A 114,265-nucleotide genomic window follows, 5' to 3' on the forward strand; every position below is an offset into this window, starting at 1 on the left:
AGATACTTACGAGACTAATCCGTTTTATGATGATAAAAGTTAAAGGTTGAAGGTTATACGTTACAGGTTTAACGCAATCATCAACTTTCAACCAAACAAATTATGTCCGGAATCTACCTTCATATCCCTTTCTGTAAGCAGGCGTGCTCGTACTGCGATTTCTATTTCGTGACGAGAACATCGGAGCGAGAGCATTTTGTGCAGCGGTTGATTGAGGATATCGAAAGCTATCGGGATTCGAAGTTTACTGATGAAACGGTGGAGACGATCTATTTTGGGGGAGGGACGCCTTCATTGCTTGAACCTGCACAGTTAGAGCAAATTATGGAAGCGCTTTATGATATTTTTGATATTGACGCGCGTGAAATTACGCTGGAGATGAATCCCGATGACGTATCGGGCCAATTTCTGGCGGATTTGAAATCACTGGGTATCAGCCGGGCCAGCATGGGGGTGCAAAGTTTTGAGCCGGAGTTGTTGGAGTTTATGCATCGTGCTCATTCCAGCGAGGAGGCGTTGCAGTGTTTGGAACTGCTTAGTGCGTCCGATTTTGACTCATTTACTGTTGATCTTATATACGGGAATCCCGGTCAGTCTGTAGAGCAGCTCAAAAGCGATGTCAAAAAACTTCTTGCATTCGATCCCCCGCATATTTCGGCCTATTCCCTTACCATTGAACCGAAGACACGACTGGGTAAACAGGTTGAGCTGGGACGTATTGCTCCACCGGAAGATGACAAGGTTGCTAAACACTTTGATATTATTAACCAACTGTTTAGTAGTCACGGTATTGAGCGTTATGAGGTGAGTAATTACAGTATGCCGGGCAAAGAAGCTATCCACAATAGTAATTACTGGAAGCATGAAAACTACTTGGGATTGGGTCCGGGTGCGCATTCGTTTTGGTGGGATGATAGTGCTGAACGATGGGAAAATGAGGAGGATCTGAGAAAGTATTTGCGTGATGAAGATCAACCGGAAAGAGAAGTGCTTTCGCTAAAACAGTTGGCGGAGGAACGATTAATGATGGGACTACGCACAAGAAAGGGAGTGGGAATAGCAGAACTTTCTGAGCGATATGATTATGTACTGAGTAGTCGACAGCTGGATTATCTTGAAAACCGTGAGCAGGAGGACAAGCTAGAAGTTGACGAGAGAATTACCCTTACTGATGAAGGAATTAAAATTGCTGACGCGATAATTTTGGATTTAGTAACGTTGCATTAGATTGCTTATCTATAGCATGTGAATTAAATAATTACCAATCGAACAACAGGCTGATGAAAGTAAGTTTTAAAGCATTTATGCGGGAGATTATTGACTATGCAGGGCTGTTTCCGCCAGCTGATCTTTCTCTTGATACTTCCCTCCAAAAGTTTAGTAATTATCGGAAAAATGAGGACTCCTGGATGCTCTCGCGATATATTATTCCAGCCGGTCGACTTGCTGAGCTAAAGCCGTATGGCGAAACGCTTTTTGCAGAAGGTGAACCGTTCGCTTTTTCGATTTTGGGTAAAAGAACGGAAACGATATCTGATTACAAGGAGCATTTGCAAAATATTGTATCCTCACTGGAGCAGTTTCATGCTAACCATGGAGACAGAGTGACTACGGATGTAATGGAAATTAAACTTCCCCGAGAAGCTGTTTTTGCCAATGATGCTGATCTGCTTGTTGATCTTTATGAAGAGACAGCCCGTCGTTTTGGAGATGTTGCAGAATTTCCAGACGATATTTTCTTTGAAGGGATCTTTGATAAAAACTGGGAAAAGGAGATTGGGGTAGTTTTGGAATCCATGAATCATTATAACAATAACACCTCATCCGATAACGGAATTAAAGCCGGTTTTAAGTTGCGATGCGGTGGAGTAGAGGCTTCGATGGTTCCGTCGATTGAGCAGGTTGCTTTTACATTGAATAAGGTTCGCGAACAGAATTTGGCGTTAAAATGTACGGCAGGATTGCACCATCCTATTCGCCACTATGATCATTCAGTGAAAACGAAAATGCACGGCTTTTTTAATGTGTTTGGTGGAGCAATGCTCGGATATGCGCATGATTTTTCAACTGAGCAGATGATCGAAGTGCTAAAAGAAGAAGATACCGAACATTTTTCTTTTACTGATTCCGGTTTCCGATGGAAAGAGTATGAAGTATCAACAGAAGATATTGAAGAATTACGCGAAGTAGCACTAATTTCATTTGGCAGCTGCAGCTTCGACGAACCACGCGAAGACTTGCAGAAACTCGGGCTGTTGTAGTCAATATTACTGATTCACGAAGAAAATTTTTTAATACATTATTCTAAATTATTAATTCCTAATTCACACTATGCATCCAACAAACGATCCCAACTTAGAATCATTTATCGAGGTAGATTCCGATTCACATTTTCCTATCCAAAATTTGCCCTATGGAGTAGCCCGTTCAAAAGATGATGGTGAAGTATTTATTTGTACCGCCATCGGTGACTATGTAGTAAATCTGGCGGAGCTCGATGCCGCCGGTGTATTTGACGGACCGGAGCTGGATGGCAAGCCGGTGTTTCGTGAGCGGACGCTGAATAGTTTTATGGAGCTTGGTCGACCGGCATGGGCTGAGGCACGGTCGTATATCAGCACGTTACTGAGTGCCGATGAGCCGGCGCTGCGTGATAATAAACCGCTTCAGGAACGCGTACTTACTCCGATGGATGAGGTTGAGATGATGCTACCGGTAGATATTGGGGATTATACCGATTTTTACTCTTCCGAGCAGCACGCGACCAATGTGGGCAGTATGTTTCGTGATCCCGAAAATGCGCTGAAGCCCAACTGGAAACATCTGCCGGTTGGTTATCACGGACGTGCAAGTTCGGTAGTAATAAGCGGAACGGATCTGCACCGACCACAGGGACAGATTCTGCCACCCGACAGTGATGATACGCCCATTTTTAGTAAATGCAAGTTGTGTGATTTTGAGTTGGAGATGGGTTTTCTAACTGGACCTGGAAATGAGCTCGGGGATCCTATTTCAGTAACAGATGCCGAGGATCATATTTTTGGATTAATGCTGGTGAACGACTGGAGCGCGCGCGATATACAGAAATGGGAGTATCAGCCGCTGGGACCATTCTTGGCCAAAAACTGGGCGACTTCGGTTTCGCCGTGGATAGTTACGCTTGATGCGTTGGAGGCTTTTCGTACAGAGGGACCGGATCAAGATCCGGAGCCGTTGCCATATCTGCAATCCGAGGGAAAATGGACCTTTGATATTAACCTGGAGGTGTATCTGCAGGGCGAAAATATGGATGAGCCGCATAAGATATGTGCATCCAATGCCAAGAATCTGTATTGGAATGTGGCACAACAACTGGCCCATCAGACGATAACCGGATGTAATGTTCGTCCCGGTGATCTGTATGCCTCGGGTACTATCAGCGGAAAAGAGAAATCGTCGTATGGAAGTATGCTGGAGCTGAGCTGGAAGGGCACCGATCCCTTAGAATTTCCCAATGGTGAAACCCGCACTTTTCTTGAGGATGGCGATAAGGTGACGATGACCGGCTATGCCGAAACCGATGATTATAGAATCGGCTTTGGCGAAGTAACGGGAAAAATTTTGCCGGCCAAAGATCTAGATTAAGGATTGGTATCTATTTGGAGCCCACCTTCGAGGTGGACTCCAAATAGTTCTCATTTTACTAACGTCATTTTTTTTGTGGTAACTTTGCCATCCAATATAATTCGGTAAAAGTAGATCCCAGAAGCATAATTCCGGCTGTCAAAGGTTTCTTTGTAAATGCCTTCGGTTTGTGACTCATCAACGAGCGTGGCTACCTTGCGGCCAAGCACATCAAAAATTTCAAGTTGCACATCTTTCTGCTCAGTAATGCTATAGCGAATGGTGGTTTGCTCGTTAAATGGATTGGGATAATTCTGTTCTATTCGGGCCATTTGCGGATCAATGGATTGAATCTCCAAGGCATATTTTGTACGCTGTTGATACGATCCATTGGCTGTGATAATTCCGAGTTTTTTGATCTTATTCCATCGCCAGTCGGTTTCGGAATATACAGACTCTTGTTGTCCATTATATATGATGAGAGGCTCAACGCCTCCATCATTAAAAAAGGCCAGAACCCCCAATCCTGCGTTAGGGTCAAGTAGTTCTGATAAAGTAAATGCAATACTACCCGGGAATGGTGAGGGGGCGTTGTCAAAGTATTTTGATGAAAGTGCATTTAGGGTATCAGCGGGTTGTGATATATCTCCGGTAAAGCTCTTTGTGATGCTGGGCGTTGGATAAAAAGAGCGTTCCTCGAAGCCAAAGCTCGCGGTGGCATTGGTGCCGGAGGCATAGTGCCAAAGTTGTGATTCAATATAATTTCGATTGAAAGAATCGGGGCTGCCCAGCTGGGTTGTGATGGCATCGACCATAGAAATAAATGGATTATTCTTGATGGTTTCCCACACGTCGACCCAAAACTGGGAGCCGAATTTTTCTTCAAAGAAAAGGGCCCAGGTTATTTCGGCATATGAACCGGGATAAAATCCGCCTGAAGGATTATTAAAAATGGAGTTTTCGGAAGCAATATAGTTGTAGTAATCGTTGACGACATCGTAAACGACCTCTTCCATCAGGGTGGCATCCATCTCCAGCCAACGGCCTGTTTCGCCTTGCCATTCGTTGGCTTCATATTGGATGGCATGCTTAAACTCATGAGCAATCGTTACTTTAACAGCGCCAATTTGATCTCCGTCAGGATCATCATTGGGGGGAAATCCCTCGGCGAAATCATTTTCAATATCGATATAGGTAGAACCATCGCCCGGTGCTACCGTTCGACCATAAATATTTTCAAGATTTAGAATTTGTATATCGTAAGTTTGCCCTTGAGGAATGGGATCGGTGTAATCGAGTTGATTTACTTCGTGACGGTAGGATGAATCAGCTGCAGCAGCGACCTCTTCTACATAATCGGGAACGCCATCGCTGTCGGCATCTTCGAGAGGAACGGCATGCGAGCCAGATGTTTCGTAGTAGATGGTAAAATATCCATCCGGTGATTGATATGTTTCGGAAGCCTGTAATGCAGGATTATCCAGAAGTGTTTCTATTTGATTGACGGTGGATGAAGAAAGCTCTGATTTATGTCGATGGAGGTCAGAGGTAGCAGGGGTACCACATTTAAGCGGTTGGTCAATATCTTTGGCAGCATCATCAGACAGATTCCCCTTTGCCTTGGAAGGAAAAAACTTGTAAAGCACTTTTTGGTCCAGGGTTATATCACCCTGCTGAAAGGCATAATCAACCTTTTGGAAGAAATCGACCTTTTTGGGCGTGGGTCGCTCTTGTGATTTGGCAGTACTAATACCGAGAATTAATAAAAATAAGCTCAATAGAGAGAGCTGAAGTAAATACTTCATCAACGGAACAATATTTTAAGACAAATGAGGTTCATTTCTTGGAAAATTACCCTTATTTTTGGCATCTGCAAATATGGAAACCACTAAGACACTAAGTTCACATAGATAAGTTATATTTTTAGTGTTCTCAGTGGCTAAGTGGTAAAAATTTAAATATATCATGTACGAAGTAATACTCTATTACAAATTTACTCCTATTGAAGATCCCGAAACGTTTTGCGAGGAGCATAAACAATTTTGTAAGGATCTTGGAATTAAAGGGCGCATTTACATCAACGAAGAAGGCATCAACGGAACGGTGGGTGGCACGCCCGAACAGGTATCAAAATATAAAGAAGTGCTGACGAGCATTCCCGGTTTTGAGGACATCGATTTTAAGACTGATACCAGTGAGTATGTACCTTTTCCAAAGCTAAAATGTAAAACACGGGATGAGTTGGTGTCTATCCATAAAGAGGATGTTGATCCTGATGAGGGAGGGAAATACCTGGAGCCGCACGAGTGGAAAAAAGTACTCGAAAATGAAGACGAATACGTGCTTATTGACGTACGTAATGATTACGAATCAAAGATCGGTCATTTTGAAGGAGCGCTGACACCTCAGGTGGAAAACTTTTACGAGTTTCCAGAATGGCTTGAGCAGGTCGAAAAAGAGATCAGCAAGGATAAAAAAGTATTAATGTACTGCACCGGAGGCATCCGCTGCGAGAAGTTTTCGGTACTGATGAAAGAAAAGGGCTGGGATGATGTAAATCAGCTGAACGGCGGAATTTTACGATACGCCAAAGAAGAGGGCGGTGAACATTATAAAGGTAAATGCTTTGTGTTTGACGATCGCCTGGTGGTACCGGTAAATGAGGATAACCTGGAGCCAATAGCGCGCTGTGAGATCACCGGAAAGCCTGCCGATACCTACATTAACTGTGCGAATATGGAATGCAACAAGCTTTTTGTTTGCTCTGAAGAAGGCGCCCGAAAAATGGAGGGTTGCTGTAGCGAGGAGTGTCGCCAGAGCGAATACAAGCGACCTTTCGATCCCGAAAATGCCTTTCGCCCGTTTCGCAAGTGGTACAATTACTTTGACGAAGATTTTAAAGAGCGCCAGTTAGAAGAAGAGAAGTAGATAGTCTTTCTTTTAAAATTTCCAGCGCCAACGCCTGAAGATGAATCATCAGGCTATTTTACAAAACCATGAAGCTCACTGAAGTGAGCTTTTATAAAACCATCTTAGCCCACGGATTCATCCGTGGGTAAATATTTAAGACTTCATCCACAGAAAACTATTTCGTTGATGACCGTCGAAGGTACGCAAAAATGTCGTTTTTTCCTCATGGGAGGGATAAAGGTCGCTGACGCTTCATAGCACGGCCTTCGCAGCTAAGTGCTTCGGCGTAGTAGGCCTTTAGCGACGTAGCGGTGGGTTATTCCCATATAAAGCCATTTTTGCGTACCTTCGATTTCTGTTAAGATACTCCAATGTCTGTGCGTCGGGATTATTCATTCGGCTGGGCTTTTATTTGATGATTCCTCAAAAAATGCCTTGGCGACAGAGGCAAAATGGGAGGGGCGATCGAGGAAAGCATAATGTCCTGCATGATCCATAACGACCAGTGCCGCATGTTCTATTCCTTTTTCCATTCGTTTGGCCTGATAAAGCGGTGCGGCCTCATCATTTTCTCCCCATAATAATAGTACCTCATGCGGAATTTTGGGCAGACAGGATTCGAGGTATTCGGTAACTGTTTTAACAAAGGTTTCACGCATCACGCCGCTGAGCTTGCTGTAGTCACTGGAGCCCAGTGTTTTCCAGAGTGAGGTTTCTCTCAGCCAGCGAAGGGCTTTTTCACGTAGAGAAGAGGGTAATACCATAAAAGGAGCTTTAAGTAACTTGGCGGTATACTTTTTGAAATAATACTTCCAGCTCCGCTTCGGTTTCATGCCGGCCCCACCGGTGATAAGCACTTTGTCAATTTGTTGCTTGGCATTGGGACGTGCACAAAGCTTGAGGGCAATGCGTCCGCCAAATGAGTGGACAAGAAGATCAACAGAATCAAACTCTTGATCTGTAATGAATTTTTGGATCAAATCGGTGTAGTCATCTACCTCCCAGGGTTGATTTGGCACCGATGAATTACCGAAACCGGGCAGATCAAAAACATAGCAGTCGCGGATATCCGAAAGTTGCTTGGCCAGTGGCATCATTACCTGTTTGCTGCTGCCCCAGCCGTGTAAGATAATCAGCGGCTGTTTATTCTGAATACCTACCCGATTGTATGAAACAGATAGATTGTTATAGTGATATATCTTTGTTGATTCCATATATAGAAGCCAAACATCGAATTATTTTAGGCATCAAACAAGAACGATTTTGTAAGGATTGTTTAGCAAAAGGGTCATACTTATACGTGTACGCATAAATAATTGGGAGAGGGAAATCATGAAGAGACGAGTATTTTTTTGGTTGGAAAAATTGAAAATTGCGCCCGGCGAACGTAAGGCAATATCGGGATTGCTGGGTTTGCTTGTTGTGTTGGGAGGATTAAATTTGGCGCTGGCACCCTCGGTGCCATTTGAGGATGGAGACTATCTTGAACTTGAGCGACAATTTGCTGAACGCACAGCTATGCTCAAAGCCGAGGAAGAAAAGCTGATGGAACAGTATTATCCTGCTTCCGAAAAACAAATTGCCGGGGCCAGAATCGATACGGTATCGGATGATTCTACCTCAAGTGAAGGATCCGATGAGCCTGCGGCAAAAGTCGAGAAATCCGATCATAATGCAGATAAGGAGCGCATAAACGTTAATACAGCCAATATTGAAGCGTTGAAAGCGTTACCGGGTATTGGTTCAACGTATGCAAAACGGATTATTAAATACCGTAATGAAAATGGAGAATTTGAGTCATTTGAGGAACTCAAGAAAATTAAGGGAATAGCCCAAAAACGATTGGACAAATTGATGCCATTTATCAAACTTAAGGATTCAGAATAATGCAACCGAATCTTGATGGCAACACGTATTTTATGGGCGGATGATGAGATCGATCAGCTGAAGCCGCACATTATTTTTTTAGAGAATAAAGACTTTGAAGTTACCCCTGTAACCAACGGCGAAGATGCGATTACGCTGATCCGGGAACAACCTTTTGATATTGTTTTCCTGGATGAGCAGATGCCGGGCATGGATGGGCTGGCCACCTTAAATCGAATCAAAACCATTAAAGCGGGCTTGCCGGTGGTAATGATTACGAAGAGTGAGGAAGAGTCGATCATGGAGGATGCAATCGGCGGTAAAATTTCAGATTATCTGATTAAGCCGGTGAATCCCAACCAGATTGTGCTTACGGTCAAGCGTATTCTGGAGCGACGCCGTATTCGCAACGAAAAGTTTGCACAGTCGTATCTGCGTAATTTCAATGAAATATCCGGGCGAATTCATGAAGAGACCGGTTGGGAGGAATGGATTCAGATTTATAAGCAGCTTACACAATGGGATATCGATTTAGAGTCCGGCGATGAATCATTGCGTCAGGTGTTGGCTGACCAGTATCAGGAAGCCAACAAAATGTTTGGGCGATTTGTTGGACAGAATTATAAATCATGGCTCAGTCAATCCACGCCGCAGCGTCCGGCACTTTCTACGGATATTGTAGGAGAATATGTTTTGCCACATGTTAAAAATGGTCAGACTACGCTCTTTTTGGTGATCGATTGTATGCGCTATGATCAATGGCTGTTGTTCCAAAATTTGTTGAATGAAGATTATGCAATCGATACCGATTTCTATTATTCTATTCTTCCAACGGCAACCCCTTATTCGCGGAATGCAATTTTCTCGGGATTGTTTCCACTCGAAATTGAAGATGTATATCCCGATTTATGGAGTCAAGGTGAAGATGAGAGCTCTTTAAATAAGTTCGAGAAAGAATTGTTTATGAAGCAGCTAAGCCGAAAGGGGATTGATAAAAAAGTGAAGTATGAAAAGGTATTGCGAACGGATGAAGGGAGAGATGTTGCTGATAATATCCACAATTATTTACAGGTTCCGCTGAGTACATTTGTATATAATTTTGTAGATACACTGGTACATTCCCGGTCCGATTCGGATGTTTTGAAAGAAATAGCACCGGATGTACCTGCTTTCCGATCGTTGACTAAAACCTGGTTCCAGCATTCTACGCTGTATGAAATCTTTAAACTCTTGGCCGATGAAGAAGTTGTGATTGTGGTAACGAGCGATCACGGCGCGGTAAGGGCCCTTCGTGATACAAAGGTGTACGGTGATCGAGAAACATCTACGAGTCTGCGATACAAATACGGCCGAAATTTATCAGCTAATGATGATGCAGCCCTGTTTATTGAAGATCCTGCCGAATACAAATTGCCAACGCCGGGGCACGCCAATAACTATATTATTGCCAAAGAGGATTACTACTTTGTATATCCCACTAATTATCACCGTTATCAGAATCGCTATCGGGATTCCTTTTTGCACGGCGGAACGAGTATGGAAGAAATGATTTTGCCTATTTCCACGTTGCGCCCGAAGTCGAAGTTGTGATAGATTTCTCACCCAAGAGCTTGTATCTTCTTACTCTTTTTGGATTAATAGGTGTTTATGGAAAAGGAATTTACAACGTCATCTCCTGACGAAACTATTACCAGGGGAAAAGAATTTGTTGCTACTTTAGATATCGGTGATATTGTTTGCCTTCAGGGTGATCTTGGGGCTGGAAAAACGCACTTTGTAAAGGGAATGGCGGAAGGATTGGGGATTGACAGTAATGATGTTAGTTCACCTACTTTTACTCTCATTAATGAGTATCATGGTGATCAGTTGCTCTATCATTTTGATTGCTATCGGATGGAATCTCCTCGAGAGGCTCTTGAAATAGGAGCCGAAGAATATTTTTTCGGGGATGGAATTACCGTAATCGAATGGCCGGAGCGAATTGAATCACTCTTACCACCGGAGGCTATCTGGATTTCCATTGAAGCACCTGACAAGAATACCCGAAAATTTGTCATTAGAAAAAGGGAGTCGTAATCCCGTATATTGTGCGACCATGGCAACGAAAAAAAGACTTCCATATCGCTTAGATCGACTGCCGGTTATATATCCGTATAACCGACGAGCGGATAATAATATCCAGCTTGGAGATCTGGTTTACTATGGGCCGTGTCCCGAGTATTACGGGATTGGTGAAGTGGTTCGGTCGTTTGATAATTATTGTATTGTTGATTTTCGACGGACCGGCGAACTTAATATCGAGAAAGATGCTATGGCTATGAAATACTTGATTCCCATCCACAAATTAAATTTGGGGCATATCTTAAAAAGTACGTAATATATTCGAGAGGACTTTCAAAACCTTCCTGTCATCGCGAATGTAATGCGGCCTGCCTGCGCGGAGCCTTATATAAAATATGGACTATTATGTCATATTAGCTTCGGCATAGGCAGGCGATCCCCTTTTTACCAGTTTTGATCGAGAGATTGCTTCTAAGACTTGCAATGACAAGCTTGATTTTCTGAGTTTTGCAAAGGCCTCTACGAATCTGATACTATTACTCTGTTGCCGAATCGGGATTATTCAGCTTTATTTCAGCATCTCATCTTTTGCAAAATCGGTTTCTTCCAATAGATCTCCGTCTTTTTTCTTACCAAATATCCACAATATAATGCTCGCGGTCAGCCCCGGGTAAAATGGTTCGATTCCCAGATAAGTATAATTGTACATGCCTTCGCTGGTAATGGTGCCCAGAATAAGCCAGGATAATGATACGCCAATACTGCCAATCATAGTGGGGAGCACCCATTTTTTTCTGAGTGTGAAAAATCGAAGGTAGACGCCCATAATGGGGATCAGCAGGCCGGGAATCATTACTGAACCGATAACATACCACAAGTCAATAACACTGGGATAAATGATGATTAACAAGATCCCCAGCAAGGCAGCAGCAAGCGTGCTAATTCGAGTTAGCGTATTGTTTTGCGTATTTGGGAAAATCTTTACCAGCAGGTCGCGGCCAAGTGTTTGTCCGGATAAAAACAAATAACTGTCAAGTGTTGACATGATGGTAGCCAGCAGTGCTACAAAGAACAGGCCTTTCAATCCGATGGGTAAAATTTCGTTGGCCAGGTAGGGGTAAACCATGATGGGTTCAGCTAAGGAATCCCCCAAAATAGCAAAGCCGTACATTCCGCTAAAAACGGTCAGGAAGTCAAACACAGACCATAACAAGATGGAAATAAAAATTCCTTTTTTGGCGGTTTTGGGGGATTTTGCTGCCGCAGCGCGCTGATGAAAGCTGGGATCCACAAAAGTCCACAGGGCTATAAAAAACCAAACAAGAATATATTGGATGTCTTGGCCGCCGGTGATATCTCTGAAGTCGGGTGGTACAAAAGACCATAACGCTCCAAATCCTCCGAATTCCATTCCGGCAAAAATAATCAAAACCGTAAATCCACCGAACATCAGAGCAATTTGCAGCATATCGGTATGGACGACAGCATTAAATCCCCCAAAGATAACGTAAGCAACCGAAAATAGAGCTACGGCGCTGGCATACCACAGAAAGTGTCCGGCCCCTCCGGTAAGGTACTGAAAAATTAATCCGAGCATGAGAATGTAGGGAGCAGGACTTACGAGAATAAAAATAGGGATGGCAGAGAAGCGGCCGGCGGTATCTCCATAGAAATTACCAACGGCTTCGGGCAGTGAAAGGGCTTTATTCATGCGTATTTTTCCGGCAAGCAGCCAGGCAAAAAGAGCCGAAAAAACATAGAACGGAAATCCCAAAATAAGCCAGGTAGAGATCCCATTTTGATAGCTGTATTCGCCGATGCCAAGGATGCCTCCATACCACGTTGAGACCAGCGTGGCTACAAAAGCAGCCAGGCTCATTTTTCGGCCCGATAGTAAAAATGACTCCTCATCGGTTTCTTCCCAGTCGCGTTGCCAGGTCAGATAAACCAAGAGTGCAAAATAACTTAGAATCAGGCTCCAATCGAACAGCGTAAATTGTAGTTCAGTCAACGATCAATAATTTTTTTAAAAATGGGTGAAAGATATCTGAATAAGGGTAGGCGGTCAATTGTTATTATGTTTCACAAACATCAACAGGTCGCCCTTTTTATGAGTGATCTGCACGGGGTTTGCTACGACTTCATTGGAGGATCCGTCTCGCACCCCATTTTTAATAAATTCATTATCGAGCGGATATTTTAACCCTTGGGTGGTAATGCCGGTCACTTTTCCCGAAAGTGGAAATAGCGACAGCTGTGTTCCAATAGTAAAATTATCTGCAAAAGTTGGAGGTAGTAGTCTAGTCTCACCAAAATTATCAGCTATTCGAATTTGCTGGAATTGAGGAGAAAATTGTTTAAGAACGGATAAGTTTTTGAGTGTTTGATCAAGACGATGTCCGGTAGCACCTAAAATATAGATATGTGTCCCGTTCTCTTTCAGGGCATGCTGCAGGGCCTTTTCCAAATCGTTGTACTCCTGGTTTGGCCGAAAGATAACTTCGGATTTTTCCTTTTCTGATCCGTTATAGCTATCCAGATCTCCAATGATTACATCGGGTGTGGCACCCAGTTTCTGCGCTATATTGGCTCCCCCATCAGCGGCAATAAAGTAATCTGTTTTCGCTCGATATTTGTTAAATAATTGTTCTGATGGCGGACTGCCATTACAGAGAATTAAAATCGATTTCATGAAAAATGCCTTTAAATGATTTTAACGCTGATTTATACGTTATAATACAGTAAAAAGAAGTAAGATTTTACCGATAAAAAAATATTGCTTTCTTCAAAGCTATCTACCATTTTATTAAGCTTATTTTTCGCGCTATAAACAGCTATTATGTTTGAAGAACTCATCCAAAAACTGCAAGAATTCGACACCGTGGGTGTTTTTTCGCATATCCGTCCCGACGGTGACTGCATTGGTGCCCAAGTGGCGGCCTGCCTTTGGTTAGAAAAGAATGGAGTAAATGCTATTGGATTTAATGATGATGATGTTCCATTAAATTTGCAGTGGCTTGCCGATTTTTATCCCATCCAAAAGCCGAATGAAAAATTACTAAATAAATGTGATGCATTTTTAGTGTTGGACGGAAATTCTCCGAAGCGTTTTGGCAGTTATTCTGATTACATTCAGGACTATCCAAAGCCTTCGTTTATGGTCGATCATCATCCCGATCCCCATGATGGCTTTGACTTGAGTATCTCTGTTGAGGAGGCCTCATCAACATGTGAACTTATCTTTCACCTCTTTCTGCAAAATGATATCTCACAGGTAGATGAGAAGGTGGCGAAAGCACTTTATACCGGCATTTTGACGGATACCGGCTCGCTGCAATACGACAGCGTTACCCCCGAAACCATGAACATCGCTTCGGAATTATTACGGCTTGGTGAGTTTCGTCCCAATGAGGTGGCCGAAAGGGTGTTTTCCAACAAGAGTTTAAACCAGCTGCATTTGCTTAGCAAGGCGATGAGCACAATTGAGCTATTTGAGGACAATCAGATAGCCATTATGTACGTTACCAAAGAAATGCTGGAAGAAACCAATACTACCAACGACGATTGCGAAGGATTTGTAGCCTATCCGCTTAGCGTAACCGGTATAAAAGCCGCGATATTGTTTAAGGCATTGGGCGATGGCGTTAAAATGAGTCTTCGCTCAAAGAGCAATGATGTTGACGTTAATAAATGGGCACGCAAAGTAGGGGGCGGAGGTCATAAAAAGGCATCGGGTGCTTGGCATCCGGGACCGCTCGAAAAAGCGATCGAAGACTTGGTGGAGATTGGCGCAGAACAGCTTGTTAGCGTAGATAAGTCGTAACAAATTTGGTTCCATCTTAATGATTAAGCAATCCGTTTTAAGTATAGCGGTAATTCTGTCTGTTTTAGTGGCAGGATGTTTAGATAAACAACGTCATTCTCAGTCGAGCAGCAAATCTCAATCAACAGAAGCATTCGGAGCGAGCATTTCTGCCATTATCGGTGATTCTATGGCTACTGCTGAACCTGCCGTTCCTGTTCGTGATGAAAGCAGATATCAGCAGTCGATCGAAGATTCCCAAAATCCCAATGAGCAGATAAGTACCAGCCGCCAAACAGCTATCACCAGAGCAGTGAAGAAAGTAAGTCCGGCTGTAGTAAGTATTACTGTGACAGAAATGGTACAGGGCGGACGCCGATTAGAGTTTAGTGAATATTATAATCGATTTGTTCCGGTACCTATCGAGCGTGAGGTTAGTAGTATGGGGTCCGGATTTATTATTAGTTCGGATGGATTGGTGATTACCAATCAGCATGTGGCTAACCGGCAGGCCAAACGAGTGGTCGTTTCTCTGCCTGATGGTTCGCAATATGAGGCCAAAGTGCTTGGCGAAGATGAGCTTGCTGACTTGGCGTTACTAAAGATTCAATCCGAGAAATCCTTACCTACAATAGAATTTGGCAATTCTGACAGCGTGTTAGTTGGTGAATGGTCGCTGGCGGTAGGAAATCCGTTTGGGCTTTTTGAGTCGGCCAAACCATCGGTGACAGTAGGAGTGGTTAGTGCGGTAAATCGTGATTTTCGCCCCAATCCCAATGAACCGCGTGTATATATTGATATGATTCAAACCGATGCCGCTATTAACCGGGGCAATTCAGGGGGACCTTTGGTAGATAGTGAGGGGAAGGTAATTGGGGTAAATACCTTTATTTTTACGGGCGGTACCAGCGGTGGTAATGTGGGGCTCGGTTTCGCAATTCCCAGCAACCGGGTTCAAAAAATTATAAAGCAGCTTTCCACTGCCGGAGAGGTTACATTATCGTATGATCCCGGCTTTAGCACTGTTGAAATGACCCGTCAATTGGTGTTGAAATACAATTTGCCGGCAACACGCGGATTATTAGTAAATAGTGTAAATAAAGATGGTCCGGCGTTTGAGGCGGGAATTGTTCCGGGCGATATTATTTTGAAAATCGGGGATGAGCGAATACAAAGTAAAATGCATGCCCAAGCCCTTTTCAGGGAGTATCAAGAAGGGGATTCTATGCGGGTAGAATTATACCGCAAAGGAGATCGCTATGAAACGAAGATGTATCTGCGCAAAAAAGTGAAGGAATAAATGTTTTAATTATATTCAGCCCACCAATGAATTAGTGGGCTAAATATAATTTTGGGAAGCTCGCTTAAGCGAGCTTTTAACAATTAGAATCAGCCTGATGATTTATCTTCAGGCTAGTTGGCATAGCGATTTAAAACTCAACACTTGCTCTACCTGTGGCTGGTCTAAGAAAGGATATATCAATTCGATTTCAATAAGTTTATTATAGGTTAAGATGCGATTGACTCTTATTTTGATAAATTAATAGGCATTAAAAGTCAGTCTGCAGAACTCTGGTTGGGAGTTACCTGCGCATTCTAAAAATTGATTATTACTTCCTGTTCAAAAAATTTTCTACTCGCTCTTCGTGGAGATCGCTTTCCCAAAATTTTGCAAAGGAATCCAGTTCAGCTTCGATGGCTTTCCAACGCGCCTGGGTGATACGCATGGCGCCCTCTTTTAGATTTTTAATGAATGGGCGATCATTTTTCGTAAGATTTTGAGCTCGCTCCCAGATCTCATCTTGCCAGTCACTACTTTCTGTTATATGATCAATAAGATTGTGCCGGAGAGCAGTTTGGGACTCCACTACCTTTGCCTCGGCCAGCCAAAGCAGGGCGGTAGAACGGCCAATCTTTTCCACTAAACGAGTGAGCCCACCCCAGCCCGGCGGTAAATAGAATTTACCTTGTGTAAATCCAAAAGTGGCACCTGGGGCGGCCATTCGAAAGTCGAAAGCCAGCATCATTTCGCAGCCGCCTCCATAGGCTGCTCCGTTAATAGCGGCAATAGTCCAACAGGGCAGTTGTTCAATACGTTTTAAAATAGTAAGCATGCGCCGGGCCATTGGTTTTGCTTCCTCTGCTGTTTTGATGGTGTGGAACTCTTGCAGGTCGCCACCGGAGACAAAGGTTTTTTGGCCTGATCCCGATAAAATAAAACACCGAATGTTGGAATCCTGCTCGAGTTCGTCGAGCAGATTTTCAAGTTCATCCATGACTGCAAAGTTGATGGCATTGTGTGATTCGGGTCGATGGATAGTGGCTTGACAAATATGGTTTTTCTGTTCGACTTTTAGAACGCTCACTGTTAGTTTATGCTTTGTTTAAAATTAGGGACCAAACACGAATCTATATGTATCTTGTCAATAAAGAAAAGATAAATCGATCGCTTTCGGCAAAAATTGTTGATGCACGTGTAGCCCAGGTATTTAATACGTTTAAGGATGTGCTTGTAACGTCGTCATTTGGTACCACTTCGTCTGTACTGCTGCATTTGGTAAGCCGAATAAAGCCCGGTTGTCCTATCTACTTTATTGATACCGGGTACCATTTCGAGGAAACTATTGCTTACAAGGAGCGACTAATACGCCTGCTGGATTTAAATGTAATTGACCTTCGCCCCGACCCGGCCCAACATGCTCATACCTTTAAAGAGGAGCTTTGGGCAGATAATCCTGACAAGTGTTGCGATATTAACAAGGTTGAGCCACTGGATCGTGTTAAAGATAAATACAAGATTTGGATGTCCGGGCTCATCGGTTTTCAGAATCGTTACCGCAAGAGCTTGCCTATTATGGATGATGATAACGAGCTTATCAAGTTCTATCCGCTTATCGACTGGAATTCATCACTGGTGGAAGAATACATAGAAAGCCACGGCTTGCCAGAGCATCCCCTGAAAGAAAAGGGCTTTCATTCGGTTGGCTGTACCCACTGTACCTCTAAAGGCAAAGGTCGTAATGGCCGCTGGAATGATCTATCGAAAACCGAGTGTGGCTTGCATCGCTGATGGATTAGACATCCGGTTGCACATCTTCCACTTCGTAGTCAATTTCCTGTTTTTGGGAGTTTTTAAGTAGCCATTTCTGATATTCTTCGTTGCCTTCCTGCTCGGTTAGTTGCAGCGAAATAATGCAGGGACACTCGTAGCTGTGCAGATCTTTAACGCGTTTGGTAAGATCTCTCACGTTATGGTAAGGGGTTTTAGCGATCAGGATAGCTTCGGTATCTTCAACAATTTCTCCTTCCCAGCGGTAGATAGTTTCCATTCTGTCAATAATATTGACGCAAGCTGCCAGGTTTTCTTTTACAAGCTTTTTGCCAATGGATTTGGCTTCTTGTTTGTCTTTTGTAGTGATGTAAACCAGGCGAAGATTGTAAAACATGGGTATGGATCGTCAGGATTGGTGTTTAGGTGTACAATCGAAAAGTACAAAATTGAAGCTTTGAGTCATAGCTTCAACACTAAAAATTTGAGTATTATTAGTGTTGATATCAGAAGAAAAAAGCCATATTTTTCGAGACTCTCAAAATCTGGTAAATGTAAATATTTGCTGATTTATTGAGCACTTGCGAGAGTGGCGGAATTGGTAGACGCGCTAGATTTAGGATCTAGTGCCTTTAAGGCGTGGGGGTTCGAGTCCCCCCTCTCGTACTTACATTTTTTTCTCACTTTTTACCGTTCTAATAAAAATACTATTTGGAGTAGTCTTGTGGAAATAACAGTTAATGATATCACCGCTGTAGACAAAGAGCTAATTATTTCGGCTGATCGTGAAGATCTGGAGCCGAAGTTTAAAGAAGCATACAAAAAATATCGCGGACAGATTAACATGCCTGGCTTTCGTCCCGGTAAAGTACCTATCAAAATTGTTCGTAAGCGTTTTGGAGACGAAATTGAGCAAGAAGAGGTAAGTAAATATGTCCAGGAGGTTTTTGAAAATGAGGTAGTTCCTGAATATGAGCCGGTTGGCGAAAGCGAGATGCTGGAGCTAAACTGGGAAAATGATGAACTTGAGGCGAAATTTAAGATAGGAGCACGTCCGGAATTTGAGCTGACTGATCTCAGTGAAATTGAAGTGGATCGTCTTGTTCATGATGTTACAGATGAAGAAGTGGAAGAAGAGCTCGACCGACAGCTGAAGCAACAGGGTAACTGGGAAGAAGTTGAAGAAGAAATTACTGAAGATAATCGTGTTACCGTTGATGCTATCCCGTTGGAAGATGGAGAGCCCGATGAAGAGAATAAAACAGAAGAAACCATTGATCTGACGAAAGAAGAGTCAGAGCAGTTTCGCGATGATCTTCTAGGCCATGAAGTGGGCGATGAGGTTGATGTTGAAATTGGTCACGATGACCATACGCACAGCTTTAAGCTGATCGTTAAAAAGGTTGAAAAGCTTCATAAAGCTGATTTGACGGATGAGTTTGCCAAGCAGGCCTCAGATGGCGAAGCCAAGAATGTTGATGAATTTAAGAGCCTGATCAAAAGTAAGATTCAGAACTATTACGATCAGTCGGCGGATGACCTGTTTAAGAACGATATAATTGATTCGCTTGTTGATAAACATGACTTTGAGGTTCCTGAGGTGTTTAAGAAACAAGTGCAAAATCAATATGTTGAACGCGTTAAGCAGCAATCACAGGGACAGCTACCCCCTGATTTTGATGAGGAGGAGTATAAGGAAAATATGGAGGATCGCGCGATTCGCGATGCCAAGTGGTTTTTCCTTAATGAGGAGCTGCAAGAAAAATTTGACGATATCGAGATAAAACCCGAAGATATAGATCAGCACTTAGAGGCTGAAGCTTCGCGTTATGGTATTGAGGTTGATCAAATGCGAAATATGTTTGCACAGAATCCACAGCAGCTTGAAAGTTTGAGAAACAGTATACGCGAAGATAAAGTGTTTGATAGGTTGAAAGATGAGGTCAAAATCAAAGAGATTGATAAAGAAACCTATCAGGAAAAACACGACGAAGATATTGAGGCATAACGCCCATTACATTAGTTATTGAACAAAACTATTATTTCTGATCCACTTATGGAAAAGCAACCATTATACGAAATGCCAAACGATACAGGTAATACAGATCGAATCCAGAATAACAACCTGGTGCCGATGGTCGTCGAAAAGACGGAACGCGGTGAGCGTGCTTTTGATATCTATTCACGCCTGCTTAAAGATCGTATTATCTTTTTGGGTACACCTGTTAATGATGCGGTGGCAAGCTCTATTGTAGCACAGATGTTATTTCTTGAATCAGAAGATAACGAAAAGGATATCAACCTTTACATTAACAGCCCGGGAGGCGTTGTCTCTTCAGGTTTTGCTATCTATGATACAATGCAGTACGTTAAGTGTGATGTTTCTACTACCTGTGTAGGTATGGCGGCATCGATGGGAGCGCTACTGTTAGCGGGTGGAGCGGCAGGTAAACGGAATTTATTGCCTAACTCCCGTGTCATGATCCACCAGCCGTTGGGCGGTGTACGTGGACAGGCCAGTGATATTGAAATTGAAGCTCAAGAGATTTTGCGCATCAAAAAACTGATTAGCGAAGTTCTTGCTGAACACAGTGGTAAGGATGTTGATCAGGTTATGGAAGATACCGACCGTAATAAGTGGCTCGCGGCTGAAGAGGCCAAGGAATACGGGTTGGTTGATAATATTATGAAGCGTCATAAAGAAGAGTAATTTTTAAGACTTCAGTTAGAGGACAATGAGCGACCAAGAAAATAACAACGAAAAAACAATTCACTGTTCGTTTTGTGGACGATCAAGCCATGAAGTAAACAGCATGGTCGCCGGGCCTAACGACGTGTATATTTGCGATCGATGTGTGGCTGACGCTTCCGGAATTGTGAAAAGTGATCTGGCTTCCATGTCAGAAAAGCGGGAAAAGAACTATAAACCCATGTTGAAGCCTGCCGAGATAAAGTCCCGACTTGACGAGTATGTCATAGGTCAGGAAGGAGCTAAGAAAACCCTTTCGGTAGCGGTCTATAATCACTATAAGCGTATTAGTTCGGAATTAGAAGATGAGTTCGACGATACGGAAGTAGAAAAAAGTAATATTATTCTACTAGGTCCCACAGGTTGTGGGAAAACGCTCTTAGCCCGTACGATGGCTAATATTATTGATGTGCCTTTTACCATTGCGGATGCAACGGTATTAACTGAAGCTGGTTACGTGGGAGAGGATGTGGAAAGCATACTCTCAAGCTTATTGCAAGCATCAGATTATGATGTAGAGCAGGCCAAGCGCGGTATTGTCTATATTGATGAGGTTGACAAGGTAGCTCGCAAAAGTGACAATCCTTCTATCACGCGTGATGTTTCCGGTGAAGGAGTACAGCAGGCCTTGCTTAAGATTTTAGAGGGAACAGTTGCAAATATTCCGCCCAAGGGTGGACGTAAGCATCCCGAGCAGAGTTTTATTCAGGTTGATACCTCAAATATCCTGTTTATTTGCGGGGGCGCCTTTAGTGGATTGGAAGAGATTATCGCCAAGCGTCTGTCAGTAAGTTCCCTCGGATTCCATTCTGAAGAACAGGTAAGTTTCGACAAGGATGATCCCGATATTTTTACGCATGTTGAAGCACAAGATCTGCAGCGCTACGGTTTGATTCCAGAGTTGATCGGTCGTTTGCCTGTTATTTCAGGATTGCATCAGTTGGATGAGGATGCGATGATCAAAATTTTGGTCCAACCCAAAAATGCTCTTGTAAAACAGTATAAGAAACTTTTCCAGATGGAAGGAGTCGAGCTTGTGTTCGAAGAGGATGCGCTCGAGGTTATTGTTGAAAAAGCCATCAAACGAGGTACAGGTGCACGTGGACTGCGATCCATTATGGAGAAATCCATGCTGGATATTATGTATACTCTGCCATCTATGGATAATATTGAACGATGCGTAATTACTCGTGAGACGGTTCTGGATGAAGCGCCACCCGTTTACGAAAAGCGCAAAGCTTCTGCTTAGAAAATAGATCAGAATTATTTTGAAGGCATCATCGATTCGGTGATGCCTTTTTTATTTTGTAAAATATACCGGTATATCTTTTAGAGATTATATTTTATCCGCAATGGTATGAAAATTCAACTTACATCCAACAGAATAAATATTGTGTTAGTGGCATTTCTCATTCTGCTTGGGATTGGGTCGTTCGTTTATAATCAGTATTTGGTTAATAGAATTCTCACCCAGGAGCGGTCTGGGATAGAACTGTGGGCTAAAGCCATAGAATATGCCGGAAATCCCACCCAGGAAGAGATTAGCCAGAATTTGTTGGCTGCCTCCAATTACCTTAGAACCAATGCCAGTGCTGCAGTACCCGATAGTGTGATCAAAATGATTGAGGAGGCTGAAGCCGATCGTACCTCTCAAACTTTTGTTACTCAAGAGATTCTCCTTAATGAAGATCGTTTTCAAGTACCGCGTATTATTGTTAATGAGCACGGTGAAATCATGTTTGCCAATCATGTCGATGCACCGTTGAATCAGGAATTGATTGATCGATTTGCTGCGATTAATGACCCCATTAAAATTAAGTTGGGTAATGATCAGTATTCGCAAACACAGTATGTTTATTATGGTGAAAGTCCAACGGTACGTTATCTACGTTACTTTCCCTATATACAGTTGAGTTTATTGGCGGTATTGCTGGGTATTGGCTATGTCAGCTATCGGACGATTGCAAGGTCAGAGCAGTCTAATTTATGGGTGGGGATGACCAAAGAAGCTGCTCACCAATTGGGAACACCTTTATCCAGTTTGTATGGATGGGTTGAGCTGCTTCGAGAGGAGAAAGATGATGATTTTACGCGTCGTATCTGTAACGAGCTCGAAAATGATATCAGCCGGCTGCGGGGGGTGGCCAAGAGGTTTAATAAAATTGGCTCAGAGCCGGAGTTAAACGCTCAAAGATTGAAACCTATTTTGGAAGAGGTTATGGACTATATGGAACAGCGGTTGCCACAGCTGGGTAAAAATGTAGATGTATTGCGTCATATTGATTCCAATGTGCGTGCAAAGGTGAATCCGGATCTTTTCCAGTGGGCACTGGAAAACTTGATTAAAAATGCAATGGATGCAATTAAGTCGAACACTACAAAATCATACGTGTCAGTAAAGTTGGAACGAGTAGAGAATGAAGTAGTTATCGATATTACCGATTCGGGGGTAGGCATCGAAAAGAAATATCAAAGTGAGGTTTTTAAGCCGGGATACAGCACCAAGAAGCGTGGTTGGGGATTGGGACTAAGTCTGACAAAACGAATTATTGAGGAGTATCACAATGGGAAGCTGATTATCCATAAATCGGAGCTGGGTGAGGGAACAACCATGCGCATTGTACTCAAGGCTGTTGAAAAGCCGAAATCGGCAGAAGATATAACCAAAGCGGCAAAAGCGTAGCGAGCTACTACAAATACACTAATCCTCTTTGTAACCTCGCTTTTCGGCATATTCTTTGAGTTGGGCCTTTAATAGATTTCGCCCTCGATGTAGTCGTGACCGGATGGTGCCGATGGGTACATCCAGCATGTTGGCAATTTCTTCGTAGGTAAAGCCTTCTACATCACAAAGCAATACAACGGTGCGAAAATCTTCCGGGAGTTCCTCGAGAGCCTGAGAGATATCATCATCAACAAGCTCACGAAACATTTTGTCCTCAAGATCAGAAGTGTCCGTCCGATCGGCTCGAATGGTTTCGTAAAATTCCGAAACCTCATCATAATCAACCTGGTTGGGTTGTTTAGACTGTTTTCTGTAGTTATTGATATAAGAATTCTTGAGGATACGGAATAGCCATGCCTTGGCATTTGTGCCTTTCTCGTAGCTGCTGAAAAAGCGAAATGCCTTTACAATTGTGTCTTGCACAAGATCTTCGGCATCACTTGGGTCAGAAGTAAGGCGAAGGGCAAAGTTATACATAGCATCCAAATGAGGAACAATTTCTTCCTCGAAATCTTCCTGCTTTTGGATCTCCTCTTTTGTTAATTCAGCCATCCCGATAGCTTAACTGTTGGTTAAGTCAATAATGTTCAATTGATGTATAAAGTCAGTAATACCTAAGAGTAACACACTCAAATTAATAGCACTTTCCCTTAAATTGAAATATAACAAATCTAATGATATCAATTATGGGTTTAAAACGTAAATTGTTTTAACTGATATACCTCATAGTTAGTATAAATGTTCTGATGCATAATCATCCGTAACCCAATGATGTTTTTACTTTTTAATTTCTTACGTAATTAAGTCGTTAATAAACGATAATCATAACATCATAAATGGTGTGTGTCCACGCGGCCATGCCAAATCCACGCCATAGATAAATAGCGTTAAGTGCAAGACCAAACAAGAAACGAAATAAAAATGAACTAAATGTAAAGGGATCGCCAAAGGCGCCCACATAATGAACTAAACTAAAAATTACAGCGGCCAATAGTATAGCAGAGGCAAATGCTACCGATTGTTTGGCAAATACTTTTTTGAAAATAAAAAGCAGGGCCGATACTAAGATGACCCGAAAGAACAGTTCCTCATACAATCCTGCTCCCAGAGAAAGTGCCAGTTGCTGAAGGGTAGTTAAGCTTTCGATTGGTGATGTTTGAAGCATCTGCAACAATCCGCTGACCGTGGTATTAATTATAAGCGCCAGAAAAAAAGCATAGAACGAGGCTTCGATGAGCATAGTAAAAAAGTAGCTTAGCTTTAACGAAGATAACTTCTCTCGTTCACGGTAGAGAACAACGATGCCCAAAAGTGCCACTAAAATGAGAGTGATGGAGAGCACATCTCTTCCGATATATGAAAACAGCGTTTTAATCCATACATCAACAGAGATGCGGACTACCTGTTCTGAATCTGGCTGAGCCCAAAAAATGAGCACTTCATACAGCAATAACAGCGGAAGACTGATTAAGTAGCTGTACAGAAGGGTATGTGTAGACGAAAAATAATTTTTTATTGACTCTCGGATATTGCTCATTGATTTTGATAAATAGTCACAGTAGGTAGATTACTGCTAAAGTTTAGCGTTTGCCAAGCTGCGGATGAAAGCTTGAGGCCGTTGCCCGAATGCCGGTCATTGATGCGTACATATACACCCCTATTATTATCATTATTTTCAATATAGATAACGGATCCAAGCGAAATGTTAGAATGAGCTGCTGTCAAGTCATTTGGGTTATAGAGCTCGCCATTTGTAGTTGGATTTCCGCGCTCACTTTTACTGTATTGCGATACTGCGGTAGAACCCAAATCCTGTAGGCTGGAATTCGTTAAATAAGGATTTTTGTACGTTCTGGTAGGTGGAGCGAGGACGGTGATCTCACTTCCAACTTGGAAACGGTCTCTATCTATCGAGGGATTTAATGCACGAAATTCCTGCTCGTCCATGCGAAATTTGTTAAGCAGGTCTTGCAGCGATTTTGTTTCTTCTGCTATGGTATGAACCATAAACTTACCCTGAGGTGAAGATTTAATGTCCTCGTCCGCGACAGATGGCGGTGGGGCCGGTTTGCTGCGAACAGTAAGTTGTTGTCCTACTCTTATGGTATTGGAAGAGAGGTTATTAAGTGACTTTAGCTCTTCAACTGTCATATCATGTTCTTGTGCAATCTTATACAGCGAATCACCGCTTTTAACCGTATAATAGCTGTTGCGTTGCGTTTCTTTTTCTACCACCAGCGACTGCTGTTCCTGACTGTTAGTTTCGGAAGGATAGATGGTTAATTCTTGTCCCACCTGAAGATTATTAGAAGACAGGTTATTCCAGCTTTTAATTTCTGCAATGCTCACATTATACTGCTTGGAGATAGAAAAAAGGGTTTCTTGTCGCTGTACAGTATGCGTGATGGCAGAGTCTGATGAAGGGGGGCTAACGAGCAACGTTTGTCCGATCGAAAGCTCGTTGCCGCGCAAATTGTTCCATTCCCTGACTTGCTCCACTTCGATGTCATACTGCTGGGCAATGCTGAACAGCGTTTCGCCCTGCTTTACCGTGTGTGTTTTACTTTGGGCCAGGGTGAGCGTTGTAATCCCAAGTGACACAATGAAAAGAAGTACTAATATTTTATACGGTTTCATTATACTAATTAGCTCGAGCGTTCTTCCATTTCTGTTTCAAGTTGTTGCAGTGCTTCTTTTAATTCCTTTTCGGTACGTTGTTCATCCTGTTCATTAGCCACGGTTATCCCCTTTTGATATAAGGTTTGAGCGTCGTCCAGCCGATCTAGTGCCTCATATAATTTACCCAGATGATAATAAACCCCCACGTAGTCGGGATCACTCGACAAAATATCCTCAAACAAGATACGGGCGTTCTTAAACTCTCCTTCCTTACGGAATTCCAAGGCCAAGGCAAACTTCGAAAACGAGTCGCCGGGATTATGCTTAATCTGCCGAGCCAGCTGCTTGATTTTTGACTGTTGATCTGAACTCATAACGTATTACGGTAACGTTAAAGTTGTACGAGGTATTTTATGTTCCGGTAATAAGATACAGAAATTGATAAAGGTATGTGGTATTTACTTATTAGGTCAATTAATTTTGCTTCTGATACCTTTCTTCAATCTCCTCGATGGAATCGCCGCCAAATTTTTCTAAAAATGCGTTAGCGAGCACGGGTGCAATTACGCTTTCCATCACCACGATTGCTCGAGGAAGAGCACACACATCGGAACGCTCATAACGGGTGTCTTTCTTTTCTTTGGTTTTAATATCCACGGTATCAATAGGTGTAAGCATGGTGGGGATGGGTTTCATCACCCCGCGAATAATTAATGGCATGCCGGTGGTGACGCCACCTTCGAGACCGCCCATGCGGTTGCTTTTGCGTTTAAATGTGTCATCCTCATATTCAATTTCATCGTGCACTACTTGTCCATGCCGTCTCCCGGACTCAAATCCCTGCCCGATCTCTACGCCTTTCATAGCCTGAGTACCCATAATTGCCTGTGCAATCTGTCCTTCGAGCTTGCGATCCCAGTGTACAAAGCTACCCAATCCTTCCGGCAGGCCGGTAACAATTACTTCCCAGTGGCCGCCCAGCGAGCTCCCTTCTTTACGACGCTTTATGATTAGCTCTCTCATTTCTTGAGTAAGCTCTTCATCGAGGCAACGAACTGGGGATTCGTCAGATTTTTCAAAGATCGTTTCTGCACCTTTTTCGGCCAGCGGGTCAACAATTTCGCGTACGTCTTCCCAGGAATTTTCATAGCCTACGCTGCCGATGCGGGTAACATGTCCGCCGATCTCGATGCCAAAATGTTTGAGAAACTTTCGTGCTATGGTGCTGCAGGCCACGCGCATGGCGGTTTCACGGGCGCTGGAGCGTTCAATGGCGGGACGAATGTCATCATAGCGATATTTTTGCACGCCCGTTAAATCCGCATGGCCGGGACGAGGAACGGTAACTTTTTCGACATCTTCGCCGTCCCCTTCTTTGGCCAGTACTTTCGGCCAGTTGGAGTCGTCTTTTTCGTGAGCGCGGTTGGGCATCTGCATAGCAATGGGGGCACCGGTCGTTTTCCCAAATCGTACACCTGATGATATTTCAGCGTAGTCTTTTTCAAAAGCCATGCGTCCGCCGCGGCCATATCCTTTTTGGCGACGTACCAGGTGTTGGGCAATTTCATCTTCTGTGATAGGCAGTCCTGCTGGAACGCCTTCGACAATGCCAGTAAGTTGAGGTCCATGCGATTCGCCGGCCGTTAGATATCGTATCATTCTTGATTAAAACCTATAGGATTAGAATTTAGGTACTGAATAAAATCGTAGTTAGAAACTCGTTCATCAATACTTCGATGATCCTTACAAACTTCTTCTCGAAATGCTTCTATGTGATTAAAGTCACCAAGCAGAATAAGAGAATCCCCTTCACGGAGAGTATCATCTTTTCCGGGATTAAACTGTATTTCTTGTTCTTCTGATGGGTTTATAGCAATAATTATGACAGAATAGTTCTGTCTGATATTGGCTTCGGAAAGTGATTGATCTATAAGATCAGAGCCTTTTGATATTTTGACCTCATCGAAAATATAATCCTGCGCGGGTCCGCCGAGAATATTATCTAAAAATTGATCCACATTGGGCCGAAGAATAACATTAGCCATGCGGTCGGCTCCAATTTCGTAGGGCGAAACAACTTTGTTAGCCCCTGCACGAATAATTTTGCGGCGATTTTTATGTTCGTTGGTACGTGTCAGAATAAATAGATCAGGATTGAGATCGCGTGCAGTGAGGGTAACAAAAATATTATCCTGATCGCGTGTTAATGAACCAACAATTCCTTTAGCTTTTTTAATACCGGCTTTTTTCAGAATGTCTTCTTCTTGGGCATCACCCTCGATATATAAAAAATTACTTTCACGAAGTTCCTTAATAACTTCTTCATCGTTGTCGATGATTACTGTTGGCACACTAGCCTCATCTAAGACATGAGCAATACGTTGCCCAATACGACCGTAACCTGCAATAATGTAGTGATTTTCTAAGCTGTTTATTTGTTGTTGCATGGCTTTCGTTCTAAAAATTTCACTTTCAAATAAGAGTTTGGTGGTTTGGGTTGCGATGTAAGAAATAATACCGATCCCAAGAACAAAAATAGACATTGTGAAAATTCGTCCAACGGTTGAAAGCTCTGTCACTTCTGTAAATCCGATGGTGGTAATTGTAATAAAAGTCATATAAAGCCCATCAAACAATGAGATATCTTCAATAAAAAAATACCCGAGAGATCCAAGGCTAAACACAATCCCCAGCAAAGCTGTAGCTATGGCAATACGTTGGACAATAACATTGTAAGTGTGGTTGTTAAAAAGGTTAAGCATGAACCCTGATTTTGGCTAAATATGGATCCGTAATATATTTTAAAAATTAACGTCTATGAAATGACAACGACTAATAAATTTAATAGTTTCCATCGTTCTTTTAGCACAACTTGATTTATGGAAGCATTAGAAAAATTAGGAAAATACAGCCTGCTGTTATACAGGTCTCTGCGCTCATTATACGAGGTCGACACGTATAAGAAAAACCTTGTTAATGAGCTTTTAAAAATTGGTTACGAGTCGGTGCCAATCGTATTGTTGACGGGCGTTTTTACCGGCGCTGTAATGACGATCCAAACGGCTTATCAGCTTGAAATTGCGTTTGTTCCCATTTCGGTTATTGGTGCTATCACTTCTGAATCGCTGCTTATTGAGCTTGCAGCGGTGATAACGAGTTTGGTTTTGGCCGGTAAGGTGGGGGCTCGTATTGCTACTGAGTTGGGAACTATGCGTGTGAGCGAGCAGATTGACGCTCTGGAATCAATGGGATTTAACTCCGTTTCATTTTTGGTGTTGCCCCGTGTTCTTGCCGGACTCATTATGTTTCCTATGTTGTATATTTTTGCCAGTATCTCTGGAATAGTTGGCGGTATTGTGGCAGGAGCTATGTCTGGAGCTATTCCACCTGCCGAGTTTATACAGGGCGCACGAGAATTTTTCTATCCCTGGGATGTTACCTTCGGTATTCTTAAAGCCTTTGTGTTTGGATTTGTAATAACGTCCGTTTCGTGTTTCAAAGGATATTACGCATCCGGGGGTGCCGAAGGGGTGGGAAATAGTACTACAGAGGCTACAGTTTTAAGTTGTATTTATGTATTATTAGCCGACTTCGTACTGGCTGCAGTATTTTTATAAGTTTCGAAAAAGTAAGATGATAGAGATACGCAATCTTAAAAAAAGTTTTGGTGATCTTCTCGTTTGGGAAGATGTTTCGTTTGATATTGAGGATGGCGAAACAGTGGCCATTATCGGGCGCTCGGGTTGTGGAAAATCGGTGCTTGTCAAGCATTTAAATGCGTTGATGTATCCCGATTCAGGAGAGGTGATTATTGATGGAGATAATGTATTTGAGCTGGAGTATGTAGCTTTACGCAAAATGCGGCAGCGGTTTGGTGTTCTATTTCAGGGGTCGGCACTTTTTGACTCGCTCAATACCTTCGAAAATATTGCATTCCCGCTGCGTTACTTTACGAATATGTCCGAAGAGAGGATTACCAATAAAGTAGAAGAAGCACTTGACCTGGTAAATCTGGTAGGAACCGGAGAGAAATCACCTGCGGAATTGTCGGGAGGTATGCGTCGGCGTGTAGCTCTGGCCAGAGCAACTATTTTGGAGCCCGATTTTTTAATTTATGATGAGCCCACTTCGGGACTTGATCCCCATACCTCTTCAGAGATTAATAAGCTGATAATATCGATGGCTGAGAACTTAAATATTACCTCTATAGTTGTAACTCACGATATTCACAGTGTGCTGGAAATAGCTGAGAAGGTAGCGTTTCTCGAAAACCAAGGCCTTTGTTGGTATGGTACAGTTGAAGAAATGCGTAGAAGCGACAATGAGCAATTGATGGATTTTATTACTGCAAGCGAGTATCAAATAAGAAATTAACAGGAGTTATTTTGAAAATTAACAACGAATTAAAAGTAGCATTAACAATTTTAGCGGCCATTGTGCTGGGTTTTATCGGGTATCGTATGATGAGTGATCTGCCTGTATTTCGGCAGTCTCAGGTAATTCATTCCACTTTTGAGCGCACAGATGGGCTATCTCCCGGAAATTATATTTACGTCAACGGCGTAAAGGTAGGCTCGATTAAAAAGATGGAGCTGACCGAAGATGACAGTGTAACCGTGACGTTTAATATTGAACTGGGGATAGATATCCCCCGCAATTCGGTGGCCTTCCTGCAATCCTCAGGATTGTTGGATGAGAAAGCTATTATTATTGAGCGCGGTGACTCTTCCGAAATGCTTGAGTATGGAGATACGATAAGGGGAGAATACCGTGCCGGCATGATGGAGACTCTGAAAGATGAAGGACAGGAGCTCAGCGAAGATGTTTCCGAGTCTTTTGAAAAGTTAAATACCTTTCTTGCACAGCTTAATGAAGTGCTTGATGATGATGCCAAAGGGCAAATAGACAGCGTTTTCCAAAATCTTAACAATACCTCTGATGAAATCGCCACTATTTTTGATAACAAGCGCACTGAAATAGAGTCAAGTATCAGACATGCCGAACGCTTTTTGGCTAACGTGGATACAATAAGTACCGATAACAAGGCAAAAATTGATTCTGTCCTCACGGGCTTGGATAAATCTCTAAAAGAGCTTGAGACTCTCAGTAAAGATCTAAATAAAACGAACAGCGAGCTACAGGAAATTCTCACCAAAATTAATAATGGGGAAGGGAGTCTTGGCAAAATGGTTAATGACCCTGCGCTATATGATAATTTGGAAAGTATGACCCGGGAGATGGATTCTCTGATAAAAAATATCAATGAGAATCCACGCAAATACCTTAAGCATATGCGGCTTATCGAGGTATTTTAATATTTCCGGATTGTCGCTAAGCAATAATCTTTAACCAAACTATTTGTTAGTAATTTTCTGGGTTTGTCAGATTGCTCTTAGTACTGCCTTCTTGTATATTTGGAAGCTTGTAAACAGCAGAAAGAATGTCATTTTTGAACCAATTAAGACGTAGATAAGAGGATTTTATGGGTGTAATGGATAAAATGAGAAAGAGTACCGGAGTTATCCTCTGGATACTCATTTTCTCATTCGGAGTGTTATGGATGCTTGCTGATACGAACATGTTTGATGTTATTCAGCAAGGTCCGCGGACACTTGGATCGGTGAATGGTGAATCAATTTCGTTGGAAGAATACAATAACCGCCTGCAGTATTATACACAGCAGTACTCTCAGCAAACGGGTAATTCGATGACACCGGAAGTTCGTGCGCAATACGAACAACAGGCTTGGGACGATCTGGTGAATAGCAGGTTGCTGCAGGATAAAATGGATGATTTGGGCATCCATGTTACTGATCAGGAAGTAGTGAATATGATTACCGGTCCAAATCCCGATCCGCTTATTCGGCAGAACTTTTCCAATGAAGATGGTACTATTGATCGCGTAGCGCTGAAATCGTGGGTGGAAGCTCCGGAAAATAAGCAGCTGCTTATTTCTATCGAGCAGCAGATGCGTCAAAAACGACAGCAGCAAAAGATGAATAATTATCTGCAGTCGTCGATGGATGTGAGTGACTATGAGGTTGAACAGCAGTATATTCGTAATAATACGCGCGCAGATGTTTCTTTTGTGCGGTTCCCTTATGCTGATGTCAGTGATAGTGAGATTTCCGTATCAGAGGACGAATTGCGTGAGTACTACAATAATAATCAGGATGAATACAAGCGTAAGAAATCATACCGCATTTCGTATGTAAGTTTTGATAAAACGCCTACCAAGAAAGATACAGCTCGTACATTCGAGGAAATGAATCGCCTGAAGTCTGATTTTGCAACAGCGGAATCCGATTCACTCTTTTTTAATCGCTATCAGTCGTCTACGGCATATGAAGTTAAGGAAGTGGCAAAAGATGAAATTCGTGAACTCTTTCGCCCGGTATTAAATGTGGCAGAAGGAGAGGTTACAGATGTGATTCAGGATGGTGGTCGACTCTTCTTGCTTAAGAAGCTGGATGAAACTGCCAATGAGGTGACGTTTACGGTCTTTAGTCGTGATATTACTGCAGATCCCATTGCTACTATTGATGCCCGTGCCGAAACGGCCGATGACTTTAGCTTTTATGCCCAGGAAGATGGTTTTGAAGCAGAAGCGAAACGTCGTGATCTGGAGATCAAAGAAGGGTTTGCTACTAAAGGAAACAACTTTGTATCAGGTATTGGACAGAGTCAGCAGATCATGCGATTTTTGGATACGGCAAATGAAGGGCAAATATCTGATCCACTGGAGCTAAACGAGCAGTTTGTGGTTATTAAAGTAAATGAAATCACTGAAGCTGGAACGGAACCTTTCGAGGAAGTCAAAGACCAAATTGAAACGGTAGTAACTAATAATAAGCGAAAGCAACAGGTTCTTGCCAATGTTAAGGAGCTTATTGGTCAAAATAGCGATCTGGAAAGTATTGCAAAGGCAACTGGTAAAGAAGTAATGACTGTTGAATCTCTGACTAAAAGTGCTGCTACTATCGAAGGAGCAGGACGTGAACCCAAAGTAGTGGGAGCCATTTTTGGCTTGGATGAAGGTGAGCAATCTCCTCCCGTTGAAGGTACCTCAGCTGCCTTTGTTGTTCGCTTGGATAAATTGTATGAGGCAGATCTCGATAACCTCACAGCTGATGTGCGACAGCGTATTCGTCAACAATTGCGTCAGCAAAAAAGTCAAACATTTATGAATACCTGGATTGAGCAGCTTAGAGAAGAAGCGGATATTGAAGATAACCGAGCCCAATTACTACGCGGCTAAGTAGCAGAAAATTTAGTGAAACTTTCAGGGCAAGGAGAATTACTTCTTGCCCTTTTTTGTTTGATGATAGTTGACGTGGCGGCAATAGATTAGTGATATTATTATGAGCAAATCAGATCAAAAATGGATGCAATTAGCGCTCGAGATTGCTGAACGCGGTGCGGGTTATGTATCACCTAACCCTATGGTGGGATGCGTAATTGTATCGGCTGATGGCAAGAAAATTGGGCAGGGGTATCATGAGCACTATGGTCAGCCGCATGCCGAAAAAAATGCTGTGGATTCGGTTAATAATCCTGATTTGCTTAACGATGCTACGGTATATGTAACGCTGGAACCGTGTGCCCATCACGGGAATACGCCACCTTGCTGCGAACTGCTGGCTAACCTACCTATTAGCCGGGTAGTGGTAGCGATGGAGGATCCTACACCTAAAGTGGCCGGGAAAGGTATCCGGCATTTGCGCGACCATGACATTACGGTTGATGTGGGAGTTATGAAAGAGGAGGCCGAGCGACTGAATGAGTTTTTTCTGCATTATCAGACTCATAATCGTCCGTTTGTAACTCTCAAAATTGCACAAACGCTCGATGGATATATTGCTGCTCCCGACGGTGATTCGGAATGGATTAGCGGACCGGAATCCCGCGCTTTTGTTCACAAGTGGCGCAGCCAGTACGATGCGGTAATGGTGGGGCGTAATACGGCTTTACTTGATAATCCCCGGCTTACGGTGCGCCATGTTGAGGGGCGTCAACCCAAGCGCATTGTCATTGACGGTCCGTTGGAACTTCCGCGTGATTTGAATTTATTTACCGATCAGTATGAGGAAAAGACGATTGTGCTGACCCATAACAAAGAGAAATTTGAAAATGAAGCAGATCCAATGCTGAATATGTTGCAATCGGATTATTTTCGCGGACAAACCTTGCTGGTGGATAAAAAAGATGGTCATACTGATCTGGATAAAGCGATGCGTGAATTGGCACATCTGCCGGTGACCTCTATCTTGGTGGAAGCGGGACAGAACTTAGCTTCGGCTTTATTGCGTCAGCGACTAGTCGACAAAGTGGAGTGCTTCATTGCTCCCAAAATGTTGGGTGGTGGAACAAAATCTGTGATGGGAGTAGGCATTAATAGGATGTCGGAAATTATGGAATTCCGCGATGTTCAGTGGCGCCAGGTAGGTAAGGATCTGTTGTTTACCGGATATCTTTAAAAATGACTAGTAACTATTAAATCAAAGCAATAAACGTGTTTACAGGAATTATAAAATCTGTTGGTACCGTTACAAGTATTACATCCTTAGATGACGGTAAGGAAATTACTATCCGCAGTGATTTTGCTCATGAAGTGAGTATTGATCAGAGTATCAGTATTAATGGCGTTTGTCACACGGTTACGGGATGTGATGAGAATTCTTTTACCGTGCAAAGTGTAGCGGAGACGCTTCGCAAAACGAATATTGGTGGCTTGCAAAAAGATGATTCTGTGAACCTTGAGAGGTCGCTACGTCCCGATCAATTACTTGATGGACATATTGTTCAGGGACATGTAGATGCGACCGGCACCATCCAAAAGATAGAACAAGAGGGGACCGATTGGTTATTTACGATTGAATATCCCCCAAAATACAGCAATTTAATTGTTGGTCGCGGCAGCATTGCTATTGATGGCATTAGTCTTACGGTGGCGAATGAGCAGGATAATACCTTTACGGTGGCGATTATTCCCTATACCTATGAGCATACCAATCTGAGTGCAAAAGAGATGGGAAACACGGTAAACCTGGAGTTTGATGTGCTGGGCAAATACGTGGTGAAGTATCTCGAAGGTAGGGAAGGGTGAATAAAAAGGATTGCGAAACTTTTAAGTATCGTAACGTTTTCTTTTAAAATCCACGTGGACGGCGCCCACTGTTGCTGGAAGAACGCTCGAGGTTATTAAGACCGGGCAGTTTCTGGAAGATGCTCTGCAGTCGTCCTGCATTTACGCGCAGTGAAAAGAAGTAGTACTGGTTATCTCCAAACGGATTCATTGTAAATGACAGATCCCAGCAGTGTAGGTTACGATTTAGCGAAAACTGGGAAGGGGTGAGCTCTTTTGCAACTAGATCATAACCAATTTGGGTGCGGAAATCCCATTTTGGAGTAAGTTTTAAGTTGATGTTCCGGGCGTTTATAGTTGCTGATTTGTTGTTATCTGCATTGGGGGCCGGATTTAAATTCCAGCGATAACTAAAATCAATAGAAAAAGAGAGCGGTGAATTAAAGCCTCTTACCGGTCGACTGTTAAAATGGGGATCAACGGGATGGAAGATGCTCTGGTTCAGCGGATTGTACTGCTGCGGATAATGTGGTTTGTCATTTGCTTGAAAGCCCCCTTCGCCCCACTTAACCGAGTAACTGGTACTGGTGGAAAATGATGTGAGCTCAAAAGGCTTGTTCTCTGTTTGAATTAAAAAGTCATCGACACGAGCCCCCTGCTCATTTCGATCATAAAAATTGAAGTTGGCATTGGCACGAATATTTAATCCCGGTAAAATTTTTGCTCTTATGCTTGTATTCAAATTGCTAAGCTTAAGACTGTCTGCGGCAAAATTATAGCTCGAGCTTAGGCTTAACTGATCAATAAGATTAATGATGTCTTCTTTTTTTTCACCGGTGGAATCGCGCTCCACTTTTTTAGCTTCAAAGGTGTTATTTAAGCTAAAATTGATAGATCGCTGCTCTCTTCCTGAGGGGCCTCTAAAAACCTCATTTTCAAAAATAGAGTAGCGCTGTGTTGGAGGTTCTTGACCCGGCGTAGCAGCAGTGTCAGTCTGTACAGTGCGATAGTAGCCCCATGATTCACTTTGAAAATTAGGGCTGTAGCTTAAAGAAATTGAGGGGGTAAGGACGTGACGAACACTCTGGAAGTTGCCAATGTTCAGGTTCATTAATCCATAAAGCTTAGTACTAAAATTTAGGCTTGTACTAAATTCCCGGGCTGAGGTAAATCCGCGCACTTGTTCCTCTTCTACGCGAACAGAGTCTGGATTAAATGTCTTTCGGGTTGAAGTGGGATACCAGTATTCGGTATAGTCACCGCTGGCACTAACATTTAAATATTGGCTGGGAATAAGCTGATTCATTCGCAGATCAACTTGCTGGCGAAATCCATATTTATAATGATCATTATTATCGGTGGCTTTGCGGTATTTGGCGGGATCGAGTAGGGCTTCGAACCAATTGACATTCGCAGAGTCACCGGCCGTTGGTCGGAATTCGAAATCAGAGCTAAAATTATTCTGATAGTTTATCGAGAGGCTTTCATACCATTTTGATTCTTGTCCGGTAGTTTGTTGATCGCCCGCAAATGGCGTAAATCGTTTGGGATTGAACGTTATTTCAGGTCCAGAAAGCCTGGTTACATTGGTGGCAAAATTTTGGTTATGCCGAATGGATGCATTGAAATTATAGTCGCCTTCAGGATGTCGATATCGGTAATTAAGATTTGAGCGGGTACTGGTTTCTGCTCGCTCATCCGGATCGTAAGAGTTACGCTGGAAGTAATCCTGTGTACGAAGATTGATATTTGCATCAATATTGGCATATGGAGAAAAATCCTGACTGTGGCTGATGCTCAGTGATTTTTGGACATTGGTGGTGAAATCGGGGTCAGTAGGTTCGAGTCCGCTATTTTCTCTCGAATATCCAATTTCGATGTTGCCGTTTAATTTATCCCGAATGCGGTAATTTGATCGAGCATTAAAGTAATATGAGCCGGATGTAAAAATATCGACGGAAGCCTGTCCTGTAAGATAATCGTTAAAGTATTGAAACCATCCGAAATTTTGCAGGCCTATACCGCGACTTTGTCGCTGTTGATAAGCATAGGTAGGTTCAAGCAGTCCCGATTGTTTTTTATCGAACTTACCGGGCAGATAACCAAACGGGAAAATGAGCGGATAGGGGATATCGAGAATATACAGCCGTGCTCGTTCAAAGAAAATTTCCTCTTCGTCCACTACTTTCATCTTAGCAGCTTTTATGTAATAGTGCGGGTGATCGAGCTGACAGGTAGAATAGATGGCATCTTCGAGATAAACAACATGGGGACTTTCATTTTTCACCTTTGTACCAATCAGGTTGCCATCCTGAACTCCAACTCGAGCTACCTCAAAACGTCCTTTTTCGGTTTTGTAATTAAAGTCTATCCTGTTGCTGCGAACGCGGTCGCCGTCGCGGATCAGGACGGGTTGTGAGAGCGTATCTTGTGGTGTTTGAGTGTTGGCACTTACCAAGCTGCTGTCGAGGTTCATAGCAACCTTGCCGGCTTTTAGTTCTCCAGAGCTGTGGACAACATTTGCTGAACCATACAGGGTGGCAATGCGCTGTTTTTCAAAGTCGAACGTCAGCGAATCGCTGGCTTGAAAATTAACCTGCCCTTCCTGTTCGGGTTGGCTTGCTGATTGCTGGCCTTGTTGTGCACCCGGCCGGCCTTCAGGAACCGTTTGTTCTTGCAGGGTATCCCGAACTGCTGTAGTGTCTTGTCCCAAAAGGGGTTGGGTGATTACCAAGAATAGAAACAGCATCAATCCAAAATAGCCGCAAAAATATTTAAACGATGTATTCATGCGATTGATGCCGGTAGTGCGTTAAACAGTGTTTGGATGTTAAGAAAAATGTAAGCTTATATAGTATAAGGCAGAAGTGAAAAGAAACGAAGTTTTACGAAAAGTACAGCTAATCAACTTCTTTAATCTTATAAACCGTTTCTCCTTCCTTCTTCATGCCATACTCTTCGCGGGCAATACGTTCCAGGAGAAAAGGATCGGTTTCAAGATTTTCGATTTTTTGCTTAAGAACCTCGGTTTCGCTTTTTAGCTGTTCCTTTTTTTCCTTAAGCTCGGCTTTCCGCTGGTTGAGTTCAATACGTGTCCAGATGCTATAGGTGTCGATAAAGGTAAACCATACCACAATAATACCAGCCAGAATAAGGGCAAGAAAAGATTTGCGCCACCGCAAGGGATTTAATAATTGGTAATTCATCAGCGAAGTTGCTTTAAGCAATAGTAATGGCGAACATTAGGGTCGAAAATACTACAAATTATAGATCAAACACAACCAAATGAAGGGCAGGCTTTTTCTATTGTATGGATTCTTATTTTTGTTGCCCTTCTATCTGCAGGCAAAAGTGGCCGTACAGGATACCAGCTCGACTGAGTGGATCAAAGCATACGTTAATCAACCTGCAGACTATTCCGTTGCATTGCCCGGGAACGAAATGGTCCGTTTACGAATATCGAGCAGCTCAAAAATATAAGGGGCATTGGTCCCAGGACTATGGATAAGCTGCGTCCCAATGTGGTTGTGGAGTAGAAATAACTGAGAAATGTGCTAAAATTTGTTTTATTAAAACGCAGTTTTGGATGAGTATTTACCTGCTGTAATGAGGTAGATCGTGATTTTAAGTTAATGAACTATGAATGAATCTATTGATGCCTTACGCTTGAATCTGGGTGAGGGCGGGCTGCTGGTGATGAATATATCGCTGGCTGTAATTATGTTTGGCGTGGCGCTGGAGTTGTCGATTACCGATTTCAAACGCGTTATTAAAGATCCCAAGTCTACCTTAGTAGGTATTTTGTCGCAGTTTTTATTGCTTCCGGCGATAACATTTTTGCTGGTGCTCTTTTTTGAGCCGCATCCGAGCATGGCACTGGGGATGTTTATGGTTGCAGCTTGTCCGGGTGGAAATGTATCCAACTTTTTTTCGTTACTGGCCAAAGGCAATGCAGCATTGTCGGTAAGCATGACGGCTATTGTAACCACTTCGGCCATTATTATGACTCCCTTTAATTTTACGCTCTGGGCCAGTTTATATGAACCCACGAGTATAATATTGAGAGACATCCATATAAATTTGTGGGAAGTTTTTAAGATAATCGGTTTAATATTGGGTATCCCGCTTATTTTGGGGATGAGTGTTCGCCATTACAGAGAAGAATTGGCCAAACGAATTTCAGGCTGGATTAAGGGTTTTGGAATCGTCTTTTTTGCAGGCTTTGTGCTTGTAGCCTTTGGTATGAATTTTGAAAATTTTCTGAGCTATGTGCATTTGGTTATTGGGCTCGTATTTTTTCACAATGCTTTTGCCCTTTCAGGTGGATATGCGCTGGCTTCTATATTTAATCTGCCCTATAAAGATCGAAAATCAATTGCTATTGAAACCGGTATCCAAAATTCCGGCCTGGGGCTACTGCTCATTTTCAACTTTTTTGAAGGATTGGGAGGTATGGCCCTTGTTGCCGCGTGGTGGGGTATTTGGCATATTATTACCGGTCTGGGCATCGGTTGGTACTGGTCTATAGGAAAATCAGCTTTACAACAAGTATTTAGCAATGCGTAAGAATTATCTCTGGTATCAATTTTTCAGGTATGGCATTATTCGTCCGGCGTTAAACCTTTTTTATTCCGATATAACGGTCATCGGAAGAGAGCATGTGCCGGAAAATAAACCGGTAATGTTTATAGCCAATCATCAGAATTCTTTTCTGGATGCGTTGCATATTGTTAACAATACGAGGCATTTTGTTCACTTTTTAACTCGCGCCGAGGCTTATGGCAATCCGATATTAGATCGTTTTTTCTATTCGCTGAACATGCTCCCGGTCTATCGTGCCCGAGATGGTTTCGGAACCATCAAACGTAATGAACAAATTTTTGAAGAGTGTTATGAGCGCCTTGCTCGGAATGATGCCCTGCTGGTGTTCGCTGAGGCAAGCCATGTTATGGAGCGGCGCATACGTCCGCTTAGTAAAGGATTTACCCGCATCGTTTTTGGTGTGGAGGAGAAATATAATTGGGATTTGGACCTGCAGATCGTACCTGTTGGCATCAGCTATGGAAAACACCGAAAGTCTCGGTCCCCTGTGCGCATAGAATTTGGAGAAGTGGTTCCGGCTTTGCAATACAAGAAGGAATATCGGGTGGATGAACGCGAGGCCGCCCACGCGTTAAAGATGGAGATTGCGGATCGTTTGAAAAATCTGACGCTGCATATCCCCAATAAGAAGCACTACGCTTTATATCAGCTAATGCTCGATGAGCTGGAGCCCAATCGTAAAGAGCTGCTGGAACCTGAGCTGGTTAATCGTCGCGCCACAGTCATTGCTGAGCATCTAAATGGTGAGCTGGTAGAGGAATCAGAGTTTTTGCTGGAAAAAGCCGATCAATATGATATTACTCTTCAGGAAGTAGCGAACCCTGTTTCGATTGGAATGAAGGATATTATATTGATTCCTCTTTATGCTTTTTCAATGCTTAACAATGCATTGCCTTATCAGCTTGTCAGGTGGTTGGTAAATAGCTATCTGGAGGACGAAGCCTTTGAGGCTTCCGTGAAATTTATAGTGGGATTATTATTGCCGTTCTATTACTTGGCTATTGCTCTCATCTTGTATTTAGTGGGATTGGACACGCCCTGGATAGTGGCATATGTTTTAGGAAGTCTCGTTACGGCTTCCTTATTTGTGCGGGGGAAAGATCTGCTGGTATCCAAATTGATTGATAAGAAAAAGCGGTCAACATTACTGGATAATGAAAAATTTGCCGAAAAGTTGAAAAAGTTTAAAAACCTGAGATCCGAATTGTTCGATCAACGGGAAGACTAAGTTTGTAGATTATCGTCCCTGTGTAAAAGCATTTTCAAAGTGTTTGATATCCGGAGCCTCATTATTTTTTTGGAGGATAGAAACGATATCAAAACGTACAGGCGCCCCATCCATCTTCCGCTCATAAATCCATGCCTCGGCCGCTTTATAGACATTCTGAATCTTTTCCTCATCCACAAACTCTTCCGGTTCGCCGAAGGTATTTGAGGAGCGCGTTTTAACTTCTGCGAAAACAATGCAGGTCTCATTATCATAAGCTACGATATCAACCTCGGCGCGCTCAAAATGGTAATTCCGTTCCAGAATAGTGTAACCTTTTGATTCAAGGTAGGCAGCAGCCAGTTCTTCGCCCTCATCGCCAATTTCTCTTGTCGTCTTTTTACTCATGATGTTGGGGTGGAGATGAAGAATCCGATTTTGATCCTGTTATGGTGTGTTTCATTTCAGCCAGTTTAACCAGATGCTTCAGGAACTTTAGGTTCTTCTTGTTGATGTATGGTAACAGTGCCTCCGTAAACCGTTCAAACATTTCCAGAAACTCGGTAAACTTTTCGATTCGTTTCTGAAAATCCTGTTCCTCCTCAGAGAGAGATTCTTTTTCTTCGAAAAGGTCGAGTGTTTTGTTCAGATTCTGTCGGATAGGCGCCACCTCGCGCTGTTGCCGCTCCCTGATAATAGTAGAAACAATATTCCAGACGTCTTTCTCGGCGGTGTAAAAATCCCTGCGACTTCCCTTGAAATGTTCCTTGTGAATTAGCTGCCACTGCAACAGGTTGCGCAGGTTCATGTTGGCATTGCCGCGTGAAATATCAAGCTGATCCATGATGGCATCCGTATCCAGCGGGTCAGACTCGGCATACAACAGGGCATGAATTTGAGCCATCGTTTTGTTGATACCCCAGGCCGATGCCATCTCCCCCCAAAGCAAAATAAATTGCTCTAATGCTTCTTCATGGGTTTGGGAGCGAGATTCATTCACACGCTTGGAATCTAAAGTTAATTAATTGGTATTAGTTTTGGAGGAACAAGCTCCACTAGCACAGCATGATGTGTTATTGGCTTGTGCTTTTTCTTTGGCACGCTTTTCCTTGCGGTCACTGTTTTTATAATCCGTAACATAAAAGCCGTCGCCTTTATATACAACGCCGCCACCGCCGGAAATTACGCGCTTTACTTTTTGTCCGGTTTCGGGGCATTCTTCGAGCGCGTCATCTTTAATGCTTTGCTTGATTTCAAAGGTAGTTCCGTCTTCTCGTTTGTACTTATATGTTGGCATAATTGATAATACTTTTTATTTGATTCTGATAGCAGTGAAGAATAGCATAAAATGTGCCAAAATGGTTTGTTGGTACAAATTTACAGTATGCTATGTTAATTCTTGCAGACCTGTTTGTAATCGCTTAATTGCTTCCTTGAGATCATCCATTGATGATGCATAACTGAGTCTCATGCCTTTGGGTTCCCCGAATGCATCGCCGGGTACGGCTGCCAGCCCGTGTTCCTCGATCAGATACATGCATAAATCGGTACTCGATTCAATGGTATTTCCGCTTGGTGATGTGGTTCCGAGATAATGTGAGATATCAGGGAATACATAAAAAGCACCGGAAGGTTTAAAGCATTTGAGTCCGTCGATATTTGATAATGCATCTACGATATAATCACGACGCTTTTTAAATGAGTTACGCATGTTTTTAACGGCCTCAAGATCACCGCGGTAGGCTGCTTCGCCCGCTTTTTGTGAAATGCTGGATGGAGCGGAGGTTTCCTGGCTCTGTATTTTAGCAACGGCATCGGCAAATGGTTTGGGCGCCGCGAGGTACCCGAGACGCCAGCCCGTCATCGCAAATCCCTTTGAAAACCCGTTAATGAGTACCGTGCGTTCTTTAAGTTCCGGTGCGATGTTTAGGATACTTACATGATCATTATCAAAAACAATGTATTCGTAAATTTCGTCCGAGATGATATTAACTTGGGGATGATCGGCCAGTACTTCCGCCAAAGCCTTAAGTTCATCGGCGCTGTAGCAGGTACCCGTTGGATTGGAGGGAGAACAGAGCATTATTGCTTTGGTGTTTTCAGTAATAGCGTTTTCAAGCTGCTCCGGAGTCATCCGGTAGTTATTTTCAAATGAAGTTCGCACCGTTACCGGCGTACCCCCCGCTATATTAACCATCTGTGGATAAGAAACCCAGTAGGGCGTAGGAATGATAACTTCATCGCCTTCGTCAACCATGGCCAGCATGCTAAAGCCTAGTGCCTGCTTGGCGCCGTTGGTACAGACGATCTGGGAAGGATCGTAATTAAGCTTATTGTCGCGCCTCAGTTTATCCGAAATACTTTGGCGCAGTTCGGGCGTACCGGTATTCATCGTATAGCCGTGAAAGCCGTCATTAATGGCTTTAATGGCCGCATCGCAAATATGACGGGGTGTTTTAAAATCGGGCTCACCGGCGCTTAGTGATACAACAGATTTACCCTGGCGGGTTAATTCTTTTGCTTTGGCAGAAATAGCCAGAGTTTCGGAGGGAGAAACAGCTTGCGCTCGTTTTGAGATCATAACGCTATCCAATCAGTTGCTTTAAATCAGTTTAAGAAAGTACTGAAAATAGAAAAAAGTCTGCTTTTATTCTAAGATTGCTTTGGGCGCAGATTAGAATTTAACTCTAAAAAACTTCTTGTAAGTTAAAAGCGCGTAGGATTCCTGTGGTTTTTAATCATACTGTTTGTTCGTACTCCTCAAATCTGTAGCTGTATGCTCCCCATAGCTCCAAGGAATTTACACTCTCAAAAACGAGGTGGTAAAGCTGAGAAGTACAACTTCTTCGCAGCTATGTAATAGAAAAAAGTGTGCTCTATTTCTATGTATTTATGAGATGGATATCCTGGAGGCAGTTAAACAGGTAGCAATTAATAGCCTGGAGGCCTTTGCAAAACCCGAAAATTAAGCTTGTCATTGCGAGCCTGAGAAGCCTGCCTGCGCGGAGCCTTCTATAAAATATGGCTTATGATGTTACAAAAGCTTCGGCATAGGCAGGCAATCTCCCGATCAAAGCTTCTAAAAGGAGATCGCTGCATTACATTCCCCGCATAGGCGGGACACGGCGCGATGACAGTATGGTTTTGCAAAGACCTCAGCCTGTTAATTCATGACCGGGGATAAATCAATCTGGATTACTTTTCTCTATCCTTGAACTTTTCGTGCAGAGCCTCTGCAACGTGGTTGGGCACAAAGGATGATAGATCACCACCCCAATATGCAATTTCCCTGACCAACGATGCCGATATAAAGGTAAGCTGCTCGTTGGGCATCAGAAAAACGGTATCAACTTCAGGAGCTAGTCGACGATTGGTGAGCGCCATGCGAAATTCATATTCAAAATCGGATACCTGTCGCACACCGCGTACCAAAGTTTGCGCATCGCGTTCCTTGGCAAAGTCGACCAGCAGGCCGGTGAACTGTTGAATCTCGACGCGATCAGCCCATGATTTGTCTGAAAGATATTCTTTAATGAGGGCTTCTCGTTCATCCCCTGAAAAGACGGTCTCTTTCTTGTTGTTTACGGCAATGGTAATGATGACCTTATCAAAGAGTTCGGTAGCGCGTTCAAGAATATCCAGATGTCCGTAGGTGATGGGGTCAAATGATCCGGGATAGAGTGCAAGCGTTTCCATAAATAGCAGGGTTTAAAATTCAATTCCAGGTTGATCGAGAAAAATACTTACATGGGTGCGTCCATATTCTTTGTAGTATGCGCAGTGCGGGTGATCGGTAAAATTGTGCCGCTTGTCGTGCTCAAGAATTAACCACCCACCTTCTGCCAGCCAACCGTCTGTGGTAATCGTTTTGATCATCTCGTGCATGTAGGCATAATCGTAGGGCGGATCAGAGAAAATGATATCATAGGGGAGGGACATACCCTCCAGAAATTTTTCTACCGGCGATGTGGCTGTCCTGATTTGATCACTAACATCAAATTCGCGTCCTACACTTTCGATATGCTTGATATTCCTGCGGTCGCTATCTACAAATAGTACTTTTGAGGCCCCTCGTGAAATAGCCTCAAATCCCAGATTGCCAGAACCGGCAAAAAGATCCAAAATATTGGTATTTCGGATATATTTTCGGGCATCAAGTATTGAGAAAAGCCCTTCTTTGGTGCGTGCTGCCGTGGGACGTACGTTTAATGTGTTTGGAATATTTATCTGTCGGCCTTTTAAGGTGCCGGTAATAATACGCATGTGCTGCTAATTCTGTTTTTAAAACCTTGTTTAGGTGCAAAAGTACAAAAAATAATACTGACAGAGATAATTGCCGTATAAAGATAGTTATTAATTGTAATCCAGAGCTAACATTATTGCCGGGAAAGCCGACTCGAGATTGAAGCCATAGGTTTGTTCGTCAGCTTCGATCTGTATTTTCTTCAGCGTGTCCATTTTTGTAATCGTTCCCGCGTCATCCCAAAAAGGTTCAAGAATCTCAATAACTTGAAAAGCATTTTCGCCATAGACGTAAATCTCTTCGTGCAGTCCACCCATCCAGCTAAGCTGCTGCGTATGTTGCAACCACAAATAGGGAAGGTCCTGAACTTCATCGTAGGTTATATATGTGGCACCGCGCAGCTTGCCGAGTATAAATGAAGCTATCGAAATGCAGTTTTGGTAACAGCAAATCGTCATAAATGATCCTCCCGGGTTTACATGCTGTATCCAGCGTAATCCTATTTCAAAATCACTGATCAAGTCGGTTGTGGAGGTGTTACCGGCTAATTTCTGAAATCCTTCGAGGGATTGATTATCGCGCAACAACAGAAATTTATAATCCTGATTGCTTAATGTGTACCAGGTGGGCTGTATGTTTTTGCGGTCGATCCCGCTCATCAAGATGTTGATATGCTTTTCGCGTTCATCGGAGTCGTCATAAACGATTTTGGGGACCGATGTCCAGCATTCTTGAGTAGGTAATGAAAGAATACGCAGATGCCGAATTTCGTATTCTTCCTTGAATTGATCTATGGTTTGTTTGATACCCCGAAAATGCTGCTCGGAATTACCAAGCAGCGTTTCGGTAATATCAAAATTAAAATCGTAGCATCCTATACGCGCCAGCTTTTGTGGACTTGTTGGATCGTTGACAGCATAAAAGAGCTGATTATTAAAAAAGCAAAGTCCTAAGCAAGGATGTTGTTCCTCCATCTTTCATTACTTCCAACTGGCAGCGTTAAGTTCGGTCGTGTTTTCAAGCGATCCGATACGATCTTCGGTGTCGGGATCTTCGAGCAGATAAATTTGGGGACGAAGGGTATCGTTGAGCGTATACTCAAACTTTTTATGGGGTGGACGCGGAGAGTAGATTAATGAGTCCGGTTTGTAACTCTTGTTTGGGTCTAATGGTGCAAAAAGAGAATCCCCTGCAGCAACCATGGCTGAATCTGTTTTTAACCATGTTACCAATGTATCAAGTCCACCCTCAGTTGGAGGAAAGTTATCCTTATCTTGCTCGTATTGGACCAAAGCATCGCGGACAAGTCCCATTTGATGACGTACTTTCTCAGTCATCTGTTCGCGTTCAATAACTTCTTGGTAGGGATCAACAATTGAATGATACAGCCAATAACCTAAGGCAAGGATGACAATTCCCAGTACAATACTTAATATTCTATTACGCTTTTCAATATCCATGTGCAGATACGTATATAATTAAAGTGGTTTTTGAAAATATGACTTTGAAAATACATGCCGACTTACTGATATGCAACTGCAAGTCTAAAATGGAAAGTTTTTTCTAATATTATTTTTCATGCCTAATGTATGTTCTTATGCACTATTTAATGGCTTTAGGTGAAAAACTTTTTCTATGAGATAAGAAGATAATCCTCGTCGCTTAAATTGCTGCAGATCTTCCAGCTTTGATTGTTCGTGTAAGCATTCAAGTTTAAACCGGTGGCCAAACAGCTTCTTTAGCTCTTTTTCGTCCACTGAAAAGGGCGGACCGTTCATCTCACTTTGATCATATTCAAAGGTCTGTATCAATATTTGGGTACTATAATTACAGAGTTCGATAATTTTTTCAGCATGGTATTGTCGTTTTTCAGCAGGCAAGGCTATGATAGAGGCTTTATCATAGATGAGATCCTGAGGCGGAATTTTGTCAGCCGGCAGCTTTGCGAAGTCTCCCTCCCATAACTCCATCGAATTGGAACGGTATATCATAAAGCCGTGACTGGTATCCTGAATAAATGATTCGTTGTGTTGTTGCATCACATCACGAAGTGCTTTTGAGGATACTTCAACGCCGATGACGGTATCGCATTGATCGGCAAGCCATTCCAGATCAAAGGATTTACCACAGAGTGGTACAAGAACCCGAGCATCCGAGTTCATGTTGAGATGACTCCAAAGGTGAGGAAGCGGCGGATAAACAGTATCCATATGCCAGCCGGTATTTCCTTTTCGCCATCGGCTTTTCCAGTAACTTATTTCCATGGATGTTCTTCAGTCTGATTTCTGTGTAAAAATAAAACAATTGTATGTTGATAAAATCTAATAATTGATTCAATAAATAAAGAAGGAAAATAACGAGTTTTACAAAATCGTAATTCTATTGTGATTAGGTTATATTTAGCCATTTCGAAAATGCCTGTGCTTTCAATTCAAACGCTAATGTAAACGACAAATTTCAGCAAGTCCGTTGAACCGGAAAGTTTTAAATCTGGCCATTCCTAATATTATAAGTAATCTTTCCGTGCCTCTGCTTGGAGCGGTTGATACGGCATTGGTAGGGCATCTCGAAGAAGCCTATTACCTTGGAGCTATTGCTGTAGGGAGCATGATTTTCAACTTCATCTTTTGGGGATTTGGGTTCCTGCGGATGGGAACAACCGGGCTTACGGCACAGGCTTTCGGAGAGAAAAATCAGACAGACAGCATCATGACGCTGGCACGGGCGTTAACGGTGGCCATTGTTTTTGGAATTTTAATTGTACTGCTGCAGGCATGGATTGCCGACCTCAGTTTTTGGCTCGTTGAAGCATCCCCTGAAGTAGAGCGGTATACCCGGCTCTATTTTGAGATACGAATCTTTACCGCTCCGGCAACGCTAAGTCTGTATGCGATCAACGGCTGGTTTCTGGGGATGCAGAACGCCCGCTATCCCATGATTGTCACTATCTTTTTGAACAGCATTAATATAGGACTCGATGTGCTGTTCGTTTATGGGTTGGGCATGACGGTAGATGGTGTTGCGCTGGGTACGCTCATTGCTCGTTATGCCGGGGTAACGCTGGCAGTAGTGCTGCTGATCTATAAATACAGAAAATGGCTGAGTGGCTATGTGCATGATCTCTTGCTTGAGCTGGAAGCTATTAAAAAATTCTTTTTGGTCAATCGTGATATTTTTATTCGAACCCTATGTCTCATTTTTACCTTTTCCTTTTTTACGGCAAAATCTGCCGAGTTTGGAAATGTAGTACTGGCAGCCAATTCTATACTGTTACAGCTCTGGATGCTTGTCTCGTACGGCATCGACGGATTTGCCTATGCCGCTGAAAGCTTGATAGGTCGGTATACAGGTTCCAATCAACAAAAGCGAGTGAAGCTGGCTGTAAAATATTGCTTTATTTGGGGGACGGGCATTGGCGTGGCGGCGTCGCTTGTATATGCTATTTTTGATGTGCGAATTCTTCAGATATTTACAAATCAGCAGGATGTCATCAATACGGCAATGGTTTATTTTCTGTGGACGATTGCCGGACCTACGGTGAGCAGTTTTTCATATATCTGGGATGGCATTTTTATTGGAGCCACGGCAACCGGTCCCATGCGCGACTCTATGATTATCGCGACGCTGATCGTCTTTCTGCCTACTTATGCTATTGGCGTACATTATGTTGGGAATCACGCGCTGTGGCTTGCAATGACGCTCTTTATGTTGGCTCGTGGTGCTACGCTCACCTATTTTGCTCCCAAGCATATACTTAAAATAAATTTGTTGTCGAAACAGTAATTTATAATAAATCCTCATGGTTTAGTTGAACCTGATGATCTATTTCTGAGTAAGGATTACTTGTCAAACCCTGAGGATTAATAATGAATATTTAAAGCACGGTTTTATGAAGACAATAATGCTAATGCGTCATGCGCAATCATCGCATGGAACCGGGAATCAGAAAGATTTTGATCGGCCACTCGCTGAACAGGGAAGTATTGATGCATCGCGGATGGGATTGTTCATCAGGAAAGTCGCTGTCCAGCCCGCATATATTGAGGGTTCTACCGCGAAGCGTGCACAAGAAACGATCGAGCTTATTATAAAAGCTGCTGATTTAACATCGGATATGGTGACCTGGAATGAAGATCTTTATTATGGCGGCGCGCGCGATTACCTCTCGGCAGTACAAAATGCTTCCGACGATACCGATAGAATTATGATTGTAGGGCATAATCCACTGCTTGAAGAAACGGTTTCGCTGCTTTGCAATGGTGAAGGAGAATATGTAGCAAGGATACCTTCGGGCGGACTGGTTTGTATTGAGCATCCGGCGATAAAATGGAAGCAGATAAAACCTGGTACGGCTCGTTTTCGGTGGATGATGGTTCCCGAACTTTTACAAAAAATGGATTAACGCTTATCCAATCACATCTTTGTAATCAGCCAGACGAGAACTTTTATCTTCCTCGTCAATAAGTTCTAAAATATGTGATACGGCCTCGTGTGGATCGCGATAAAAGTGGTCGGACCCCAGAAACTCTCTTAACCCTGATTTGTCAACTACGTCGCGGACCGGCCCTTTAAGTCCCGCAATATACAGTTCGATATCCCAGTTTTTAAGAGTACCCACCATCGATTTTATCTTGTCGATGGCTGTGGTATCTAATGAATTAATGGTGCTTCCATCAATAATAACATATCGCGTTGATTGATTGCGTTTACGGCTTTTTTCAATGATGTAATCCCTGAAGAAATCAGCATTAACAAATGAAAATGACGCATCCACCCGTAAGATCATAACCCCGTTAATAGGTTTAGCTTCTGGATTCCGGTCCAAATTTTTAAATAGTCGTGTACCTGGAATAATACCAAGCTCTGCTACATTGGGTCGGCTGTAGTGGTAGAACATGTAAATCATTGAAGCGATTACGCCTAACAAAATTCCTTCTTGTATGCCAATAAGAAGAGTACTTAGGGCAGTAAAAATGGCAATAAGTCCCTCACTGCGTTTGGTTTTGTATAAAAACTTGAATTCTCCAATGTCAATGAGGTTAAGGGCCGAAACAATAATGATGGCCGCGAGTATTGGCATGGGCAGGAAGTAGAAAATAGGTGTCAAAAACAGAAGGGTGGCGATGATGACGACAGAGGTTATAATATTGGCCAGTGGTGTTTGGACATTAGCCTGCTCGGATGCCGCCGATCGGGAAAAGCTGCCTGATACGGGAATGGATTTAAATAAGCTGCCCAAGAAGTTGGAGGCACCAAGGGCTACGAGCTCGTGATTAGCATCAATAATATAGTTATGGCGTTTGGCAAACGTTTGTCCCAGCGAAGCCACGCTCATAAACTGTACCAAAGCTAAAGTGAGTGCGGTGGGTAGTAATTCTCGCATGTTGTTAAAATTAATTTCCGGCAAAGCAAAAGATGGTAACCCGGATGGGATATCACTAACTAATTGAATACCTAATTTTTCGGCTCCAATTCCCCATGATAATACCAGGCTGCCAATAAGAATGATTACTGAAGATGGAAAAACAGGTTTAACATATCGCATGATAGCCAGTAGCAAAATAGCGCCACCACCCCACATAAATGTTTGCCAATGAATTTCGTCGAATTGCAGCAGCATTTCTTCTATGATAACGAAGACATATTGCGTTTGTGGAATATTGATACCTAATAAATTATTTACCTGACTAAATGCAATAATGATGGGAGCAGCAAGCGTAAAACCGGCTATTACAGGACGTGAAAATATGTTTAAAATTGATCCCAGCCGCATTGATCCCATTAATAGTTGCATACCCCCGGCCATCATCGTAAGTAGAATGGTAAGCGTGATATATCGATCGGTGTTGGGTTCGGCAAGAAGGCTAACGCCCGCGGCAACAATGAGCATATCGATGGCGACGGGGCCGATGGACAGGTTTTTAGATGTACCTAATAGCGGATAGATAAGCAGAGGGATGACGCCGGCATAAAGGCCGTAGATGGGAGGAACGCCCGCAATTACGGCGTAAGCCATGCCCTGTGGAATAAACATCACGCCGGTCGTTAGTCCGGCGGTAAGATCCCCGCCAAACTTATGGCTGTTATAATTGGGCAGCCACTCTGCAATTCTAAATGTTTTCCGTAGCCATTCTTCCATATATCAGTAAGATCCCAGTATCATAAATTGCCCCAAAGATAATAGTTTTGAAGTTTTTTTGTCTATTGAAATAAAAATTATGGCTCATAATATAGATGTTATAGTGGCCATATTATAGGAGCTAAGATAATTACTGTGATCCATAATACAATAGCCAGAGGAAATCCCACTCTGGTAAAATCAGTGAACTTATAGTTTCCGGGGCCATACACCATTAAATTGGTCTGGTAGCCAATAGGAGTCAAAAGTGCCATTGAAGATACCAAGGTAATACTTACGATAAATGCTCTGGGTTCTAATCCCTGCGATTGGGCTACAGATAGGGCAATGGGGAACATCAGGGCAATGGCACCATTGTTGGTGATGGTCTCGGTAAGTAATGCTGTTGCTAAAACAAGTCCGGCAAGTATAATTCTTGGACCGTAATCACTGGTTAAACTAAGTATGCCATTACCTATTAGCTCTGCAGTCCCGCTGACTTCCATCGCTTTTCCAAGCCCAAGTGCTGCCCCGATAACTATTAAAACCGTCCAGTCGATCGATTCTTTTGCATCCCCCGGATCAATAACATTAAAGGCCAGCAATACTGCTACTCCCAAGATGCCAGCTAACGCAATATGGAAAACACCGGCTGTAACTGATGCAATGACGCCAATAAGGACGAATACGGATATATATAGATCTTTTCCAACATCCTTATCTTTTTTTGGCTCGTCGTTAGGTGTAGGCAACTCTCCGCCAGCCTCACTTGTCAGGTAAAAATCTTGTGAGTCTTCATGGGCCTGTTGGAAACCGCGTTTAGTGTCTAACAGTAATACATCGCCCGGACGCAGAACAAATTCGCCGAGATTTTTCCGAATGCGTTTTTCACCTCTTCTAACACCGGTAACGGCGGCGCCAAAACGATCTAAAAGCTTTGCCTCTTCAACCGTAGATCCTACCAGTCGTGAACCTTCTTTGACAACTACTTGATGTAGTTCCCGGTCCTTTTTTTCGTCCCGCTTAATATCGCGCGGCGGTTTGAATGCAAGTCTCAGGCCAGGATAATCAGTAAGATCGGGAGATATTTCTGAAATTCCTTTTTTGGGAGCATAAAACAGGTGATCGCCTGATCGCAGCTTTTCATCCTTGGATACGGGAGCAATCTCATTGTCATGTCTATTAATACGTACAAGACGAAAGCCCGGGAATTGTTGTAAGTTTGCCTCTTCTATTGTTTTGCCAACGAGTGCAGCTTCTTCTGTTATCTCAAGTTCAACGAGCGATTTACGTTGTGTTTCCTCCTCATCACGAATATCACTGCGGTCTGGCGTTAATTTAGGACTAAAAATAATAATGTAAGTCAGACCAATGATAGCACAGGGAACCCCCAGCCAGGCTAATTCAAAAAATGAATAACCGGCCAAACCATTACTTTGTAGCAAACCGTGAGCAATAAGGTTTGTGCTGGTTCCAATTAATGTGCACATACCCCCTAAAATGGCTGCATAAGAAAGCGGCAGCAATAATTTTGATGATGATACATTGTATTTTCGTGCCCATCGACGGATAGCAGGGATTCCCATTGCAACAATAGGCGTGTTGTTTAGAAAACCGGAATAGATAGAAACGCCGGGACACATTCTTAGTAGTATTTTACGAATATTTTGGCTACCGCTTCCCAGTATATATTCGCTTGCTTTTTCAAGAGCTCCACTATTGCGCAATGCTGCGGCAATAACGTAAAGTGATCCCAGGGCTACAATAGTAGTATTTCCAAACTGATTGACGGCTTGATCGAGACTTATGACGCCTGCCGCGGTAACAATACCAACAGCAGTTAGAAGTATGGCGTCGGGACTCCAGATATCAAAGAATAGTGCCGTAAACGCTAAAACGATAACAGCAAGAGTTATTGCAATATCTATACCCATAAATAAATGAGATTTGTATAGTTAATACTCCTGATTTTCTGATACGCTGAATTGGATACTATCTGCCCGAAATTATCAATTTTTTAAACAAACTTGAGCCGTCGCAAAATTCCGAAATTCGGAAGATAATATGTGAATATCTATTGGGATGGGATGGAAAAATTTCGACATAAAAACTAATTTTTATCTGGTATCGGAGCACCTCTTTTTAATGTTAATTTTCATAAACTGGCCTTCGATTTGCGGGAGCAGATGAAATATAGAAAGGACCGGGGTTTTATCGGCAGAAGCCTGTTATCGTTTACTTGATGTACTATCAGCTGGAGATACTTGGATATTGGCAGGAGAGAAACATCATCCTAAAAGAAAGAGGAGTAGCAGATTGATAATTAGGCCCCTAATTTATTGAGGGCGCTTATGTTGGATAAAAAAGTGCATAGAATGAATTATGTGGATGAAGAATTACGAAGGTGCGTAGATTTTTTCTTACATTAAAGCGTTTTGAATGTTATTGATATTAAAATTGACTTAGATTTTCGATTATGAATTACAAGCACAAGTTTTTTTATCTCTGTAAAACCCCACTTAGCGCTGAAGGTCCCGATGATGTTGAGATAATTGACCGGGCCGAAAGCAGTGATGAGTTTCCTGAGCTTTTTAAGGAATATGAGGAGCTGCGTTCGCATGCGTTTAATGAAGATAAGCTTTACAGTATTATTCGTGCGGATGATGTGTTTGAGATCTTGCGAACGGGTACGGAACGGGAGGCCAAGGAGATGGCTTTTGACAAGGCCCAGCAAGAGATTGTCACAAATCTGCAGCACCGGGTAATGCAGAAGGATGATAAAGAGGCTAAAGCTATTCTTAAGGAAGTGCATGATGTTGAATCGTAAGTGATTTGATATTACCTGCAGTTTCGGACCCGGTTTGTGATGGCAAAAAAACGACCTTTCTATATTGTTAAGCAGGATAAAGATATTTTTGTCGTCGACAAGCCGGCGGGATTGCTTGCGGTACCTATCCCCGATAGTAACGTCAAGAATTTATACGATCTTGTTGCGGATCACCTTGCCAAGCACGGTGTACGTGTGGGCGTGGTGCATCGTATTGATCGTTATACCAGCGGGCTGATGGTGTTTGCTAAAAATGAGCGCGCTTATAATGATCTTGTTGAAAAATTTCGCAATCATGAGCCCAAACGGACCTATCTGGCAATGGTGCGTGGTATCGTAGAACAGGACGAGGGCGTCCTGGAGCATTATCTGAAGCTTATTAAAGAGGGGTTTCGCAATATTGTGGTTGATTCCGAAGAGGAGGGTGCTACCCCGGCGCGTTTGTCATACAAGGTAAAAGAACGATTTTTAGAAAATACGCTGGTGGAAGTGCAGCTGGATACAGGGATTAAAAAATCAGATCCGCGTACAGTTTGAGCATATTGGTCACCAGCTGGTAGGCGATCAGCATTACGCGCCCGAAGAAGAGGGAGAACCGCTGATTAATCGTCAGGCGCTTGCACGCTTATCGATTGGCATTTAAGCATCCCCGTCATGGAAAAGAGGTACAATTTGAGGCCAAGATTCCTGCCGATATGATGCGTCTGATAGATCGATTTCGATGGAAAAAAGAAGCACAATCCGGTTGAGTTTCTTGGTCGGAATGGAACCGTTGTTATGCTTTAACTTTATAATAATATCTTATTAGAAAATATATACTTATCAACGAATACTACTTATTATGAAAACAGACGTTACTAAAATTATTGGATCGATTCTCCTTTTTGGTCTTTTCTTTTTTATCGGGATGTCGGTGCAGGCCCAGGATCAATCCTCATCTGATTTTGAGCAGTTTAAGGATCAGTTTAAAAAAGAATATTTCTCAGTTGGAGGGTTGCTCCAGGCTGTAGGTGACTACCAGTTTGAGCGGTTAGGTGGATCAAATGGGTTTTCGGTGGGCAATGCACGTTTGCAAGTATATGGAGAGTTTGACAATAAATTTGGTTACCAGCTGCAGACGAATTTTGTGAGTAGCACTGCTTTGCTTGATGTGAATATGTATTATAATCTGACGCCAAATTTTTCAGTAAAGGCGGGATTATTTAAAGCTCCCTTTAGTTACGAGTATTTAACGGGAGCGGCAACCATTGATTTCGTTAATCGGTCATCGGTAGTTAACCAGTTGGCTCCAAAGCGACAGGTGGGGCTTCAAATGCAGGGTGATATGGCAGATGGAAGGTTTAGATATACTGCTGGGATGTTTAACGGTAACGGCTTTGGAGCGAATGCCAACGACGATGACAAGTTTCTATATACAGCCAGGATAGAAGCGAATTCGGGTATAGGTGGTAGTTCGGATAGCAAATTTATGATGGGACTAAATGCCTCGTATGAGCAGAGCGAAAGTGCTACAACCGGGGCGGGATTATTATCGCAGGTTGAGGGTGAACAGCTGTTGCTTGGTGCTGATACGCGTATTAGCTATAAAGGGATGATGTTGGCCGGAGAATTTATTTATTCAACGATTAATGCTGATGCCGGTACGGAATATAATCCCTTCGGGTACTATTTGACAGGCGGCTACTTTGTAATGCCGAAGACGCAACTGCTTGCCCGCTGGGATTACTTTGATGGGGATTTTATCGGAAACAGCTCTGAGTCCGTTTTAGGAGGAATTAATATTTTTCCATCGGACTTTTCTGAAATACAGCTTAACTATATTTATCCACTCGAAGACGGCGTTGATTTCTCCCGGATTCTGTTAAATCTGCAAATCAATTTCTGATAGTTTTTTTCTGCAATTCCTAATCTATCAGGGATTATCTATATTGGTTATAAGTACCTTCTATTGGTTTCTTGGAATGATTAACTTCATTTTACTGTATTGATAGTGTGATATAACAAACAACAGAAAACCATGTTCTTACAGGATATAAAAGAGTTCTTCTGCGAACTTTTAAAAGAATTTTTTAAGAGTAAAAATGAACATTATTACTGTAGCATAAACTGCAAATGTAGAAATCAATAGAATTAAAAAGTATTTAGGTGTTTAGTTATGAGTACCATGACAAAGGGAGATAAAACGATGGAAATCAATATTGGGATAAGCGAAGAAAATCGTAAAGAGATAGCCGATGCTCTTTCCAGGGTGTTGGCGGATTCATACATGTTGTATTTGAAAACACATAATTATCATTGGAATGTAACGGGTGAGCTGTTCCATTCGCTGCACGAACAGTTTGAAGAGCAGTATACTGAACTTGCCGAGGCTATTGATGAAATTGCCGAACGTATACGTGCGCTTGGTTATCGAGCTCCCGGTACTTTTCAAGAATTCAATGAATTAACTTCTGTTGATGAACAGCAAGATGAGCCGGAAGCGATGGAGATGGTTCGGCGTTTAGCTGTAGGTAATGAACAGGTTTTGCGTACAGCCCGACAGGCACTTGAACCTGCTAACGAGGCTGAGGATGAAGCAACGATTGATCTGTTAACGGAACGGTTGAAAGTACATTCTAAAACGGCTTGGATGTTGCGCAGCCATTTGGAATAACTGGTATAAAATAAATCAAACAAAAAACACAATTATTATGGCTAAGCGAGAGGAATACATCGATAAGTTGGAAAAACAATTACGCGAGTGGAATACGCAGATTGACGAGCTCCAGAAGCGAGTTAACAAGGAGTCTCAGGATCTGAAAGCTAAACTCGAAGAGCGAATGGATGATCTGAAAGAAAATCGTGCTCAACTACGAAAAAAGCTGGATAAAATTAAAGACTCGGGTGATGATGTTTTTGAGGAAATAAAAGCGGATAGCGAAAAGCTTTGGAAAGATGTTAAGAAAGGCTTTTCAGAGATTCGTGAAATAGTAAATGAATAATACTAGATATTATTAATATACTGTAAGGCAGTCCACTAGGGCTGCCTTCTTTTTTTTATTAATCTAAAATTATTGATATAGAAAACATGGAAAACTTTAGTTCATTTCAAGAGGAGTTAATGCCGTATTTGGTTGAATATGGCCTTGAGTTAATTGGTGCCGTAGCAATACTGATAGTTGGTTTGGTTGTTGCAAAATGGGTAGGGAAACGCGTTGAAAGACAGATGGATAAGTCGGAACGTTTTGATCCCACAATAACTCCCATTTTTGTTAAGGCAACTAAGATTCTCGTTATTGCGGTGACAATACTGGCGGTATTGAACAAGTTTGGCGTTGAAACTGCCAGCTTGATTGCCGTTCTGGGTACTATTGGTTTAGCCATTGGTTTGGCCCTGCAGGGGACACTCAGCAATATTGCATCAGGAATGATGCTCTTGATATTGCGTCCGTTTAATGTGGGAGATGCGGTTGATATTGGCAGTACCTCGGGTGTGGTAGATGAGATAGGACTCTTTGTTACCGAGATGCATACTTTTGATAACATTGCGATTACGATGCCCAATTCTAAAGTATGGGGCACGGAAATCAAAAATTACTCGAGTAATGATAAACGGCGCGTTGATATGGAATTCGGTATTGCCTACGATGATGATATGGACAAGGCAATGAATATTGTGAGTGAAGTACTTTCTGCCGATGACCGTGTGCTCGATGAGCCGGAGCCGCTTATTGCCGTTAGTAATTTGGGCGATAGCGCAGTGGGTATTCGGGTACGTCCATGGACCGAAACAGCAAATGCTTGGCCACTCCGATATGCGCTTACGAAACGCATTAAAGAGCGATTTGACGAAGAAGATATCTCTTTCCCATTTCCGCAGCGCGATATTCATCTTTTCAAGGAAAATGGATAAAGCCTTTAGTAAAATTCAGAAACTATCTCGGAGCCGGCTTATAAATGAGGTCGGCTCTTTTAAATTTATGGATGTTTTGGTATCCCAGATGGATTGTAATAAGTTCCACAGAAATATTATCTTACTTACTTAGACTCTTGAGGAGCTAAGAGTTTAGAAGTGAAATTTTGAATTACCAAGCGTTATAATAGAGGTACCTGTGAATACTGCTATGGAAGAAAATAAGGAAACATCCCAACATGTGTATGAGGATGAATACGTAATTTTAACTGAAAACAATGAGCTTTTTCTGAAAGGGGACGAGCCAGAAGATCGCAAGAAACTTTGTGAAGTAAGTCCCGATGATCTTGAGAATAAGCTTTCGGAGTTCAGGGATGCTTTTTCTAAGCTCCAGTCGAAGGTTGAAGAAACGCTTGCCGGAGATGTTACGCTCGAGGATTTATCAGCACTTGAAGATGAGATTGACAGCAGTAAGGCCATAGGAGATTACAGTGCCTTGAAAGAGCAGATCGAAGAGAAAAAGTCAAGTATGGCTGACGGTGAAACCGAAGATGCATCTACTAAAAAAGAGAAAGCAGAAGAATCTGAAGAAGTAATAGAAGAGGAAACTGATGCGAAGGAAGTCGAAGCTGAAGTAGAGCAGGATGATGGATCTCCTGCGCCAGAGGCTTCGGAGACTAAAACAGAAGAAGTTGAAGCACAAGAAGAAAAAGCAGATGAAGAAGTAGAGGTAGTTGCTGACGAGGAGACAGAAGAAGTCGTAGCTGAGGTTGAGCAGGACGAAGAAAGCACTACTGAAAGTGAGGCTGAGGAACAGCAAGAAGTAGTTTCCGAAGATGAGGCTGAAGAAGAATCAGATGAAGAAAGTCCGCTGGATTATTATAAAGAAATTGTAAGTAAGGCACAGGAGTTGGCCAAGCAGAATGATTGGTCATATGTTTCGGTGGAGCTGGATAATTTAAGTCACCGATGGGCGGAAGGTCCCGATGCGGATGATGATGAGCAGGTGAAAAAGCTCTACAAAAAGTTTAGTGATATTGTTGATGATTTTGAGGAGCGTAAAGAGCAGCATTATGCTGAGCTCGAAAAGAAAAAGCAGGAAAATCTCGAAACAAAGAAAGAGCTCCTTAAGGAATTTGAAGGTATCGTATCTAATGAAACCTGGACGGCAACTCGTCGGGTAAATCAGATGAAAGGGCAATGGAAAAGTACAGGTCCGCTGCCCAATGGAAAAGGAGAGGAGCTTGATAAACGTTTTGAGGAACTGCTTGATATTTTTAATGACCATAAGGTCGACCGACTGGTTCAGAAGCGTCAGAAAGAGGAAGATAACCTGATGCTTAAATTGACGGTTCTTGAAAAGATGGAGAATGTCGCTGAGTCGATGACCCATGAGACGGAAAATTGGGATGAGATTGAGGAAAAGTTTGAAGATCTGACCAAGCAGTGGAAGAAGATAGGTCGTGTTCCAAAAGAAAAGTCAAATGAAGTTTGGGATCGGTACAAAAGTGCACAGGATGAGTATTACGATCGGAAGTATAAATATGATCCCGATCACCAGAGCAAAGTAGACAAGTTTACTCATAAGAAGGAAAAAATTATTGAAGAAGCTGAAGCGTTGCTGGAGGAAGATGATCTGGCGACGGCTGCCCGAAAAATTAATAAGCTCCACCGGCGGTGGAAGAAAGTGGGTAACTTGCCGCAGCGGGCAGAGGATAAACTTTGGTCGCGCTTTAAGTCGGCTACGGATGCATTTAATGAGCGCAAGGCGAATAATCAGGATAAAATTCGTGAGCAGGAAGAAGAGCATTATCAGCAGAAGCTGGAGCTTATTGACAAGGCCAATGAAGTAAAGCATACTGATGATTTTGAGAAAGGCCATTCGCAGATGCAGAATTTTATGGATCGGTGGAAGAAAATTGGTCCGGTGCCGCGTGATAAGTCAGAGAAAATATGGAAACAGTTTAAGGGGGCGATGGATGAGTTTTATGATCGCCGCCGCGAGCACTTCAAAGAGGTAAAAGAGGAGCGCAAAGAAAATCTGGAAAAGAAAAAAGAAATTCTTGAAAAACTTCGCGAGCTGGGCAAGCATGATGATCCTATTGAGGCCGTAGAAATTGCCAAGGGATTGCAGGAAGAGTTTAAAAATGCAGGCTATGTCCCCATTAAGCACAAGAACAAGATGTGGAAAGAGTATCGGGAGGCTTGTGATGTAATTTACGATCGCATGCGTGCAGCAAAATCGGGGGATAAATTTGATCAAGAGTTGGCTAAGGCGGATTTAGATCCCGAAGACAGGAGCAAAATCCAAAAGCTGCGCAAAGAGTATAACAAGGTAAAAAAAGAAGCCAAGCAGTTAGAAAAAGAAGTTCTGCAGTACAAAGAGAAAAAAACCTATTTTAAACCCTCCAGCGGTGGAAATAGTTTGCTCGATGAAGTCGAAAATAGAATTGACAAGGTTGAGCAAAAGTTGGAGGGCAAGCAGGAAAAGATGGAATCGATTACGGAAAAGATGGATCAGATTCGCAAAGAATCAGGTGATTAATTACATATTTGTTTTCCTGATTCGGTCTGTTATTTATTAAAAAATTAGTACGTCTGCCGCTATATGGGGGATACAGCGGAAAAGCTGAAATAAAACTGAATAATCTACAGCGGTTAAAAGTTCAAAAAATGATACGATTTGATGGGCAATGCTAAGCAAGAGATAACGGTCACTTTTTGGGGCGTCCGTGGGTCTACTCCTTGTGCTAATAAAAAAAATATGGAGTATGGCGGAAATACCTCTTGCGTAGAAATTGATGTGCCCGGGACAGAGGAGATGTTAATTCTGGACAGCGGAACGGGTATACGCAATCTTGGAAATAAAATTATAGACGAGCCTGGTCAAATAAGGGGCCGTATTTTTATTACACACCCGCATTGGGATCACATTCAGGGATTTCCCTTCTTTAAGCCTATTTACGGATCCACAAATCATTTTGCTATTCATATGCCCGACCAGGGCGAAGAGGGAGACTGCAAAGATATTTTGGATGGACATCTAACAAAAACCTTCTTCCCGGTAACCCTGGATATGATCGATGCCAATCTGGAGTATGTAACACAGCCTCAGCAGCGGACAGATTATCAGCATTATGAAATAGAGTTTATACTGGCGAACCATACCGTAGAAACTGCTGTGTATAAAATACATGTCGGCGATAAACAGATCGTTTACTGTCCGGATAATGAGTTAGGAGCTTTAGATGAGGAGATTTCGACCTTTCAAACTCGTATGAAAGAGTTTGTACAAGGCGCAGACTTGCTTATTCATGACGGGCAGTATAATCGCAAAACGTACGAGTCGAAACGTGGATGGGGACATTCGGCCTGGGAACATGTAGTTAACTTTGCAAAAGTGACAGAAGTAAAGCGCCTGTTTATTACTCATCATGATCCGGACTCCGACGATGAAAAACTTCTGGCGCTGGATGAATACCTGAGAGTGGAATACGGAGAGTTATTTAAAGAGGTGGGGTTGGCCCAGGAAGGCAAGAAAATATTGCTTTAACCCATTAAAAAAAGGATGCCTGCATATACAAGCATCCCTTTTGATTAATGATTCACTAATATTTAAAAGTAAAAGCGAGCACCCAGCGTACCATCAATATCAAAATCGGTTGATGGGGCAAGGTTCTAGTATTGGCGCTGCTTCTATGAATAGGCCTACAGGCGCATCCTCAAACAAGGTAATTTATACCTACAGGCACTCTGGCGCCAATGTAGGAATCATCGTCTCCGAGTACCAAGCGACCGCCTATACCGTAATAAAGGGGAAGACTGCCTTCGTCCACTTCACTGAACACATTGTAGTTGTGCCATAAATAGTCGGCTTGCAAAGTAATGGCATCGTATCTTCCAAACGACCAGGCAACGCCCACGTCAATAGCATTCCCATTACCGGTCCATGATTTTGCTGTTAATCCCGTAGGTTCGCCCACCATAAAACCAACGCCAAGATCTTTACTAGCATCCTGTGCATTACTAATAGTATTTAGTGATAATGTTAGAAAAACTGTTAACAATATGACGGATAGTAGCTTTTTCATAGATGAATTAATTATTTGAGATTTTTTCAAGGTACTTTTAACAGTATTTAAAATGAAAATAAGTCAGAAAGTTCCGAGAAAAAGTTCTCCCTAAAAGATTCAACTTATGAACGAATGAAGAAAAAGAATTTAAAATAAGCTTATGGCTACATACTGCTCCGGATGTGATAACATAATAGCTGTAACTCGATTGATTGAAAATTATTTACGCACAATACTGAATAACAAAAATCTGGAAGGGATTTAGATATTACTTTTAAATAGTTTCAGGCTATTTTTGCATTCAATAAAAAAGGAAGAGTTAACATTATGCTAATCTTAGGATCGTTATACTCAGATTCATGAAAGCAAAGTACAATAAGTTGCTTAAGTTTTTTTATATTAAGCACCGCTTGAGGACCCTCTTAGGTCAGTTGGCTTAAACGTTCTCATCGGGTTTATTCTACTTTGCTTAAATGCTCATACGGGCACAAGCTTAATCACTAATCTAAACGAACATATCTATCGATTATGAAACGATACACAAGTATACTTTTTGCTTTGTTGATGTTTCCGATGGTAGCACTATCACAACATGCTATCACTGGGACCGTCACTGAAGCAGATAATGGTGACCCTCTCGCGGGTGCCAATGTCGTCATTGTAGGAACCACAACGGGTGCATCTGCCGATGCCGATGGTTACTACGAAATTGAAGATCTTGAAAATGGAACCTACACAGTACGCGTTACAATGGTTGGATTTGCTGCTAAGCAAAAGGATGTAACTATTAATGGGTCTGATGTAGAACTTAATTTCGAAATGGAATTTGCAAGTCAGTCTTTACAGGCGCTTGAAATATTTGCTTCACGTTCAGATCAGAAAACACCTGTTGCTTATGCTGAGATAAGTGAAGACGAGATTGAAAATCGACTCGGATCGCGCGATTTGCCTTTGGTTCTTAATACCACCCCGTCGGTTTATTCTACCAACCAGGGCGGTGGATCTGGAGATGCTCGAATTAATGTTCGTGGGTTTTCCCAGCGAAATGTAGCAGTAATGATTAACGGTGTCCCCGTTAATGACATGGAGAATGGCTGGGTATATTGGTCTAATTGGGATGGTATTGGAGATGTTGCTCAATCTATGCAGATACAGCGTGGGATGAGCAATGTAAATCTTGCAGTTCCGTCCGTTGGTGGAACGATAAATGTATTGACAAATCCGGCTAAAAATGAAGCAGGTGGTAAGTTTAAGCAAGAAATTGGAAATGCTGGTTTTCGCAAAACCACTATGGTGTTAAACACTGGCTTGATTAACGATAAGTTTGCTTTTAGCGCTGTAGGTGCACGTAAAACTGGAAATGGTATCGCAGAGGGTACCTGGACAGACGCGTGGTCCTACTATTTGGGGGCTTCTTACAAGGTTAATGAAAACAATCGTCTTGATTTGTTTGCATTGGGTGCTCCACAGCGCCACGGGCAGCGACAATATCGCCAAAACATTGGTACGTTTAGTCACGAATATGCACGTGATCTTAACTCTTATGATACAGCGGCATTTGACAGTTACCATGAGAAAGGATTCTTGTTTAATCAAAATGTCTCTGGTGTAAGTAGCAGTTATGATGGTAAACAATATGTTGGTGATGGTTGGATTGGTACTTCAGTTCGGGACCGATATTCTCCCAATTTTATCAACTCTGAAGAAAACTTTTTCCACAAGCCGCAGGTTAACCTTAACTGGTATTCTCAGCTATCTGAGAACGTTAGCTTAACCAACGTGGCATATTATTCCGGCGGTAGCGGTGGTGGAACCGGTACGCTCGGTGATGTGTATCGCAAAGATGCGAATGGTCAAACAGATATTAACCAGCCATTCTATTATGGACCAAATCCATGGCTTTTTGACTGGGATGCTTCTATTGCGGCAAACTCTTCAACGGCCGATTCAGTAATGTACCAAGGCGATTGGATTCAAAAAGATGATTACGAGTCCATTGGTATTATGCGAAGCAGTAGAAATGACCAATGGACTATTGGCGATATTTTAAAAGTCGATATTGATCTTGGTGACCTACAGATAGGAGGCGGTCTGGATTGGAGAACCGCTGAAATTGAGCACTATCGTGAAGTGCGTGACTTGCTTGGCGGTGACTTTTATGTTGATAATGGAAATGACTTTAATCCCAATCGTCGTGTTGGTCTTGGTGATAAGGTTGACTATAACTTCACCAATACTGTTGACTGGATTGGTGGCTACTTGCAGGGTGAGATCCAGAAAGAGAAATATAGCGCGTATGCTACCATTGGCTTGACCAATATTAAGTATACTCACGAAAATCACTTTGTTGAAGATCCACAAAATCCGGGGCAGAAGCTTGAAAGAGAATCTCCTAATATCCAAGGGTATCAAGCTAAGTTAGGCGGTTTATATTCCTTGTCTAGTGCTCTGGATGCATTTGGAAACTTCGGTATTATCTCGAAGGTACCTATTTTTGATAGTGTTATTGATGACCGATCAGGAGCTATTAACGATGATCCTGTAAACGAGAAATACTACTTCTATGAGGTTGGATTGCGTTATTCCAAGCAGAAGTATGCTGTAAATCTCAACTACTACTTAACAGATCGAAAAGATCGTTCTTACTCTACCGGTTATACACAGCAGGATGGAACTGAGGGTCTGCTCAACGTTCAAGGTGTAGATCAGCGTCACACAGGTATTGAACTAGAAACTTCTTTCAAACCTAACTCTTATCTCCGTCTTGATATAAATGGTTCTTACAATATGTGGGAATATGGAAGTGATGTAACAGCCCGTTACTTAGCGGATTATACCCAAGATCAGTATCAAGAATTGAACCTTTCTATCGATGGGTTGAAAGTAGGTAATGCTCCACAGAAACAGTTGTCTTATGTATTGTCTGTTGATCCAACCGACAATTTTCATGTACAGATTGTTGGTAAATCATTCTTCGATCACTATAGCGACTTTAGTCCTTTTGATCGTACGTTTGATCCTGATCAACCATCAACGGCAGATCGTCAGCAACCGTGGAAAGCGCCTAATTACACAGTTTTCGATGCGCACGTTCAGTATCAATTTACTGATTTGTTTGAGGGGGCAAATGTTGAGCTTTTCTTAAACCTTTATAATGCATTGGATGCTACATATATCCAAGACTCTTTGGATAATAGTCCTTACAATGCATTCGATAGTGATCACGATGCTGATGATGCAGAAGTCTTCTTTGGACTTCCTCGTAGATTTAATACAGGGATTTCCGTAAACTTCTAAGTCAGTATTTTAAGCACACATTTCCAAAAGGGCAGTCCATTCGGGCTGCCCTTTTTTTATTTTAAATCATTTCAGAAAACAGGGCTGTAATGCCTTAAATATTACGTTATCTTTGTGTCTTATTGACTTTGCAGAATTAACATATTCATGAACCTTGTTACGCCATTTATGAAACGAGGAGCTTTTACAATTTTATTTTTGATAGTATTTATTGGTTTTATTGGATGCAGTAACCAACAGCAACCTAATCCCCAAAAGACACTGTTAATTTCCTTTGATGGTTTTGGTCATAATTATTTAGAAAAAACGGCAACTCCCCATTTTGATTCACTCGTTGCAGAGGGCGTTCAGGCCGAAGGTTTGATTCCTGTTTTTCCAAGCAAAACGTTTCCCAATCACTATGCTATAGCAACGGGGCTGTATCCCGAAAATACCGGCTTTGTGAATAATACGATGTACGATCCCAAGTGGGATGAGTGGTATCGTATTAGTGATCGTGAGGCTGTGGAAGATGGTAAGTGGTATGGCGGAGAACCGATCTGGAATACGCTTGAAAAGCAGGGTATAAAAACCGGAACCATGTTTTGGGTAGGGTCCGAGGCCGATATACAGGGAATGCGTCCCACGCACTGGAAAACCTATGACGATGATATGCCCGGTAAGGCGCGTATCGATACAGTCATGAAGTGGATGACTGATTCTGGCAATCAGACTGTTGATTTTGCAACGCTGTATTACAGTGATGTGGACAGCAAGGGACATCGCTACGGTACGGAATCCGATTCTGTAAAGCAGGCTATCGAACGGGCTGACCGGCTGATGGGCTATCTTAAAGAACAGATGAAAGCCAATAACCTGTGGTCGAATACGAATATTATTATTGTGTCCGATCACGGCATGGTTGACTTGTCCGCCGATAAGCTTATCCGTCTCGATAAAATTATTGATATGGATGACACCAAACGAGTAATTTGGGGACCTATGACCGGAATTCAGCCCAAGGAGGGCGAAGAAGAGGAGATTTATCAGGCGTTAAAATCTGCCGAAGAAAACTATCGGGTATATAAAAAAGAGGATCTGCCCAAACGGTATCATCTTAAAAATCATCGCCGTGTAGAAGATATTATAATGGTGGCGGATTTGGGGTACACAATTTTGGATGAAGATTACCAGGATGATTTTATAGAATCACTGCCACGTGCTACCCATGGTTACGACAACAATCAAAAAGCAATGCAGGCTTTCTTTATTGCTCACGGACCGGCGTTTAAAAAGGGAGAACAGGTTGGGACTTTTCAGAATATCCACATTTATGAATTGATAAACCACCTGATGGATACCGAGCCAGCTCCCAACGACGGTTCGCTGGATAGCGTACGGGTGTTGTTAAATTAGTAACCATCTTATTAGATGCCTCATCGGATGGCTGATTTTGCCATCCGGTGAATATTAACTCATTCCTGTCCTCTCCCTAAATTTAGGGAGAGGGACTCAAGAAATAACTTTGTTGTGCTCTCATCTGTCCGTAATTTTTTGTAGTGTTAGTTTTATTAAAGGAGTTTCTTCCCCTGCTCGGAGGGGAAGAACAAAGCCTGTCCCGACACATCGGGGATGGGGTCAGAAAAACTCTTAAGATAGATTTTATGCCAACGAGTCTTTCTCCCTATAAGTAGGGAGAAAACAAAAGAGGGTCAATGGCTGGACTTTGATGATGGACTGCAAGGATAAATTCAGAGCGTTTCTAAATTAAAGTTCGTAGATATAAAACGTTGCATCTATCCGCAGAAGCCGTGATATTTAGTCCAATTTGTAAACATCAAAGAATTTTTCATTTTCAATGGCATATGTAGTAACAGAACCATGCATCAATTGTAAATACACCAATTGCGCGGCGGTTTGTCCGGTTGATGCCTTTCGGGAAGGGCCTAATTTTCTAACTATCGACCCGCTTGAATGTATTGATTGTGATGCTTGCGTAGCAGAATGTCCTGTTGAAGCTATTTATCCCGATGACGAAGTGCCCATGGAGTGGGAGCACTATATTGATCTAAACGAACGATTGGCCGATGAATGGGCTGATCATGTTATCAATCAGACGAAAGAAGATTTTCCAGATGCCGATGAGTGGGCAGAAGTGGAAGATAAGCGCGAACATCTTCAGGAAAGCTGGGATTAATTTGTTTTCGTGATTAGGTGATTAAGAAATTGAGGGAATAACCTAATCACTTAGTCACCGAATAACATCTATAAGTTTAATGAATGAGAACAGTTCAAAGAAACAAAGCCTTTCCAGTCGAGATAAGAAACTCGACCTTGCCTCTCCCAAAATAATGGGAATTCTCAATGCTACGCCCGATTCCTTTTCCGACGGTGGTAACTTTAATGAAGTGGATGCAGCGCTGGGCCGTATTGGACTCATGATTTCCCAGGGTGCTCATATCATAGACGTAGGCGGAGAATCAACCCGGCCGGGCTCCGAACCCGTCACGGAACAGGAAGAACTCGATCGCGTGTTGCCGATCCTCAAAAAAGCTATCTCACAATTTCCCGACACCTTTTTTTCGATTGATACCACCAAATATCGCGTGGCCGAAGAAGCGCTTAAACTCGGCACTCATTTTGTTAACGATGTAAGCGGACTCCAAAAAGAGCCTCGTTTTGTGGATTTATGCGTGCAGTATAATGCAGGGTATGTGATGATGCATTCGCAGGGTAATCCCAAAACAATGCAGAAAGATCCAACCTATGATAACGTGATCGCTGATATAAAGCAGTTTCTAAAAGTCCGGCTTGATGAGGCCAAAGAGAAGGGATTAAAAAATATTATCATTGATCCCGGTATTGGTTTTGGAAAAACGCTGGAGCACAACCTGAAACTAATTGCTTATCTTAAGGAATTTCAGGATTTGGGATGTCCCATTTTAGTAGGGGCGTCACGCAAATCAATGATCGGCCAGATTCTAAACGATCGCTCCGTTGATGATCGTCTTACAGGTACCATAGCCGTCCATTATCATGCTTTGATTAACGGCGCCAATATCATTCGCGTACACGACGTCAAAGAAGCACACGATTCGCTACAGGTATTTAATGCTATTTCGTCAAAGATGTAGGTTATAGATAGAGTCTACTCTGTAACGACCCTACTCTGTAAAAAGGTGGAGTCCATTTATAAATGGACTCCACCTAGTGATATCTACATACAAAACTTCGCCAAATAATACTTATATTCCGCTAAACAACATCCAGAAAAACGAGGTACACCGTTGATTCCCATTGGCTTCCTTGAATTTGGCATCCGGGACTTTGTCGAAGTCCTGATTATTACCATGGTGCTGTTCTACCTGTACCGGTGGATCCGCGGCACATTTGCCATTCAGGCCGCTGTAGGTCTTGTTTTTATCATTATAATAAATGCGGCCGTTAGCGCACTGGGGCTCACCACCATCAACTTTATACTCCGCGGTATTTTGGATGTAGGTATCTTGGCAGTATTTATCATTTTTCAGCCCGAAATACGCAAGCTGCTCTATAGCCTGGGACACAATACGAATCTCGACCGCTTTTTCGTGCGCTCCAATCCCAATACCATTATTGATGAAGTAGTCGATGCCGTTCGTGACATGTCCCACACCAAAACCGGGGCGTTAATTGTATTTGCGCGCACTTCAACGCTGCAAGACTTGGTCGACGTTGGGGTAAAACTGGATGCAAAAGTTAACAGCGAGCTATTAAAAACAATATTTAACAAACACACGCCGCTGCACGACGGGGCTATAGTAATCCGCAATAATCGAATTGTAGCCGCCAGTTGCTATTTGCCCATCTCACAAAACCAGAACATTTCATCCGTTTTTGGGACACGCCACCGGGCAGCAGTAGGTATTACCGAAACCAACAACGTATTTGTGGTAGTGGTATCCGAAGAAACAGGACGTATTTCTATAGCTAAAAATGGATCGCTTACCAGCGGATTGACGATCCAGAAACTCCGCAGTGAAATGCAGGACGCACTCGGGGAACAGGAGATAGATGAGGATGATGTAGCTTTTTCATCTGCGCAAAGCGAACTGAAGATTAGTTAGTAGCTTCTACTGCTATAACAATTCTGCATATTCTTCGTAAGGTTGTTTTCAACTTTAACAAAAGTTTCTCTATATGAAATATTCTGTCTCGATTATAATTACCGTGCTGTTATTGGCCGGAGCACTGACCGTAGAAGCCCAAAATAAAGAATATAAGTTAGATCAGGATTATGGTATCGCTGCGGACGGTACGGTCTTTTTGGATAGCGATGATGCTGAAGTTAGTATAGTTGCCAGTGATCGATTTGATGTCAATGTTAATGTTTACCATCGTATTGATGTAGATGGAATAGAGTGGGGATCTGCCGATGAGTTCAAGATGAATGTAAAACAACGCGATGGCGATCTTTACATTAAAGAAGCCGAGCGCAATAATAGTGGTTTTCGCATTGGAAGTATTGAGAGGGAATACCGAATTACTCTTAAAGTTCCCCGAATGGTATCGATAGATGTAAAAGGGGACGATGGAAGCTATGAAATATCCGATGTTGGAGGAGCAATCAATATGGTTGCGGATGATTCTGATGTCAGCATAAAAAACGCTACCGGAGAAGACTTTTCATTTGAGATTGATGATGGGGCTATTAGGATGGATAAAGGACAAGGTAAACTTGCGGTTACACTTGATGATGGAGAGTTTCGAGTGGATAACGGACGATTTAGGGAAATTGATGTTAGTGGAGATGATGCAAACCTTTATTTTGCTACTGAATTATTCGATGATGGAAAATACTACTTTAATATAGATGACAGTGATTTGGAACTGGATATTTCAGGTGGCGGTGGCAGCATTGATATAGCTCATGATGACACTGACATCGAAACCTTTGGTGCGTTCTCCCAAGTAAGAGATGAAGAGGGAAGTACTGTTTATAATTTGAATGGGGGAAGTGCCAGCGTAGAGATTGACAGTGAAGACGGAGATATCGTATTACGATATTAGGAATAACAGTTTGATGTTATACAGAATTGCCTGGCACTAATCTCATATTGGTATCGGGCAATTCTATTTTTTAATCTCCCTGAAGTATAGTTCGAGCAGCTTTTGAGCAGCTTTAAAAGAACTCATTTCTCCATTTAATACCTGCTGTTCAATTTGCTCCTGCTTCTTTTTTACGGCGGGACTGTCATAAAAATGCTCCGTCAGTCGATTGGTAATGGTATCGTACATCCAGTGTTTGGCCTGGCGATTTCGGTTCTCTTCGAAATAGCTATTTTCTTTTGTTTGCTGTATGTATTCCTGGATAATTTCCCAGATTTCAGGAATTCCCTTGCCGGTTAATGCCGAACAGGTAGTGACCTTGGGAGTCCATCCCGATTTTGTTTCTGGATACAGATGCAGTGCATTTTTGTATTCTCGTACCGCCTGACTGACCGCCTTTTCACTGGCTTCGTCAACTTTGTTGATTGCAATAGTGTCAGCCATCTCCATGATACCACGCTTGATTCCCTGCAGTTCATCGCCGGCCCCGGCCAGCATCAATAGCAGAAAGAAATCGACCATGGAGTGCACGGCCGTTTCCGATTGTCCAACGCCTACGGTTTCGATAAAAATAGTATCGTATCCTGCGGCTTCGCACAGGTAAATAGTTTCACGCGTTTTGCGTGCTACTCCTCCCAGGGAGCCGCCGGTGGGAGAGGGACGAATAAACGCACTGTCATTATTGGCCAGCGTTTCCATGCGCGTTTTATCACCGAGGATACTTCCTTTGGTGCGGGTACTGCTGGGATCGATGGCTAACACCGCCAATTTATTCCCTTGGTCAATGATGTGGTTGCCTAACGACTCAATAAATGTGCTTTTGCCTACACCGGGTACGCCGGTAATTCCTATACGTATGGAGTTACCTGTGTCCGGTAAGCATTGCTCGATAATATCCTGGGCAAGTTCACGGTGCTCGGCCTTGGTGCTCTCTATGAGCGTGATAGCACGGCTTAGAATGGTTCGATTACCCGACTTGATGCCATTGACATACTCCTCCAGCGAAAGCGAAGAACGGCTATTTTTAAAACGTTCCAATCCCTTCGTGTTGATAGCGCTGTTTTGCTCAACGCCCTCACTTACCGAAAGGGAAGAATCGTTATTTTGGTTGTTGGACACTTGAAGATAATTTTTTTACACCCCTCCCTCCGAAAATATTCGGAGGGGCTCCCCTTGAGGGGAGAAGAAGTTCATCCCTCCTTGAGGAGGGTGCTCCGATTGATTTTTATCGGAGACGGGAGGTGTAAATCTTAGTTAGCATTAAGTTTAATCCAATTTTCAATAGTATGAATAACAGAATTAATATCTTGTTTTATTTCTTTATTATCGAATCTAAGAAAGTGAACATTATAAGATTCTATCTCTTTCTGTCGAGTTAAATCATTTACACTTGTTTCGGGATGCTCATGAGCACCACCATCAACTTCAATAGCTAACTTCAGTTCGTGGCAATAAAAATCAACGATATATTCAAGCATGGGAACTTGTCGATGGAATTGATAGCCTAAGCTTTTTCTCCGGATTTTCTGCCACAAAAGAACTTCGGCGTGTGTCATATTTTTACGGAGATTTCTTGCCAGTTCTTTCAGCTCAGGATTATATGGTATTATTTTGTTTTTGGTCATATGTCGAATATAGTTACACCCATCCCTTCGACATAACGTCATGTCGAATTACTTCCCTCAAGGGAAGATGAGATTAATCCCTCCTTGAGGAGGGTGCCTGAATTCCATAGAGTTTTGGAATTCGGGCGGGAGGTGTTTGAATTATTTTTTTGCATCAATAAGTATCTCCAAAATTTGCTGGGCGGCCAGTGAGATCACAGTACCGGGACCAAAAATACCGACCACGCCTTTGTCATAAAGAAATTCATAATCCTGTTCGGGTACTACGCCGCCGACGATTACCATAATGTCATCACGGCCCAATTCTTCAAGTTCATCAAGCACTTGTGGCACCAGTGTTTTGTGTCCACCGGCCAGACTTGAAACGCCCAAAATATGGACATCATTTTCAGCAGCCTGACGCGCGGCTTCTTCTGGTGTCTGAAAGAGCGGACCAATATCCACATCAAAGCCCAGATCGGCAAAGCTGGTTGATATTACTTTTGCTCCGCGATCGTGGCCGTCCTGACCCATTTTTGCTACCATGATACGGGGACGTCGTCCAGCAAGCTCGGCAAACTCATTCGCCAACTGTTGAGCCTTTTCAAACTTTTCGTCCTTATCTATCTCTGAAGAATACACACCTGATATTGATCTAACGGTTGCCGTATAACGTCCGAATTCTTTTTCCATAGCGTCGGAGATTTCACCCAGTGTTGCTCGCTTGCGAGCCGCTTTAACCGCCATATCGAGCAGATTTCCATCCCCCGATTCTGCCACTTTTGTAATAGCGTCAAGCGCTGCTTGTACCTCTTCTTCGTTACGTTCTGCTCGCAGCTTCTCAAGTCGGTCTAACTGTGTTTTTCGGACTTTCTCATTATCAACTTCAAGAATGTCAATCGGCTCTTCTTTGTCAAGCTGATATTTGTTAACGCCAACGATGGTTTCTTTTCCGGAGTCGATACGCGCCTGTTTTTTTGCGGCAGCTTCCTCAATACGCATTTTGGGGACTCCCGTTTCTATGGCTTTAGCCATGCCACCTAGTTCTTCCACTTCTTCTATGAGTTCCCAGGCACGCCGCGCGATACGATCTGTGAGATATTCTACATAATATGAACCAGCCCAGGGATCAACGGCTTTAGTAATATGTGTTTCTTCTTGTAGATATGTTTGTGTGTTGCGGGCAATGCGGGAAGAGAAGTCTGACGGTAAGGCAATAGCTTCGTCGAGCGCATTCGTATGCATCGATTGGGTGTGGCCAAGTGCGGCGGCCATTGCTTCGATGGTGGTTCGCGCCACATTGTTATAGGGATCTTGCTTGGTGAGACTCCATCCGGATGTTTGGCTGTGCGTCCGCAGTGACATCGACTTGGAATTTTTAGGTTCAAACTGCTTGACCATCTTGGCCCAGAGCATACGAGCGGCACGCATTTTGGCGATCTCCATAAAGTGATTCATTCCAATTGCCCAGAAAAACGAAATCCGAGGTGCAAATTCATCGACGTCAAGTCCGGCTTCGATGCCGGTGCGCAGATATTCGAGTCCGTCGGCCAGGGTATAAGCCAGCTCGATATCACAGGTAGCGCCAGCCTCTTGCATATGATATCCCGAAACAGAAATAGAATTAAACTTGGGCATATGTTGTGAAGTATACTCAAAAATATCCCCTACAATACGCATAGATGGCTTTGGTGGATAGATGTACGTATTGCGCACCATAAATTCTTTGAGGATGTCGTTTTGGATGGTACCCGCCATCTTTTCTTTGGATACCCCCTGCTCTTCGGCTGTAACAATATAAAAGGCCATAGTCGGAATGACGGCTCCGTTCATGGTCATGGATACCGAAACCTGATCTAATGGAATCTGATCAAATAGTACCTTCATATCCAGGATGGAATCAATAGCTACGCCCGCTTTTCCAACATCGCCGGAAACGCGTGGATGATCGGAATCGTAGCCCCGGTGTGTAGCTAAATCAAAGGCGACAGATAGGCCTTTTTGTCCCTGTGCCAGGGCTTTGCGATAAAATTTGTTGGATTCTTCAGCGGTTGAGAATCCGGCATATTGGCGGATAGTCCACGGACGAAAAGTGTACATGGTTGAATACGGTCCACGCAAGTAGGGCGGTATCCCTGCGGCATAATCGAGATGCTCGAAATTTTCTATATCTGATTGATCAAACTGTGGCTTTACTGGAATCTGCTCAGCGGTGTTCCATGGTTCTTTGCTTTTTGCTTCGTGATCAGCAGAAATTGAAGGGTCAAATGGGATGTCAGAAAAATCAGGTCTCATAATTCAATTAGGAATTAAGAATGAAAAATTAAAAATGGGTGACCTATATTTAATTTTTCATTTTTCATTTAAAATTATTCCAAGTTTAACTTGAAAGCGAGTAAGTGTTTTCAGTACGTTGCATTTCGAATAAATAAACTCATCAACCCCGCATTCTTTGTAGGTTTCCACATCCTCTTCGGGATATCCGGCAAGTACTAAGATCGGTGGATTCTCCAGATTTGAAACTCCATCTGCTATAGCCGGGACAAGCTCTTTGTATTCTTTATCTGAGCTGCAAATTACAGCAATGTCAGGTTGTTGATCTTTAATTGCATTAATGGCTTCATCCGCATCACCAAATCCAATGGGATCTTCGATATGATAACCGGCACAACCGAAAAAGTTGGCTGAAAAGCTTGCACGTCCCTTGCGCCATTTCTTGTTGCCCAGCGGTAAATTTAAAACCTTGGGTGTTGATTGATGTCTTTCGGTAGCCAGACGCAGTTCTTCAAATGCTTGGGGACCTCGATAAGGAGTAACAGTTCGGTATTGTTGTCTTCCGAAATCAAATAGTTTATCGATTACATCAGCAATGTTAGCTTCCTGCGAAAATGCTTCGGATAAATATTCTACAAGGTTTTCAGCATTACTTTCAATACTTATTTCTTCTGATTCGCGCAGGGCTGCCGTTTGTTTCGATTCTCCAATATCATCGCTCATATTTTCATCAGCGTTGGTGTACTGGTTCGTACCCACAAATGTTCGTCCTCTTTTAGCGATAGCCTGATCGCGCTGTTGCTGTGATTGCTGGATAGCTGATTGCACGGTCCCATTTTCGATGGCTTTAAACAGGCCGCCTTCTGCTTCAACATCCTGAAAAATATCCCAGGCTCTTTCAGCAATTTTGTCGGTTAATTTTTCGATGTAATACGATCCGGCAGCCGGATCTTTAACTTTATTGAAATAGGCTTCTTCGCTTAGAATGAGCTGCTGATTGCGGGCAATGCGCTCTGAAAAGTCGTTGGGCTGACGGAAGTGTTCGTCAAATGGTAATACTGTTAAAGAATCACATCCCGCAATAGCGCCGGCCATACTTTCGGTGGATGTACGCAGCATATTGGTATATGGATCGTAGAGCGTTTTATTCCATCGAGAGGTTTCTCCATGCAAATAAGCAGCATTCTTTTGCGGATCTATGTCATAAGCTTCAATCAGATTTTTCCAAAGAAGTCGAGCAGCGCGGAATTTGGCAATTTCCAGAAAGTAGTTTGAGCCGATTGAGAAGCTAAACGACAATGCCTGCGCGGCATGATTAATATTATTGTCGGTCAGTATTGCCAAGTACTCTGATGCGGAAGCCATTGCATATCCTAATTCCTGCACGATGGTAGCACCACTGTTGTGATAAAATCGCCCGTCGATACTCAGTGGCCGAACGGTTGGCAAATTATCCGCTGAAAATTGTGCGATATGATAGATATCACGCTCAATATCTTTTTGGGCTTTTGAGTATTGACCGTGTTGAAGCAGATAGATAAATGGATCGTAGCTAAAAGTTGTCCGGATCTTTTGGGGATCGAGATTTTGGGTTTGAATTTCATCCCAAAGCATAGCCAGCAGGGCGGGTGAAGCCAAGCCTGCATCAAAATGCAGGGGCGTGTTTTCTAAAGAAATTTTACTTAATACTGTTGAGAAATCTGATTGGTTTTGAATAGGTAACCCCTGAATATCGCCACCGAGCATTCCTTCTGTACGGCGCACGGTTATTTGAAACTGTAAGGCATCTGCTCCGCGATCGAGTGCATTTTGGGCCGCTCCATTGGCTTTGGAGATGTCATTCTCAAAAATGGGTTCCCGTATTTCCCAGCTGTTGGCCTCGGTGTTGGTATACGATTTTGGAATTGGAGCTGAACGGTTGAGTTCGGATAAATCCTCACGCCTGTAAAACGGCAGCGTTTCAATGCCTTCGTCGGTTTCCCACCGAAGCTTTTCTTTATAGTTAGCTCCCTTTAAATCTTTCTTAATGACTTCTTCCCATTCCTCAGTTGAAACGGGAGGAAATTCTTCAAAAAGCGATTGTTTGGTAGAATCGGAGTTGCTCATAATATGAATTTCGTCTTGGTTATAGCTCTTGAAAATAATGAGCTTGTAGTTACTTTACTAATATGCTAAAGGAATGTAACCGGTTTCAACTTCGGGCCGAAATTTTAACTACGAATCGCTATATTAAGACCTAAAATTTGAACTCAATTGAATATAAAGAATCTATTTTCATGGAAAATGTAGACCAACAGATGCCCGCGTTGACCCAGCTAACTGAAGATGAGAAAATGTTGCAGGATGCGGCCCGAGATTTTGCTGAGAGTGCGATTAAGCCCAAAGTACACGAGATGGATGAAAAGGCTAAGCTGGATCCTGACCTAGTGCAGCAGTTCTTTGATATGGGATTGATGGGAATAGAAATTCCTGAGAGTTACAGCGGGGGCGGTGGATCGTTTTTCATGTCGATTGTAGCAATTGAGCAAATTTCTCGCGTAGATGCTTCGGCGGGCGTTTTTATGGATGTACAGAATACGTTGGTTAACAATGCTTTTCTAAACTTTGGAGGTGATGACATTAAAGAACGTTACCTGCCACAACTGGCCAATGAAAAGGTTGGTGCTTATTGTTTGTCGGAGGCCGGTTCGGGCAGTGATGCGTTTGCACTGAAGACTTCGGCCAAAGAGGCCGGCGATCATTATGTATTAAATGGCTCTAAAATGTGGATTACCAATGCCAATGAGGCAGATATCTTTTTGGTGTTTGCTACGATAAATCCCGATGCGGGATATAAGGGTATTACGGCATTTGTTGTTGAACGGGATTTTGAAGGCTTTTCGGTATCCAAGAAAGAAAATAAATTGGGAATTCGAGCGAGCTCTACATGCGAGATTCTGCTAGAAGATTGCAAGGTTCCTAAAGAAAATGTGTTGGGTGAAGTTGGAAAAGGTTATAAAGTGGCAATGGAAACGCTTAACGAGGGACGGATTGGCATTGGAGCGCAGATGATAGGTATTGCACAGGGGGCACTTGATGCTACGCTGGAGTATACTCAGGAGCGCGAACAGTTTGGCCAGGCAATTTCGGATTTTCAGGGAGTACAGTTTCAGCTGGCTAAGATGGCAACAGATATTGAAACGGCGCGATTGCTGGTTTATAATGCTGCAAGAATGAAAGAAAATGGCAACAATTTTCTTAAGGAGGCAGCTATGGCAAAGTACCATTCTTCCGAAGTCGCAGAAAATGTAACCTCTCAAGCTGTTGATCTGTTTGGTGGATATGGCTATGTAAAAGAGTACCCTGTAGAAAAATATTACCGTGATGCGAAAATTGGAAAGATTTATGAGGGTACATCCAATATGCAGTTGAACACCATTGCTAAACTTTTGCTGAAGTAATGATAAGATTTGGATAAATCAGAAAAAACCTTGGGTGCAATTTGCTTCCTAAGGTTTTTTTATGATCATGGGTAAAGTCAATTTATTTAATGTTAAAGCACTTTTTAGCAAAACTTCTTTAAGAAAAATGGGATTTGTCGGAATGATTGGGATTTGTATTGTTGTTGAAGAGAAGTATTAAGGCAAGGTTGGCATATAAATCGACCATTATCATCTATTAAAAACGGATTAAGCAAACTGTTAATATGGAATCACCAGATATTAATGCACTGAAAAAATGGTGCAAAGATGAAGAATCGTTTAAAAAGGTTAAATCATTTGTAGAAAACATTGTCGAGGAAGGCAAGGAGTTGGAAAAAAGATTGAATCTACTTGAATCGGCAATAAGAAGTGATTACGATTCCATATTAATTACCGAACTTACTCTCGAAAAGCCCGGACCAAGAATTGTATATGTAAATGACGGATTTTGCGAAATGACGGGCTATTCCAAGGAGGAAGTTATTGGGAAGACTCCACGTATTCTTCAGGGGCCAAAAACCGACCGAGATGTGTTGGATAAATTGAAGCGCCGATTAAAAGAAGGGCGATCCTTTTTTGGTCAGGCTGTTAATTATCGTAAAGATGGTTCGGAATTTATAAACCAGTGGGATATTCATCCGCTGACTGATAAAGAGGGCAATGTAACGCACTGGGTTTCTTATCAGCACGATATAACGGAGCGCAAGCGTGCCGAGGAGCAACTTGTTGATCAAAAAGTAGAGTTTGATGGATTGCGCGAGGAATCTAAGCGCACGGTTGTTGATGTTGATGTGCAGGGTAATATTGTGATGGCGAATAAGGCGTTTCGCGAACTTGTCGGCTATGGAAAGGATGAACTAAAACAGATTAAGATCTGGGATCTGTTTCCTGATAAATATATGAGCTCAATAAAAGGTCGTTTTGATAAAGAAGATGAGGATGTGTATTTCAACGATGAGGAGTTTAAAGGTATTATAAATCACAAAAATGGGTTTCCCGTTCAGGTTAAAGGAACGACGTCCATTTTAGACCTTAAAGATCAAAAATTGATTCGCGCCGAGATCGAAAATATTTCCCTTAAAAAGCGAATTATGGATACGCTAAAAGAGCGAAACAAGGATTTTGGTCGGGTCGTGCGCAGAGCCTCAGAATTTTCCTATAAAGTTGAGCTTAAAGATGACGAACCTGTCTTTAAGTCCGTGTCGAAAGAATTTCCGGAGATAACAGGTCTATCAGCTGATGCTGTTATTGGAAAGGCCGATGCCGGTATATTTATTCATGATGACGATCTCGAGAAATTTAATGCACATCTGCAAAAAGTTTTTGAGGGAAAGGATTCTACCTGTGAATATCGTATCAAAAATAAAAACGGGGAATTCGTCAAAGTCTTGGATTATGGCAAGCCCGAATGGGATCAGGAGAATAAAATTGTGGTAACTGTTTGCTGTGCCGTTTCGGTTGACCCGGCCTATGAGAAGTCAAAAGTGTGACCTTATATTCTCTAAAGTTATTTGTATTTTACTAGTGTCGCAGATAACCCAAAAAACCAAATAATGGCTGATATTCACGAAATACAACGGCAAATCATCAAAGAGTTTAAAGCCTTAGGCGATTGGACCGAACGGTATAAGCATATCATAAAGCAGGGCCAAAATTTAGATCCGTTGGATGAAGAGCATAAGGCTGAAGAGAATTTAGTGCGTGGATGTCAATCCCAGGTTTGGCTGCACACACATCTTGAGGAGGGCAAGGTTATTTTTGAGGCTGATAGTGATGCTGCAATTACAAAAGGTCTCGTTGCGCTGATGGTTCGCTTTTATTCCGGGCAGTCACCCGAAACCATTATAAATACTGATCCTACCTTTATTAAGAAGATTGGTATGGAACAACATTTATCGCCGACTCGATCAAATGGCTTGGCCTCGATGGTTAAGCAGATGAAAATTTATGCCATGGCTTATAAAACCAAGTTGCAAAAAGAGCAGGCCAAGGCTTAAACCCCACCTTTTATTAGTTTCTTTTAATATCATTCGATAGCTATTTTCGTTTTATTATAATTTAGTATTGTTTTATTAAAATATTATAAATAGCTGTTATATCGAATGTATTCATTATCGAGCATTAAAAAGTTTGCTTTTGCCAAGGATCTGGTGCAAAACAAGATTGAGCAGATTCATAGAACTGGCATTATAGTAATGCACCATGTGTCGTTTTCGCTGGCGGCAGTAGCCCTTCTATTCCTTATCGCCTTCCGTCTGAACGAATCCATTTCGCTGTCGTGGTTTTTTATGAGCATTAGCGTGGCTTTTGTGCTAATTCCTGTTTTGGCCCGAAAAGGCTTTGAAAATACGGCCAAATTTCTTCTCTTAGCTTATATAAATGTTTCTATTCTAATTCTGAGTTCAGTATTTGGAAAAGAAATGTTGATACAGGCTTTTTATCTTCCTGCCTGTGGTTTAGCTATTCTGTTATTCGATAAAGATCACCAGCAATTGCGTAATATAGGGATAGGTATGGCTGTGGTATGCTATATTGTGCTCGATTATGTGATTTTTGATCGGATCTACCTTACTGCCGATGAAGGAGTGATTGTAAAGTGGAGCATTCTGGGGGCGGCATTTATAACTACTTGGCTTACGTTTAACAAATTTTCGGAATCAAAAGAGTTGGCTGAGGAGGAAACACAAAAACTGCTTAAAAAAACACAGTCTCTTAATAAAGAGCTGTTAGAAAAGAAGCAGCAGCTGGAAAAAAATGTTAAACAGCTTGAAAAAGCGAAACAAAAAGCGGAGGATGCATCGAAGGCAAAGTCTGAGTTTCTGTCAACAATGAGTCACGAAATCCGCACTCCTATGAATGCGATTATTGGGATGACTAATTTGTTAGCAAAAGACAATCCGCGAGAAGACCAGGTTGAGCAGCTTGAGATCCTCGATTTTTCGTCTAAAACCTTGCTTTCGCTTATTAATGATGTTCTCGACTTTTCAAAGATTGAATCAGGAAAAATCGAATTTGAAAACGTAGCGTTTAATTTAGAGAATTTGTTAAACGGGGTATTAGAAAGTTTCCGTTTTACGGCCGAAAAGAAAGATGTACCGCTGTACCTGGATTTTGATGAAGACTTGCCGGAAATGATTGCCGGAGACCCAAATAGGTTGACACAAATTTTGAATAATCTTGTCAGTAATGCAGTTAAATTTACTGAAGAAGGAAGTGTCGGGATTATTGTAGAACTAAAAGAGCGCAACGATGACCAATTAAAAATTCTGTTTTCCATCACCGATACCGGTATTGGAATTTCGAAAGATAAACAAAAGGAGATTTTCAAAAGTTTTACCCAAGAGCAAAGTGAAACTTCGCGCGTTTTTGGTGGTACAGGGCTTGGACTAACTATCAGCAAAAAATTGGTTGATTTACAAGATGGTACCATCGATTTGGAAAGTGAAAAAGGGGAAGGCAGTACGTTTTATGTTGAACTACCCTTTAAAACAAAAGAACATGCCGATGAACAGCGGTCCAGCTTGCGTAAGCATGAAAAAGAAACACCCGAGTCGCTACGGGGAACAAAGGTATTGTTGGTTGAAGATAATGCTATCAACCAAAAAGTAATGATCCGATTCTTGGAAAAGTGGGATATAGAGGTCGTACTTGCTGAAGATGGGAGCAAGGCCGTTGAAAAGATGAAAGAAATTTCGTCTATCAACTTAGTGTTGATGGATCTTCAAATGCCAGAAATGGATGGTTATGAGGCAACGCGGAAAATTCGAGAGCTGGAAAATAAGTATAAATCTAACGTCCCCATTATTGCTCTTACGGCAGCGGCTTTAAAAGAGGTTAAGGAAAAAGTATTTGCCTCTGGGATGAATGATTATTTAACAAAACCTTTCAATCCTCCGGAACTCCAGAAAAAGCTGGAATTCTATATTTTAGATAAAACGTAGTAGATTAACCTTTTAGCGTAAATCCTACTTTTATAACAACCTGCCATTGTGCAACGGTGCCATCTTTAATAGAGCCTCGTGTTTCAATAACTTCAAACCATCCCATCTCGTCTACTGTTTGTGAAGCTTTTTCGATGGCATTTTCAACAGCAGCTTCCTGCGATTTATCAGAAGTGCCTGTTAACTCAATCTTCTTATAGGTATGATTTTTCATAGATATAGAATTTTGTAGCGGTTGATTAGTTCTAATATAACGGGAACTCTCTGCAATAAAAAAGCGCTACCGGTAAGGCAGCGCTTTAAAAAAAATGATATTTATAAGATATATATTATATGGGAATCACCTCTTGTGCTTGAAGTCCTTTTTCGCCTTCTGCAACAGTGAATTCCACTTCTTGGCCTTCTTCTAATTTTTTATAGCCTTCCATTTCAATTTCACTGAAATGAACGAAGATGTCTTCGCCTTCTTCTCTTGTTATGAATCCATAACCTTTGCCATTATGGAACCATTTAACCGTTCCTACTTCACGTTCTGCCATGATAAATCTCCGAAAATTTTTACTTCTTGTGCTACTTAAATGTTAAATAACGCCTTGCTAACGCATTAAATGGCGCTTAAGAGACTAAGTATAGTATATTTTTTGGGGATTACCTACTATATGTAAAATTTATCATCTGATTTTTTTGATATTTTAATAAATCATTTTAGAAGACCGGAATTTATACAAATATGTCAGAACAACAACGATTATTTGAGCACTATAATCCCATAGAAAAAAGGCTGGAAAAATCATTTTTTGAGGAGCTACCCACAGAGCCCGGCGTGTATAAAATGTATGGCCGATCGGGGGATTTGCTGTATGTCGGAAAGGCAAAGGATCTCAGGAATCGATTGTTTACTTATCGTCGTGCTAAGATGGGTACAGACTCACGAAAAACAATTCGCTTAATACGAATGACCCATAAAATAAATATCCATATTTGTGACTCAGAAAAGGAGGCACTGTTGCTGGAAAATGAACTTATCCGTAAACATCAGCCCGAATTTAATTACGCCAAAAAGAAGCCGGAAACGTATTACTTTATCGGGATAAATCGAGACGACAAAAGTATTGGTTTCAGCCTTCAGATGAATCAACCCCAAACGGAATTTGTGTTCGGGGCTTTCAAGGGACATCGGCTGGTACGTAAATCGATGGGTGGCATCCTACGAATACTCTATATTTTAGAACATGATGTTTCATCAGTATTTCATTTACCCAGCATATTGACTCGGAAACTTACGCCTATGGAGTACGATTTACCGATTGATAGGGAAGGGGAAATTATGAATAATACGTGGGATAACCTGCTGCAATTCTTAAGAGGGCAAAGCACATTCTTTATTGATCGTGTTATAGAATTATGCAAAGATCGTGGATTATTGGAATCGTTTGCTGGTTCTATGATACTGGACGATTTGGAATCGCTAAAATGGTTTTATGAGCGGTGCTCATCACGGAACTACCAAATATACAAGCAGTTGGAGTTGGATTCGCCTTTAATCTCCCAAGAAAAGTTGGATGACTATTTAATTGAATGGGTATTTGAGCGAGATGAGAATGATTAGTCGAAGATAGGCGGCTCTAAAAGTAAAAGCGTGAATAACGCGAGTCGGTCTAATGTTTGTTCCAGAAATATTTTTTCGTGATAGGCGTGTGCTCCTTCGCCAACGGCTCCCAGTCCGTCGATAGTGGGCGAATGTAAATTAGTGAAATTGCCGTCGGAGGCTCCGCCAGACATTCCATCCTTTAATTCCAAACCGAGCTCTTGACCTAGTTTTTGAGTAACCTCCCAGAGCTTTTCGTTGGATTTATTTTTTTCCAGCGGCGGGCGATTAATATCCCCGGTAACTGATAACTTAATACCATCAATTTCGGGTTGAAGGTTGTATATTTGCTCTTTTATTCGTTCCCCGTCTTCTTGTGTGGGTACTCGTACATCAACAACGGCTTTACTTTTTGCTGCCACAACATTCGAGCGTTCTCCACCTTCTATTGTTCCAACATTGACGGTAATACCATTGGCCGGGTCGTTTAAACGATAGAGTTGTTGCACAATGTGGGAGAGCCCTAAAATAGCACTTACTCCTTCTTCCGGATCCAGTCCTGCATGGGAAGGTTTCCCGTCAATAGTGACTTCAAAACCCCCAACCCCTTTTCGCTGTGTTTTAATTTTACCATCGGTGCCTAATGAGGGTTCGAGGACAAACGTTCGTTCTGCTTTTTTTGCTTCTTCAATAATTAACTCTTTTGATTCGTCACTCCCCATTTCTTCATCCGAATTAATTAAAAAAATAGGTGGTACTGAAAGATCAAGATCCAATTGTCGAATGATCTGTATGCTCATAACCATCATCGCAAGTCCAGCTTTCATGTCATAAATACCGGGTCCAGATCCCTCATTGCCGTCAATGGAAAAAGGCATATCATTGAGGGTTCCTATATCCCAAACAGTATCAGAATGACCAACTATTAACTGGGAAGGCTTGTTCGAATTAAAGTTTTTAGGGATACATAAAAGTTGACCTGCCGTTTTATCACCCTCGTAATGGGTTGCAGAGAAATCGAGATTTGTAAATTGTTCTGATAATATATCCCACAAGGGACCGAATGTTTCAGGCGCATCAGAAGGGGTTTCAATTTCAACCAGTGATTGGAGAACGGAACGGAAATCTGCTTTGTGCTCGCTAATATACTTACGTATCAGTCGGGCTCGATCATTCATGTTTTAACGCTTAAATTCTTTTGGAAATGGAAATACGTTACTTTCTTTGATGACGCTAAATCGATTGGGGTGCAAGTAGGCCAGTAAAGGATGGTCGTAGATGAGTTGTCCCTCATCAACGCCATTGCCCACTTTTCGGCTCATCTTTTTATGAACTCGTGCAGCTATAATTTCGCCGACAACCATTTCCCATTCGCCAAATTTTCCAAGCGTTTCTGTGAACTTGCATTCTAACTGAAAGTATGAGCCTTCTAAAAAATAACCTTCAATATCTTGAGCAGGAGTCGTTGGAATTTTGTCCAGCACCGGTTTTGAATCATCTTCTTCGCGCTGCGTGGCGGCAAGGCTCGAAACCGTAAGCTGATCGGGTGTTGGATAGCTTACGGTAAATACTTTTTCTCGCTGTATGTTCCGATAGGTTTTTTTACGGGGCGTGCCCATAAAACCAAAATGATTGCTGAAACCCAGCGGCATAGCCATGTGTTTGGGAGCAAAGTTGTAGTGGCCGTCCTCTTCTTTACTGCCAATAACAAGTAACGAATGTACGGTATAGCAGCGGTTCCATACATCTTGTTCAACATCAAGTTCGACCATATCGGATTCCTGTTCTTCACTCATAATGATTCCTCATTTGGATTTATAATATTGGGTTGCCAGCTGTCTGAAAGTTCGAGAATGTCCAGCATTTCGAAAAATACTTCGGGAGGATTTTTAAGCTGTAAATTGCGTCCATTTTGTTGCCACTCATAGAGAAAAATGATGCCTTCGGTGTCGATATAATTGCAGTCGGATAAGTCAATATCGAGGGTTTCGATTTCTTCACTGGTATGGGTTGTGATTATATTTTTTACCCAGAGATTAAAGCCGCTTCTAATTTTGACGGTTAGAGTAGCGTTTTCTCTATGAATTTTTGGAATACTCATTGGTGATAAAAGATTTTATTTGTTGTCCAAAATCAGAATGAACATCCACAAGGTCAAAATCGAAGGACGTACATATTTTCTGTAATCGCAGGTAATCTGCATCCTGATGAAAATAGGGAGCCAGTCCGCAGTAAATGAATCCAAGACCTTCGAGCTCTTTAAGTTGTAAGGGAGTGGCTTCGTTTTCTAGCGGTAAATCCAAATAGATAGCATTGGGATTTTCCTGCTCGAGCAGACTATTTAGCATTTCTCGGAGCACTGACTTAAAATCAGGTCCATATTTGTTAACAATTATATCCGAGGTTGAATCCGAATAATTAATTTCAAGATCAGCATCGGACTTCTCAGCTAACTTGTAGCCATTAGATTTTTTGGGTGTTATTGAAATGCCCAACCGTTGATAAGTTTCAGTGAGTATCTGGTGGTACTTTGCAGGCAGGTATACATCCTTGGGATCATTTTCTTGAAGGGGTAATACGTCAATGACAACAGAAACCGGTTGTGGATATTCCTCGTCAAATCCTTTAAATACGACATTGTTAGTTTCCAGAAGCATGAGCCCTGTGGAGGTAAACCCAAACTTTTGATTCACGCGCTGACTTACCGGATGGATCGTAACGGCTTTACCGTAAAGGGCTTCCAGGTTATGCTCGCGCCCAACTTTGATAAGCTGTTCCATCATATTGCTCATAATTCCCTGTTTCCGATAATCGGGAGATACAACTGCTTCACCTACTTCAGCAATATTGGAATCCTCTTTGGGTAGGATCGCAAAATATCCCAGCGCCTCCCCTTCATCGCTTCGCGTAATAACGCCCAGTTTTTCTTTGCCGGTAAGTGTTTTTTCAATTTTTTTGGGAAAATAGAGATCTTCTTTAGTGTATGAATATTCATATGTTCTGTAGATCAACTTGGCAATATCTTCAGCATCAGCGGGAGTTATTTGGCTAATAGAATAAGAAACCTTAGTAGGCTCTTTTTCTGGTTCCTTGGGTTTGAGCGATCGTGAAAGCTCAATGAGTTCATCAATATCATGGATATTAACTTCTTTTCGGAGTCGAAACTCCTTCCCTTCTTTTCCCTTGTTAATAAACAAGAAATCATCGGTGAATCTCCGTATGATGCGTAATCCCGCCCCTTCAAAATCACCATTATTAAGGGCATTTTCAGGGTTGTAACGATGCTTGTCAGGATCAAAAGGCTCTCCTGCTTCACTGGCAATGAGCTCAATGTCAGAAAGCGTTTGACGGAAGGTAAGATCTACAAATTTATTTTCACTTTGCGGAAAGGCAAAAAGAATAATATCGGTAACCAGCTCGCTAACGGCAGTCGTAAATTTGCTGGCTTCCTGCTCCGAAAGTCCACAGTTTAAACACCAGCTATAGGCAAAATTACAAACCGGATTGATAGCTTGTTCATCCGCAGGTATGTGAATTTGTAAATCCATGAGGATCGAAATTTATGTTCGGCCTATTTATAATAGCTTATAATTAATGTAGCACTTCTCCAATAACAATGCCTCTGATGATTAAATAAATTCCGAAAGCGACCGCAAGATACGGGATCCAATTGTTTATGCGTTGACGCCATTTTATAGTAATAAAGCTTGGTGCCAATGCCATTGTCATCATTGCCGGGATGGTTCCCAGCCCAAATAGTGCCATAAATATACCGCTTTGCAAGATTGATCCTGTTGTGACGGCTCCGGCCAACCCTACATATACAAAACCACATGGCAATAGACCGTTTAATAAACCAATGATGAGTAATGTGCCCATTCCCTGCTTTTTAAATTGCCTGCGGATTCTTTGTTCAACTTTACTATAAAATTTGTTCAGGCCCAGTTTTTCTTTCCACTGTTCTGATGGTCTAATCTGAAAAAAGGCACCCACAATAATGAGTACCCCTAAAAAGATTGATAATGACTGTTGCAAACCGGCTATATTTGCGCTGTGGCCAACTAATCCGAATAATAAACCAAGCAGGCTGTATGTGATAACCCGACCCATATTATAGAGCAGGCGTCCCCCTATCAAGCGGAGGGGAAAATCATTTTTACCGGGTAGGGCCAACGCAATGGGACCGCACATGCCAATACAATGGAAACTACCGAAAAAGCCAATTGCCAAGGCAGACCAAATTTCCATATAGTTTACTTTAAATCTTTTATTAAGTCTGAGACAGTTCTCAGATATATCATTTATTAAACTATTTTAAACCTTTAACATTGATTATGGATACGTAGTTTTGCTTTTTATTTAAGCTGTTTTTTAATGTCTTAATGATGTATTTTTTTACTGATTTTTATGGCAGGTTACTTAAAGGGGATCTGTGAAAGTTATTTTATAGTAGATTTTTTTTAGAAACAATGTTGATTAGTCTGAGCTTAAAGAAAATGGTTAGCTCACGTTTTTTCTAACAGGGGACTTAGGGACTACTAAATCCAATCTTTTATATATGTTATTATCAAATGCTTGTGTATATGGTTTAAGAGCTTCTGTTTATTTAGCTGCAGTTTCGGATGACTCTTATGTATCTATCAAAAAAATTAGCAGCGATCTCGATATTTCACATCACTTTTTAACTAAAGTACTGCAGCAACTTACAAGTGCAGACTTAATGGAGTCGATGAAGGGACCAAAGGGGGGAGTGCGGCTGGTAAACTCTACTGAAAATATTTCTTTGCTCGAAATTGTTGCGGCAATCGATGGGATGGATATTTTAACCGAGTGTGCGTTGGGCCTGCCCGGCTGCGGAACCGAAAAACCATGTCCGATCCACGATAAGTGGGCTGATACGCGGGATGAAATTCGAAAAATGCTATCCAATACATCACTGCAAGATCTGGTTGATGAAGGTAAGTCTGGTAATCTGCGAATAACAGCAGATGGGAATTTTAAATGGGTGTAACTAGATATTATATGGGGTAACAAGTATTCGAAATACTTCGCACATCTTCATATTCCATTCAAAGAAACGGGTTACTATTTGACCTTTAATTGTTTTACCCACTTCTAGTTTACCCATATGATTTTTATTGATAACGAAGGTATTACTGATCCACATGTAAATTTGGCTCTTGAGGAGTATGCGCTTCGGAATTTCGATTACGATCACGATTATCTGTTATTCTACATAAACGAGCCCTCAATTATTATTGGCCGAAACCAGAACACGCTCGAGGAGATCAATCACGAATACGTGGAGGAAAAAGGAATTCACGTGGTTCGGCGTATCTCAGGAGGCGGAGCCGTATATCACGATACCGGAAACCTCAACTTCAGTTTTATTACGGATTACGATAAAAAGAGTCTTAACAACTTTGAGAAATTTACGGCCCCGATCGTGCGCGTCCTCAATAAAATGGGAGTGAATGCTGAGCTTAGCGGGCGTAATGACCTGCAGGTTGACGACCGCAAGATATCCGGCAACGCCCAATTTTCGAGCGTAGATCGTATGTTTAGTCACGGTACCCTGCTCTTTGACAGTGATCTGGATGAGGTGACAAATGCACTGGATGTTAAGATGAGCAAAATCGAATCGAAGGGACATAAATCAGTCCGCAGCCGCGTGGCAAATATCAGTGAATTTATGGACGAAGCAATAGAAACAGCTACGTTTCGACAAAAAGTTGCTGGAAGGATTGTATGAGGATCGGGATCAGTTTAAGACGTATCATCTGACGGAAGCCGAATGGAAAGAAGTGCATAATCTCAAGGATGAGAAGTATGGCCAGTGGGACTGGAATTTCGGAAAGTCTCCTGATTTCAATATACAGCGAACACGGCGATTTGATGCCGGTGAAATTGATCTGCGACTGGATGTTGCTAATGGGCACATCGACAATATTAAGATTTACGGTGACTTTTTTGGCAATGAGCCGGTTGAGCAGCTCGAAAATTACTTACAGGGCGCGCGGTATGATCGGACAGAAATTGAAAACCAGATCGAACTCATAAATATAGAACAGTATTTCGGAGCGGTACCCAAACCCGAATTTATTGAACTGGTGTATGGCGCGGATGAATAATTAAATTTTAGATCGCATGGAATCTATTTTTAAGGAACTAACCGTTGTTGAAATTGCCAGCGTTCTTGCCGGTCCCGCGGTTGGAAATTTCTTCTCTGAGCTTGGGGCAAATGTCATCAAGGTTGAGAACAAAAGAAGCGGCGGAGATGTGACCCGTCAATGGCGACAGCCGGGTGAATCATCCAAAGGACCGTCGGCCTACTTTTCTTCGGTCAATTGGAATAAGGATTCTCTGTTATTAGATCTCGGAGATACGGATGATAAGCAAAAGGTCAAAGAGCTGATCGAAAAAGCAGATATTGTGATCACTAATTTTAAAAAAGGTGATGACAAAAAGTTTGGGCTGACCTTTGATGATCTGAAGGCAATAAATCCGACCATAATACAGGGACATATTTCCGGGTTTGGGACTGAAAGCGATCGCCTTGCCTACGACCTGATCCTGCAAGCCGAAACGGGTTTTATGTCAATGAACGGTCAACCGGATAGCCCGCCCACGAAGTTGCCACTGGCCCTGATTGATGTGCTGGCAGCGCACCAGCTGAAAGAGGGGATTTTGTGTGCACTTCTGAAGCAAAAAGAAAATCCGAATCAAGCTTTTCGCGTGGATGTAAGTTTGTATGATAGCGCTATTTCATCTCTAATCAACCAGGCAACCAACTGGCTTATGAACGGAAACGTGCCTCAGCGAATTGGATCGCTGCATCCCAATATAGCGCCGTATGGTGAGCTCTTTGAAACTGCAGATGATCGAATGGTAACGCTGGCTATTGGAAGTGATCGCCAGTTTAGCGATCTTTGCAAAATATTAGAGAGCGAAGAGTTGGCCGAGCGGCCTGAGTATCAGCATAATGAAGCAAGAGTTGAGAACCGCCAAGAGTTATCAGATATCCTGAAAGAACATATTGGGAAATTTGAGGCCGATCTGTTTTTAGAAAAATGCCACAATAGTTTTGTGCCCGCTGCAGAAATTAAGAATCTGCAACAAGTTTTTGAATCTGAAAAAGCACAACGGTTATTATTGACGGAGGAGAAGGAGGGACGTCAAACTATACGACCAAAAACGACCGTATTTAATATCCGCCCGTAGGGTATTCAAAGAGTTATTGATATCCTAAAAGCTGGACACTTATTTAGGATAGTTCACTCTTTTATTCGTTATATTATAGTTACTCCTTAATTCATGTGCAGCGAATTATGAAAACGTCAACCGATTTATCATCTCTTACATCTGCTCTGGAAGAAAATATGGATCTGCGGGATTTGGGCATAACCAAGCATTTTAAATCCGGCGATACGATTGTAAGTGAAGATGTACCGGTGCGATCCATCCCCATTGTTACAGCTGGGAGTGTAAAGGTGATGCAATCTGACGATACTTACAAGGAGATGGTATTATATTACTTGCAGCCGGGTGAGACATGCATCATGTCATTTTTGGCCGGATTGTATCACGATACCAGCAAGGTTAAGGCCGTTGCCGAAGAGGAGTCAGAGGTGCTTTTTATTCCTATTGATAAAATTCACGAACTGATTCGTGAGCATCCCGAATGGCTGAACTATATTTTCCAGATTTATCACAAGCGGTTTGAGGAACTGTTGGAAGTTGTGGATGCCGTGGCGTTTAAAAAGATGGATGAGCGCCTTCTGCAGTTTTTGCAGAAACGATCCGAGGTGATAGAAACGGATACGCTCACGATGACACATGACCAGCTTGCTCAAGAGCTGGGAACGGCGCGCGAAGTGATATCTCGACTGCTGAAAAAGATGGAGGCTGAAGGGCTTGTCGAACTGGGAAGAAATAAGATTACCCTTGTGTGACTAATGTCACTGACATTGATTTAAAAGAGCTCTATTATAGCGTTCAAATTGAAAAACAGAAGGTTAATGACTAACAATAAGATGAAACAAACGTTATTAAATAACTGGCATCCCATGCGCTGGATTGCTCTTGGCGTTGGGGTGTTATTTGTAGGCATGGGCGCCTGGCATGCCGATATGGTATCGGTGTTTCTGGGCGGATTTTTCTTGTTCCAGGCAGTAACGAATACCGGGTGCCTGTGTGGGAATTGTGCAGTACCTGCCCAGGCAACAACCGAATCCGGTGATAGCAATGTAGATGATATTGAATTCACAGAAATTAAAGAAGATTGATATGGCTGAGACGACGAAAAAGAAAACGACTTTCAATGATATTATTAACGGAGAAAAGCCGGTGCTGGTAGATTTTTATACCGACTGGTGCGGTCCGTGCAAAATGATGGGGCCCATTTTGAAGGATTTGAAAAAGCGAATGGGTGATGCCATCAACATTATAAAAGTGGATGCAGAAAAGAATGCAGATGCTGCTATTAAGTATAACGTTCGCGGTGTACCGACGCTTATTCTTTTTAAAGATGGACAGATTCTGTGGCAACAGTCCGGAGTAGTGCAGGCTAAGCAACTGGAGCAGATTATTAATCAAAAAATCGGACAGTAAAATGAGTGACAAAAAACACGAATACCAGGTAGATTTAGACTGGAAAGAGGATCGCGTTGGTACGCTGAGTTCCCCTGAACTTGATGACAAGATTGAAGTGGCGACTCCGCCTCCGTTTGATGGTGGCGTAGAGGGTATCTGGTCGCCTGAACATCTATTTGTATCCTCAGTGAGCAGTTGTTTTATGACCACTTTTGTGGCTATTGCCGATTATTCAAAACTGAAGTTTGAAAATCTGTCAGTGAAAGCCACCGGAAAACTCGATAAAGAAGATGGTAAATTTGTGGTTTCAGAAATTACCCTGAATCCTGAGCTTACCATAGCCGAGGAAAAGTTTTCTGACAAAGCCAAGCGCATTATGGAAAAGGCTGAGGAGGCCTGTCTGATTACCCGTTCCATCAAAACAAAGATTCATTTTGAACCGAAGGTGACCATTGCGGCACTTAATTGAGATTTGAGCAATAAATTTTAAATAAAATAGCAGAGATACATTCTATTTAACCTAAGAACACATAATTATGAGTGATTTAAATCAAATCGGCTTGGATAAAGCTAAATCAAAAGAGTTGGCAGAAAAACTGAATGAGCTTTTGGCAAACTATTCAGTATTCTACCAAAATACGCGCGGATATCATTGGAATATTAAGGGTGATGATTTTTTCGAACTTCATGTGAAGTTTGAAGAATTATATAACGATTTATTGGTAAAAATTGATGAGGTGGCGGAGCGTATTTTAACGCTGAATCATTCTCCCAATCACCGTTATTCCGGGTATATCGAGCAAGTCTGAAATTGCAGAAAGCAATCACGTATCAGACGGTAAAACGGCGGTACATGAAATTTTAAATGCCTTTAAATCGATTATCACGCTGCAGCGTGAAATTTTGGAGCTCTCTGATGAAGCCGGTGATGAGGGAACCAACGCCTTGATGAGTGATTACATCCGTGAGCAGGAAAAAGAAGTGTGGATGTATTCTTCTTATGTTGATGAAAAATAATTGATGGAACGCGTATAGATCTAAAGGCCTTTATGATTATTCATAGAGGCCTTTTTTTGATGGTATTCTATAAACAATTCCTACAATATTAAATCACTCTTATTATGTCCTATTATTATAGCAAAACTTTGGATACCTCTTTTGAAGATGCAATAGAAAAAACGACTGCTGCTTTAAAGGAGGAGGGATTTGGCGTTCTTACCGAAATTGATATAAAGGCAACGCTTAAAAAGAAGCTGGATGTCGATTTTAAAAAGTATCAGATTCTGGGGGCCTGTAATCCGCCGTTGGCTCACAAAGCGCTAACGGCCGAAGATCATATTGGATTAATGCTGCCCTGCAATGTCATTGTACAGGAGCATGAAAACGGAGAGGTTGAAGTTTCTGCCGTCGATCCTGTTGCGTCTATGCAGGCTATCGAAAATGACGAGCTCGGAGACGTTGCGCAAAAAGTTCAAGGATTACTCAAAAAGGTGATTGATAACCTTTAGAGTATTTAAAAAAGATTTATCGTGAACTTGCTGTGTTTCGACTATTCGGGATTTCAGGATCTAAGATTGCAGCTATGTAAAACTAAGGAGCTTTATACACTACCGAGTTGATGTTCATTCCTGCGCCTACGGATGATAAAACGATAGCATCCCCGGATTGTATTTGATGCCCGTCCATCTGTCCGCGCAAAATAAGATCAAGTAAGGTGGGCACCGTGGCAACCGAGGTATTTCCAAGCCATGAGATAGTCATGGGCATGATGTTCTCAGGGACACTCTCCTTGCCGTACAGCTTTCCCAACCGTTGTAAAATGGCATCATCCATTTTAGCGTTGGCCTGGTGGATAAGCACTTTGTGAACATCTTCAAAATTGAGGTCGGCTTTTTCCAGGCTCGTCTTCACAAGATCGGGCACATTGGTTAGCGCATATTGATACAGTTTACGTCCGTCCATATGCATGTAGAGAGGAGCCTTTGCTGACTCGGGATCGAAGGGAGGTTCCATCCGCAAAAAGTAGGCTTCTTCTTTAGCGTCGGTTCGTGCGGCATGACTCAATATTCCAATATCTTCGTTCGTTTTTTTGGATTCCAAAACAGTAGCTCCGGCTCCGTCGGCATATATCATGCTATCCCGGTCATTGGGGTCACAGATGCGCGAAAGTGTTTCGGCACCGATAACCAGGCAGCTCGAAGCGTCTCCGCTCTGCAGATAGTAGTTCGACTGGATGATTCCCTGCGTCCAGCCCGGACATCCAAAAGGAAGATCGTAGGCTACACAGTTCGGATTTTCGATCTCCAGTTTTTGTTTTACCCGCGAAGCCAGGCTGGGCACCATATCTGAAGCTGGGATATCGGCACGGACATCACCAAAATTGTGACCTACAATAATGTAGTCCAGTTCTTCGTAATCAAGGCCGGCATCATTGAGCGCTTTTTCCCCGGCCTCTGCCGCCATATCAGAAGCAAGGACATCATCAGCCGCATAACGACGTTCTTTAATCCCGGTGATCTCCTCGAATTTCTGAATGATCTCCTCATTGGTTTTATCGAAGGGAGATCCGTCAGCATTTAGAAAGTTGCGATCCAAAAAGTCAGAATTGGAAACTTTATTGGGTGGAATATAGGAGCCTGTTCCAGTAATTATTGATCGGTATGATTGAGCCATAATATTGGATCATTATGATGTAAAAAGCAGATAAATGCCCTTCAGTTTTTGTAATCTACAATAGTGCTTCTAATTCATTTGAACTGCAAAAATAACACTAAACTTATTAAATTGTAATTATAGTAAACAATTAAATACATAATAGTCTTTTTTAATTAGTGATCTTCATATCGGGTACATATTAAAGTGGTTATTTGCAGCAGTTTTTTGAGATGAATGAATACCCTTTTATCATTGTGAGCCAACTGTTTATCGATGATTGTTATGAACAAAATTCAGCCTTAATTTTTAAAAATTATTAATTGATTAAAGTCCCCACTTATGTCGTATAAAGACAAGTATACCACCGCCGAAGAAGCCGTAAAACTTATTAATTCAGGAGATCGTGTGTTCATTCACAGCGTAGCTGCCGCTCCCCAGCCGTTGATTAATGCTATGACGGCTCGGGCCCCAGAGCTCGAAGATATCGAGATTGTTCACTTGCATACTGAGGGTGAAGCTCCCTATGTAAAACCTGAATACAGTGATACCTTTCATACCGATGCCCTGTTTGTTGGGGCTAATGTGCGTAAGGCGGTTAACGAAGGTAGTGCCGATTATCTGCCCATTTTCTTGAGTGAAGTGCCCGGCCTGTTTCGCAAAAAAATTATGCCCATCGATATGGCGCTGGTTCAGGTTTCTCCACCTGATAAGCACGGCTATTGCTCGCTGGGTGTTTCTGTGGATGCTTCTCGTGCTGCCCTGCAAGAGGCCAAGCGAGCTATTGCGTTGGTGAATCCCAATATGCCGCGCACGCATGGTGATGGCATTTTTCACGCCAGCCGCTTTAATGCACTAGTAGAATCAGAAGAGCCGCTGCACGAGCATACCATTGCTGAACCTACCCAAGTAGAAAAGAAAATCGGTCAAAATTGTGCTGAGCTCGTTGAAGACGGGGCTACCCTGCAAATGGGAATTGGAGCCATTCCCAATGCTGTACTCGATGCATTGGATGGACATAAAGATTTGGGAATTCATACCGAGATGTTTTCAGATGGCGTAATGGATCTTGTTGAAAAAGGCGTGATTAATGGCAAGGAAAAAGCTACCCATCCCGAAAAAATAGTGGCCAGTTTTGTGATGGGCAGCCGCGACTTATACGACTTTGTGGATGACAATCCCATGATTGCCATGCTGGATGTAGCTTATGTTAACGATACGGCCGTTATTCGACGAAATCCGAAAGTGACTGCCATCAATAGTGCGGTGGAAGTTGATATTACCGGACAGGTTTGTGCGGATTCGATCGGGACCTATCACTATTCAGGGGTTGGTGGACAGATGGATTTTATTCGGGGGGCATCACTCAGTGAAGGTGGAAAGCCTATTATAGCGCTGCCATCTACCACCAGTCGGGGTGAAAGTAAAATTGTGCCGCATCTAAAACAGGGAGCCGGCGTTGTTACTACGAGAGCCCACGTCCATTATGTAGTAACTGAATATGGGGTTGCCAACCTTTACGGCAAAAATCTGCGCGATCGTGCAAAGGCGCTTATAGGTATTGCACATCCCGATCATCGCGAAGAACTGAATAAAGCCGTTCGGGAGCGTTTTAAGCACGTGTAATCTCGGTTTCCAGAAAATTCCGGAATAGAATAGTATTAAGCTCCATCTATGCTTATTTCACTATAAAGCTATTTGACAACATACCATGTATTGAATTGGAGAAGTATATTACTACTGAATAGGCAGCTTAAAATAAAAGATCGCTCCTGAATCCGGACGATTCTTTGCGTGAATTTCCTGGTTATGCAGCTCCAGAATCTTTTTTGCAATAGCCAATCCAAGTCCCGTTCCTCCATCACTTTTGGAACGGCTTTTTTCTGCCCGATAAAAGCGGTCAAAGATATGGGGCAGATCCTCCTCTTCAATTCCTGAACCATTATCTTTAACAGAAATGAAAATATGTTCCTCATTTGGATTGAGCTCAACTTCAACGCTCCCTCCCTCAGGCGTGTACTGAATGGCATTTTCAATTAAATTACTCAGTGCCCTTTCGATCAGGGCAATATCTGCCACGACGAGTGGTAATGACGAAGGGGCCTCTACTTTTATATTGGCATTCTTTTGTTCAGCCTTCTGTTCAAACTTCAGAGCTATATCTTGTACCAGATCAGCGATTGAAAATGGTTCAAAGTTGGGGTCAACTTGTTTGGTATCAAGCTTTGAAAGCTCGAAAAGTTCTTTAACCAACTCCCTCAGCATTGAAGTATTTTTCAATATTATTTCTAAATACTTCTTCCTCTCTTCATTGTCGAGCTCTGAATCCTTCAGTAAAATCGTCTCAACATAGCCCTGTATGGAAGCCAGCGGACTTCGCAAATCGTGCGAAATATTGGCAATAAGTTCACGCCGCAGCTTATCGGTCTTTTTCAGTTCTTTTACGTTTTCCTGTATGGTATCGGCCATGTTGTTAAAACTCATTGCTAAGCGCCCAATTTCATCATCGCTTTGCACCGGTACCCGGGGTTTCAAATTGCCCCGATCGAACTGTCCAATGATTCGGGTCATTTTCCTGAGCCGTTTTGTCATAAAGGCAAAGAGGATCAGTCCCAAAACAGCGGTTACTAACAATATTATCCCAAAAACTTGTAAACTCGTCCGTAAGAAATAACTGTTCTCGAGCATACTCAGCGCTGAATCGTATTTTTCCCCGCCCAGTATCACATAAATGTATCCCTGCCCCAAAGATCCGATATCTATAGTGGCGGCGGAAAACGGCTTTTGACTGTCGGGATTTCTTGGATCTTCGCCCAATATGAGATGGTCATAATCCTGAGTAAGGAATTTCTTTACAGGCTCCAGCTCAACAGAATCTTGTTTGATTTCTTTATCAGGCCCAATAAAATAGGCCAGAATTTCTCCATTATTATTCAGGAGATATATCTCGATTCTTGGGTTAACGACCATCATATCATGGATGGATTGCTTTATGCTATCGATTGCCAGGCTATCTTCAAGGTGAGGTTCGAACTCGTAAGCCATATTTCGCGCCAGATCCAGGTTAAGTTTCTGATCGGCCTGACGAACAAATTGCATGGACGAATTGTAGGTAATAGCAACCTGGGCTATTCCCAAAGCAGTTAGCAACAGTAAAAAAACTAACGATAGTTTTCCGTAAAATGAGGTGAAGATCTTTTTCATCTGCTTAGTTCTCCTTTCTCGGCAAAGCGGTATCCCACTCCCCAAACCGTTTTTAAATATTCTGGTTCAGACGGATTTTCTTCAATTTTATTTCTCAGTCGGTTAATATGCGAGTTGACCGTATGATCATATCCATCAAATTGGTATCCCCAAATTTCTGTTAATAGTTCTTCGCGTGAAAATACCTTGCCGGGATTACTCGCGAAGAGCTGCAGAAGATCAAACTCTTTGGGTGTAACTGATATTGAATCACCGTCAACTATAACTTTCTTTTTGTCAAAATTGATCACCATGTCACCAATTTCTATTTGATCCCGGCCCTCCGTTTGGGATGAGCTTTCTTTGTCGATGGCAACTCTGCGTATATTAGCTTTGATGCGGGCAAGCAACTCACGAATGCTGAAAGGCTTTGTCAAATAATCATCGGCCCCAAGTTCCAGGCCCAACACTTTGTCAAACTCCTCTGATTTGGCCGTAAGCATTAAAATTGGGGTTTGGTTTCCCTCAGATCGCAACGTTTTACAAACTTCAATACCATCAATTTCCGGTAACATCAGATCCAGAATGATCAAATCGTAATCACCGGATCGAGCTTTCTGTAATCCCACTTTCCCGTCCAGTGCCTTGTCGAGCGTGAAGCTCGATTCATCCAAATTGATTTCAACGAGATCAATGATCTCTGAATCGTCCTCGATAATAAGAATGTTATCTTTTCCCATAGGAATTAACTAATAACGATTGGATAGAAAACAAAATTTAACTTCAAAGTTCATTAAAGAAAAATAAAGCCACCTCTCACATATCGAGAGGTGGCAAATTACAACCATTACATCTTTTACTGCGATCGTGTTGGAGTAATGGTTATCTGAATTACTTCGCTATTATCCGGATAATCAAAATCATTTGTCAATGCATTTTCAATCCGGGTTACCGTTTCTTCTTCATCGGGGCCCACGTCAAGAGCGGTAGCGCCCTGTCGTGGCTTTTGATTAATGACCGACGCCCGGTTCTTCATCAGTCTCCGTTCCGGCATCCCAAAGCATAATTCGGTCCGTAATATCACCGCTGACAGGGTTTCCATTCTCGTCAAACAGTGCTATTCCTTCCGAGTCAAAGGAAAAAAAGAGATCGTTCGACTGCACAAACATCGAGAAAAGGGACAAGTCTATCGCCGGGACTTGCGGTAATTTCAAACTCAACGCTTTCTCCCTGACCTTCGGCTGCAGGTTCTAATGCAGGTACATTGCCATTAGCATTTACTTCCGTACCAACGATGCTTACCGCATCTTCGGCTTCGAGCATATCAACTAAGCCCATTTCAGGGGGCAGATCCATATCGCCCAGCATACCTGCAGGAAATCCATCCTCAGCAACAATCGAAACACCACTGGGTGCATCCTCTCCTTCCATAAACGGCTCAAATCCCTGATCATGAACGGCATAAACAGGTGGAGACAAGGGAACCGTCAATCCTTTGTGATCAGCAATATTATCTGCCAGGCCTTCTTCTTCGGAAGGTGGAAGATCCTGGTCGCCTATCATATCAGCCGGAAAACCATCTTCGGCTATCCATTCCAGGCCTCTGCTGGCTGATTCGCCTTCCATGAAAAGAGCAAACGGCATGGCATCTTCATGAACGGCCCAGGCGAATGGGAGATAGCGGTACAGGTTTGCTGCCTTCGGAGGTCTCCAGGGTCATAGTATCCGAAACATTGGTAACATGTACCGTAAATTGACTCTCACCATCGTGTTCTATGGTGACTTCAATAACTTCTGACTTGTCAGGATAGGTATATCCCCCGGGACCCTGCTGCCCATTATCGATTCGGACAATATTGCCGTTCTCATCTTCGCCGGTATTCGGTCCGTTTTGTTTCGGTTTTTGATTTGGTCCCACACCCGGTTCTTCATTGATTTCAGTGCCTGCATCATACAGGTACAACTGATCCGTCACATTTCCGGTAACGGGATTGCCTTGATCATCGTACAGATCCAAACCTTCCGGCGGAAAAGCATAATACAGATCATTAGACTGCACAAACATCGAAGCGAAATTTAAACGCATTCCGCTCCCGCCTATCGGAGGCAAAGTGCTTGAAGGTGCTGTAAAAGAAAATGATGCAGTCTCACCCGGAAATATGGCCGGTCCTTCGTCAGGCCCACCCGGCGAAACGGTAACTCCGCTTTTGAGCACAGGACTCGGAACATTTACGTTTTGTACTTCAACAGAAAATGTCGTTTCCATTTCTTGCGGACCCGAGCTGTCATCAGAGCAACCCATCGTTATACCAATGGATATCGCAATTACAAAAAATAGTGTAGTGCTGAGATGTAATTTATTCATATCAGTTTTAGTTTGTTTGGGTTTAGTGAATTAGCACTTATAAGGGTATGCACTCAGCACCGAAATAAAATCACAAAAGTGTAACGATTGGCTAACAAAAGACTTACGAATAATTGCATCCGGCTTTAGATATAACCAAAGCCCTTTAACAAAAGAATGATCTGATTGTGAATCCCAAATGTGAAAATTGTTCGATCCTTCTAAAGGGGCCAACGCAGAGTATTGGGCCGAGATAAATTGGTTAAGAAGTGAGGCATCTCGTCGTTACCTCCTCGGAGTTGACTTGTTGATGGGAAAGGCACCGCCGCGGAGCAACAGTGTCATACTGAGCGAAGTGCTCCGAATCCAAGGGCGCAGGAGTACGGAGTTGAATATATTTCCTGCCACTGGAATCGCGTAGGGTCTAAAAGATTATCACTCAATCCTACGCGAGTAATTTCAGGGAGATGGATTTGACTTCATTTGCTACGCTCATTCCATCTCCCGAAAGCTTTTGGAATCAGGATCTCGCAGGGACAAGAAACGTTGAGCAAGACTCTTGCCAGATCAACGATATAGTCCTTACGAGATCCCGGATCGGAGTCCGGGATGACATGACAGGTATTTCTTGGTTTTTGCCATCTAACCCAACCGCTAAACCCGTTATGAATAGTTTGTGGATACGCTAAATAATCGAGGCCTTTGCAAAACCCTCAAAATTTAGCTTGTCATTGCGAGCCTGAGAAGCAATCTCCCGATCAAAGCTTCTTAAAGGAGATCGCCACATTACATTCGCGATGACAGAATGGTTTTGCAAAGCCTTCTATTAATCAGGGATTGACAGACTCTTTTAGCATATGGGAAAACTCTTTACGGAATTTCTTAAGCTTTGGGGCAATGACCACTTGGCAGTATCCGGCATTGGGATTATTTTCGTAGTAATTCTGGTGGTAGTTTTCTGCTTTCGAATAGTTGCTGAGCGGTTCGATTTCCGTAACAATAGGATCTTCCCAAAGATCTGACTCATCAGTCTCTTTCAGCGATCGTTCGGCAATTTCTTTCTGCTTCTCATTGTGATAGAAGATGACCGACCGGTATTGTGGTCCCACATCCGGTCCCTGGCGATTTTTTGTGGTGGGATTATGCGTGTGCCAGAGAACAGTCAAAAGCTGGTCATAGCTGATGACAGAGGGATCAAACGTTATGCGGGTCACCTCGGCATGGCCGGTGTTGCCATTAACGACCTCTCTATAACTCGGGTCTTCTACATGCCCGCCTGCGTATCCCGCCTCAACAGATTTGACGCCCTTTAACTCTTCGAATATTGCTTCAACACACCAAAAACATCCTGCGCCAAAGGTAGCTTGTTCCAAGTTTTGGTTTTCTATTTGCACCTCATCTTTGGATGATTTCTGATCACCTGAGGTAGAAGTTGTTATCGCTGTGATACTTATAAATAAAACACCGGTCAATAAAATTGTGGTCAGCTTACTCATTGTTGTACCTCACTTTGGTTTTCCAAATTAGCATTCTTTTCAAACTGGAGGGCGGTTGAATTCATACAATATCGTAATCCCGTTGGTTCAGGCCCATCCTCGAATACATGTCCAATATGGGAACCACATCTGGCACAGACGATTTCCGTACGGGTCATGAAGTAGGAGTTGTCTTCCCGTTCTTCCACAACCTTTTCATGAATAGGTTTCCAAAAGCTGGGCCACCCGGTACCAGATTTATACTTTGTATCGGAATGAAAAAGCGGCAGCCCACATGCTTGGCAATAATATATTCCTTCCTCCTTGTTATCCCAGTACTCATTGGTGTAGGGTATTTCCGTTCCTCTATTTCGGAGAATCCTAAATTCGGAGTTGGTAAGTTGTTCCCTCCATTCCTCTTCGGTTTTGGTGATTTTCTCGATTTCGAAATCAATAGTATCAGCCGATACACTTTTTATAATTTGCTGAGAAAGGGCGGAAGAATGTATTGCTGCATGCCTGGACGCATCAGAAAACTCCTTCGATCCGCAAGATTGTAATACCAAGGCCGGGATTAGTAACACCAAAAAGATATTATAAGGCGCGTGTTTTTTAGCGTGATCCATAAAGTTATTCGTTTATTAAATTTGAAGTCGAACCATTATATAAATATTGGCGTGCAAAAAAGTATCACAGATTTATAACATTTTATTGTAGAATCTATCACACTGAGAAGGTAATAACGGAAAAAGCAGCGGAATAGGATTGGGACTAATATTTGCAGAGCTAAGATTAACTTATATAGGTCGATATACGTTCCATTCGATCGGTATCCACAAGTTAAGTGGGTATTTATCAGTTTGTTAGGCTTTCAACAAAAAGTAGAGAATGGATTAATAAGGTTAATCATGCCGCTAAGTTGAGTTTTAGTGGATCTTTGGGAAGAAATCGTTAAAGTGGGAAGGGCTTATTTTATTCCCTCGTGCTGCTTCGGCGGGATTTCCCTCGACTCTCCGTTGAAATTTTTCTATTTGTATACTCTCCTTATCTTTTAGTATATACTTATTTCAACCATGTACTTAAAGCAAAACAAAAATAAATAAACAAACGTAACTATGGATGAAAGCACAGTTAGTCTCTTCAATCAAATGAAAGAAGAGTGGGAAAAGTTAGAAGAAAACCACGAAGACTTCGATCAAAAGGATAATAAAGCTGCTGGTCGCAGAGCCAGAAAAGCTGCCAATAACTTGAAGAAGTTGTTGACTCCCTACAAGAAAGCTTCTGTAGACGAAGCCAAAGAAATGTAGGAAAAAGATCGAGTAAGTGTTAGATAAGGGTACGGATTATTCCGTACCCTTTTTCTATATACTCCCGTTCCTAAAATGATTTTATTTTGTGAATACTCAATAGGCTCTGCATTATTCCCCTGCTGAGATAGCAGAGTGTTGGGAGGTGGTAACAAATAGGATGTCGTTAGGTGGCTTTGTCAAATCTTATCGTTTAAAATATCGGAGCTGCTAAAAATTGTTATCCCATTTAATGCTGATGTTGTTAACGTAACAACTTATCAGCCAGTGATTTAACGGAAAAGCAACTACGGTTTTACCCGATTCAGCTTTAATTGAATTATATTAGTGCTTCTAAAAACAATTTTAAAGTCAAATGCCCCCTCCTTAAATCAGGGGGCATTTACAACCAACTCAATTAATAATAGGGTAGTTATATTTAGTTTTCGCTTTGCTCTGGTTCTTTTCCATTCTGGCCTTGTCTTTCTCCCATCTCGCGATCCAGTAAGTACATTCCAGAACCGTCTTCTCCAACTAATTTTAGTTTATCAATAATATCTTGCACCATCTCTTCTTCCTCTACCTGTTCATCAATAAACCAAAGTAATAAACTTTCGAGCGGATAATCGTCTTCCTCTCTGGCAAGCTTATACATCTTGTGGATACGTTTCGTAATATGCTGCTCCTGTTCAAGAGCCAATTCGAACGCTTTCCGCGGAGAATCAAATTGCGCTTTTGGTTTTTCAATATCTTGTAATATTGGACGCCCCTCTCTTTGAATTAGGTGATTATAGAACTTCATGGCATGTTCTATTTCCTCTTGCCACTGGGCTTTCAACCAGCTTGCAAAGCCACTAAGGTTTTTCTCTTCAAACCACGCCGACATTGCCAGATAAGCATACGCCGACTGAAACTCTTCTTGAATCTGATTGTTTATTTCTTCTTCTATATTTGGCTTAATCATAGTATCAAGTATTTAATTTCAATTATTGGCTGATTTTTTTATCCATTACCAACATACCATTATGCTACTAAATTGTCCCATATATACTTATTATTAAATACATTGTGCAACTCTATTGAAAAGGGCATGTTTAATCTCAGGCATTTTTAATGCCTAGTTCTACTTCCAGTTCAGCCACCTAATCCACCTTTAGACAACTCTTCTTGGTTTGATCGTTATTTCGAATTGAATCCTTGCAGTTCATCCTTTCTATTTCAAAATTGGTTTCGGGCTAATTTTTGTGGTAACAGGTGACCACAGTAAACCGAAATCTAAATTTTACGACAATGGAATACGATAAAGACAAAGTTGACGAGGTGGTACTGGCGCTTCTGTGGCTTACCATGTTTGAAGACAAATTTGGCACCCGAGCTTGGAAAGGGCACAGCTGGGAGCATCTGGATCGACTATATGAAAAGGGCTTTATTGACAATCCTAAATCGAAGGCCAAGTCTGTGGTGATCACCGAAGAAGGTGAAAAGAAATCGCAAGAGTTATTTGAAAAATATTTTGCCCTTTAGTATCCAATACGTGGATAGACAATTTATGGGCAAATGCCAGCTTCATTGAGTATTGGTCTTAGTTTTTCAGGAGAACCCAAAATTCAGCGGATATACCAAGCCATGGATTATCTGAATAATCGCTTTTGGTTAAATACCATTGACCATGGTATGGTTCAATTTAAAGTGAAGAGTCTTAAAAAAATGTGACTTTAGAGGGATAAAGTGATATTGGTATTAATCTTTCGGGTTTTAATATGTATTAATATTAAACTATCGGGTTTTAATAATTAATTTCTGTCTTAAAAAGGCAGGCGTAACCGAATACCTTCCTGATCAGCTTCGGTTGGATCCATAAAGGCATTGGTGGCTTCCATCTGAGCTCGGGCCTCATCGTACTTATCCCAACTGATAGCCTGCACATACTTTTGACCAAAATCCAAGGTACGAATCAGGGGATCGGATTGATGATTATGAGTTAATGCTTTTAATGCAGCCAGATAATTATTGCGGTACACCGTAGGGATGATAATTTTTTGTTGATCGGCGGCCACAAGTTCGGCATTCATCATGATGCGAGCTATACGACCATTGCCGTCCGTGAACGGATGCACTTCACTAACCAGGAACATCATAAATACCGCTTTCTGGAACGGATATTCCAAGCCACGGTAAATTTCGAATCCGCGTTCCAGGGTAGCCATGACTAGATCGGGTTGTACAAACTGGGTGCTACCTGCCACATTTATCTTGGACTTAAATTCACCCGGTTTTTTGTCTTTCCGTAGAGCCATTACGGTAGAATGTCGATTCTTTAACGAGGTAATAAAACCCTCGAAGTCTTCGGTTGTTTTGGCCATTTCTGAGTAGTTGGAAACGATCCGAAAGGTCCCCATCACATCATGGGCGTCTTCGGGACGTTCAGCTGGTATCGCATTGTTAAAAACAATATCTGCAGCCTCATCTACTTCAAATTCCGTTCCCTCGATAAAATTGGAAAAATAGGCCTCAAAGAAGGAAAGATTTACTCGTTCGTCCTGAGAAAGGTTGGTCGCAGAGCGAGTGTGGGGAGCAAAATCCGACAGGTCTTCAAAAAGTTTGAGGAATAGATCTACGCGATCGGGATCATACGGTTTTTGAGATTTCTGGGCTTTACCGACATCTGATTTAATGGTGGAATCGCGTGTGCCCTGTAGGCTGCCAATGAGATCGTCCAGCTTTTCATATTCTTCTTGCATATCCAGTTGCCCGGCTATTTCCCGGGCTCGATCGCGAATACTGTTGACATGGTCGGCCCCGCGAACCCGGAAAAGTTTGTCTAGGCGTTCTTCCATCTCTTCTTGCCGAAGAGTCCTTGGAATGGAACCTTTACGAGCTCGGGAAGGACGCATGTTTTCAAGGTAGGCTCTGGGTTCCGAGCTAATATGGAGGCTATTAATAAAAGGTCGGTCACTTTCCAGTGGCTCATGTCCTTTTCGCGGGTTGAAAATTACCCCAGGAATTTCTGTTATACGCTTTTTGGATGAAATGATAAATACCGATCCATCCTCTGCCGGTTTGTTTTCCAATGCCGTCCGGTCGGCAATGAGCGCATCGGAATAGTATTCGGATAGCAGGTCAACCCAATGCCGTTTGACAATAATTTCGGGATCATCAGTCAGGTTCTTTGTGTATAGGCGGGACCCAAGTTTTTTAAGCTACCTTTTTGAGGCAATGTATTAAACTTTCGGGATTTAGTATGGGTAGGGGGTAGGATAGAGTTGTAAACTTACGCAGCTAAAAATGTATAAACAGATGGGCTAAAGTTAAACTTTAATTTAAAAAGGAATCTATGAAATACGAGTGTTTAAAAGCTTCGGTAAAATTCAACAATATGGTTGGGGTCAAATGGATAGTAATATGCCAATGATCTTAGCACAAATTAAGCCCCGTTAGTCAGCTAAAAATAAGAGGGGTACGCCTCTAAAACTGATACCAGAGTAAGTATTAGTCTTAAGAGAGTAGAAATATTTGTAAACAGAAAAGCCCGTAACTCTTTGTGAGTCAAGTGCTTGGTAGGTAGTACGCCTGAGAGGATTCGAACCCCTAACCTCCTGATCCGTAATTAGTCACTTATAAAAAATTAACAAAATGCGGATGTATAAAATGCTGTTATTACATTATAAAGGGCGATTTTTTGTTTATTCAGTTTTTCCTACCTTGTGAAATATCCTCTGAAAGCCGTTTTGACTTGCCCAGAGAGTTCCCAGAGATAATACACCTGAGTTCTGCTCAGGTGGTCGAACCAAACAGACAACAATGCCAAAAAAGAAACTGACTAAGCGATTTATTGACAGTATTGGGAAACCTAATAAGCCCAAATCATATAGTGATAAAGGGGAGAAGGGTCTAATCCTTCGAGTCACTAAGACAGGGACTAAAACTTTTTCCTATCGGTATTATCAGGATGGTAATCAAAAAAGATATACTATAGGGCGGTACCCTTCTGTTTCTTTGGAAGATGCAAGAGAACAAGTCCAGCGTATGAAGGTCAACCTGTTGGATGGTGATGATCCTCAAGCAGATCGAAAAGAGAAACGTGATTCTGCCAAGTTTAGAGAGCTAGCTGATGATTTTAAAACCAAGCATCTAAGAATGCTTCGGGAGTCAACAAGAGTTGAATACGAGAGAATTATTGATGTAGAGTTAGTCCCAGAGTTAGGCTCCTATAGCGTGGATCAAATCGGTAAGACTCACATCCTTAGAGTTCTAGATGATAAGGCTTACAATGACAATTCTCCTACAATGGCTAACTACATCAGAAGAGTCCTCAGTAGTATCTATGCTTTTGGCGTGAAAAATGATTATGTGGACAGCAATCCAGTGGAGAAGAGCAGCCCTTATAAGACTGTTTCTAAGCAGCCAAACACCTTCTATAGTGAGGAAGATATTAAGGAGCTTTGGAAATTCTTTGGTGAGCAGAATCAGCCAATGGGAGAGCTGCTGAAAATGTTGCTACTTACAGGGCAGCGAAAAACTGAGACGGCTAACATGAGATGGACAGATATCAAGCGTGATGTCTGGACAATCCCTGGAGAGCTTGCTAAAAATGGTGAGCCACATGAAGTCCCTCTTGGAAAGATTGCTCAGGGTATTATTGAGGATCTTAAACCTTACAGTGGTGACAGTGATTATGTTTTTCTTTCCCCACGCAATGATAGCGCTCCTTTAAAGTCCACGAAAAACGCTGCCATACGAGCTAGAAAACAGACAGAAGTTTCTGATTTTAAGGTTCATAATCTTCGTAGAACTGTAGCTACTCACATGGCTAAGATGGGGATTGATAGGAATACAGTAGGGAGGGTTTTAAACCATAAACAGTCTAGCGGTGATGATCTTATCACTGCTCTTTATGATAGGCACTCCTACCTGGAGCAGAAAGAAAAAGCTCTGCAGAAATGGGAGGTCAAGCTTTACAAAATAATGGGAGCTAGCAGTGCTCAGCTAATGATGTTAGGGTATGATGGGTGATTAGGTCTGTGTTTGATCACGCTAAGGGCAGGGGCCAATTAGGTCTCTGCCCTTTTTCTATTCTGACTCATCACTCCATTTACGTGGTGTATAATCAATGCTTGTCTTTCTGTTAGGATGTTCTTCAAGATCAATAGGTGAGAAATCAAACATATGCTCCTGGTTGGGATTTAGGTCAATCTCATTTTGTTTACCACTGGTAGTATAGGCAATAATTTCAGTGATGCGTTTTAAGTAGTTTGAGGTTTTCCAATTTTTCCTCTTGGCTCTCTCAGCAACCAACTTCAAGTGATGGGTTAGTTTGTTATAGTCAACGCTCTTACGTGGCTTATTTTTCTTTACGTAAACCCTGAGTTGTTGATGAAAAGAGTCCAAGAAATCAGCCCGCTTCTTACAATCCAAGTAGATCTTTTTTATGTCTTTTCTTTGTTGCTCATACATGGTATTAGCATAGTAGGAAAAATAGGAGAGAGAAGCTATTTAGTAGTCTCTAAAATAGCTGGCCTCATATTTATTTTGTCCACATTTACAATACTTCCCTCAGTAAAAAGCCTTCCTATATATACCAATATGACTAATCTTTACTTCAACATATCGGATTGATTACGGTTGCAGCATAATGGCAGCTAAGTACAGATGGATTTGCCTAGAAAAGCTATTCTCGACTACGTTCATGATTTGTGAGCCATGAACGTATAAGGGCTTCAAGCCAAGGATCAGACAATGGATAATCCTTTTCAATAGTGGTATGTTCCTAGCATAACTAAAAAACATATAAAGTATGATCCATTATTTTCGAGGGCAGTATATTTCATTTGAAGAGGGGAAGAGAATTTACGATTCCCAACCAAGCTTAAGAGAATTTTCTTTTGTTGAAGAATTAACGTTTGAAGATTGGAAGGAGAAAAATATTCCGCCCCCTCCCGCTTTTTATTGGAAGAAAATTCGAAATTATTTTGTTGTCGGTTTGGAGTGGTATGAGTATTGGGCGGGAATATTTTTTGACACTTCCTACGACCCGCCATTAATGAGTAAGGAAGAGTACAAAAAAGTAAAGGAGGCAAAAGAAAGGGTTTACCGATTAGGTATAGAGATGATGGTAGACTCAAAGATTCTAAAAATGAAAGAAGAGATGGAAGGGCTCCCGATTGAAGAAAAAGAAGTATTTTTGGAGCTTGAAATAAGTTCAATTAATGAAAGCTTCCCTAAGGAACTTCTTAGAAAGGTATATAAAGGAGATTTATCCATTAGGGAAGTTACTCCATCCGATTATAGAATAGTCCATAATTTTTATGAAAGATTTGAAAAGGGAAAAGATATTTTAATTAGTGAAATCACTTATCCCGATACAGGAAAAACTGAGTCAAGAGATTTAATATATTTTGATGACCTCTTTGCAGCTCACGTAGGTTATGGTTACCTGAAGAAATTAAAGAAACTTAAAAAAGAGATTGAGACCCATAGTGAAAAAGTATCGAATGAGGCTAAAAATTCTGAACTTTCTGAGGAAGAGCGTTATAAAATAATCTTGAATGCTCCAGAAGGAATAAAAGCTGGAAAAATGGCTTTTATGCATTACTTAAAAAGAAACAATGAGAAAGTGAGAACTTGGGGGGATGCACTAAATATTGCAAACGAATTTTATTTGAAATACAAAGGTAAAAAGTTGTACAAAAGTGAGAATAGTTTTTTTGTAAGCCATTCAACCTTCCAAAAAACTGAAGACGGGCAACATAAGCTTAATAAAATACTTAACCGAGTTAAGTAGAAGCTTAAGCCATTCTACAAACATATTACGGGTGCATTAAAACGATAAACAAACCGCATCCGTAATGAAAAAATCAATTATTCGTACCAACCCGACAAGAATTCAAGAAGATTCTATCAGAGACGGTAGGATTCATTCTTGACAAATGCATCCCTAAGATAATCCGGCGGACAAACCGCAAGGAATATTTCCTAGCAGCCCAGTTAGCGGGCTGCCCCCATCACATATTACAAATTCTTCGATCCGACTTTCTACTCCCAGGAAGGCCGAAAGGTTTTCTATCGGACCGAGGACGTCGAAAAATTTATGGAAGAGAGACGTATCTCCTCTCATAAATAGCCCTCTCATCATATCAATAACAAATCACAAAACAATATTAATTATGAATGACAATACTAGTACATCAAAAAACTCTATTGAACAACAGATAAACATGCTATCCCACTGGCAAATTCGGCTCTGTGAGTCTTTGGACCAGGTGAAAGGAAAAGAGCTCAAGCAGGTGCTTCGATTCGCTAGATGGTACATAAGAGAAAGACTTATGGAGCTAATAGAAAAAGCAAATTGTGAGATGAAAAAAGCTACAAGTGATGAATTCTACACAGCCTTGTATGTCACTTATGAAAGTGAAATCAATGAATGCCAACAGGCTCTTGACGGCAACGAAAAGGTCTGGGACGCAACGGGAGAATTGTTGCCTAAAGAGCAGCTGGAGGGACGTATAGAAGCCTTCGAGCCTTTAATGCAAGAATGTGCCATGCAACTGTGTGAACAGTGCCAAGAGCACAAATAATTAAAACGGAGGGGGCTTAATTTTCCCTTCCTCCTTAAACAAACATTCAAAAAATAATATCAATATTATGAAGAAATCTAATCTTACAGAAGAGTGGGAAATATATTTCGACGAACTGGGAATCTCATTCTTATCTGAGGAAGAGGTAACTATTGCCAATGGTGAAACTTATAGGCCAACATTCTATTTGCCTGAATACCAATGCTTTGCTCAGGTAAATGATGGACCTTTTGATAAGTCTGACTTTGAGAATATCCGACACCTAGTAAAAGATACCAACATACCTTTAGTACTCTTAAATAAGGACCCAAAGCTTAGCAGCTACCAAATGATAGTTGCAGACGAAAACGGCCCAAATGGGATTCGCTTCGAGGACATAAACCTTTGCAACCACCCACATCGTCCCGAAAAAGATGAATTCGTCAAGAATGTTTTCTTAGAAAACGAGGAAATGTTTAAAGAGGTTGGTCTAAATAGTGTTATTTCGGCGGTTAAAAAGGCAAAGGGAACATCGGAAGAAAGTAGTCCTCTCGAAAAGCAATGGATGATATATTTTGATGAGCTCAACATAGATAATCAGCCTAGAAAACGGGTAAATCTTAAGGATGGTACACAGCATACCTTTTCATTCTATTTGCCCGAACTTGAGTGTTTGGTTGAGGTAGTTGGACCGCCAATAACAAACTCCCATTATAATAAACTTTTGCAAGCTGTTGTTGAGACAGAGACGCCGGTTGTATTCATCGAAGGCTCTCCAAATTTCAGGTTTTATGAAATGATAATCCCACAGGGAGGAGAGGATTATGATGTAAAAGCAATAAATATAATACAAGAGGGCAAGAAGTTTGTTGAACTTGAAGTGCCGATGGATACCAAAGGCGAATTTAAAAGCGAAGGATTCTCGGAAGCAATAACAGCGATAGAAAAAAGCCAATATTTAACATAGAGAGTCCACCAGTTAATACGCACACTGGATAGTATACCAGCGGGATTCAAAATAAGTATCCACTAAGTACCTGAATTCCGCTGGTCATATCCAACAGATAACAACAACGATAACTTAAATCAAAGAAGATGAATAAAGAAAACACTAAATCCATTCAACCACCATTCATTATGGAGGAAGAGATAAGTATGAATAAAGCTGACCTTACAGATAGTATAACTCTGGATGAAGCTGTTGAGAATAACGACGTAGAAACATTAGAATTTTTTCTCACAACTAAATCCAATTTACTTCAAAGCTATGGTATCCTTGAAGGTCTAAACACCTATGTTGCAATAGAGGAGGAAGAGAATAGAAAAACAAGTTCTATCTACAGATATAGGGTAAGTTTCTTTTTAAAAGAGGTACTCAAAAGGTGTGAAGAAGAGGAGATCGACATCTCTCATGATGTAAAGAGAAAAGCTAATTTCGCATTAATACGAGCAAGTCTGGGTGAAATAGAGGAAATACAGCATATTATTGCCAATGATTTGGAATATGATCATATCCATCCTGATATCCCCAAAGAGGTTATTTCTCTCCCCAAATTGCTCAGGATCATTGAAGGTGATGCTAAAATGCAATTGGAGGAATTGCTAGCAACCCTGTAAAAGTAAAATAATGGACCTGCCTGACGAATAGGCGGGTCCATTTTAATTTAATTTTAAATGAAAATCTTTTTATGAAGAAAGAACACCCAAATAAGGATAATACCGTAATAACCTTTACGGCATTAGAGTACGAGTCCGGAAGAGACGAGAAGCTTGCCGATCTTATCGGTGAGCATAATCCTCCCACGGAAGAGGTTCAGATTTCACTTAAACTTGAAGAGGTAAAGGAGTATAAGCAGTCCAAGTTTAAAGGATTGACAGAACTAGTAACCGAAGGGGGAGATACCTACATCATTGATGAAGAATGGGCCCAATTTGATTGGCGATATAAGTATGAAACAGGCCAGCATCCCGAGGAAACATGGAAAGTTCATAGATCTCTCAATGGACTAGTTAAAATTCGAACCTATCACAACTAAACTCCATCGTTTTTGGCTCACTTCCTTCTGGGAGGTGGGCCTTTTTTATTTAAACCTGCTATAGGAAGCTTTAAAAGGCTATTTGAAAATAAAATTTGGAATTGGTTTAAATTTTTACCTTCTTGTCTACTACTGTGACGATAACAGCCCTCCTGACAACTTTTTTCTGAAAACTCCTTTCTCGACAACAGTCCCTACAGACAACTAAATTATATAATTCAACCACTAATTTAGTTACAATGACCGTACACGAATACAAAGATATAGACGCTACACTTTACGACATCGACATTATAATTGAAGAGCTTCCAGAGTATTTAGATGCTCAGATAGAAAAAGTAGAGTGGGCTATCAGCGAAATCAACAAACTAAGCAGGGCTACAACTTGCCCTGATGAGCTTCAGTTAATTGAGAGGAAATCTCAATTTAAAAAGGCACTCAAAAGACTAAAAGCTGCAAAATAAAATAACCTTTAAAAGCCTGCCTGGATACTCCAGGTGGGCTTTTTCTATGGGTTCAGATCTATTCCGAGTTGGAGGTTGTTTGTTACCTCAACTTCAGTGTCACCTACACCATATGCTTTAACGTCTTGGTTGTTATAACCTCCATTTGGATATTCCCATACATTAATATCCAAAGTGAACTCACCTCCGTTATCAAATGCATAAGTATTGTTGACATTATGTCTTGATTCAGTTCCCATGCTTCTTTCATCAGTTTCTACAACCTCAAAGTAGAGATCCTCAGCATTGATTGTAGCCTCTTCTCCAGTGTCTTTGTTTTTTATAGTGATGCTTCCTGATTTGGTTACGTGTCCCATGTTGAATGGTTTTAAATTGTTTGTAGTTTGAATTAATAAAACAAGAGGATGGAGGAAACACAAAAAGGCATTGAAAAAAGATGGTCTTATGACTATTTAATATTTCAGAATTCACAGTGGAAAATAAGCTAAATCATACATGAGTAGGAAATATTACGCTTCAAGAAAAGGAAATAATTCATTGTCAAACATTGATCTCTATGAGAGGTTTGTAGATACCTTTAATTATTTCAAAAGGGATGATTATTTTATTGAATATTTAGGAGTTACTCCTAATAACATTTCAGAAAAAGCAAAATATCTCTCTAGCATCTCATTAAATAATCAGATTTTTCCTGTTGAAGAATGGAGCAGGAAAATGAAATTAAATGAGGATTTAATACTAAGTTGTATTGAGTTTCTATATGACAATATATCTAAACCAGGTGAACCTATAACAGAGACTATGGGTTTTTCGGAATACGTGGTGGATTATAGGAGTTATAATCAAAAGGCAGCACAAGAGGTTTTTCGAGAAAAAGTTAACATATTTTTAGCTGATTATGCTGAAGGATATGAGTTAAATGAAGAGGGTGAGATTGTAGAGATAGGTGGTGAAGGGCTAAGGCATATTCTTAATGCTGAGATACCAGAATATGATTTTGATAATGTAGATCTTAGGGTAAAAGAAGCTATCCATATCTGGAAAAGTAGAAATGCCGATATTTCAGACAAGAAGGAGGCCATTAATAAATTAGCAGATGTTTTTGAGTGGTTAAAAAAGAACGATGAGTTAGATAAAGTCCTAAATAATAAGGATGAAAATGCCCTCTTTCATATAGTAAATAAATTTGCTATTAGACATCACAATCCAGACCAAAAGGATAATTATGATGAAAATATATGGTACTCATGGATGTTTCACTTTTATCTAGCATCATATCATGCAGCAATTAGACTTTTAAAAAGAGAAGAGGAAGAAATTTGAAGAAAAATAAAATTAGGCTTGAAATTCTCAGTTTAAAAAAGCACTCAGAAGACTAAAAACTGCAAAATAAGGTAGAAATCACCAGATATTTTTAATAGAATATAGGTGGATTGGGCAATATTTTACGTCATTCATTATTGTGCCCTGTCCAACAACCTAAGACCGATAACAGGAAACAGAAAAACTCACAACTCCTTAGGTGTGTTTTTTGTAGCTTCGAGCTTATTCCCACCGCACAACTTCCCAACAAGAAAACTGGTAACGAACTAAATGCGCTTTCTGCTGTTCAAGTAGGAAGCGTATTTAATTCCTTCCTAAAGAACCGAAAACCATTCTTACAATAAACAACACTATCCAGGACAAAAAGCCTAGGATAGGTAATGGGTCTCTAAACCGCTGCCTTACATAATTTAAGAGGTGATGAGTTTACTAAAAAAAAAGAGATTGCCAAGGATACATCTCCCTAATAGACAACTAACTCACAGAAAAACGAGAAACCAAGCACTTCAGACCATAGTAGGAGATCAATTCCTGGCTAAAAGTCTAAAGAAGATGTTTGCGGTGGTGCCCAAAACTTGAACAACAGGCAAGTACATAAAAACGGAGGCCACTCCCACAACAGCGCACTGATCCTTGAGCGGGTACTGAAAACTGAATTAGAAAACAGACAAGCACTTTAATTTCTAATTCAGCA

The 114,265-nt window shown here is 42.0% G+C and carries 115 protein-coding genes, 1 tRNA gene and 2 pseudogenes (1 of these 118 only partly in view); 68 read left to right on the plus strand and 50 right to left on the minus strand.

The features are described from left to right. The 4 genes from U5J89_RS11750 to fahA form a co-directional block, all read left to right on the plus strand. Positions 1 to 43, plus strand: partial view of a gamma carbonic anhydrase family protein gene (locus U5J89_RS11750; protein ID WP_322575825.1) — the 3' portion only. The gene continues 506 nt to the left of window position 1, outside the view; the window shows 43 of its 549 coding nt (coding positions 507-549); its start codon lies off the left edge, out of view; the stop codon is at positions 41 to 43. Positions 44 to 102: 59 nt separating this feature from the next. Beyond that, positions 103 to 1,227, plus strand: coding sequence for a radical SAM family heme chaperone HemW (gene hemW / locus U5J89_RS11755; protein ID WP_322575826.1), 1,125 nt, complete (start codon positions 103 to 105; stop codon positions 1,225 to 1,227). 53 nt (positions 1,228 to 1,280) lie between these two features. Then, on the plus strand, positions 1,281 to 2,261 hold the full coding sequence (locus U5J89_RS11760; protein ID WP_322575827.1) for a hypothetical protein: 981 nt from the start codon (positions 1,281 to 1,283) through the stop codon (positions 2,259 to 2,261). A gap of 70 nt (positions 2,262 to 2,331) precedes the next feature. Then, positions 2,332 to 3,624, plus strand: a complete 1,293-nt coding sequence (gene fahA, locus U5J89_RS11765) for a fumarylacetoacetase (protein WP_322575828.1) — start codon at positions 2,332 to 2,334, stop codon at positions 3,622 to 3,624. A gap of 50 nt (positions 3,625 to 3,674) precedes the next feature. On the opposite strand, the gene U5J89_RS11770 is transcribed toward fahA, so the two are convergent. Then, positions 3,675 to 5,408 carry a T9SS type A sorting domain-containing protein gene (locus tag U5J89_RS11770; RefSeq protein ID WP_322575829.1) on the minus strand — a complete coding sequence of 578 codons (1,734 nt, stop codon included), beginning with the start codon at positions 5,406 to 5,408 and terminating at the stop codon, positions 3,675 to 3,677. Positions 5,409 to 5,568: 160 nt separating this feature from the next. On the opposite strand from U5J89_RS11770, the gene U5J89_RS11775 reads away from it, so the two are divergent. After that, positions 5,569 to 6,531 carry a rhodanese-related sulfurtransferase gene (locus U5J89_RS11775; RefSeq protein ID WP_322575830.1) on the plus strand — a complete coding sequence of 321 codons (963 nt, stop codon included), beginning with the start codon at positions 5,569 to 5,571 and terminating at the stop codon, positions 6,529 to 6,531. Positions 6,532 to 6,905: 374 nt separating this feature from the next. On the opposite strand, the gene U5J89_RS11780 is transcribed toward U5J89_RS11775, so the two are convergent. Beyond that, positions 6,906 to 7,727 (minus strand): alpha/beta hydrolase, encoded by an 822-nt coding sequence (locus tag U5J89_RS11780; protein WP_322575831.1) that lies wholly within the window; start codon positions 7,725 to 7,727, stop codon positions 6,906 to 6,908. A 118-nt stretch (positions 7,728 to 7,845) separates the two neighbouring features. Between U5J89_RS11780 and U5J89_RS11785 the strand changes: the two genes are divergently transcribed. Genes U5J89_RS11785 through U5J89_RS11800 form a run of 4 tightly spaced genes read left to right on the plus strand, consistent with a single transcriptional unit; the run spans position 7,846 to position 10,756 of the window. Further along, positions 7,846 to 8,400 (plus strand): helix-hairpin-helix domain-containing protein, encoded by a 555-nt coding sequence (locus tag U5J89_RS11785; protein WP_322575832.1) that lies wholly within the window; start codon positions 7,846 to 7,848, stop codon positions 8,398 to 8,400. A gap of 15 nt (positions 8,401 to 8,415) precedes the next feature. Further along, entirely contained in the window at positions 8,416 to 9,969 is a 1,554-nt protein-coding gene (locus U5J89_RS11790; protein ID WP_322575833.1) for a response regulator, read from the plus strand. A 57-nt stretch (positions 9,970 to 10,026) separates the two neighbouring features. Further along, positions 10,027 to 10,455 (plus strand): tRNA (adenosine(37)-N6)-threonylcarbamoyltransferase complex ATPase subunit type 1 TsaE, encoded by a 429-nt coding sequence (gene tsaE / locus U5J89_RS11795; protein ID WP_322575834.1) that lies wholly within the window; start codon positions 10,027 to 10,029, stop codon positions 10,453 to 10,455. A gap of 19 nt (positions 10,456 to 10,474) precedes the next feature. After that, complete coding sequence (locus U5J89_RS11800) at positions 10,475 to 10,756, plus strand: hypothetical protein (RefSeq protein WP_322575835.1); 282 nt, start codon at positions 10,475 to 10,477, stop codon at positions 10,754 to 10,756. Between the two features lie 252 nt (positions 10,757 to 11,008). Here the strand turns inward: U5J89_RS11800 and U5J89_RS11805 are convergent, their stop codons facing one another. Beyond that, a complete protein-coding gene (locus U5J89_RS11805) occupies positions 11,009 to 12,451 on the minus strand; it encodes a sodium:solute symporter family protein (protein WP_322575836.1) in 1,443 nt (480 codons plus the stop codon). Between the two features lie 54 nt (positions 12,452 to 12,505). Beyond that, positions 12,506 to 13,132, minus strand: a complete 627-nt coding sequence (locus U5J89_RS11810) for a thiamine diphosphokinase (protein WP_322575837.1) — start codon at positions 13,130 to 13,132, stop codon at positions 12,506 to 12,508. 147 nt (positions 13,133 to 13,279) lie between these two features. Between U5J89_RS11810 and U5J89_RS11815 the strand changes: the two genes are divergently transcribed. Then, positions 13,280 to 14,263: a bifunctional oligoribonuclease/PAP phosphatase NrnA gene (locus U5J89_RS11815; protein WP_322575838.1), complete on the plus strand. Its 984-nt coding sequence runs from the start codon at positions 13,280 to 13,282 to the stop codon at positions 14,261 to 14,263. Positions 14,264 to 14,282: 19 nt separating this feature from the next. Continuing rightward, entirely contained in the window at positions 14,283 to 15,542 is a 1,260-nt protein-coding gene (locus U5J89_RS11820) for a S1C family serine protease (protein WP_322575839.1), read from the plus strand. Between the two features lie 310 nt (positions 15,543 to 15,852). Here the strand turns inward: U5J89_RS11820 and U5J89_RS11825 are convergent, their stop codons facing one another. Further along, positions 15,853 to 16,608 carry an enoyl-CoA hydratase/isomerase family protein gene (locus tag U5J89_RS11825; protein WP_322575840.1) on the minus strand — a complete coding sequence of 252 codons (756 nt, stop codon included), beginning with the start codon at positions 16,606 to 16,608 and terminating at the stop codon, positions 15,853 to 15,855. Positions 16,609 to 16,655: 47 nt separating this feature from the next. Here U5J89_RS11825 and U5J89_RS11830 point away from each other — a divergent pair, with 47 nt between their 5' ends. Next, positions 16,656 to 17,312, plus strand: coding sequence for a phosphoadenylyl-sulfate reductase (locus U5J89_RS11830; protein WP_322575841.1), 657 nt, complete (start codon positions 16,656 to 16,658; stop codon positions 17,310 to 17,312). Between the two features lie 4 nt (positions 17,313 to 17,316). On the opposite strand, the gene cutA is transcribed toward U5J89_RS11830, so the two are convergent. After that, positions 17,317 to 17,688 carry a divalent-cation tolerance protein CutA gene (gene cutA / locus U5J89_RS11835; protein ID WP_322575842.1) on the minus strand — a complete coding sequence of 124 codons (372 nt, stop codon included), beginning with the start codon at positions 17,686 to 17,688 and terminating at the stop codon, positions 17,317 to 17,319. Between the two features lie 186 nt (positions 17,689 to 17,874). Between cutA and U5J89_RS11840 the strand changes: the two genes are divergently transcribed. The 5 genes from U5J89_RS11840 (at position 17,875) to U5J89_RS11860 (ending at position 22,723) form a co-directional block, all read left to right on the plus strand. Then, positions 17,875 to 17,957 (plus strand) — tRNA-Leu (locus U5J89_RS11840). A 58-nt stretch (positions 17,958 to 18,015) separates the two neighbouring features. Then, complete coding sequence (gene tig / locus U5J89_RS11845; protein WP_322575843.1) at positions 18,016 to 19,299, plus strand: trigger factor; 1,284 nt, start codon at positions 18,016 to 18,018, stop codon at positions 19,297 to 19,299. Between the two features lie 72 nt (positions 19,300 to 19,371). Next, complete coding sequence (gene clpP, locus U5J89_RS11850) at positions 19,372 to 20,001, plus strand: ATP-dependent Clp endopeptidase proteolytic subunit ClpP (protein WP_322575844.1); 630 nt, start codon at positions 19,372 to 19,374, stop codon at positions 19,999 to 20,001. 25 nt (positions 20,002 to 20,026) lie between these two features. Next, complete coding sequence (clpX, locus tag U5J89_RS11855) at positions 20,027 to 21,289, plus strand: ATP-dependent Clp protease ATP-binding subunit ClpX (RefSeq protein ID WP_322575845.1); 1,263 nt, start codon at positions 20,027 to 20,029, stop codon at positions 21,287 to 21,289. 150 nt (positions 21,290 to 21,439) lie between these two features. Then, positions 21,440 to 22,723 (plus strand): HAMP domain-containing sensor histidine kinase, encoded by a 1,284-nt coding sequence (locus tag U5J89_RS11860; RefSeq protein ID WP_322575846.1) that lies wholly within the window; start codon positions 21,440 to 21,442, stop codon positions 22,721 to 22,723. An 18-nt stretch (positions 22,724 to 22,741) separates the two neighbouring features. Here U5J89_RS11860 and U5J89_RS11865 read toward each other — a convergent pair whose 3' ends face one another. The 6 genes from U5J89_RS11865 to U5J89_RS11890 form a co-directional block, all read right to left on the minus strand. After that, on the minus strand, positions 22,742 to 23,317 hold the full coding sequence (locus U5J89_RS11865; protein WP_095605293.1) for a sigma-70 family RNA polymerase sigma factor: 576 nt from the start codon (positions 23,315 to 23,317) through the stop codon (positions 22,742 to 22,744). Between the two features lie 256 nt (positions 23,318 to 23,573). Continuing rightward, the gene (locus U5J89_RS11870) at positions 23,574 to 24,302 is read right to left on the minus strand and encodes a CPBP family intramembrane glutamic endopeptidase (protein ID WP_322575847.1); all 729 of its coding nucleotides are present in this window, start codon (positions 24,300 to 24,302) and stop codon (positions 23,574 to 23,576) included. Next, on the minus strand, positions 24,299 to 25,402 hold the full coding sequence (locus U5J89_RS11875) for a LysM peptidoglycan-binding domain-containing protein (RefSeq protein WP_322575848.1): 1,104 nt from the start codon (positions 25,400 to 25,402) through the stop codon (positions 24,299 to 24,301). Before U5J89_RS11875 ends, U5J89_RS11870 begins: the two co-directional genes overlap by 4 nt. 8 nt (positions 25,403 to 25,410) lie before the next feature. Then, positions 25,411 to 25,758: a tetratricopeptide repeat protein gene (locus U5J89_RS11880; protein ID WP_322575849.1), complete on the minus strand. Its 348-nt coding sequence runs from the start codon at positions 25,756 to 25,758 to the stop codon at positions 25,411 to 25,413. Between the two features lie 100 nt (positions 25,759 to 25,858). Then, positions 25,859 to 27,043, minus strand: coding sequence for a chorismate synthase (gene aroC / locus U5J89_RS11885; protein WP_322575850.1), 1,185 nt, complete (start codon positions 27,041 to 27,043; stop codon positions 25,859 to 25,861). After that, on the minus strand, positions 27,040 to 28,146 hold the full coding sequence (locus U5J89_RS11890) for a potassium channel protein (RefSeq protein WP_322575851.1): 1,107 nt from the start codon (positions 28,144 to 28,146) through the stop codon (positions 27,040 to 27,042). Before U5J89_RS11890 ends, aroC begins: the two co-directional genes overlap by 4 nt. Positions 28,147 to 28,263: 117 nt before the next feature. Here U5J89_RS11890 and U5J89_RS11895 point away from each other — a divergent pair, with 117 nt between their 5' ends. From U5J89_RS11895 to U5J89_RS11920, 6 genes are all read left to right on the plus strand, one after another. Further along, positions 28,264 to 29,001: an ABC transporter permease gene (locus U5J89_RS11895; protein WP_322575852.1), complete on the plus strand. Its 738-nt coding sequence runs from the start codon at positions 28,264 to 28,266 to the stop codon at positions 28,999 to 29,001. Positions 29,002 to 29,017: 16 nt separating this feature from the next. Further along, the gene (locus U5J89_RS11900; RefSeq protein WP_322575853.1) at positions 29,018 to 29,758 is read left to right on the plus strand and encodes an ABC transporter ATP-binding protein; all 741 of its coding nucleotides are present in this window, start codon (positions 29,018 to 29,020) and stop codon (positions 29,756 to 29,758) included. Positions 29,759 to 29,769: 11 nt separating this feature from the next. After that, positions 29,770 to 30,699, plus strand: a complete 930-nt coding sequence (locus tag U5J89_RS11905; RefSeq protein ID WP_322575854.1) for an MlaD family protein — start codon at positions 29,770 to 29,772, stop codon at positions 30,697 to 30,699. Positions 30,700 to 30,875: 176 nt separating this feature from the next. Next, positions 30,876 to 32,642 carry a SurA N-terminal domain-containing protein gene (locus tag U5J89_RS11910; RefSeq protein WP_322575855.1) on the plus strand — a complete coding sequence of 589 codons (1,767 nt, stop codon included), beginning with the start codon at positions 30,876 to 30,878 and terminating at the stop codon, positions 32,640 to 32,642. 103 nt (positions 32,643 to 32,745) lie between these two features. Further along, positions 32,746 to 33,861, plus strand: a complete 1,116-nt coding sequence (gene ribD / locus U5J89_RS11915; protein ID WP_322575856.1) for a bifunctional diaminohydroxyphosphoribosylaminopyrimidine deaminase/5-amino-6-(5-phosphoribosylamino)uracil reductase RibD — start codon at positions 32,746 to 32,748, stop codon at positions 33,859 to 33,861. 35 nt (positions 33,862 to 33,896) lie between these two features. Next, a complete protein-coding gene (locus U5J89_RS11920; RefSeq protein WP_322575857.1) occupies positions 33,897 to 34,490 on the plus strand; it encodes a riboflavin synthase in 594 nt (197 codons plus the stop codon). A gap of 43 nt (positions 34,491 to 34,533) precedes the next feature. Here U5J89_RS11920 and U5J89_RS11925 read toward each other — a convergent pair whose 3' ends face one another. Beyond that, positions 34,534 to 37,260: a putative LPS assembly protein LptD gene (locus U5J89_RS11925; protein WP_322575858.1), complete on the minus strand. Its 2,727-nt coding sequence runs from the start codon at positions 37,258 to 37,260 to the stop codon at positions 34,534 to 34,536. Positions 37,261 to 37,369: 109 nt separating this feature from the next. Beyond that, positions 37,370 to 37,675, minus strand: a complete 306-nt coding sequence (locus U5J89_RS11930; RefSeq protein ID WP_322575859.1) for a septum formation initiator family protein — start codon at positions 37,673 to 37,675, stop codon at positions 37,370 to 37,372. 219 nt (positions 37,676 to 37,894) lie between these two features. Here U5J89_RS11930 and U5J89_RS16010 point away from each other — a divergent pair, with 219 nt between their 5' ends. The 3 genes from U5J89_RS16010 (at position 37,895) to U5J89_RS11940 (ending at position 40,299) form a co-directional block, all read left to right on the plus strand. Next, positions 37,895 to 38,005: a ComEA family DNA-binding protein gene (locus U5J89_RS16010; RefSeq protein ID WP_416208528.1), complete on the plus strand. Its 111-nt coding sequence runs from the start codon at positions 37,895 to 37,897 to the stop codon at positions 38,003 to 38,005. Between the two features lie 103 nt (positions 38,006 to 38,108). Beyond that, on the plus strand, positions 38,109 to 39,035 hold the full coding sequence (locus U5J89_RS11935; protein ID WP_322575860.1) for a bile acid:sodium symporter family protein: 927 nt from the start codon (positions 38,109 to 38,111) through the stop codon (positions 39,033 to 39,035). Beyond that, a complete protein-coding gene (locus U5J89_RS11940) occupies positions 39,028 to 40,299 on the plus strand; it encodes a 1-acyl-sn-glycerol-3-phosphate acyltransferase (protein WP_322575861.1) in 1,272 nt (423 codons plus the stop codon). The genes U5J89_RS11935 and U5J89_RS11940 overlap by 8 nt, the downstream gene beginning before the upstream one ends. Positions 40,300 to 40,308: 9 nt before the next feature. On the opposite strand, the gene U5J89_RS11945 is transcribed toward U5J89_RS11940, so the two are convergent. The 9 genes from U5J89_RS11945 to U5J89_RS11985 all read right to left on the minus strand — a co-directional run bounded on the left by U5J89_RS11945 (position 40,309) and on the right by U5J89_RS11985 (position 46,785). Beyond that, positions 40,309 to 40,686 carry a YraN family protein gene (locus tag U5J89_RS11945; protein ID WP_322575862.1) on the minus strand — a complete coding sequence of 126 codons (378 nt, stop codon included), beginning with the start codon at positions 40,684 to 40,686 and terminating at the stop codon, positions 40,309 to 40,311. Beyond that, entirely contained in the window at positions 40,679 to 41,278 is a 600-nt protein-coding gene (locus U5J89_RS11950; RefSeq protein WP_322575863.1) for a hypothetical protein, read from the minus strand. Before U5J89_RS11950 ends, U5J89_RS11945 begins: the two co-directional genes overlap by 8 nt. A gap of 21 nt (positions 41,279 to 41,299) precedes the next feature. After that, on the minus strand, positions 41,300 to 41,575 hold the full coding sequence (locus tag U5J89_RS11955; protein WP_322575864.1) for an FmdB family zinc ribbon protein: 276 nt from the start codon (positions 41,573 to 41,575) through the stop codon (positions 41,300 to 41,302). Between the two features lie 90 nt (positions 41,576 to 41,665). Continuing rightward, complete coding sequence (locus U5J89_RS11960; RefSeq protein WP_322575865.1) at positions 41,666 to 42,859, minus strand: pyridoxal phosphate-dependent aminotransferase; 1,194 nt, start codon at positions 42,857 to 42,859, stop codon at positions 41,666 to 41,668. Positions 42,860 to 43,473: 614 nt separating this feature from the next. Then, positions 43,474 to 43,974, minus strand: coding sequence for a pantetheine-phosphate adenylyltransferase (gene coaD / locus U5J89_RS11965; RefSeq protein WP_322575866.1), 501 nt, complete (start codon positions 43,972 to 43,974; stop codon positions 43,474 to 43,476). A gap of 12 nt (positions 43,975 to 43,986) precedes the next feature. Continuing rightward, complete coding sequence (rsmD, locus tag U5J89_RS11970) at positions 43,987 to 44,541, minus strand: 16S rRNA (guanine(966)-N(2))-methyltransferase RsmD (RefSeq protein ID WP_322575867.1); 555 nt, start codon at positions 44,539 to 44,541, stop codon at positions 43,987 to 43,989. Between the two features lie 90 nt (positions 44,542 to 44,631). Further along, positions 44,632 to 45,495 carry a hypothetical protein gene (locus tag U5J89_RS11975; RefSeq protein ID WP_322575868.1) on the minus strand — a complete coding sequence of 288 codons (864 nt, stop codon included), beginning with the start codon at positions 45,493 to 45,495 and terminating at the stop codon, positions 44,632 to 44,634. A 6-nt stretch (positions 45,496 to 45,501) separates the two neighbouring features. Continuing rightward, entirely contained in the window at positions 45,502 to 45,981 is a 480-nt protein-coding gene (locus U5J89_RS11980) for a hypothetical protein (RefSeq protein ID WP_322575869.1), read from the minus strand. Positions 45,982 to 46,116: 135 nt separating this feature from the next. Further along, a complete protein-coding gene (locus U5J89_RS11985) occupies positions 46,117 to 46,785 on the minus strand; it encodes a hypothetical protein (protein WP_322575870.1) in 669 nt (222 codons plus the stop codon). A gap of 205 nt (positions 46,786 to 46,990) precedes the next feature. Here U5J89_RS11985 and U5J89_RS11990 point away from each other — a divergent pair, with 205 nt between their 5' ends. Both U5J89_RS11990 and U5J89_RS11995 read left to right on the plus strand, forming a co-directional pair. Then, positions 46,991 to 48,304 (plus strand): MATE family efflux transporter, encoded by a 1,314-nt coding sequence (locus U5J89_RS11990; protein ID WP_322575871.1) that lies wholly within the window; start codon positions 46,991 to 46,993, stop codon positions 48,302 to 48,304. Between the two features lie 106 nt (positions 48,305 to 48,410). After that, positions 48,411 to 48,923 carry a SixA phosphatase family protein gene (locus U5J89_RS11995; protein ID WP_322575872.1) on the plus strand — a complete coding sequence of 171 codons (513 nt, stop codon included), beginning with the start codon at positions 48,411 to 48,413 and terminating at the stop codon, positions 48,921 to 48,923. Between the two features lie 3 nt (positions 48,924 to 48,926). Here U5J89_RS11995 and U5J89_RS12000 read toward each other — a convergent pair whose 3' ends face one another. Together U5J89_RS12000 and U5J89_RS12005 are read right to left on the minus strand one after the other, a co-directional pair. Continuing rightward, positions 48,927 to 50,660, minus strand: coding sequence for a SulP family inorganic anion transporter (locus U5J89_RS12000; protein WP_322575873.1), 1,734 nt, complete (start codon positions 50,658 to 50,660; stop codon positions 48,927 to 48,929). 98 nt (positions 50,661 to 50,758) lie between these two features. Further along, positions 50,759 to 52,573, minus strand: a complete 1,815-nt coding sequence (locus tag U5J89_RS12005; protein WP_322575874.1) for an SLC13 family permease — start codon at positions 52,571 to 52,573, stop codon at positions 50,759 to 50,761. A 542-nt stretch (positions 52,574 to 53,115) separates the two neighbouring features. Between U5J89_RS12005 and U5J89_RS12010 the strand changes: the two genes are divergently transcribed. The 9 genes from U5J89_RS12010 (at position 53,116) to U5J89_RS12050 (ending at position 60,911) form a co-directional block, all read left to right on the plus strand. Then, positions 53,116 to 53,466, plus strand: a complete 351-nt coding sequence (locus U5J89_RS12010) for a hypothetical protein (RefSeq protein ID WP_322575875.1) — start codon at positions 53,116 to 53,118, stop codon at positions 53,464 to 53,466. Positions 53,467 to 53,505: 39 nt separating this feature from the next. Beyond that, on the plus strand, positions 53,506 to 54,003 hold the full coding sequence (locus tag U5J89_RS12015) for an RNA pseudouridine synthase (protein ID WP_322575876.1): 498 nt from the start codon (positions 53,506 to 53,508) through the stop codon (positions 54,001 to 54,003). Between the two features lie 80 nt (positions 54,004 to 54,083). After that, positions 54,084 to 54,215, plus strand: coding sequence for a hypothetical protein (locus U5J89_RS12020; protein ID WP_322575877.1), 132 nt, complete (start codon positions 54,084 to 54,086; stop codon positions 54,213 to 54,215). Positions 54,216 to 54,307: 92 nt separating this feature from the next. Then, complete coding sequence (locus U5J89_RS12025; protein WP_322575878.1) at positions 54,308 to 55,351, plus strand: porin; 1,044 nt, start codon at positions 54,308 to 54,310, stop codon at positions 55,349 to 55,351. Between the two features lie 279 nt (positions 55,352 to 55,630). After that, positions 55,631 to 56,119: a Dps family protein gene (locus U5J89_RS12030; protein ID WP_416208529.1), complete on the plus strand. Its 489-nt coding sequence runs from the start codon at positions 55,631 to 55,633 to the stop codon at positions 56,117 to 56,119. Positions 56,120 to 56,156: 37 nt separating this feature from the next. Then, positions 56,157 to 56,447, plus strand: a complete 291-nt coding sequence (locus U5J89_RS12035; RefSeq protein ID WP_322575880.1) for a hypothetical protein — start codon at positions 56,157 to 56,159, stop codon at positions 56,445 to 56,447. Between the two features lie 86 nt (positions 56,448 to 56,533). Then, complete coding sequence (locus tag U5J89_RS12040) at positions 56,534 to 57,358, plus strand: mechanosensitive ion channel family protein (RefSeq protein ID WP_322575881.1); 825 nt, start codon at positions 56,534 to 56,536, stop codon at positions 57,356 to 57,358. 211 nt (positions 57,359 to 57,569) lie between these two features. Then, positions 57,570 to 59,903 carry a DUF349 domain-containing protein gene (locus tag U5J89_RS12045; protein WP_322575882.1) on the plus strand — a complete coding sequence of 778 codons (2,334 nt, stop codon included), beginning with the start codon at positions 57,570 to 57,572 and terminating at the stop codon, positions 59,901 to 59,903. 141 nt (positions 59,904 to 60,044) lie between these two features. Continuing rightward, the gene (locus tag U5J89_RS12050; RefSeq protein ID WP_322575883.1) at positions 60,045 to 60,911 is read left to right on the plus strand and encodes an MBL fold metallo-hydrolase; all 867 of its coding nucleotides are present in this window, start codon (positions 60,045 to 60,047) and stop codon (positions 60,909 to 60,911) included. 169 nt (positions 60,912 to 61,080) lie between these two features. Here the strand turns inward: U5J89_RS12050 and U5J89_RS12055 are convergent, their stop codons facing one another. Then, complete coding sequence (locus U5J89_RS12055) at positions 61,081 to 61,449, minus strand: hypothetical protein (protein ID WP_322575884.1); 369 nt, start codon at positions 61,447 to 61,449, stop codon at positions 61,081 to 61,083. A 510-nt stretch (positions 61,450 to 61,959) separates the two neighbouring features. On the opposite strand from U5J89_RS12055, the gene U5J89_RS12060 reads away from it, so the two are divergent. The 6 genes from U5J89_RS12060 (at position 61,960) to U5J89_RS12085 (ending at position 69,756) form a co-directional block, all read left to right on the plus strand. Further along, complete coding sequence (locus U5J89_RS12060; RefSeq protein ID WP_322575885.1) at positions 61,960 to 64,728, plus strand: TonB-dependent receptor; 2,769 nt, start codon at positions 61,960 to 61,962, stop codon at positions 64,726 to 64,728. 168 nt (positions 64,729 to 64,896) lie between these two features. After that, positions 64,897 to 66,123, plus strand: coding sequence for an ectonucleotide pyrophosphatase/phosphodiesterase (locus U5J89_RS12065; protein ID WP_322575886.1), 1,227 nt, complete (start codon positions 64,897 to 64,899; stop codon positions 66,121 to 66,123). A 442-nt stretch (positions 66,124 to 66,565) separates the two neighbouring features. Continuing rightward, positions 66,566 to 66,904, plus strand: a complete 339-nt coding sequence (locus U5J89_RS12070; RefSeq protein ID WP_322575887.1) for a DUF3470 domain-containing protein — start codon at positions 66,566 to 66,568, stop codon at positions 66,902 to 66,904. A 79-nt stretch (positions 66,905 to 66,983) separates the two neighbouring features. Further along, a complete protein-coding gene (folP, locus tag U5J89_RS12075; RefSeq protein WP_322575888.1) occupies positions 66,984 to 67,841 on the plus strand; it encodes a dihydropteroate synthase in 858 nt (285 codons plus the stop codon). Between the two features lie 153 nt (positions 67,842 to 67,994). Beyond that, positions 67,995 to 68,813 carry a diadenylate cyclase CdaA gene (gene cdaA / locus U5J89_RS12080; protein WP_322575889.1) on the plus strand — a complete coding sequence of 273 codons (819 nt, stop codon included), beginning with the start codon at positions 67,995 to 67,997 and terminating at the stop codon, positions 68,811 to 68,813. A 73-nt stretch (positions 68,814 to 68,886) separates the two neighbouring features. Beyond that, positions 68,887 to 69,756 (plus strand): DUF4097 family beta strand repeat-containing protein, encoded by an 870-nt coding sequence (locus U5J89_RS12085; protein ID WP_322575890.1) that lies wholly within the window; start codon positions 68,887 to 68,889, stop codon positions 69,754 to 69,756. A gap of 63 nt (positions 69,757 to 69,819) precedes the next feature. Here the strand turns inward: U5J89_RS12085 and meaB are convergent, their stop codons facing one another. From meaB to U5J89_RS12105, 4 genes are all read right to left on the minus strand, one after another. Continuing rightward, a complete protein-coding gene (meaB, locus tag U5J89_RS12090) occupies positions 69,820 to 70,914 on the minus strand; it encodes a methylmalonyl Co-A mutase-associated GTPase MeaB (protein WP_322575891.1) in 1,095 nt (364 codons plus the stop codon). A gap of 131 nt (positions 70,915 to 71,045) precedes the next feature. Continuing rightward, positions 71,046 to 71,420, minus strand: a complete 375-nt coding sequence (locus U5J89_RS12095; RefSeq protein WP_322575892.1) for an endonuclease domain-containing protein — start codon at positions 71,418 to 71,420, stop codon at positions 71,046 to 71,048. 141 nt (positions 71,421 to 71,561) lie between these two features. Further along, positions 71,562 to 73,694, minus strand: a complete 2,133-nt coding sequence (scpA, locus tag U5J89_RS12100) for a methylmalonyl-CoA mutase (RefSeq protein ID WP_322575893.1) — start codon at positions 73,692 to 73,694, stop codon at positions 71,562 to 71,564. A 57-nt stretch (positions 73,695 to 73,751) separates the two neighbouring features. Further along, on the minus strand, positions 73,752 to 75,779 hold the full coding sequence (locus tag U5J89_RS12105) for a methylmalonyl-CoA mutase family protein (protein WP_322575894.1): 2,028 nt from the start codon (positions 75,777 to 75,779) through the stop codon (positions 73,752 to 73,754). A gap of 170 nt (positions 75,780 to 75,949) precedes the next feature. Between U5J89_RS12105 and U5J89_RS12110 the strand changes: the two genes are divergently transcribed. The 4 genes from U5J89_RS12110 (at position 75,950) to U5J89_RS12125 (ending at position 81,075) form a co-directional block, all read left to right on the plus strand. Beyond that, positions 75,950 to 77,113 (plus strand): acyl-CoA dehydrogenase, encoded by a 1,164-nt coding sequence (locus tag U5J89_RS12110; RefSeq protein ID WP_322575895.1) that lies wholly within the window; start codon positions 75,950 to 75,952, stop codon positions 77,111 to 77,113. 245 nt (positions 77,114 to 77,358) lie between these two features. Beyond that, positions 77,359 to 78,624, plus strand: coding sequence for a PAS domain S-box protein (locus U5J89_RS12115; protein WP_322575896.1), 1,266 nt, complete (start codon positions 77,359 to 77,361; stop codon positions 78,622 to 78,624). Between the two features lie 63 nt (positions 78,625 to 78,687). Further along, the gene (locus U5J89_RS12120) at positions 78,688 to 79,131 is read left to right on the plus strand and encodes a SufE family protein (protein WP_322575897.1); all 444 of its coding nucleotides are present in this window, start codon (positions 78,688 to 78,690) and stop codon (positions 79,129 to 79,131) included. Positions 79,132 to 79,236: 105 nt separating this feature from the next. Beyond that, positions 79,237 to 81,075 (plus strand): ATP-binding protein, encoded by a 1,839-nt coding sequence (locus U5J89_RS12125; protein WP_322575898.1) that lies wholly within the window; start codon positions 79,237 to 79,239, stop codon positions 81,073 to 81,075. Positions 81,076 to 81,079: 4 nt separating this feature from the next. Here U5J89_RS12125 and U5J89_RS12130 read toward each other — a convergent pair whose 3' ends face one another. Both U5J89_RS12130 and U5J89_RS12135 read right to left on the minus strand, forming a co-directional pair. Further along, entirely contained in the window at positions 81,080 to 81,289 is a 210-nt protein-coding gene (locus U5J89_RS12130; protein ID WP_322575899.1) for a dodecin, read from the minus strand. Positions 81,290 to 81,404: 115 nt separating this feature from the next. Further along, positions 81,405 to 81,614 carry a cold-shock protein gene (locus U5J89_RS12135; protein WP_322575900.1) on the minus strand — a complete coding sequence of 70 codons (210 nt, stop codon included), beginning with the start codon at positions 81,612 to 81,614 and terminating at the stop codon, positions 81,405 to 81,407. A gap of 191 nt (positions 81,615 to 81,805) precedes the next feature. Between U5J89_RS12135 and U5J89_RS12140 the strand changes: the two genes are divergently transcribed. Continuing rightward, positions 81,806 to 82,684 (plus strand): nucleotide excision repair endonuclease, encoded by an 879-nt coding sequence (locus U5J89_RS12140; protein WP_322575901.1) that lies wholly within the window; start codon positions 81,806 to 81,808, stop codon positions 82,682 to 82,684. On the opposite strand, the gene U5J89_RS12145 is transcribed toward U5J89_RS12140, so the two are convergent. Genes U5J89_RS12145 through U5J89_RS12165 form a run of 5 tightly spaced genes read right to left on the minus strand, consistent with a single transcriptional unit; the run spans position 82,681 to position 86,911 of the window. Then, the gene (locus U5J89_RS12145; RefSeq protein ID WP_322575902.1) at positions 82,681 to 83,841 is read right to left on the minus strand and encodes a M20 family metallopeptidase; all 1,161 of its coding nucleotides are present in this window, start codon (positions 83,839 to 83,841) and stop codon (positions 82,681 to 82,683) included. The two genes, U5J89_RS12140 and U5J89_RS12145, sit on opposite strands and share 4 nt — an antisense overlap. Positions 83,842 to 83,844: 3 nt before the next feature. Next, positions 83,845 to 84,459 (minus strand): flavin reductase family protein, encoded by a 615-nt coding sequence (locus U5J89_RS12150; protein ID WP_322575903.1) that lies wholly within the window; start codon positions 84,457 to 84,459, stop codon positions 83,845 to 83,847. After that, entirely contained in the window at positions 84,456 to 84,764 is a 309-nt protein-coding gene (locus tag U5J89_RS12155) for a hypothetical protein (protein ID WP_322575904.1), read from the minus strand. The genes U5J89_RS12150 and U5J89_RS12155 overlap by 4 nt, the downstream gene beginning before the upstream one ends. Further along, positions 84,742 to 86,211: a GNAT family N-acetyltransferase gene (locus U5J89_RS12160; protein WP_322575905.1), complete on the minus strand. Its 1,470-nt coding sequence runs from the start codon at positions 86,209 to 86,211 to the stop codon at positions 84,742 to 84,744. Before U5J89_RS12160 ends, U5J89_RS12155 begins: the two co-directional genes overlap by 23 nt. A 43-nt stretch (positions 86,212 to 86,254) precedes the next feature. Further along, entirely contained in the window at positions 86,255 to 86,911 is a 657-nt protein-coding gene (locus U5J89_RS12165) for a sulfite exporter TauE/SafE family protein (RefSeq protein WP_322575906.1), read from the minus strand. A gap of 310 nt (positions 86,912 to 87,221) precedes the next feature. Between U5J89_RS12165 and U5J89_RS12170 the strand changes: the two genes are divergently transcribed. The 9 genes and pseudogenes from U5J89_RS12170 (at position 87,222) to U5J89_RS12220 (ending at position 92,763) form a co-directional block, all read left to right on the plus strand. Continuing rightward, complete coding sequence (locus U5J89_RS12170) at positions 87,222 to 87,674, plus strand: Rrf2 family transcriptional regulator (RefSeq protein ID WP_322575907.1); 453 nt, start codon at positions 87,222 to 87,224, stop codon at positions 87,672 to 87,674. Between the two features lie 117 nt (positions 87,675 to 87,791). Further along, positions 87,792 to 88,794 (plus strand): annotated as a pseudogene (locus U5J89_RS16015) (lipoate--protein ligase). A gap of 25 nt (positions 88,795 to 88,819) precedes the next feature. Then, on the plus strand, positions 88,820 to 89,884 hold the full coding sequence (locus U5J89_RS12185; RefSeq protein WP_416208530.1) for a CaiB/BaiF CoA transferase family protein: 1,065 nt from the start codon (positions 88,820 to 88,822) through the stop codon (positions 89,882 to 89,884). A gap of 107 nt (positions 89,885 to 89,991) precedes the next feature. Then, positions 89,992 to 90,615, plus strand: a complete 624-nt coding sequence (locus tag U5J89_RS12190) for a Crp/Fnr family transcriptional regulator (protein WP_322575911.1) — start codon at positions 89,992 to 89,994, stop codon at positions 90,613 to 90,615. Between the two features lie 66 nt (positions 90,616 to 90,681). Continuing rightward, entirely contained in the window at positions 90,682 to 90,948 is a 267-nt protein-coding gene (locus U5J89_RS12195; RefSeq protein ID WP_322575912.1) for a hypothetical protein, read from the plus strand. 1 nt (position 90,949) lies between these two features. Then, the gene (gene trxA, locus U5J89_RS12200) at positions 90,950 to 91,273 is read left to right on the plus strand and encodes a thioredoxin (RefSeq protein ID WP_322575913.1); all 324 of its coding nucleotides are present in this window, start codon (positions 90,950 to 90,952) and stop codon (positions 91,271 to 91,273) included. A 1-nt stretch (position 91,274) separates the two neighbouring features. Further along, on the plus strand, positions 91,275 to 91,724 hold the full coding sequence (locus tag U5J89_RS12205) for an OsmC family protein (RefSeq protein WP_322575914.1): 450 nt from the start codon (positions 91,275 to 91,277) through the stop codon (positions 91,722 to 91,724). A 67-nt stretch (positions 91,725 to 91,791) separates the two neighbouring features. Then, positions 91,792 to 92,272 (plus strand): annotated as a pseudogene (locus tag U5J89_RS16020) (Dps family protein). A gap of 104 nt (positions 92,273 to 92,376) precedes the next feature. Then, on the plus strand, positions 92,377 to 92,763 hold the full coding sequence (locus tag U5J89_RS12220) for a DUF302 domain-containing protein (RefSeq protein WP_322575916.1): 387 nt from the start codon (positions 92,377 to 92,379) through the stop codon (positions 92,761 to 92,763). A gap of 82 nt (positions 92,764 to 92,845) precedes the next feature. Here the strand turns inward: U5J89_RS12220 and U5J89_RS12225 are convergent, their stop codons facing one another. Continuing rightward, entirely contained in the window at positions 92,846 to 93,928 is a 1,083-nt protein-coding gene (locus tag U5J89_RS12225) for a ketoacyl-ACP synthase III (protein WP_322575917.1), read from the minus strand. Positions 93,929 to 94,249: 321 nt separating this feature from the next. Between U5J89_RS12225 and U5J89_RS12230 the strand changes: the two genes are divergently transcribed. Next, positions 94,250 to 95,533, plus strand: coding sequence for an acetyl-CoA hydrolase/transferase family protein (locus U5J89_RS12230; RefSeq protein ID WP_322575918.1), 1,284 nt, complete (start codon positions 94,250 to 94,252; stop codon positions 95,531 to 95,533). A gap of 111 nt (positions 95,534 to 95,644) precedes the next feature. Here the strand turns inward: U5J89_RS12230 and U5J89_RS12235 are convergent, their stop codons facing one another. The 8 genes from U5J89_RS12235 to msrB form a co-directional block, all read right to left on the minus strand. Then, positions 95,645 to 97,111, minus strand: coding sequence for a HAMP domain-containing sensor histidine kinase (locus U5J89_RS12235; protein ID WP_322575919.1), 1,467 nt, complete (start codon positions 97,109 to 97,111; stop codon positions 95,645 to 95,647). Then, on the minus strand, positions 97,108 to 97,830 hold the full coding sequence (locus tag U5J89_RS12240) for a response regulator transcription factor (protein ID WP_322575920.1): 723 nt from the start codon (positions 97,828 to 97,830) through the stop codon (positions 97,108 to 97,110). The genes U5J89_RS12235 and U5J89_RS12240 overlap by 4 nt, the downstream gene beginning before the upstream one ends. A 116-nt stretch (positions 97,831 to 97,946) precedes the next feature. Beyond that, positions 97,947 to 98,126 carry a hypothetical protein gene (locus U5J89_RS12245; RefSeq protein ID WP_416208524.1) on the minus strand — a complete coding sequence of 60 codons (180 nt, stop codon included), beginning with the start codon at positions 98,124 to 98,126 and terminating at the stop codon, positions 97,947 to 97,949. Further along, positions 98,101 to 98,259, minus strand: a complete 159-nt coding sequence (locus tag U5J89_RS16025) for a spondin domain-containing protein (RefSeq protein ID WP_416208525.1) — start codon at positions 98,257 to 98,259, stop codon at positions 98,101 to 98,103. Before U5J89_RS16025 ends, U5J89_RS12245 begins: the two co-directional genes overlap by 26 nt. Further along, a complete protein-coding gene (locus U5J89_RS12250; RefSeq protein WP_322575922.1) occupies positions 98,222 to 98,734 on the minus strand; it encodes a spondin domain-containing protein in 513 nt (170 codons plus the stop codon). Before U5J89_RS12250 ends, U5J89_RS16025 begins: the two co-directional genes overlap by 38 nt. A 7-nt stretch (positions 98,735 to 98,741) precedes the next feature. Continuing rightward, the gene (locus tag U5J89_RS12255; protein ID WP_322575923.1) at positions 98,742 to 99,455 is read right to left on the minus strand and encodes a spondin domain-containing protein; all 714 of its coding nucleotides are present in this window, start codon (positions 99,453 to 99,455) and stop codon (positions 98,742 to 98,744) included. Positions 99,456 to 100,264: 809 nt separating this feature from the next. Continuing rightward, complete coding sequence (gene msrA, locus U5J89_RS12260; RefSeq protein WP_322575924.1) at positions 100,265 to 100,930, minus strand: peptide-methionine (S)-S-oxide reductase MsrA; 666 nt, start codon at positions 100,928 to 100,930, stop codon at positions 100,265 to 100,267. Continuing rightward, complete coding sequence (gene msrB, locus U5J89_RS12265) at positions 100,927 to 101,535, minus strand: peptide-methionine (R)-S-oxide reductase MsrB (protein ID WP_322575925.1); 609 nt, start codon at positions 101,533 to 101,535, stop codon at positions 100,927 to 100,929. Before msrB ends, msrA begins: the two co-directional genes overlap by 4 nt. A gap of 489 nt (positions 101,536 to 102,024) precedes the next feature. Between msrB and U5J89_RS12270 the strand changes: the two genes are divergently transcribed. Continuing rightward, entirely contained in the window at positions 102,025 to 102,216 is a 192-nt protein-coding gene (locus tag U5J89_RS12270; RefSeq protein WP_322575926.1) for a histone H1, read from the plus strand. Positions 102,217 to 102,634: 418 nt separating this feature from the next. On the opposite strand, the gene U5J89_RS12275 is transcribed toward U5J89_RS12270, so the two are convergent. Continuing rightward, positions 102,635 to 103,159, minus strand: coding sequence for a ferritin (locus tag U5J89_RS12275; RefSeq protein WP_322575927.1), 525 nt, complete (start codon positions 103,157 to 103,159; stop codon positions 102,635 to 102,637). A 326-nt stretch (positions 103,160 to 103,485) separates the two neighbouring features. Between U5J89_RS12275 and U5J89_RS12280 the strand changes: the two genes are divergently transcribed. Beyond that, entirely contained in the window at positions 103,486 to 103,719 is a 234-nt protein-coding gene (locus tag U5J89_RS12280) for a DUF6429 family protein (RefSeq protein WP_322575928.1), read from the plus strand. Positions 103,720 to 104,000: 281 nt separating this feature from the next. On the opposite strand, the gene U5J89_RS12285 is transcribed toward U5J89_RS12280, so the two are convergent. Further along, positions 104,001 to 105,266, minus strand: a complete 1,266-nt coding sequence (locus U5J89_RS12285) for a Fic family protein (RefSeq protein WP_322575929.1) — start codon at positions 105,264 to 105,266, stop codon at positions 104,001 to 104,003. A 730-nt stretch (positions 105,267 to 105,996) separates the two neighbouring features. Here U5J89_RS12285 and U5J89_RS12290 point away from each other — a divergent pair. Continuing rightward, entirely contained in the window at positions 105,997 to 107,208 is a 1,212-nt protein-coding gene (locus U5J89_RS12290) for a tyrosine-type recombinase/integrase (RefSeq protein WP_322575930.1), read from the plus strand. 57 nt (positions 107,209 to 107,265) lie between these two features. Here the strand turns inward: U5J89_RS12290 and U5J89_RS12295 are convergent, their stop codons facing one another. Next, positions 107,266 to 107,610 (minus strand): hypothetical protein, encoded by a 345-nt coding sequence (locus tag U5J89_RS12295; RefSeq protein WP_322575931.1) that lies wholly within the window; start codon positions 107,608 to 107,610, stop codon positions 107,266 to 107,268. 379 nt (positions 107,611 to 107,989) lie between these two features. Here U5J89_RS12295 and U5J89_RS12300 point away from each other — a divergent pair, with 379 nt between their 5' ends. The 6 genes from U5J89_RS12300 to U5J89_RS12325 all read left to right on the plus strand — a co-directional run bounded on the left by U5J89_RS12300 (position 107,990) and on the right by U5J89_RS12325 (position 112,248). Further along, positions 107,990 to 108,976 (plus strand): hypothetical protein, encoded by a 987-nt coding sequence (locus U5J89_RS12300; protein ID WP_322575932.1) that lies wholly within the window; start codon positions 107,990 to 107,992, stop codon positions 108,974 to 108,976. Positions 108,977 to 109,358: 382 nt separating this feature from the next. Then, positions 109,359 to 109,769, plus strand: coding sequence for a hypothetical protein (locus U5J89_RS12305; protein ID WP_322575933.1), 411 nt, complete (start codon positions 109,359 to 109,361; stop codon positions 109,767 to 109,769). Positions 109,770 to 109,836: 67 nt separating this feature from the next. Continuing rightward, on the plus strand, positions 109,837 to 110,715 hold the full coding sequence (locus U5J89_RS12310) for a hypothetical protein (RefSeq protein WP_322575934.1): 879 nt from the start codon (positions 109,837 to 109,839) through the stop codon (positions 110,713 to 110,715). Positions 110,716 to 110,843: 128 nt separating this feature from the next. Continuing rightward, on the plus strand, positions 110,844 to 111,365 hold the full coding sequence (locus tag U5J89_RS12315; protein WP_322575935.1) for a hypothetical protein: 522 nt from the start codon (positions 110,844 to 110,846) through the stop codon (positions 111,363 to 111,365). A gap of 71 nt (positions 111,366 to 111,436) precedes the next feature. Continuing rightward, a complete protein-coding gene (locus U5J89_RS12320) occupies positions 111,437 to 111,784 on the plus strand; it encodes a hypothetical protein (protein ID WP_322575936.1) in 348 nt (115 codons plus the stop codon). 239 nt (positions 111,785 to 112,023) lie between these two features. Continuing rightward, a complete protein-coding gene (locus U5J89_RS12325; RefSeq protein WP_322575937.1) occupies positions 112,024 to 112,248 on the plus strand; it encodes a hypothetical protein in 225 nt (74 codons plus the stop codon). Between the two features lie 44 nt (positions 112,249 to 112,292). Here U5J89_RS12325 and U5J89_RS12330 read toward each other — a convergent pair whose 3' ends face one another. Then, the gene (locus tag U5J89_RS12330; RefSeq protein WP_322575938.1) at positions 112,293 to 112,604 is read right to left on the minus strand and encodes a hypothetical protein; all 312 of its coding nucleotides are present in this window, start codon (positions 112,602 to 112,604) and stop codon (positions 112,293 to 112,295) included. Between the two features lie 139 nt (positions 112,605 to 112,743). On the opposite strand from U5J89_RS12330, the gene U5J89_RS12335 reads away from it, so the two are divergent. After that, a complete protein-coding gene (locus tag U5J89_RS12335) occupies positions 112,744 to 113,571 on the plus strand; it encodes a hypothetical protein (RefSeq protein ID WP_322575939.1) in 828 nt (275 codons plus the stop codon). The last annotated feature ends 694 nt before the right edge of the window (positions 113,572 to 114,265 follow it).

It is taken from the genome of Fodinibius sp., assembly GCF_034521915.1.
Taxonomy (GTDB): domain Bacteria; phylum Bacteroidota; class Rhodothermia; order Balneolales; family Balneolaceae; genus Fodinibius.

What these genes read in the sequence shown, in the direction of transcription:
- hemW (WP_322575826.1), top strand. Translation starts at nt 103, where the DNA reads ATGTCCGGAATCTACCTTCATATCCCTTTCTGTAAGCAGGCGTGCTCG.
- U5J89_RS11760 (WP_322575827.1), top strand. Translation starts at nt 1,281, where the DNA reads ATGAAAGTAAGTTTTAAAGCATTTATGCGGGAGATTATTGACTATGCA.
- fahA (WP_322575828.1), top strand. Translation starts at nt 2,332, where the DNA reads ATGCATCCAACAAACGATCCCAACTTAGAATCATTTATCGAGGTAGAT.
- U5J89_RS11770 (WP_322575829.1), bottom strand. Translation starts at nt 5,408, where the DNA reads ATGAAGTATTTACTTCAGCTCTCTCTATTGAGCTTATTTTTATTAATT.
- U5J89_RS11775 (WP_322575830.1), top strand. Translation starts at nt 5,569, where the DNA reads ATGTACGAAGTAATACTCTATTACAAATTTACTCCTATTGAAGATCCC.
- U5J89_RS11780 (WP_322575831.1), bottom strand. Translation starts at nt 7,727, where the DNA reads ATGGAATCAACAAAGATATATCACTATAACAATCTATCTGTTTCATAC.
- U5J89_RS11785 (WP_322575832.1), top strand. Translation starts at nt 7,846, where the DNA reads ATGAAGAGACGAGTATTTTTTTGGTTGGAAAAATTGAAAATTGCGCCC.
- U5J89_RS11790 (WP_322575833.1), top strand. Translation starts at nt 8,416, where the DNA reads ATGGCAACACGTATTTTATGGGCGGATGATGAGATCGATCAGCTGAAG.
- tsaE (WP_322575834.1), top strand. Translation starts at nt 10,027, where the DNA reads ATGGAAAAGGAATTTACAACGTCATCTCCTGACGAAACTATTACCAGG.
- U5J89_RS11800 (WP_322575835.1), top strand. Translation starts at nt 10,475, where the DNA reads ATGGCAACGAAAAAAAGACTTCCATATCGCTTAGATCGACTGCCGGTT.
- U5J89_RS11810 (WP_322575837.1), bottom strand. Translation starts at nt 13,132, where the DNA reads ATGAAATCGATTTTAATTCTCTGTAATGGCAGTCCGCCATCAGAACAA.
- U5J89_RS11815 (WP_322575838.1), top strand. Translation starts at nt 13,280, where the DNA reads ATGTTTGAAGAACTCATCCAAAAACTGCAAGAATTCGACACCGTGGGT.
- U5J89_RS11820 (WP_322575839.1), top strand. Translation starts at nt 14,283, where the DNA reads ATGATTAAGCAATCCGTTTTAAGTATAGCGGTAATTCTGTCTGTTTTA.
- U5J89_RS11830 (WP_322575841.1), top strand. Translation starts at nt 16,656, where the DNA reads ATGTATCTTGTCAATAAAGAAAAGATAAATCGATCGCTTTCGGCAAAA.
- cutA (WP_322575842.1), bottom strand. Translation starts at nt 17,688, where the DNA reads ATGTTTTACAATCTTCGCCTGGTTTACATCACTACAAAAGACAAACAA.
- clpP (WP_322575844.1), top strand. Translation starts at nt 19,372, where the DNA reads ATGCCAAACGATACAGGTAATACAGATCGAATCCAGAATAACAACCTG.
- clpX (WP_322575845.1), top strand. Translation starts at nt 20,027, where the DNA reads ATGAGCGACCAAGAAAATAACAACGAAAAAACAATTCACTGTTCGTTT.
- U5J89_RS11865 (WP_095605293.1), bottom strand. Translation starts at nt 23,317, where the DNA reads ATGGCTGAATTAACAAAAGAGGAGATCCAAAAGCAGGAAGATTTCGAG.
- U5J89_RS11870 (WP_322575847.1), bottom strand. Translation starts at nt 24,302, where the DNA reads ATGAGCAATATCCGAGAGTCAATAAAAAATTATTTTTCGTCTACACAT.
- U5J89_RS11875 (WP_322575848.1), bottom strand. Translation starts at nt 25,402, where the DNA reads ATGAAACCGTATAAAATATTAGTACTTCTTTTCATTGTGTCACTTGGG.
- U5J89_RS11880 (WP_322575849.1), bottom strand. Translation starts at nt 25,758, where the DNA reads ATGAGTTCAGATCAACAGTCAAAAATCAAGCAGCTGGCTCGGCAGATT.
- aroC (WP_322575850.1), bottom strand. Translation starts at nt 27,043, where the DNA reads ATGATACGATATCTAACGGCCGGCGAATCGCATGGACCTCAACTTACT.
- U5J89_RS11890 (WP_322575851.1), bottom strand. Translation starts at nt 28,146, where the DNA reads ATGCTTAACCTTTTTAACAACCACACTTACAATGTTATTGTCCAACGT.
- U5J89_RS11895 (WP_322575852.1), top strand. Translation starts at nt 28,264, where the DNA reads ATGGAAGCATTAGAAAAATTAGGAAAATACAGCCTGCTGTTATACAGG.
- U5J89_RS11900 (WP_322575853.1), top strand. Translation starts at nt 29,018, where the DNA reads ATGATAGAGATACGCAATCTTAAAAAAAGTTTTGGTGATCTTCTCGTT.
- U5J89_RS11910 (WP_322575855.1), top strand. Translation starts at nt 30,876, where the DNA reads ATGGATAAAATGAGAAAGAGTACCGGAGTTATCCTCTGGATACTCATT.
- ribD (WP_322575856.1), top strand. Translation starts at nt 32,746, where the DNA reads ATGAGCAAATCAGATCAAAAATGGATGCAATTAGCGCTCGAGATTGCT.
- U5J89_RS11925 (WP_322575858.1), bottom strand. Translation starts at nt 37,260, where the DNA reads ATGAATACATCGTTTAAATATTTTTGCGGCTATTTTGGATTGATGCTG.
- U5J89_RS11930 (WP_322575859.1), bottom strand. Translation starts at nt 37,675, where the DNA reads ATGAATTACCAATTATTAAATCCCTTGCGGTGGCGCAAATCTTTTCTT.
- U5J89_RS11935 (WP_322575860.1), top strand. Translation starts at nt 38,109, where the DNA reads ATGAATGAATCTATTGATGCCTTACGCTTGAATCTGGGTGAGGGCGGG.
- U5J89_RS11940 (WP_322575861.1), top strand. Translation starts at nt 39,028, where the DNA reads ATGCGTAAGAATTATCTCTGGTATCAATTTTTCAGGTATGGCATTATT.
- U5J89_RS11945 (WP_322575862.1), bottom strand. Translation starts at nt 40,686, where the DNA reads ATGAGTAAAAAGACGACAAGAGAAATTGGCGATGAGGGCGAAGAACTG.
- U5J89_RS11955 (WP_322575864.1), bottom strand. Translation starts at nt 41,575, where the DNA reads ATGCCAACATATAAGTACAAACGAGAAGACGGAACTACCTTTGAAATC.
- U5J89_RS11960 (WP_322575865.1), bottom strand. Translation starts at nt 42,859, where the DNA reads ATGATCTCAAAACGAGCGCAAGCTGTTTCTCCCTCCGAAACTCTGGCT.
- coaD (WP_322575866.1), bottom strand. Translation starts at nt 43,974, where the DNA reads ATGGAAACGCTTGCACTCTATCCCGGATCATTTGACCCCATCACCTAC.
- rsmD (WP_322575867.1), bottom strand. Translation starts at nt 44,541, where the DNA reads ATGCGTATTATTACCGGCACCTTAAAAGGCCGACAGATAAATATTCCA.
- U5J89_RS11975 (WP_322575868.1), bottom strand. Translation starts at nt 45,495, where the DNA reads ATGGAGGAACAACATCCTTGCTTAGGACTTTGCTTTTTTAATAATCAG.
- U5J89_RS11980 (WP_322575869.1), bottom strand. Translation starts at nt 45,981, where the DNA reads ATGGATATTGAAAAGCGTAATAGAATATTAAGTATTGTACTGGGAATT.
- U5J89_RS11985 (WP_322575870.1), bottom strand. Translation starts at nt 46,785, where the DNA reads ATGGAAATAAGTTACTGGAAAAGCCGATGGCGAAAAGGAAATACCGGC.
- U5J89_RS11995 (WP_322575872.1), top strand. Translation starts at nt 48,411, where the DNA reads ATGAAGACAATAATGCTAATGCGTCATGCGCAATCATCGCATGGAACC.
- U5J89_RS12000 (WP_322575873.1), bottom strand. Translation starts at nt 50,660, where the DNA reads ATGGAAGAATGGCTACGGAAAACATTTAGAATTGCAGAGTGGCTGCCC.
- U5J89_RS12005 (WP_322575874.1), bottom strand. Translation starts at nt 52,573, where the DNA reads ATGGGTATAGATATTGCAATAACTCTTGCTGTTATCGTTTTAGCGTTT.
- U5J89_RS12010 (WP_322575875.1), top strand. Translation starts at nt 53,116, where the DNA reads ATGAATTACAAGCACAAGTTTTTTTATCTCTGTAAAACCCCACTTAGC.
- U5J89_RS12015 (WP_322575876.1), top strand. Translation starts at nt 53,506, where the DNA reads ATGGCAAAAAAACGACCTTTCTATATTGTTAAGCAGGATAAAGATATT.
- U5J89_RS12025 (WP_322575878.1), top strand. Translation starts at nt 54,308, where the DNA reads ATGAAAACAGACGTTACTAAAATTATTGGATCGATTCTCCTTTTTGGT.
- U5J89_RS12030 (WP_416208529.1), top strand. Translation starts at nt 55,631, where the DNA reads ATGACAAAGGGAGATAAAACGATGGAAATCAATATTGGGATAAGCGAA.
- U5J89_RS12035 (WP_322575880.1), top strand. Translation starts at nt 56,157, where the DNA reads ATGGCTAAGCGAGAGGAATACATCGATAAGTTGGAAAAACAATTACGC.
- U5J89_RS12040 (WP_322575881.1), top strand. Translation starts at nt 56,534, where the DNA reads ATGGAAAACTTTAGTTCATTTCAAGAGGAGTTAATGCCGTATTTGGTT.
- U5J89_RS12045 (WP_322575882.1), top strand. Translation starts at nt 57,570, where the DNA reads ATGGAAGAAAATAAGGAAACATCCCAACATGTGTATGAGGATGAATAC.
- U5J89_RS12050 (WP_322575883.1), top strand. Translation starts at nt 60,045, where the DNA reads ATGGGCAATGCTAAGCAAGAGATAACGGTCACTTTTTGGGGCGTCCGT.
- U5J89_RS12055 (WP_322575884.1), bottom strand. Translation starts at nt 61,449, where the DNA reads ATGAAAAAGCTACTATCCGTCATATTGTTAACAGTTTTTCTAACATTA.
- U5J89_RS12060 (WP_322575885.1), top strand. Translation starts at nt 61,960, where the DNA reads ATGAAACGATACACAAGTATACTTTTTGCTTTGTTGATGTTTCCGATG.
- U5J89_RS12065 (WP_322575886.1), top strand. Translation starts at nt 64,897, where the DNA reads ATGAAACGAGGAGCTTTTACAATTTTATTTTTGATAGTATTTATTGGT.
- U5J89_RS12070 (WP_322575887.1), top strand. Translation starts at nt 66,566, where the DNA reads ATGGCATATGTAGTAACAGAACCATGCATCAATTGTAAATACACCAAT.
- folP (WP_322575888.1), top strand. Translation starts at nt 66,984, where the DNA reads ATGAATGAGAACAGTTCAAAGAAACAAAGCCTTTCCAGTCGAGATAAG.
- U5J89_RS12085 (WP_322575890.1), top strand. Translation starts at nt 68,887, where the DNA reads ATGAAATATTCTGTCTCGATTATAATTACCGTGCTGTTATTGGCCGGA.
- U5J89_RS12095 (WP_322575892.1), bottom strand. Translation starts at nt 71,420, where the DNA reads ATGACCAAAAACAAAATAATACCATATAATCCTGAGCTGAAAGAACTG.
- scpA (WP_322575893.1), bottom strand. Translation starts at nt 73,694, where the DNA reads ATGAGACCTGATTTTTCTGACATCCCATTTGACCCTTCAATTTCTGCT.
- U5J89_RS12105 (WP_322575894.1), bottom strand. Translation starts at nt 75,779, where the DNA reads ATGAGCAACTCCGATTCTACCAAACAATCGCTTTTTGAAGAATTTCCT.
- U5J89_RS12110 (WP_322575895.1), top strand. Translation starts at nt 75,950, where the DNA reads ATGGAAAATGTAGACCAACAGATGCCCGCGTTGACCCAGCTAACTGAA.
- U5J89_RS12115 (WP_322575896.1), top strand. Translation starts at nt 77,359, where the DNA reads ATGGAATCACCAGATATTAATGCACTGAAAAAATGGTGCAAAGATGAA.
- U5J89_RS12120 (WP_322575897.1), top strand. Translation starts at nt 78,688, where the DNA reads ATGGCTGATATTCACGAAATACAACGGCAAATCATCAAAGAGTTTAAA.
- U5J89_RS12125 (WP_322575898.1), top strand. Translation starts at nt 79,237, where the DNA reads ATGTATTCATTATCGAGCATTAAAAAGTTTGCTTTTGCCAAGGATCTG.
- U5J89_RS12130 (WP_322575899.1), bottom strand. Translation starts at nt 81,289, where the DNA reads ATGAAAAATCATACCTATAAGAAGATTGAGTTAACAGGCACTTCTGAT.
- U5J89_RS12135 (WP_322575900.1), bottom strand. Translation starts at nt 81,614, where the DNA reads ATGGCAGAACGTGAAGTAGGAACGGTTAAATGGTTCCATAATGGCAAA.
- U5J89_RS12140 (WP_322575901.1), top strand. Translation starts at nt 81,806, where the DNA reads ATGTCAGAACAACAACGATTATTTGAGCACTATAATCCCATAGAAAAA.
- U5J89_RS12145 (WP_322575902.1), bottom strand. Translation starts at nt 83,841, where the DNA reads ATGAATGATCGAGCCCGACTGATACGTAAGTATATTAGCGAGCACAAA.
- U5J89_RS12150 (WP_322575903.1), bottom strand. Translation starts at nt 84,459, where the DNA reads ATGAGTGAAGAACAGGAATCCGATATGGTCGAACTTGATGTTGAACAA.
- U5J89_RS12155 (WP_322575904.1), bottom strand. Translation starts at nt 84,764, where the DNA reads ATGAGTATTCCAAAAATTCATAGAGAAAACGCTACTCTAACCGTCAAA.
- U5J89_RS12160 (WP_322575905.1), bottom strand. Translation starts at nt 86,211, where the DNA reads ATGGATTTACAAATTCACATACCTGCGGATGAACAAGCTATCAATCCG.
- U5J89_RS12165 (WP_322575906.1), bottom strand. Translation starts at nt 86,911, where the DNA reads ATGGAAATTTGGTCTGCCTTGGCAATTGGCTTTTTCGGTAGTTTCCAT.
- U5J89_RS12170 (WP_322575907.1), top strand. Translation starts at nt 87,222, where the DNA reads ATGTTATTATCAAATGCTTGTGTATATGGTTTAAGAGCTTCTGTTTAT.
- U5J89_RS12190 (WP_322575911.1), top strand. Translation starts at nt 89,992, where the DNA reads ATGAAAACGTCAACCGATTTATCATCTCTTACATCTGCTCTGGAAGAA.
- U5J89_RS12195 (WP_322575912.1), top strand. Translation starts at nt 90,682, where the DNA reads ATGACTAACAATAAGATGAAACAAACGTTATTAAATAACTGGCATCCC.
- trxA (WP_322575913.1), top strand. Translation starts at nt 90,950, where the DNA reads ATGGCTGAGACGACGAAAAAGAAAACGACTTTCAATGATATTATTAAC.
- U5J89_RS12205 (WP_322575914.1), top strand. Translation starts at nt 91,275, where the DNA reads ATGAGTGACAAAAAACACGAATACCAGGTAGATTTAGACTGGAAAGAG.
- U5J89_RS12220 (WP_322575916.1), top strand. Translation starts at nt 92,377, where the DNA reads ATGTCCTATTATTATAGCAAAACTTTGGATACCTCTTTTGAAGATGCA.
- U5J89_RS12225 (WP_322575917.1), bottom strand. Translation starts at nt 93,928, where the DNA reads ATGGCTCAATCATACCGATCAATAATTACTGGAACAGGCTCCTATATT.
- U5J89_RS12230 (WP_322575918.1), top strand. Translation starts at nt 94,250, where the DNA reads ATGTCGTATAAAGACAAGTATACCACCGCCGAAGAAGCCGTAAAACTT.
- U5J89_RS12235 (WP_322575919.1), bottom strand. Translation starts at nt 97,111, where the DNA reads ATGAAAAAGATCTTCACCTCATTTTACGGAAAACTATCGTTAGTTTTT.
- U5J89_RS12240 (WP_322575920.1), bottom strand. Translation starts at nt 97,830, where the DNA reads ATGGGAAAAGATAACATTCTTATTATCGAGGACGATTCAGAGATCATT.
- U5J89_RS12245 (WP_416208524.1), bottom strand. Translation starts at nt 98,126, where the DNA reads ATGAAGAACCGGGCGTCGGTCATTAATCAAAAGCCACGACAGGGCGCT.
- U5J89_RS16025 (WP_416208525.1), bottom strand. Translation starts at nt 98,259, where the DNA reads ATGTTTGTGCAGTCGAACGATCTCTTTTTTTCCTTTGACTCGGAAGGA.
- U5J89_RS12250 (WP_322575922.1), bottom strand. Translation starts at nt 98,734, where the DNA reads ATGCCGTTTGCTCTTTTCATGGAAGGCGAATCAGCCAGCAGAGGCCTG.
- U5J89_RS12255 (WP_322575923.1), bottom strand. Translation starts at nt 99,455, where the DNA reads ATGAATAAATTACATCTCAGCACTACACTATTTTTTGTAATTGCGATA.
- msrA (WP_322575924.1), bottom strand. Translation starts at nt 100,930, where the DNA reads ATGAGTAAGCTGACCACAATTTTATTGACCGGTGTTTTATTTATAAGT.
- msrB (WP_322575925.1), bottom strand. Translation starts at nt 101,535, where the DNA reads ATGGATCACGCTAAAAAACACGCGCCTTATAATATCTTTTTGGTGTTA.
- U5J89_RS12270 (WP_322575926.1), top strand. Translation starts at nt 102,025, where the DNA reads ATGGATGAAAGCACAGTTAGTCTCTTCAATCAAATGAAAGAAGAGTGG.
- U5J89_RS12275 (WP_322575927.1), bottom strand. Translation starts at nt 103,159, where the DNA reads ATGATTAAGCCAAATATAGAAGAAGAAATAAACAATCAGATTCAAGAA.
- U5J89_RS12280 (WP_322575928.1), top strand. Translation starts at nt 103,486, where the DNA reads ATGGAATACGATAAAGACAAAGTTGACGAGGTGGTACTGGCGCTTCTG.
- U5J89_RS12290 (WP_322575930.1), top strand. Translation starts at nt 105,997, where the DNA reads ATGCCAAAAAAGAAACTGACTAAGCGATTTATTGACAGTATTGGGAAA.
- U5J89_RS12300 (WP_322575932.1), top strand. Translation starts at nt 107,990, where the DNA reads ATGATCCATTATTTTCGAGGGCAGTATATTTCATTTGAAGAGGGGAAG.
- U5J89_RS12305 (WP_322575933.1), top strand. Translation starts at nt 109,359, where the DNA reads ATGAATGACAATACTAGTACATCAAAAAACTCTATTGAACAACAGATA.
- U5J89_RS12310 (WP_322575934.1), top strand. Translation starts at nt 109,837, where the DNA reads ATGAAGAAATCTAATCTTACAGAAGAGTGGGAAATATATTTCGACGAA.
- U5J89_RS12315 (WP_322575935.1), top strand. Translation starts at nt 110,844, where the DNA reads ATGAATAAAGAAAACACTAAATCCATTCAACCACCATTCATTATGGAG.
- U5J89_RS12320 (WP_322575936.1), top strand. Translation starts at nt 111,437, where the DNA reads ATGAAGAAAGAACACCCAAATAAGGATAATACCGTAATAACCTTTACG.
- U5J89_RS12325 (WP_322575937.1), top strand. Translation starts at nt 112,024, where the DNA reads ATGACCGTACACGAATACAAAGATATAGACGCTACACTTTACGACATC.
- U5J89_RS12330 (WP_322575938.1), bottom strand. Translation starts at nt 112,604, where the DNA reads ATGGGACACGTAACCAAATCAGGAAGCATCACTATAAAAAACAAAGAC.
- U5J89_RS12335 (WP_322575939.1), top strand. Translation starts at nt 112,744, where the DNA reads ATGAGTAGGAAATATTACGCTTCAAGAAAAGGAAATAATTCATTGTCA.